The sequence below is a fragment of the Paracoccus yeei ATCC BAA-599 genome (genome assembly GCF_000622145.1).
GTDB classification, from domain to species: domain Bacteria; phylum Pseudomonadota; class Alphaproteobacteria; order Rhodobacterales; family Rhodobacteraceae; genus Paracoccus; species Paracoccus yeei.
Genome location: NZ_JHWH01000002.1, coordinates 181,927 through 291,530, shown reverse-complemented (window position 1 = coordinate 291,530; position 109,604 = coordinate 181,927). Strand labels below are relative to the sequence as shown.

Below are 109,604 nucleotides of genomic sequence, written 5' to 3'. Positions count from 1 at the left end.
GTGCAGGCCGCGAAAAGCTCGATCATCATCGGCTTCTTCTCGACGATCCTGGCGACGGTCCTGGGCACGCTGGCCGCGCTCGGCCTGTCGCGGCCTGAAATGCCCTATCGCCGGCTCATCATGGCGGTGCTGATCTCGCCCATGATCGTGCCGATCATCATCACGGCGACGGGCATGTTCTTCTTCTACTCGAACCCCTGCGAGCCGCTGACCTGGATCGGGCTCAACCCCAGCTGCGGCCGGCTTGCCGGCACCTATCTGGGGGTGATCCTGGCCCATGCGACGCTGGGCATCCCCTTCGTCATCATCACCGTGACGGCCACGCTGATCGGCTTCGACCAGTCGCTTGCGCGGGCCGCGGCCAGCCTCGGGGCGAACCCGCGCACCACCTTCTTCCGCATCATCATGCCGCTGATCCTGCCCGGCGTGATCTCGGGCGCGCTCTTCGCCTTCGTCACCTCCTTCGACGAGGTGGTGGCGGTGCTCTTCATCGCCGGCCCCGACCAGCAGACCATCCCCCGCCAGATGTGGAACGGCATCCGCGAACAGATCTCGCCCGCGATCCTCGCCGTGGCGACGCTCCTGGTGATCTTCTCGATCGCGCTTCTCGCCACGGTCGAGATGCTGCGCCGCCGCTCGGAACGGCTGCGGGGCGTCACCCCGCATTGACGCAAACGCCGCCCCCCTGTCTTCGGGCGGGCGGCTTTCACCGTTTCCCAAATACCCCCGCCGGAGGCGTCCTCAGGGCAGGACCGAGATCCAGAACCAGATCGTCAGGATCGACAGCGCGGTCGAGACCAGTACCGTCGAGGCCGCGACCCGCTTCGCCGAATTGTAGATCGAGGCGAACAGATAGGCATTCACCCCCGGCGCCATGCTGGCCGTGATGACGGCCGAGCGCATCGGCGCGGCCGGCAGCTGGAACAGCAGCCCCAGCCCATAGGTGGTGACCGGGTGGACGACCAGCGAACACAGGCAGCAGATGGCGATGGCAGTGCTGTCGCCCTCGGGCTTGTAGCGGTGCAGGACGCCGCCCAGGCCAAACAGCGCGGCGGGCAGGGCGGCGCGCGCCATCATGTCGACCGCCGCCCAGAACCCCTGGGGCATGATCAGCCCCGCGCGCGTCAGCAGGTTCATCGCTACCCCGCACAGGATGCCGATGATCAGCGGCGTGTGCAGCACCCCCGACAGCGCCCGCATGGCGATCTGGCTGACCGCCAGGCTTTGCCCGCGCGCCCGGGTGATCTCCATCATGGTAATGCCGAAGGTGTAAAGCAGCGGCGAATGGATCGCGATGATCGCGACGTTGCCGGCGATCGCCTCGGCGCCATAGGCGCGCTCCATGATCGGGATGCCCAGCAGCAGCGAGTTCGAGAACAGGCAGCAGAACCCGATGGCCACCGCATCCGTGCCCGGCCGCTTCAGCCAGTACAGCGCCAGCCCCCAGCCGATGAAATAGGACAGGAAGGCTCCGCTATAGAAGGCGATCCACATGCCCAGGTTGAAGTTCTCGGCCATGTCCAGCCGGGCCACGCTGGCGAACAGCAGGACCGGCACGGCGAAGTTCTGGGCAAAGCGCATCAGCCCGTCCACCGCGACCTCGGTGAACATCCTGCGCCAGGCCACGACATAGCCGAAACCGATCACGATGAAGACCGGCAGGATGACGTCGAACAGGATCGTCATGTCAGCTCAGGTCCAGCACCAGCCCGTCGTGGGCGGGAATGACATGCGGCGGGGTCTGGCGCATCACCGCGTCGTAATCCAGGTCGATGTGCATGTTGGTGATGACGCCGCGCCGGCAGCCCGAGCGCGCGATCCACTCCACCGCCAGGTCCAGATGGGCGTGGCTCGGGTGCGGGCGATAGCGCAGCCCGTCGCAGACAAAGACCTCGGCCCCCTGGATGGCGGGCCAAGCGGCGTCCGGGATGGACTTCACGTCGGGCAGATAGACCAGCCCGCCCGCCGGCGCCGCGATGCGGAAACCCAGTGCCGGAATGTCGCCGTGGCTGACCTCGAAGGGCCGCAGGCGCAGCGGCCCGCCCGCACCCTCGACTGCAAACGCGCCCTCGATCGGCAGCAGCGTGCAGATCGGCGGATAGGACGAGCCCTCGGGTGTGTGGAACACATAGCCGAAGCGGTCCAGAAGCTGCGCGCTGGTCTGCGCATCGGCATGCACGGGAATGCGGCGGTCCATGTTGTAGGCCAGCTGTCGCAGGTCGTCGATGCCGTGGATATGGTCGGCATGGGGATGGGTATAGACCACCGCATCGACCGCGCCGATCCCGGCGTCCAGCAGTTGCGGCACCATGTCGGGCCCCGTATCGATCAGCACCCGCGTCGTGCCCTGGGGGCCCTCGCGTTCCAGCAGCAGCGCGCAGCGCCGCCGCCGGTTCCGGGGATTGGCCGGATCGCAGTCGCCCCAGCGATTGCCCAGGCGTGGCACCCCGCCCGACGACCCGCAGCCCAGGATGGTGGCCCGGAACCCCCCGGTCATCCGGCGGCCTTGCCAAACAGCCGGTCGAAATTCGCGGTCGTCAGGGCGGCGAACTCGGCCTCGCTCAGGCCAAGCGTCTGGGCGCCGACGCGGGCGGTATGGACCACATGCGCCGGTTCGTTGCGCTTGCCGCGAAAGGGCGGGGGCGCCAGATAGGGCGCATCCGTCTCGACCAGGATGCGGTCGCGGGGGGCCGCGGCAAAGATCTCGCGGATCTCGGTCGAGCGCGGGAAGGCCGCGATGCCCGACATCGACAGGTAAAAGCCCAGGTCCAGCGCGGTGCGCGCCAGATCGGGGCCGCTGGTATAGCAATGCATCACGCAGTCGAAGGCGCCGACCCGGTGCTCCTCGGTCAGGATGCGGGCCATGTCGGCGTCGGCGTCGCGCGAATGGACGATCAGCGGCAGGCCGGTGCGGCGCGCGGCCTCGATATGGATGCGCAGGCTCTCGGCCTGGATGGCGGCGCTTTCGGCGGTGTAGTGGTAATCGAGCCCCGTTTCGCCGATGCCGACGAACTTCGGGTGACGGGCCAGGACGACCAGTTCCTCGACGGCGACCAGGGGCTCCTCGGCGGCATACATGGGATGGGTGCCGGCGGCATAGAACAGCCCCGCATGCGCCTCGGCCAGCGCGCGCACGGCGGGCTCCTTGCGCAGCCGGGTGCAGATCGTGACCATGCGGCGCACGCCGGCGGCGCGGGCACGGGCGATCAGCGCCGCCGCCTCGCCGTCGAAATCGGGAAAATCGAGGTGGCAGTGACTGTCCACAAGCTCGGGCAGGGCAGGGCTGTCGGTCATCGGAATCCCGTGTGGCGCGGCTCAGGCGGGCTGGTTCGCAAGCCCGACCAGCATATCCATCACCAGCGCGGCGGGGTCAAGGTTGACCGCCCGCCCGATGCGCGCCCGTGCCGAAAGCTCGGCCTGCGCCTCGGCCCACAGGCGCGCGGCGCGGGGATCGGGCGCAAGCCGCGTCAGCACGTCGGCCTCGGCCCCGGCGGCCTCGGGCAGGGGGGCGCCCATCAGGCCGGTGCGGGCCGCCCGGGTCAGGAAGCGGTCGAGCAGCGTCACCACCAGGTCGAACGGGTCGCCCTCGGCCCCCGGGCGCGCGCCCGCGGTTTCGGCCAGCGCCGCGGCGGCGCGGCGGTCCATGCGGGGGTGCTGCGCGAACAGATCGACGATGCGCTGATACAGCGCCAGCCCGTTCTGGCCGGCCAGCCGCACCGCCTCGCCGGCCGAGCCGCCGGCCAGCGCGGCCAGCCGCTCGGCGTCGTCCGCGACGCCCAGGCCCGCCAGCACGCGGGCCATGTCCGCCGGTTGCAGCGGCTGCAGCCGCAATTCCCGGCAGCGCGAGCGGATGGTCGGCAAAAGCCGGCCCGGCTGATGCGCCACCAGCAGCAGCGTGGCGTCCTGCGGCGGCTCCTCGAGCTGCTTCAGCAGGGCGTTGGCGGCGGCGGCGTTCAGTTCGTCGGCGGCGTCGATGATCGCGACGCGGCGTCCACCGTCAGTGGCCGAAAGGTGGAAAAAGCCCTGCAGCTTGCGGATCTCGTCCACGGTGATCTCGGCCCGCAGGCGACCGGTCCGCTCGTCGACCGGGCGGCGGACCAGGTGCAGCCGCGGCTCGGACAGCGCGCAGATGCGGCGCACGGCAGAGGTTTCGGGCGGCACCGCCAGCCTGTCCGGCGCACCCCCTGCGATCAGCCATTTCGCGATGGCCCAGGCCAGGGTCGCCTTGCCCGATCCGCGCGGGCCGGTCAGAAGCCAGCCGTGATGCAACCGCTGCGCTTGGGCCGCCGCCAGAAAATCGCGCACGGCGCCGTCTTGGCCGATGACCTCGGCGGCCTCGCGCGGATGGGGCGCACCCGGCACCCGGTCGGATTCGGGCAGGGCGTCCTCGGTCATGGCAGGGCGGCCAGCACGCGGGCGGCCACCGCATCCTCGGGGCCCTCGCCGTCGATGACGCGGATGCGGTCGGGGTATTCCCGGGCGAGTGCCAGAAAGCCCGCGCGCAGCCGCTGCTGGAATTCCAGCCCCAGGCTTTCGAACCGATCCTCTGCCCCGCCCCGGGCCTTGCTCCGCGCCAGCGAGGCCGCAGGGTCCATGTCGATCAGGAAGGTCAGGTCGGGTTCGATCCCGATGACAAGGCAGTGCAGCGCCTCGACCAGCTGGCGGTTGCCGTCGCGCGCCACGCCCTGATAGACGCGGCTGGAATCGGCAAAGCGGTCGCTGACCACCCAGGCCCCGCGATCGAGCGCGGGCTGGATCAGCCGTTCCACATGGTCGCGGCGCGCGGCGTTGAACAGCAGCAGTTCGGTTTCGGGCGACCAGCGCTCCTGGCCACCCTCGACCAGCAGCGCGCGGATCTGTTCCGCCCCGTCGCTGCCCCCAGGTTCGCGGGTCAACACGGTCTCATGCCCCCGGGCGCGCAGGCGATCGGCCAGCAGGTGCGCCTGGGTGGACTTGCCCGAGCCGTCGATGCCTTCGAAGCTGATGAACATTCCCGCGGTCAGTTCTGCGCGGCCTGCCAGGCGCGCTGGCCCAGCCGGGTGGCCGCGTTCTGCAGCCGGCCCATGACCCCCGCGCGGCCCACGTCCTCGGCGGCGATCAGCGGCTGGCGGGACTGGCCGGTCCCGGGGATCGTCACGACAAGCTCGCCCAGCCGGTCGCCCCGGCTGATCGGCGCCTCGACCGGGCCGTGAAACACCGCCTCAGCGGTGACGCCTGCCTGCGCGCCCGCCGGCAACAGCACCTTGACCCCGTCCGCGGTCGTCAGGCCGACGCGGCTTTTCTCGCCCAGCCAGACCGGAGCATGCGCCACGATCCCGCCCTGCGGGATGATGGTGCGCATGGTGAACTGGCGATAGGCCCAGTTCACGATGCGCTCGGATTCCTCGGCCCGGGCGCGGTCGCTGGGAAGGCCGGTGATGACAAAGATGATCCGCCGTCCGTGCTGCACCGCCGAGCCGACCAGCCCGTAGCCCGCCTCCTGCGTGTGCCCGGTCTTGAGCCCGTCTGCCGTCCAGTCGCCGTTCCCCAGGTGCAGCAGCGGGTTGCGGTTGTTGGAATTCGAGGGGACGCGGCCCTTGTAGTTGTATTCGGTCAGGGCGAAGTTCTTGTAAAGCTCGGGAAAATCGCGGATCAGGTGCTCGGCCAGCAGGCCCAGGTCGCGCATCGACATGCGATGGTCGGGATGCGGCCAGCCCGAGGCATTGGCGAAATGCGACTGGGTCATGCCCAGTTGCCGCGCCCGTTCCGTCATCTGCCGGGCAAAGGCCTCCTCGGTGCCGGCCAGCCCCTCGGCCACGACCACGCAGGCGTCGTTGCCCGAGTTGATGATGATGCCGTGGATCAGTTCCTCGACCGTGGGACGGTCGGCGGGTTCCACGAACATCTTCGATCCGCCGGTCTGCCAGGCCTTGGTCGAGACCGGGAAGGTCGTGTCCATCGCCACCCGTCCGTCGCGCAGCGCCTCGAACAGCATGGTCAGGGTCATCAGCTTGGACATCGAGGCCGGGGGCAGCGGCTCGTCGGCGTTCTTTTCCATCAGCACGGTGCCCGTCGACATGTCATAGACCCAGGCCGCCCTGGCGTTGGTGTCGAAGGCGCGCGCCGGCAGGGCCATCAGCATGAGCAGGGCAAAGATGCGAAACGTCAGAGCGCGCATGATCAGTCCTTGGCAGTTCGCTTTGCCCATCGTTACCCCAGCCCCGACCGGGCCGCAACGCCGGTCGGCTGAATGTCCCGTCTTGTTGAACGACCGCAGGTTGCGGCCCGCGCGGCTGGGTCAATAGCTGCGGATCAGCCCCACCAGCCGACCCTGCACCCGGACCTTGTCCTCGGGCAGGACGCGGGTTTCATAGGCCGGGTTCGCCGCCTCCAGCGCGATCATCCCGCCCTTGCGGCGATAGCGCTTCAGCGTCGCCTCATGCCCCTCGACCAGGGCCACGACGATGTCGCCGTTCTCGGCCGTGTCCTGTTCGCGGATCACCACCACGTCGCCGTCGTTGATCCCGGCCTCGATCATCGAGTCGCCCTTGACCTCCAGCGCATAGTGGCGCTCCTGCCCGGCCAGCATCGAGCCGGGCACCGCGATGTGGTGCGACACCTCGGAGATCGCCTCGATCGGAACGCCGGCGGCGATCCGGCCCATCACCGGCAGGTCCACCGCCGACACCGAGATCGGCATCGCGCCGCGGGGCAGGGGCGCGGCGGCGCGCGCGTCCCCGTCGATCACGCGGGGCTGAAAGCCCGAGCCCTTGCTGAGGCTGTCGGGCAGGCGGACGATTTCCAGGGCACGGGCGCGATGCGGCAGGCGGCGGATGAAGCCGCGTTCTTCCAGGGCGGTCACGAGGCGATGAATTCCCGATTTCGAGCGCAGGTCCAGCGCCAGTTTCATTTCGTCGAAGGACGGTGGTACCCCATCCCGGGCCATGCGCGCCTGAATGAATTCAAGCAGTTGGATTTGCTTCTTTGTCAGCATCGTTTTGTCCCTGCCTCGCCGCGACCGCCATCATGTTCATTGAATGTTCTAGCGGACTCAAGTCCTTGCGTCAACCTTTTCGCCGATTCGGGTAAAAAAGCGGTTAACCGGCGTGCAGCGGCAGGATGGTCACGCGCGAACCGGCGGGACGGGCGGGGTCGCGGGCCGGCCGGACCAGCAGGGCGTCGGCCTGCGCCAGCAGCCACAGCCGGGCGCTGTCCTGGTCGAGGAAGGGGTCGACCAGCGGCAGCCCGTCCCCCGGCGCAAGCCGCGCGCGCAGGTAATGCTGGCGGTCGCCCTCGGGGGGCAGGTCGCGCGCCAGTTCGGCCTGGGCCAGGTTGGGGCCCGGCGGCAGGCCCTGCATCGCCCGGATCAGCGGTTGCATGAACAGCTTCGCGCAAACCACGGCCGAAACAGGATTTCCCGGCAGGCCCAGCATCGCCGCGCGGGCGATCCGCCCGGCCATCAGCGGCTTGCCGGGCCGCATCGCCAGCTTGTAGAAGCTGCGCTGCATCCCCAGGTCCGCCGCGACCTTCGCCACCAGGTCGTGATCGCCGACCGACGCGCCGCCGATGGTCACGACCAGGTCGCAGCCCTCGGCTTCGGCAAAGCGGGCGCGCAGGCTCTCCTCGGTGTCGCGGGCCAGCGGCAGGACCCGAACCTCGGCCCCCGCCTCGCGGGCCAGCGCGGCGATGGCGATGTCGTTCGAACTGACGATCTGCCCCGGCGCTGGCGTCGTGCCCGGCGGGACCAGCTCATCCCCGCCGGCCAGGATGGCGACGCGGGGCCGGCGCGCGACCGTCACGCGCGCGGCGTTCATCGCCGCGATCAGCCCCAGGTCCGAGGCACGCAGCGCCCGCCCCGGCAGGAATGCCGTGCCTTCCGAAAAATCGTTTCCCTTCAGGCGGATGTTCAGGTTCTCTCCGGCATCCGCGACGGTGATGCGGTCGCCGTTTCGGGTCACGATCTCCTGCATCACCACGCGGTCATAGCCGGCGGGCACCGGCGCCCCCGTAAAGATGCGGATCGCGCTGCCCGGGGGCGTGTCGCCCGCATAGGGCACGCCAGCCGCCGCCGTGCCGACCACCGCCAGCGGCCCCGGCAGGTCGGCGCTGCGCAGCGCATAGCCGTCCATGGCCGAGGCGTCGAACGGCGGCTGGGTCAAGACCGCGACCGCGGGCGAGAGAAGGGCGCGCCCCAGCCCCTCGGCGACGGGGATGTCCTCGGCCTGCGGGGCGGGGGCAAGGGCCAGCACCAGGGCCCGGGCTTCATCGACGCTGATCATGCCGGCTCCTCAGCTTGCCTTGAAATCGCCCGACTTGCCGCCCGACTTGGACAGCAGGCGGATGCCTTCGATCCGCATGTCCTTTTGCGCGGCCTTGAGCATGTCATAGACCGTCAGGCAGGCGGTGGTGACGGCGGTCAGCGCCTCCATCTCGACCCCGGTCTTGCCGGTTGTCCTGACCGTGGCCGTCACCCGGACGCCGGGCAGGGCGGCATCCGGAACAAGATCGACCGAGACCTTGGCGATGGGCAGCGGATGGCACAGCGGGATCAGCTCGGAGGTGCGCTTGGCCCCCATGATCCCGGCGAGCCGCGCCACGCCCAGCACGTCGCCCTTGGCGGCGCCGCCTTGCGCCAGCGCCAGCGTTTCCGGCGCCATCAGCACCAGTCCCTCGGCCACCGCCTCGCGCGCGGTGTCGGCCTTGCCCGAGACGTCGACCATATGCGCCTGGCCCTGGGCGTCGAAATGCGTCAGGCTCATGGCGCGCCTCCCAGGATCTGGCGGGTGGCGGCGGTCACGTCCGGCTGCCGCATCAGGCTTTCCCCGATCAGGAAGCGCTTCACCCCGGCATCGGCCATGCGGTCCAGGTCGGCCGCGGTGAACAGCCCGCTTTCGCAGACCAGGTCGCGTTCGGGCGGCAGCATCGGCGCCAGCTGCAGCGTCACCTCAAGACTGACCTCGAAAGTCTTGAGATTGCGGTTGTTCACCCCGATCAGCGGCGATTTCAGGCGCAGGGCGCGCTCCATCTCGGCGGCGTCATGCACCTCGATCAGCGCATCCATGCCCCAGTGGATCGCCGCATCCTCAAGCTCGGCGGCCAGAGCGTCGTCGACCGAGGCCATGATGATCAGGATGCAATCGGCGCCCCAGGCCCGCGCCTCGGCCACCTGATAGGGGTCGTAAAGGAAATCCTTGCGCAGCGCGGGCAGAGAGCAGGCGGCGCGCGCCGCGCTCAGATATTCGGGCGCGCCCTGGAAACTGGGGCCGTCGGTCAGCACCGACAGGCAGGCGGCGCCCCCCGCCTCATAGGAGCGGGCCAGCGCCGGCGGGTCGAAATCCGGCCGGATCAGGCCCTTGGAGGGGCTGGCCTTCTTGATCTCGGCGATCAGCGCGTGGCCCGTGGCGGTCTTTTCGGCCAGGGCCCGGGCAAAGCCGCGCGGGGCATCGGCCGCGCGCGCGCGCGCCTCGACCTCGGCCAGGGGCCGGGCGGCCTTGGCGGCGGCGATCTCCTCAAGCTTGTAGGCCTTGATGCGGTCCAGGATGTTCATTCTGCGTCCTTATCCGTAAGCGCCCAGTCCACCGGCGCCTCGCCCCGGGCGCAGAGCCAGTCGTTCACCCGGCTGAACGGACGCGATCCAAAGAATCCGCGCCGCGCCGACAGGGGCGAGGGGTGGGCCGTCGCGATCACCAGATCGCAGTCGCGCGGCAGACCCGCCACCGCCTTCTGCGCATGCGCGCCCCACAGGACGAAGGCCAGCGGGCGTTCGGCCTGGGCCCGCGCCACGGCCTGCCGCGCCAGCCTGTCCCAGCCCCATGTCGCGTGGGCGCCGGCCTGCCCCGGCAGGACCGACAGGGCGGTGTTCAGCAGCAGCACCCCCTGGCGCGCCCATCCGGACAGGTCGCCGTTCGGCGGCGCCGCGCCGATGTCGTCCCGCATCTCGGCAAAGATGTTTTTCAGCGAGCGGGGCAGGGCGGTCTCGGGCGTGACCGAAAAGGCCAGTCCGTTCGCGTGCCCCGGCGTCGGATAGGGGTCCTGCCCCAGGATCACCACCCGCGCGGCAGCGGGCGGCGTCAGCGCCAGGGCGGCAAAGACGCGCCCCGGACCCGGCAGCCAGTCGCGATCGCGCAGCCGCGCCGCGATGGCAGGCCAGTCGTCCCGAAAGAACGGCAGGTCGGCCCAGGGCGCGGGGACCGGCGGGGCGGTCATTGCGGCTCGGGCGCGCCGACCTGGGCGGCCAGCGCCTCCAGCCGGGCCTGCGCCGCGCCGCTGTCGATGGATCCGGCGGCCATTTCGGCGCCCTCGCGCAAGCTGCCGGCCTTGCCCGCGATCAGCAGCGCGGCGGCGGCGTTCAGGGCCACCGCGTCGCGATAGGCGCCGCGCTCGCCGGCCAGCAGCGCGCGCAGCGCGGCCGCGTTCTGCGCCGGGTCGCCGCCCAGGATCGCCTCGAACGGGTGCTCGGGCAGGCCGGCATCCTCGGGCGAGACCTCGAACTCGGTCACCTCGCCGTCCTTCAGCTGCGCGACCCAGCTTGGCCCGGCGATGGACAGCTCGTCCGTGCCGTCGCCGCCATGCACCAGCCAGGCCATGTCGCTGCCCAGCTCGCGCAGCGTCTCGGCCATGGGCCGGTTCCAGACCCGGTCGAAGGTGCCGGTCAGCTGCCGGCGGACCGATCCCGGGTTGGTCATCGGCCCCAGCAGGTTGAAGATCGTCCGCGTGCCCAGTTCCGCCCGCGCCGGGCCGACATGGCGCATCGCCGGGTGGTGCATCGGCGCCATCATGAAGCAGATGCCGGTTTCCGCCAGCGCGCGTTCCGCGACTTCGGGGGGCGTCATCACGTTCAGCCCCAGATGGGTGATCGCATCCGCGCTGCCCGATTTCGACGACAGGTTGCGGTTGCCGTGCTTGGCGACCGGCACGCCCGCGCCCGCCACCACGAAGGCCGCCGCGGTCGAGATGTTCAGCGTGCCCTTGCCGTCGCCGCCGGTGCCGACGATGTCGATGGCGCCCTCGGGGGCCTTGATGCGGTTCATGCGCGCGCGCATGGCGCGGGTGGCGGCGGCCATTTCCTCGACCGTCTCGCCGCGTACGCGCATCGCCATCAGCAATCCGCCGATCTGGGCGGGGGTCGCGGCGCCCTCGAACAGCGCGCCGAAGGCGGCCTCGGCCTCGGACCCGGTCAGCGGACGGCTTGCGGCGACGCCGATCAGCGGGCGGATGTCGGTCACGCTCATGCGGCGGCGTCCAGGTTCATGCAGCGGCGCAGAAAGTTGCGGATCATGTCGTGCCCATGTTCCGAGGCGATGCTTTCGGGGTGGAACTGCACGCCCTCGATGGGCAGGCTGCGGTGCATCAGCCCCATGATGGTGCCGTCGCCGGCCGTCGCCGTGACGCGCAGGCAGTCGGGCAGAGAGGCGGGCTCGACCGTCAGCGAATGATAGCGCGTCGCCGTCAAGGGCGAGGGCAGGCCCGCGAACACGCCCGTCCCGTCGTGGCTGATCGCGTCGGTCTTGCCATGCACGATCCGGTCCGCGCGCACCACCTTGCCGCCAAAGGCCTCGCCGATGGCCTGATGGCCCAGGCAGACGCCCAGCATCGGCACGCCCCGCCCGGCCGCCGCCTTGATCAGCGGCACGATGATCCCGGCCTGGCCCGGCGTACAGGGCCCGGGCGAGATCACGATGCCCTGCGCCCCCATCGCCAGCGCCTCCTCGACCGAAAGCGCGTCGTTGCGGCGCACGACCACATCCGCCCCGGCCTCGCCCATGTAATGGACGAGGTTCCAGGTAAAGCTGTCGTAATTGTCGATAAGCAGGATCATGGTGTCGCCTTGGATTGGGCCGCGCCGCGGGCAGGGCCCCTGCATGGGGGGTGCACCCCGGAAAATCTGCGGCTATAGATGGGCCAAAGCGGCGCGGGGGGTCAAGCCCGCGGGGCAAGAAAACAGGCGTGGGCAGAACGGAATGGCCAAGGGATTTGCGGCAGGGCTGGTTCATGGGGCGCTGGCCTGCGGCGCCGGGCTGGTCGCGCTGGCGCTGATCCTGCCGCCGCCGCAGGCGCCCACCCAAGCCCCACCCCCGGTCGAGGCGCCGGCCGCCACGACCCCGGCGCCCGCGCCCTCAACTCCTGCGCCCGACATCCCCGCGCCGGCGCCCATCTCCGAACCCGTCCCGGCGCCCGCTCCGGTTCCCGATGCGGCCCCCGCCCCCGAGCCCGCGCCGCAACCGCCGACCCTGGAACATGCCCCGGAACCGGCCGAGACCCGGCGCCCCGCGTCCCCGGCGACCGACAGCCTCAGCCTGCCGGCGGGGTCGGAATTCGCGCGCACCGGCGACCGCCAGCCCCAGGCGCCCGCGCCCTTGGCCCCGCAGGGCCCCAAGCCCCAGGCGCCCGCGCCCGCCGCCATGCCCGCCGCCGAACCAGCGCCGGTTCCGGCGGGCCCGGCCGGCCTGCCCCAGGCGCGGGGCGAGGCGCCCTCGGCCCCGATCCTGCGCCCGCCCGAGCCGGACGCGCCCGAACTGGCGCCGATGCCCGAGCAGGCCCGCGCCCCCGCGCTGCCCGTTGCCCGCGTCGATGCCCCGCCGCGCGACCAGGCGCCCGCCGCCGAACCCGTTCCCTCTGCCGCGCCCACCGATCCGCAGCCCGCGCCCGCCGATCCCCAGGCCGAGGCGATCGCGGCCCAGGTCGCCGCCTCGGTCGCCGGCAGCGCGGGCCAGGGGCAGGACATGGACGGCGGCGGGGCCGCCCCCGACCTGTGGACGCCCCCCGACCTCGGGCAGTTGATCCAACCCGAGGCCCAGACCCCATAAGGCCCAGACCCCATGATGCCCCTGAACCCCGCCCTTGCCGCGACCTTCCGCCCCCCGGTGATGGAGGCGCGGCGCTGGCTGGCCGATGCGGCCTTTCCGCCCGACCGGCCGCTCATCAACGTCAGCCAGGCCGCCCCGGTCGATCCGCCGCCCGAAGGGCTGCGCCAGGCCATCGCGCGCGCCGCGCTGGACCAGGCGGACGCGCATCTTTACGGCCCCGTGCTGGGCCGCCCCGCGCTGCGCGAGGCGGTGGCGGCGCGCTGGTCGGCGGATTACGGCGGCAGCGTCGCCCCCGCCCAGGTCGCCATCACCCAGGGCTGCAATCAGGCCTTCTGCGCCGCGATCCAGACGCTGGCGCGGGCGGGCGACCAGGTGATCCTGCCGCTGCCCTGGTATTTCAACCACAAGATGTGGCTCGACATGCAGGGCATCGGCGCGGTCGGCCTGCCCTGCGGCCCGGGCATGATCCCCGACGCCGGGCAGGCGGCGGCGCTGATCACCGAACGCACCCGCGCCATCGTGCTGGTCACGCCCAACAACCCCTCGGGCGCCGAATACCCGGCCGGGACGGTGCGTGCCTTCTACGATCTCGCCCGCGCCCGCGGCATCGCCCTGATCCTGGATGAGACCTATCGCGATTTCGACAGCCGCGAAGGCGCGCCGCACGACCTGTTCGCCGACCCCGACTGGCCGGGCACGTTGATCCAGCTTTACAGCTTTTCCAAGGCCTACCGCCTGACCGGCCACCGCGTTGGCGCGCTGATCGCCAGCGAGGACCGCATGGCCGAGGTCGAAAAGGTGCTCGACACGCTGGCCATCTGCGCCAGCCAGCTTGGCCAGATCGGCGCGCTCTGGGGCATGCAGAACCTCGGCCCCTGGCTCGCGGGCGAACGCGCCGAGATCCTGGCCCGGCGCGAGGCGGCGGCCCGGGGCATCGCCTCGCTCGACGGCTGGCGCGTCAAGGGCTGCGGCGCCTATTTCGCCTGGGTCGAACACCCCTTCGCCGAAAGCGCGGCCGCGCTGGCGCCCCGGCTGGTCCGGCAGGCGGGCATCCTGATGCTGCCCGGCACCATGTTCATGCCTGAGGCCGATCCGCAGGGCGCGCGCCACTTCCGCATCGCCTTCGCCAACGCCGACCGCGACGGCATCGCCCGCCTGGTCGAGCGGCTGCGCGGCTGGGACCCCGACCGATTGTGACCGCCGGCGGGCCCGCGCGGCCCTTGCCCGCGGCCCCGCATCCCCCTAAAGACTGGCGCAAGCGACGAAAAAGGGCAGGGCAGATGCGCGGCAAGGGCAAACAAACCATCGTATGGCTGCTGATGGGCATGCTGGTGCTGGGCCTGGGCGGCTTCGGCGTCACCAACTTCTCGGGCGGGACCGCCGATGTCGGCGCCGTCGGCGATGTCGAGATCTCGTCCCAGGACTACGCCCGGGCGCTGCGCACCGAGATCCAGGGCTTCGCTGCCCAGACCGGCCGCCAGCTGACCCCGGCCGAGGCGAAGTCCATCGGCCTCGACCAGGCCGCGCTCTCGCGCCTCTACGTCGCCGCCGCGCTCGAGGACGAGGCGAACCGCATCGGCGTCTCGGTGGGCGACAAGGCGGTGGCCGACCAGATCACCGCGATCCCCGCCTTCAAGGGGCTCGACGGCCGCTTCGACCGCGCCCGCTATGCCGACGCGCTGAAGCGCGAAGGGCTGCGCGAGGCGGAATTCGAACACGACCTGCGCATGGACGAGGCGCGCCAGATCCTGCAGGGCGCCACGCTGGCCGCCGTCGCCGCCTCGCCCTCGGTCACCGAACGCTCGCTCGCCTGGCTCCTGGAAACCCGCGACATCCACTGGCAGGAGCTGACCGCGGCCGATCTGCCCGCGCCCATCGCCACGCCCGACGACGCCACGCTCGAGGCCTGGCACAAGGCCAATGCCGACCGCTTCACCCGGCCCGAGACGCGCAAGATCACCTATGCCTGGCTGACCCCCGAGATGCTGGAGGACAAGGTCCAGGTCGACGACCAGGCGCTCCGCGACCTCTATCAAAGCCGCATCGACGAATTCCAGCAGCCCGAGCGGCGCATGGTCGAACGCCTGGTGTTCCCGACCCCGGCCGCCGCGGCCGAGGCGCGCGCCCGCCTCGACCGGGGCGAGACGACCTTTGAACAGCTCGCCGCCGAACGCGGGCTGACGCTTGCCGACATCGACCTGGGCGAAGTCACCCAGGCCCAGCTCGGCGCCGCCGGAGAGGCGGTCTTCGCGCTGGACCAGCCCGGCATCGCCGGGCCCGCGCCCAGCGACCTCGGCCCCGCGCTCTATTCCATGAACGCCATCCTCGAGCCGGTGGACGTGTCCTTCGAACAGGCCCGGGCCGACCTGCGGGTCGAGGCGGCGGTGGACCGCGCCCGGCGCCAGATCGACGACCAGGCCGCGCAGTTCTCCGACATGATCGCCGGCGGCGCCTCGCTCGAGGATCTGGCCCGCGACACGCCGATGGAACTGGGCCAGATCGACTGGACCGGCCAGGAACAGGCGACCCCCGACAGCATCGCCGCCTATCCCGAATTCCGCCAGAAGGCGGGCGCGCTGACCGAACGCGACTTCCCCGAACTGGCCACCTTCGAGGATGGCGGCGTCTTCGTCCTGCGCCTCGACGCCATCGAACCCCCCGCCCTGATCCCCTTCGCCGAGGTGCGCGACCGCGTGGCCGAGGACTGGACTCAGAACGAGACCCACCGCCAGCTTCTGGCCCTGGCCGAAGAGCGCAAGCTTGCGACCGAGGCCGCGGCCGAACCCGCCGGCCCGACGCCCGCCGCCACCGCCCCGGTGGCCCAGGCGGTCGGCGCCCAGCCCGCCCCGGTGGCCCAGCCCGAACCGGCGCCCGCGCCCGACCGGGGCCGCGCCGAAACCGGGCTGGTGCGCGGCGGCTTCATCGCGGGCGTCCCGCAGGCGCTAGTCACCCAGGCGTTCCAGATCGAGACCCCCGGCGCGACCGAGGTGGTCGATGCCGAAAACCGGGTGTTCCTGGTGACGCTCGACCAGATCCACCCCGCCGATGTCTCGGGCGAGGATGCGGGTCAGATGCGCGACGCCATCGCGGCGCGGATGGCCGACAGCCTGCGCCAGGACGTGTTCGACTATTACAGCCGGGCGCTTCAGGCCCGCGCCGGCGCGACCGTCAACCAGACCGCCGTGGATGCGGTGAATGCACAGGCCCAATGATGGACATCTCTCCCGATTTCCCGGCGTTTGAACGGGGTTGGAACGCGGGCCGCAACCAGCTTCTGACCATGCGGCTGGCGGCCGATCTGGATACGCCGGTCAGCCTGATGCTGAAGCTGGCCGAGGCGGCGCCGAACAGCTTCATGCTGGAAAGCGTCACCGGGGGCGAGATCCGGGGCCGCTTCTCCTTCGTCGGGATGAAACCCGACCTGATCTGGGAATGCCGCGACGGCAAGGCGCGCATCAACCGCAACGCGCGCTATTCGGACGATTTCCAGCCCGACGACCGGCCCGCGCTCGACAGCCTGCGCGCGCTGATCGCGGAAACCCGCATCGACATGCCCGACGGCGTTCCGGCGGGGGCGGCGGGCCTCTTCGGCTATCTCGGCTACGACATGATCCGGCTGGTCGAACGCCTGCCCGACGTGAACCCCGATCCGCTGGACCTGCCCGACGCGATGATGCTGCGCCCCTCGGTCGTCGCGGTCCTGGACGGCGTCAAGGGCGAGGTGCTGCTGTGCGCCCCCGCCTGGGCCCAGGACGGCATCCCCGCCCGCGCCGCCTATGCCCAGGCCGCCGAGCGCCTGTCCGAGGCGCTGCGCTCGCTCGACCGCCAGCCGCACGAACCCCGCGCGCTGGGCCATGATCTGAAGGTCGGCGAACTGCGCAGCAATTTCACGCGCGAGGGTTATCTGGCGGCCGTCGAAAAGGCCAAGGACTACATCCGCGCGGGCGACATCTTCCAGGTGGTGCCGTCGCAGCGCTGGTCGATGGACTTCCCGCTGCCGCCCTTCGCGCTTTACCGCTCGCTCCGGCGCACCAACCCGTCGCCCTTCATGTTCTACCTGAACTTCGGCGGCTTCCAGATCTGCGGCGCCAGCCCCGAAATCCTGGTGCGCCTGCGCGAAGGCCAGGTGACGGTCCGCCCCATCGCCGGCACCCGCAAGCGCGGCGACACCCCCGACGAGGATCGCGCGCTGGAAGCGGACCTCCTGTCGGACGAAAAGGAACTGGCCGAGCACCTGATGCTCCTGGATCTCGGCCGCAACGACGTGGGCCGGGTGGCCAAGATGGGCACCGTCACGCCCACCGAGCAGTTCATCGTCGAACGCTATTCCCACGTCATGCACATCGTCTCGAACGTGGTGGGCGAGCTGCGCGAGGGCGAGGATGCGCTCTCCGCCCTGCTGGCCGGCATGCCCGCCGGCACCGTCTCGGGCGCACCCAAGGTCCGCGCGATGGAGATCATCGACGAACTCGAACCCGAAAAGCGCGGCGTCTATGCCGGCGGCGTGGGTTACTTCGCCGCCAATGGCGAAATGGACATGTGCATCGCGCTCCGCACCGGCGTCATCAAGGACGGCAAGCTTTACATCCAGGCCGGCGGCGGCGTCGTCTACGACAGCGACCCCGAGGCCGAGTTCATGGAAACCGTGAACAAGTCGAACGCCCTCCGCCGCGCCGCCGAGGAAGCGGCAAGGTTCGTGCGGGGGAATGGCTGACCCGGCCGCGCCGGGTGTAAAGCACGCTTGACATCGACGACGGCAATCCTCGATATGGAAAGCACGCTTTACAACAAGGGGGATGCCATGCGGGGTTGGATCGGGTTTGCCGCCGGAATGGCCGGCTATGTCGCGCTGCTGGTCCTGTCGCAGCGCCTGCTTGCCGGCGGGATCCAGGACCAGGGCACCCGCCTGCTGGTCTCGCTCATGCCGATGCTGCCCGCGGCCATCGTCTGCGCCGCCGTGGTCGCCATCATCCGCCGCATGGACGAAATGCAGCGCAAGCTGCAATTCGAGGCGCTGGCGCTCTCCTTTGCCGGCACCGCGCTCCTCACCTTCGGCTACGGCTTTCTCGAAGGCGAGGGCTACCCGCACCTCTCGATGTTCGTGGTCTGGCCGCTGATGGCCCTGCTCTGGACGATCGGCACCTGCCTCGGCCGGCTGCGCCACGGATGAGGAACCGCATCCCCGACCTCCGCCAGCAGCGCGGCTGGTCGCAGGCCGACCTGGCCCGGCAGCTGCAGGTCTCGCGCCAGACCGTGAACGCGCTGGAACGCGGCCGCTACGATCCCAGCCTGCCGCTGGCCTTCGCCATCGCCCGGCTCTTCGGCCTGACCGTGGAACAGGTGTTCCAGCCCGACCCCGACTGACGGCCCCGGACCCGGCGCCAGCGGCTTTCCGTTTTCCAGATACCCATCGCCAGGCGCGCAACGGGGCGTCACGCCCGGATCATGGCGTGGCGCGGCATACGCCCTGTGTACGCGCGGTGTACGCTCCGTGCACGGCTGTCACAGCCAAAACCCCAGCATTTCCCGGAAAACCTGCATCCCCCCGGACCCCGGTGCACCCCACGCAACGCACGCAGCCGTTGCGCGGCCCGGGGCCGGCGCTTTGGACGGAACAATCCCTTCCCCCGCCGGTTGAGCCAGCCCATAGATACGGAGAACCCGATGCTGGACCGACTCGCGATCATCGCAACCGTCACGGCGCTGCCGTCCCTGGCGATGGCCCAGACCGACGCGCCCTTCACGCTGCCGGATCTGCCCTATGCCGCCGACGCCCTCGCCCCCGCGATCAGCGCCGAGACGATGGAGCTGCACCACGGCAAGCACCACAAGGCCTATGTGGACAACCTGAACAAGGCCGTGGCCGCCGACGCCAACGCCCAGGGCAAGACCCTCGAGGACCTGGTCGCCAATGCCGGAACCTATGCCCCCGCGATCCGCAACAATGCCGGAGGTCATTGGAATCACACATTCTTCTGGGAAAGCATGGCGCCCGAGGGCGAGCGGGACGAGATGTCCGAGCCGCTGTCGCAGGCCGTCACCGCGGTCTACGGTTCGCCCGAGGAGTTCCGCAAGGCCTTCGAGAAGGCGGGCGCCGACCGCTTCGGCTCGGGCTGGGTCTGGCTCATCGTGAACGACCAGGACCAGCTGGAAATCACCTCGACCCCGAACCAGGACAACCCGCTGATGGACGTGGCCGAAAAGAAGGGCACGCCGATCCTGGGCAATGACGTGTGGGAACACGCCTATTACCTGACCTACCAGAACCGCCGTCCCGAATACCTGTCGGCCTGGTGGGATGTGGTGGATTGGGGCAAGGTGTCCGAACGCTACGCCGCGGCTCTAGCCGACTGAGGCCCGGGCGGGGTCAGCCGCGCTGGCCCCGCCACTCGCGCCAGGTCAATCCGATGACCACCAGATCCAGCGCCGAAAGCGCCAGCAGGACCGGCGAATGGGTGTGGCTCCAGCGGTGCAGCTGGGTCACGATGAAGCCGGAAAACACCACGATTCCCAAAGGATAGGCAAAGGCCACGCGGCGCATCAGCAGCAGCACGATGGCCAGTTTGACGACCCCGTGTGCCGCCAGGTACAGCGCATAGAAATGCTGGCTTGCCAGGCTGAACGCGCCCATCACCTGCGCCACGCGGGCATAGACCGGGCTGCCGTGCCCCTCGATCAGGTGGCTCTGGACCAGCCAGCCGGTCAGATCCTCGATCCGGGCATGGGGCACCAGCCAAAGCCCCAGCCCGGCCGCGATTTCCAGCAGCGCAAAGACCGATTTCAGCACCAGGGTGGATTCGAACAGCCAGTGCAGCGGTCCGTGTTCCCCCTTGATATGCTTCATCAATCCTCGCCCCGATAAGGCTGGACGTATTGCAGCGCCATGTCCCAGGGGAAGAAGATCCAGGTGTCCTGGCTGACCTCGGTCACATAAGTCTCGACCATGGGGCGGCCCTTGGGCTTGGCATAGACGGTCGCCAGATGCGCCTTGGGATACATGCTGCGCACATGCTCCAGCGTGCGGCCGGAATCGACCAGGTCGTCGACCACCAGGATGCCCTCGCCATCCTGCATCACTGCCGGGTCGGGGGCCTTCAGCACCTTGACCTCGCCCCGCTCCTGCCCGCCCTTGCCCTGGTAGGACTTGACCGAGATCGTGTCGATCACGCGGATGTCCAGCTCTCGCGCGACGATCATCGCCGGGACCAGGCCGCCGCGGGTGATCGCCAGGATCGCGCGCCATTCCCGGTGTTCGAGCCGCCAGGCCAGCGCGCGCGAGTCGCGGTGGATCTGGTCCCAACTGATGTGGAATCCGCGTTCATGGGGCAGGCGGTCGGTCATGCTGGCTCCTTAATGCTTGACGATCAACAGGATGCCCAATGCCGCCATGGCAAGGCTGGCCGCCCGGTCGATCCAGAACTTCGCGGCAAAATAGCGCGCGCGCATGGCGGCTGTCGACATCAGAACGGCGACCAGGGCGTACCAGAACAGTTCGGTCGTCAGGCAGATCGCATAGAGCGTCGCCTGCTGCCGGCCGGACATGGCGGCGGGAAAGACCGACAGGATCAGCGCCGCATAGAACAGCGCGGGCTTTGGGTTCGACAGGTTCAGGGCGATGCCGCCGAAAAAGCCCCGCGACCCCGAGGCGGCGGGCGGCAGCGGGCGCGAGGACGCGGCCCACAGCCGCCAGGCGAACCACAGCAGGTAAAAGCCGCCGAACACCTTCAGCGCCGCGAACCATCCCGGATGCAGCCGAAAGACCACCGCCAGCCCCAGCAGCGCAAAGACGCACCACAGCGAGGCGCCGCAGGCCAGCCCCAGCGCATAGGGCAGGGCACGCTCGCGGCCATGCGCCAGCGCCGTCTGGATCGTCGCGATGATCGAAGGCCCCGGCGTCAGGATCGCCAGCGACAGCGCCGAGACAAGCGCGATGACTTGCTCGACGGTCATTCCGGGGGGCTATTCCTTTTTCGTCGTGGCGATGTCGGGGGCGTCCACCGCCTTCATCCCGACGATATGATAGCCCGAGTCGACATGATGCGTTTCCCCTGTCACGCCCGAACCCAGGTCCGACAGCAGATACAGCGCAGACTTGCCGACCTCGTCCTGGCTGACGTTGCGTCGCAGCGGCGAGTTCAGCTCGTTCCATTTCAGGATATAGCGGAAATCGCCGATGCCCGAGGCGGCCAGCGTCTTGATCGGCCCCGCGCTGATCGCGTTGACGCGGATGCCGTCCTTGCCCAGGTCCTCGGCCAGATAGCGCACCGACGCCTCCAGCGCGGCCTTGGCGACGCCCATGACGTTGTAATGCGGCATGACGCGCTCGGCGCCGTAATAGGTCAGCGTCAGCATCGACCCGCCATTGGGCATCATGGCTGCGGCACGGCGCGCCACGGCGGTGAAGGAATAGACGGAAATGTCCATCGTCATCAGGAAGTTGTCGCGCGTGGTGTCGGCATAGCGGCCGCGCAGCTGGTCCTTGTCGGAAAAGCCGATGGCATGGACGATGAAATCCATGCTGTCCCAGCGCTCCGCCAGCGTGGCGAACAGCGCGTCGATGGACGCCTCGTCGGACACGTCGCATTCGGCCAGCAGGTCCGAACCCAGCTGCGCCGCCAGCGGCGCGACCCGGCGCTTCAGCGCCTCGCCCTGATACGAGAACGCGAGTTCCGCCCCCTGGTCCGCCAGCGCCTTGGCGATGCCCCAGGCGATCGACTTGTCGTTGGCCAGCCCCATGATGAGGCCGCGCCGCCCTTTCATCAGCCCCATACCGGCTTCACTTGACATGATGCTGCCCCTCGCGCTTCTTCGGTTTTCAGCAGGATTAGGACAACTGCAAGGGGGCATCAAGTGTCGGTGATTGCGCTGCCATGACAGATCGGTCGGGAATATTCGCCGGGGACGACCCCTTTGCCATCGCTCGGGCCTGGCTGGCCGAGGCCGAGCGGACCGAGCCCAACGACCCCAACGCCATCGCCCTGGCCACGGTGGATGCCGACGGCCTGCCCGATGTGCGCATGGTGCTGTTGAAAGAGATCGAGGGCGCCGGCGCGGACGGCGCCTTCGTCTTCTACACCAATTTCGAAAGCGCCAAGGGCTGCCAGATCGAGGCGACCGGGGTCGCGGCCTTCGTGCTGCACTGGAAATCGCTGCGCCGCCAGATTCGCGTGCGCGGCCATGTCAGTCGCGTTGACGATGCGCAGGCGGACGCCTATTACCGCTCGCGTCCCCTGCAGTCGCGGATCGGCGCTTGGGTTTCGCGCCAGAGCCGCCCCCTGGAAAGCCGCAACGCGCTGCTGGCCGATGTCGCGCGCCAAAGCATCAATCTTGGGTTGAACCCATCCCGGCCTCCGCACTGGGGGGGATACCGGATTCGCCCGGTGCAGATCGAATTCTGGGCCGATGGCGCGTTCAGACTGCATGACAGATTCCGTTGGATTGCTTATGAAAACGGCAGGCAGGGCAGCGATATCCTGTCCGATAAGTCCGAATCGGACGCAAGATTCTGGTCTGTCGAGCGTCTTAGCCCTTGATGCCGGAGGTTGATTTGCTCATGGTATGGAAAACCTGACTTATGATAAGCCCGGTCCGTTCAGTTTGCCTCTGCCCTGGGTAAAGGGGTATTGGACTGAAGCTTGGTTGAGACGGTTTTTCTTTCGAATGGGATAACAAAGCAAATGAACGATAACGACGAGCAGCAGCGAGAAGTCGCCGGCGTCGTGAAATGGTTCGACGGGGCCAAGGGGTTTGGCTTCCTGACCGACCCCGAGGGGGGCGCCGATATCCTGCTGCACGCCAACGTGCTGCGCAACTTCGGCCAAAGCTCGGTGGCCGAGGGCGCGCGCGTCCGGGCCATGGTTCAGCAGACGCCGCGGGGCGTGCAGGCGGTCGAGGTGCTCTCGATCGAGCCGCCCGCTGCCGAGCCCATGCCCGCCATCGCCGACCTGTGCTCGGCCACGCCCGAGGAGGTGGCGCGGCTGCCGCTGCTGCCCGCCCGCGTGAAGTGGTTCGACAAGGCCAAGGGGTTCGGCTTTGCGAACATCTTCGAGCAGAAGGCCGATGTCTTTCTGCATATCGAGGTTCTGCGCCACTCCGGCTTTGCCGATCTTGCCGTGGGCGAGGCGATCGCCCTGCGCGTGGTGGATGGCCGGCGGGGGATGATGGCCGCCCAGATCCTGTCTTGGGAGCGTGCCGCCCACGAGGCGAAGGGTGCCCAGTTGGGGGGGGCAGCCGCGCTCGCTAAACTGCGGCTTGTCGCGGGCGCGGTATGAAATGGAAGGCTGCAGTCATCGCCCTGGCCCTGTGCATGGGGCACGCAGCCAAGGCCCAGTCTGAAAGTTGCCGTCCCGACCGGGCGGTTTTCCTGGGCGGTGCCGTGCCGGTCACGGTGCCGGTCGAAATCGCCGACGATCCGCAGGAACGCGCCCGGGGGCTGATGTTCCGGCGCCACCTGGCCCCGGGCACGGGCATGCTTTTCATCTATGAAGCCCCGCAGCGGGTCAGCTTCTGGATGCGCAACACGCTGATTCCCCTGGACATGGTCTTTCTGGATGCGCGGGGCGAGGTGCGCCACGTCCATCCCATGGCCCGCCCGCTGGACGAAACCTCGATCCCGGGGGCGGCAATCGGCGATCCCGCACCCGAGCGGCTGATGGTGCTGGAACTGCCCGGCGGCGACGCCGCCCGGCTGGGAATCCGCCCCGGCATGGCGCTGGCCCATCCCGGGCTGCCCCAGGACAGGGCGCTTGCGCCCTGCGGCGGATAGCGGCAGATTCCGCTTTTCCCCGCGCGCTCAAGTCGCTAGACAGCCCTAGGTTCGGGGCGTAGCGCAGCCTGGTAGCGCGACGGTTTTGGGTACCGTAGGCCGGAGGTTCGAATCCTCTCGCCCCGACCAGTCTCCGCTTCGCCCTTTGCCGAGCCTTGCGGGCAAGGTGATGGCCATGCCGAGCGTGTGACTCCTTGTCCGATTGTCCCGGTCACTCCAAGGTCTTGTCCGAGGTGTCCGCCTTGCCCGCGGTCCAGTATCCGGCGGCCTTGAGCCAGTGGCGCGGGTGGTTGCGCGCGGTCAGGAAATGGTCGCGGATGTGGCGCGCGACGCCGGCCTCGGCGGCGATCCAGACAAAGCCCCGGCCTTCGGGCAGGTCCAGCCCGGCCACGGCAGAGGCCGCGGCCTGCGGATCGGCGGGATCGGCGCGGTGGCACCAATGCGCGACATGGTTCGCCAGGGTCTGCCAGTGCTGCTCCTCTGCCGGGCCGGTAACCAGGCCAAGCGTGGTGACGGCGGCGCCCTGGGCCATGCCCTCGACCCAGCGGCCCATCGCGGGCAGGGCGGTTTCGTCGCCGATCAGCAGCCACCAGTCAAAGACCGGCGCGATCACCGTCGAGCCGCGCGGGCCCGCGACCGTCAGCCGGTCGCCCGGTGCCGCATCGACGGCCCATTGCGTCGCTGGTCCCGCCTCATGCACGGCAAAGTCGATGGTCAGCGTCCCGGCCTGGGGGTCGAAGGCGCGCGGGGTGTATTCGCGCATCACCGGCTCACCCCCCGGACCGTCGATCAGCAGCTTGACGTGGTCGTCGGGCGCCGGGCTTTGGAAATCGGCCAGGTCATCGCCGGCCAGGACCAGCCGGATCATCTGCGGCGTGACGCGGGTCTTGTCCCGCACGACAAGAGGGCGGCGGCGAATGTCGAAGCGGTGGCGGGTGGTGATCTGTTCCATCGTGACGGAAATCCCTTGTTCGGTGTCGTTTCGCCGGGGCGGGGCACTCTCCCGGATCGCCCGGGCGGTGGTTTGCAGCAGGTCTGCGATGGCCGAGAGGCGGGCGGGATCCTCGGGTCCGGCCAGGACGGTGGCCAGCGCGGATTTCAGCGCCTGCATTCCCGCCCGAACCGGATCGCCCGTCGGAACGGTCCAGTCGCGGACCAGGATCGCCCCGATTGCGGGGCGGTTGGCGGCCAGGAAGGCGCGGCCCTCGGGAGTGATGGCATAGCACTTGCGCCCGCCTTGGGGCTGCACCGTGACAAGGCCCAGGTCCTCGAGCCAGGAGAGATTGGGATAGATCGCGCCGGGGCTGGGGATGTAATGGCCGCCCGTGCGCTCCTCGATCGCCTTGATCAGCTCATAGCCGTGGCTGGGGCGATCCGCGATGATCGTCAGCAGGAACAGGCGCAGCTCTCCGTAATCCAGGGGGCTGCGCCCGCGGCGGCCGGGGCGGCGTTCGGCATGGTCGGGCTGCTTCATGCCGCCCGTATAATCCCGATATATCGAAAATCAAGATATATCTGGATGCCTTTCTGGATCAGGCGGCGCTGCGGTCGCGCACGGCGCGCAGCTTGTCCAGCCGCAGCCGGGCGATGGCGTGATCCGGCTTCAGCGCCAGGACCGCGCGATAATGCTCCTCGGCGCCTGCGGGGTCATGCAGCGCAAGGCGCTGGCGCGCCATCAGCAGGTGGTAGCCGGTCGGATTCGTCCCGCGTGTCGGGGCGGCCAACGCCTCGGCCAGGGCAGGGCGGTTCCGGCGCAGGGCGGTCGCCGCCAGTTCCAGGCGATAGGTCGGAACCGTCTTGCGCCGGGCCAGCAGGAGGCGGCGCAGGGCCTCTGTCTCGGCCTGCACCAGCAGATCGAAGGCGGCGCGGGCGGGAAGCGACCCGGCAAGGCAGGCCGCCGTGCCATGCGCCGCATGGGGCAGGGCGATCATCCCCAGCCCCGGGGCGCCCGCGATCAGGCCGGCCTGGAAGCGGTCGAAGCGAAAGCGCGGGTCGTAAAGCAGCGCGGCGCGTTCGGGCAGGTGTTCGGGGCGCACGCGCATGTCCCGGTGCAGGGCCGGATCGAAGAAGCGCACATAGCGCCGGTCGTGGTCCCCCGTCTCGCGCGGGTCGATGGTGATCTGCGGGCTGCAGGCCAGCACATGGTCCGCCCCCAGGAAGCGGCCCCAGCGCAGCGCCCCGTAGCCGCCCATCGAGGCGCCATAGGCGATGGTGCCCCCGCGCGCGAGCGTCCGGCACTGGTCGGCGATCCGGGCGATTTCCAGGCGGGGATACCAGCAGGGATGCTTGGGCACCACGCCCAGCAAGGTAAAGCCGTTCCGTTCGCACAGCCGGCGCGCGAAGGCGCTCCGGCCATTGGCGCGGGCATGCATGATGTCGAAGGTCAGCAGCGTCAGGGGCGCGGCACCCGGCAGGTAGAGCAGTTGCAGATGGTCGCCGTCGAACAGCAGCCTGGGCTGCGGCGGCGCCTGCCGCAGATGGGCCGGCGCGGCACCGCGGTCCTGCATCGCCCCCGTCATGCCGCGCGGTGGCCGGGCAGGGCGGCCTGTCCGGCGGTGCGGGCATAGCTGTTCACGAACTCGGCGATCTTGAAATAGCCGGTGCGGGTGTAATGGTCGCTGTCCACGAACTCCTCGGGGGCAAGCAGGCGGTCCACGTCGATGAAATGGCTGTTCGGCGTCGCGGCGCAAAAATCGCGGCACATGGCGTTGTAGGACAGGCGGATGTCGCGAGTGCGCTCGGCCTGCTCGCCATGGTCGCTGACGGCCGAAAGGATGAACAGCGGCGAGTCGGGGCGGCGCAGCCCGTCCACCCGTTCCAGGCATAGCCGGGTCAGGTCCAGCCGCTCGTCAAGGGTCAGGCGGCGGTGATACATCTCCTTGGCGAAGCGCGCGGCAAGCTCGGGATCCTTCATCAGCTTCTTGAAGCGGCGCGGCGGGATCGTGGCCCAGTATTCGCCGCCCCACGCCTTGCCGCCATAGGTGAAGAACAGGTCCGACGGCACCGAGAAATAGAGCGAAAGCAGGATCAGGTCCGATTCCCGGACCGAGCGGTCGAAGGCCAGCATGTCTTCGTAGCTTTGGCCGACCAGATGGCGCAGGGCATAGGAGTGCTTCAGGGACTTGTCGCGCGGGTTCAGGATGAAGCCCACGTCGTCGTGGCGCACCAGCATGCGCTGATCGTCGGGCTTGTTCACGAATTCGTCGCGGTTGGTGCCGCAATAGAAGCTGACCTGCAAAAGGTCGCAACCCCCGACCAGGCACAGGCGCCGTTCCTCGAGCTGGTTGGCGCCGGATTCGAAATCGGTGACCTCGGTGATCCAGTCGATCTCGCCATGGTCGGTCAGCTTGCTGGCGACCGGGCCCACCACATCGAATTCGGGCCGGTTCAGGTGCTGCCAGACCCATTGCTCGACCCCCATGTTGAGGGTGCGGCACGAGAACGCAAAGTGATGGACGGTGGTGCCGGAAAACTTGGTCCGCACGCAGAAAAAGCCCACGACGCCGTAATCGCCATAGCGGTCCTGCACCTCGACCAGCCCCGCGTGCATCCCCGAGACGGCCAGCAGCGCCTCGAGTGCCTTGCGTTCCTCGGGCGTGTTGGCGCGCACCTTGGTGAAGTTCAGCTGGTTGGTGCGGTTCAGGATTTCCAGCACCCGGTCCATGTGGTTTTCCACATCGGTGATGATCCTGATCTTGATCTGGGACTGGCGCAGAAAGTCGGCATTCGTCAGGCCCGAATTTTCGCGTTCATCCTTTTTCTGTTCCATCACCTTGTACTGGGCCAGCCGCGAATGGCTGCGGTCGTCCTTGCCCTGAAGCTGGGGCAGGTCCAGAAGCGCGGGCAGGTCGGCGCGCGAGGCATCGACCGTCATCAGCCCGGGGCTGAAGAACAGCGATTCTTCCAGGTTCAGGTGGTTGTCGTCCAGAAACAGCACGTTTTCGGCGCGCAGGCCCATCTCGTCGATCATCTGGGCAATGGCCTGCCCCTTGGGCGACCAGGCGATATGGGGAAAGACGAACAGATCCCAGATACCCAGCGACTCGACGGCGGCACGCGCCTGGGCGAAGTCGTTCTTCGAGCAGATCGAGCACATGATGCCGCGATCGACCAGTGTGCGCACCATGTCGAGATGGGCCTGGACGGGCTGGATGCCTTCCTCGGACAGGGTGCCGCGCCAAAGCGTTTCGTCCAGGTCCCAGATCACCAGCTTGACCTGCGCCTTGACGGTTTCGAAGTGCTGTTCTGCCATGGTCGCCTCTGCCCCTTGCCGCGTGGTCGTTTCCCGCGTTCTTGGCACGCATTGGTTAATCAAACGCTAACGCCAAACGGCCGCGGCGATTTTTCCACGCCCCGCCGCGCCTGCGGCCGCCGTTCGGCCCTTGCCCTTTTTCCGTGCGCCCCATAGAAGGCCCCCCTGAAATCCTGAGAGGCTGGGGGGTGGGAATGCCGCTTCTGGTGATGAAATTCGGCGGCACTTCGGTGGCCGACCTGGACCGCATCAAGAACGCCGCCTTGAAGGTCAAGCGCGAGGTCGAGCGGGGCTATGATGTCATCGTCATCGTCAGCGCCATGTCGGGCAAGACCAACGAGCTGGTCGGCTGGGTCGAGGCGACCTCGCCCCTGTTCGACGCGCGCGAGTACGACGCCGTCGTCGCCTCGGGCGAGAACGTGACCGCCGGGCTGATGGCGCTGACGTTGCAGGAAATGGACGTGCCGGCGCGGTCCTGGCAGGGCTGGCAGGTGCCGATCAACACCACCGCGCAGCACAGCTCGGCCCGCTTCGTCGACATCCCGCGCAAGAACATCGACCAGAAGTTCGCCGAAGGCATGAAGGTCGCTGTGGTCGCCGGCTTCCAGGGCCTGTCGCCCGAGGGCCGCATCACCACGCTGGGCCGGGGCGGTTCGGACACCACCGCCGTCGCCTTCGCCGCCGCCTTCGGCGCCGAGCGCTGCGACATCTATACCGATGTGGACGGGGTCTATACCACCGACCCGCGCATCACCTCGAAGGCCCGCAAGCTTGACAAGATCGCCTTCGAGGAAATGCTGGAGCTGGCGAGCCTGGGGGCCAAGGTCCTGCAGACCCGTTCGGTCGAACTGGCGATGCGCTACAAGGTCCGCCTGCGGGTGCTGAGTTCCTTCGAGGATACCGACGAGACCAGCGGCACCCTGGTCTGCGATGAGGATGAAATCATGGAATCGAAAGTCGTCAACGGCGTCGCCTATTCCCGCGAGGAAGCCAAGATCACCCTGGTCACGGTCGAGGACAAGCCCGGCATCTCGGCCGCGATCTTCGCGCCGCTGGCCGAGGCCGGCGTGAACGTCGACATGATCGTGCAGAACATCTCGGAAAAGGACTACGAGGATCATCCGGGATCGGTCACCGACATGACCTTCTCCTGCCCGGTGAACCAGGTCGCCCGGGCCAAGAAGGCGATGGAAGAGGCCAAGGCCGCCGGCCATATCGCCTATGACGACCTGGTCGTGGACCCCGAGGTCGCCAAGGTCTCGGTCGTGGGCATCGGCATGCGCAGCCACGCCGGCGTCGCCGCCCGCATGTTCAAGGCGCTGGCCGATGAAAACATCAACATCAAGGTCATCTCCACCAGCGAGATCAAGATTTCGGTGCTGATCGACCGCAAATATATGGAACTGGCCGTGCAGGCGCTGCATGATGCCTTCGAATTGGAACAGGCCTGAGCAAGGGTTCCGGGCCGAAGGCGGAGGGTGCGTGGCCGAACGCAAGGACAGTGATTCACGCAAGTTGCTGCGGCGCCTGCGCGAAACTCTGGCGGCTCCGGGGGGCGGCCAGGACAGGCTTGACCAGATCACCCATCACATCGCGGATTCGATGGGCACGCAGGTCTGCTCGATCTATCTGTTCCGTGACGCCGACACGCTTGAACTGTGCGCGACCGAGGGGCTGAACCCCGAATCCGTGCACAAGACCCGCCTGCGCCTGGGCGAGGGGCTGGTCGGCCGCGTCGCCCGCACCGGCCGCCATGTGAACACGGCGAATGCCCCGGCCGAGCCCGGCTTTCGCTATATGCCCGAGACGGGCGAGGAAATCTTTTCCAGCTTCCTGGGCGTTCCGATCCAGCGCGTCGGCGAAAAGCTGGGCGTGCTGGTCGTGCAGTCCCGCGACGCGCGCCAGTTTTCCGAGGACGAGGTTTACGGCCTCGACGTGGTGGCCATGGTGCTGGCCGAAATGGCCGAACTGGGCGCGTTCCTGGGCACGCAATCCGACAGCCTGCCGCCGGCGCACCGCTTCCCGACCATGTTTCGGGGCGCCACCGGGCAGGAGGGCGTGGCCGAGGGGAGGGTCTGGCTGCACGAGCCGCGCGTGGTGGTGACGAACCCGGTCGCCGACGATCCGCAAAAGGAAAAGGCCCGGCTGGGCGAGGCCGTCGCCATGCTGCGCACCACGGTCGATTCCATGCTGGCCGAGGCCGACATGGGCAAGGGCGACAGCGCCGAGGTCATGGAGACCTATCGCATGTTCGCCCATTCGCGCAGCTGGATGCGCCGGATGGAGGAAACCATCGACCTGGGCCTTTCGGCCGAGGCGGCGGTCGAAAAGGAACAAAGCCAGGCCCGCGCCCGGCTGGAAAGCGCGGCCGATCCCTATCTGCGCGACCGGCTGCACGACTTGGACGACCTGTCGAACCGGCTGTTGCGCATCCTGACCGGGCAGGGACGCGACACCGGCGCGGAGATGCCCGACGATCCGATCCTGATCGCCCGCAACATCGGCCCGGCCGAACTGCTGGACTATGGCCGCAAGCTGCGCGGCGTGGTGCTGGAGGAGGGCTCGGTCGGCAGCCATGCCGCCATCGTCGCCCGTGCGCTGGCCATCCCCCTGGTCATTCACGCCGAACGCATCACCACCGAGGCGCTGAACGGCGACCCGATCCTGGTCGACGGCGACATGGGCATCGTCCACCTGCGCCCCGAGGAATCGGTCGCCAAGGCGTTTCGCGACAAGATGGCCATGCAGGCCGAGGCGCAAAGCCGCTATGCCGGCCTGCGTGACCTGCCCGCCACCTCGACCTGCGGCACCACGATCCAGCTTTACATGAATGCCGGGCTGATGGCGGACCTGCCCAGCCTGGAAAGCTCGGGCGCCGAGGGCGTCGGCCTGTTCCGCACCGAATTGCAGTTCCTGACCCGCACCCGCGTCCCGCGCCGGGGCGAGCTTGCGGCGCTTTATGCGCATGTGCTGGACAACGCCCATGGCAAGCCGGTGATGTTCCGCACGCTCGACATCGGGTCGGACAAGGTGCTGCCCTATATGAAGCCGCAGGACGAGCCGAACCCGGCGATGGGCTGGCGCGCGATCCGGGTCGGGCTGGACAAGCGCGGCGTGCTGCGGATGCAGTTGCAGGCGCTGATCCGGGCGGCGGTCGGGCGGCCGCTTTACGTCATGTTCCCCTTCGTCACCGAGATGAACGAGTTCGAGGAGGCGCATCGCCTGCTGATGGAGCAGATCGCCCGCGAACAGCGGTTGGGCCATGCCATGCCCACGGATGTGCGGGTGGGGGCGATGCTGGAAACCCCGTCGCTGGCCTTCGCACCGCGCAAGTTCTTCGAGATGTGCGACTTCATCTCGGTCGGGGGCAACGACCTCAAGCAGTTCTTCTTTGCCGCCGACCGGGAAAACGAACGGGTGCGGCGGCGCTATGACGCGCTCAACACCTCGTTCATCTGCCTGCTGGAGCAGATCCTGCAGCGCTGCAACGAGGCGCGGGTGCCGGTCAGCTTCTGCGGCGAGGATGCGGGCCGCCCGATCGAAGCGGTGACCTTTGCCGCGCTGGGGTTCCGGCGGCTGTCCATGCGCCCGGCCTCGATCGGGCCGGTCAAGCATCTGATCCGCCGCACCGACCTGTCGGAACTCAAGGCAGCCATCGACGCGGCCCGCGCGGCGGGCGAGACGAACCTGCGGCGCACCGTCACGGACTGGCTGGCGAGGAACTGATCCCCAAGATTCTGAGTGGCGGCTGACCCGTCCGGGCGCCCAATGCTGGCATCATGGCTGGCGGAGCGCCTGCGGGCGGGTCGCATCCGGGTGGCATCAGGCTGCCTGACGATGCGGACCGGCTGGCCGGGCTGGCAGGAGTGCTGGCTGGCGAAGGGCTGGCGGGCTGTCCTGAACCCGCTATAGGCGATTCGCCCGGCGGCTGCAAGAAAAACCTTTCATATCAAATAGTTGATAGAAATAATCGGGAACCTGGCATCGGCTGCAATCGCTTTGCACGCCGGGGCGGCTTGCGTTAGCCTTTGGAAAGGCGCGGAAAAGGGGTGGCCGATGGACATGATGGCACGGGCGACGCAGATCGTGGGGGCGGCCATGGTGGCCTTGCGGCGACGCAACGCGCCGCGCGAGCCGGCCATCGGGACCGCGCCGCAGATCCCCGGCGCCCGCGAACAGGGCATCATGACGCTCAAGATGCCGACGGCGCGCGGCTGGGCCGAGGGCGAGGTGCCCCAGGCGGCTGAGGGCCCGCGTGTTCACGCCTTCGCCCGCGACCTGCGCCATCCGCGCTGGGTCGAGGTGTTGCCGAACGGCGATGTGCTCGTCGCCGAATCCCAGCAAGAGGAAGACCCTCCGCGTTCCCTGCTGGACCGCGCCGCGCAAGCCACGATGCGCCGCGCGGGCGCCCTGGGCAAAAGCGCGAACCGGGTCAGCCTGCTGCGCGACGCCGACGGCGACGGCGTGGCCGAAGTCCGCGAAACCTTTGTCGAGGGGCAGCGCCAGCCCTTTGGCATGGCGCTGGTGGGCGAGCGCTTTTTCCTGGGCAATACCGACGCGCTGCTGGAGTTCCGCTATCAGACCGGCGCCACCCGGCTGGAGGGCGAGGGGCGGCTGCTTGCCCGGTTCAAGCCCGGCGGCCACTGGACGCGCAGCCTGCTGCTGTCCCCCGACAAGCGGCAGCTTTACGTGGGCGTCGGTTCGTTGAGCAACATCGCCGATTTCGGCATGGAGGTCGAGGAGGGTCGCGCCGCCATCTGGCAGGTCGATCTGGAGGGCGGCCAGGCGCGCGTCTTCGCCTCGGGCCTGCGCAATCCGGTTGGCATGGCGTGGGAGCCCGAGACCGGCGCGCTGTGGACCGTCGTGAACGAGCGCGACGGGCTGGGGGACGAGACGCCGCCCGATTACCTGACCTCGGTCCGCGAGGGCGGGTTCTACGGCTGGCCATTCTGCTATTGGGGCCAGACCATCGACGACCGTGTGCCGCAAGACCCGGCCGAGGTCGCGCGCGCGATCCGGCCGGACTATGCGCTTGGCGGCCATACCGCCTCGCTGGGGCTGTGCTGGGTGCCCGAGGGGACGCTGCCGGGCTTTGGCGAGGGCATGGCCATCGGCCAGCACGGCAGCTGGAACCGATCGATCCTGAGCGGCTACAAGCTGATCTTCGTGCCGTTCCGGGACGGTCGCCCCTCGGGTCCGCCGCGCGACATCCTGTGGGGCTTCCTGTCAGAGGATGAGCGCTATTCCCGCGGTCGCCCGGTCGGGGTCGCCCTGGGGCCGGATGGGCGGTCCCTGCTGATGGCGGACGATGTGGGGAACGTGGTCTGGCGCGTGACCGGCGCGTGACATGAGCCGTGGAAACGGCAACGGCGGCCCGGGATCAGGGCCGCCGCGCGCATATCGAAAGGATCAGAAGTTCAGGGTGAAATGGTCGCCCATGTCGGGCTTGGCGCCGGTCAGGTTCGCCTTGGCCACCTCATAGAGGAAGCCCAACCCGCCGGTGGTGGTCCAGACCTCGGCGCTTTGGACGCGGAACTTCAGCAGGCGCACGTCGGGGTCGCGTTCGCCCTTCTCGAACCAGGACGAGGCGACGGCGTTCCAGATCTCGTCCAGCTTCTCGCGGTCGGTAGACAGTTCCAGCACGCCCTCGATCCGGGCCCAGAGCTTGCCCGAAGCGTCGCCCACCACATGCATGGCCTCGACCGGGCCGGCGCTGGCCTGGGCCACAAGGTCGGTGCCCTCGGCCGTGATGAACCACAGCGCGGCGGCGTCCGGATCGGCGTAATGGGACATGGGAACGAACTTCAGCTTGTCCGCCGTGCCAAGCATTCCGGCATTGATGTCGTCCAAACGTTTCCAGAAGGTGTCTTTTTCGGTGGACATGGGTCTCTCCGCTGTTTCAACACGCAAACACCGCGAGCCGACGTTGGTTCGTCGATATTGATAAATGTTAATCTCGAAACGGAGCCGAGCGATGGCCTTTCCCCAGCTTGATGCCCTGCGTGCCATGGGCGATCCGCAGAAGGCCGCCGAGATGGCCACCTATCACAAGGTGCCGCGCCCCTATCTGGGGGTTGCGGTTCCGGCCATCGACGGTCTGGTGCGCGGCTGGCGCGAGGAGCTGGACGTGCCGGGCCGGGTGGCGCTGGCAGCGGCGCTGTGGGACAGCGACGTGCACGAGGCGCGCGTGGCCGCCGCCAAGCTGCTGGTGCAGGCCCGGATCCGCCCCGACGACGCGGCCTGGCGCCTGATCGCGGGCTGGGTGCCGCAGTTCGACGGCTGGGCGGTGGCCGACCACGCGATGAAGGCGGGCGAACGCCGCCTGCTGGCCGATCCCCGCAGGCTGGACGAGGTCGAGGCCTGGCTGGAGCATCCGAACCTGTGGACCCGCCGTGCGGCGCTGGTCGGAACGCTGCCCTGGACCCACCTGCGCAACCCCAAGCCCGACGACCTGGCGCAGCGCGAGCGCATCCTGTCCTGGCTGGTGCGGCTGGCGCCGGACCGGGAAACCTTCATCCAGAAAGCCATCGGATGGTGGCTGCGCGAACTCTCCAAGCACGACCCGCAGCGTGTGCGCGACTGGCTTGCCGATCACGGCGCCACGCTGAAGCCCCTGGCGCGGCGCGAGGCGGCGCGCTGGCTGCCCGAGAACCGGAGCCGCCGGGGCGAGGCGGGGCAGGGCGGTCAGCCCTGATAAACCTCGAGGCTGGGCAGGTCCGTCAGGCTGATCCCCAGCAGTTGAAGCGCGGGCAGCGAGACCTGGCTGCCCCCGCTCGCCGGACCGCCCAGCGGGATCAGCCGCACCTTGGCCGACTTGCCATTCGCCGGGTTGACGATGCGCCCGTCGGATTCGGCGCGCACCAGCGGGGTCTTGATCCAGAACCCCGGCTGCGAGGGATCGCCCAGCGAGGCGATGGTCGTGCCGAGCAGCCGTCCGGAGGTGGCGGGGGCGGCCGCCTGGGCCCGTTCGGTCGCCGTGGTCGTGTTCAGCGCCGCCGCGCTGTGCGAGACCGGCACCCCGATGGTCGAGGCCGAGGTGCTTTTGCCCGGGGTGCGCGGCGCCGTGCCCTGCAGCACGGGTCCGGGAATCACCGGCTGGCCCGTGGCCGGGTCGATCATGCTCTCCATCACCGGCGCCTGCCGGTCGGTCTGGCGCGTCCCGGCGTTCTGCGTGCAGGCGGCCAGCATGGCCAGACCCAGCAGCCCAAGGATGCGCAAAGCCAAGGTCGTCATCCGGGAACCCCCCATCCTGTCATCTCCCGGATGCTAGCCTTGGGCCACGGGCCAAGTCCACCGCTACCCGCGTTTCTGGTTGATGGACTGTCAACGCTCGGCCGGCTTGTGCCGACGGCGCCTCACACCTATCTTTGCGGCATGGAAGCGCGCGCCCCCCTTGTCGATCCCTTCGCCCGGCCGATCAGCTATCTGCGGGTTTCGGTCACCGATCGCTGCGATTTCCGCTGCACCTATTGCATGGCCGAGCACATGCAGTTCCTGCCCAAGAAGGACCTGCTGACGCTTGAGGAACTGGACCGGCTGTGTTCGGCCTTCGTGTCCCTGGGCGTGCGCAAGCTGCGCGTCACCGGGGGCGAGCCGCTGGTGCGCCGCAACATCATGGAATTCTTTCGCGCCATGTCGCGTCACCTCGGCGCCGGGCTCGACGAACTGACGCTGACAACCAACGGCAGCCAGCTGGCCCGGTTCGCGGATGAACTGGCCGATTGCGGGGTGTGCCGGGTCAATGTCTCGCTGGATACGCTGGACGCGGATCGCTTTACCGCCGTGACGCGCTGGGGCCGTCTGGCGCAGGTGCTGGAGGGGATCGAGGCTGCCACCCGCGCCGGAATGCGCGTCAAGATCAACACCGTGGCGTTGAAGGGCTTCAACGAGGACGAGCTTTTCCCGCTCCTCGACTGGTGCGCGGACCAGGGCCACGACCTGACCTTCATCGAGGTCATGCCCATGGGTGAGATGGGCGAGGAGGCGCGGCTGGACCAGTATTGGGCGCTGTCCGATCTGCGCGCCCGCATCGCCACCCGCTACAGCGTCACGCCGCTGGCCGAACGCACCGGCGGTCCCGCCCGCTATGTCCGGCTAGAGGAAACCGGGCAGAAGGTCGGCTTCATCACGCCGCTGACGCATAATTTCTGCGAAAGCTGCAACCGTGTCCGCCTGACCTGCACCGGCGAGCTGTTCATGTGCCTGGGGCAGGAGGACCGCGCCGACCTGCGCGCGCCCCTGCGCGACAGCGCCGACGACGCCCCCCTGCGCGCCGCCATCCGCGAGGCGATCAGCCGCAAGCCCAAGGGGCACGACTTCGACTATTCCCGCCAGCACGTCGCAGGCACCGTCAGCCGGTTCATGAGCCATACCGGCGGCTAGAAGCGGCTCGGCGCGGCATCGGCCGGAAATGTTCCCCTGATGTTCTGTTAATGGTTGCCATTTCCGCGATCATGCCTATGTGATGCGCTTGGCGGAATCAGGACGGCACGATGGAACAGAAGTTCATCGAGGTTCGCGGCGCGCGCGAGCACAATCTGAAGAACGTGGACATGGACATTCCGCGCGACAGCCTGGTGGTCATCACCGGCCTGTCGGGCTCGGGCAAGTCCAGCCTCGCCTTCGACACGATCTATGCCGAAGGGCAGCGGCGCTATGTCGAAAGCCTGTCGGCCTATGCCCGGCAGTTCCTTGACATGATGGGCAAGCCGGACGTGGACCATATCACCGGCCTGTCGCCGGCGATCTCCATCGAGCAGAAGACCACCTCGAAGAACCCGCGCTCGACCGTCGGCACGGTGACCGAGATCTACGACTATCTGCGGCTGCTGTTCGCCCGCGCCGGCACGCCCTATTCGCCGGCGACCGGCCTGCCCATCGAGGCGCAGCAGGTGCAGGACATGGTCGACCGGGTGATGGAACTGCCCGAGGGCACGCGCGCCTATCTGCTGGCGCCCATCATCCGCGACCGCAAGGGCGAATACAAGAAAGAGTTCCTTGAACTGCGCAAGCAGGGCTTCCAGCGCGTCAAGGTGAATGGCGAATTCTATGAACTGGACGAGCCGCCGACGCTCGACAAGAAGTTCCGCCACAACATTGACGTGGTGGTGGACCGCATCGTCGTGCGCGAGGGTATGGAGACGCGGCTGGCCGACAGTTTCCGCACCGCGCTGGACCTGGCCGACGGCATCGCCCACCTGGAGACCGCTGGGGGTGAGGGAGAGCCCGAGCGCATTACCTTCTCCGAGAATTTCGCTTGCCCGGTCAGCGGCTTCACCATCCCGGAAATCGAGCCGCGGCTGTTTTCCTTCAACGCGCCCTTCGGGGCCTGCCCGGTCTGCGACGGCCTTGGGGCCGAGCTGTTCTTTGACGAACGCCTGATCGTGCCCGACCAGGGCCTGTCCATCGCGCAAGGCGCACTGGCGCCCTGGGCCAAGTCCAAGTCGGCCTATCTGACCCAGACCATCAACGCGCTGGCCAAGCATTACGCATTCGACCGCAAGACCCCGTGGAAGGACCTGCCCGAAGAGGTCCGCCGGATGTTCCTGCACGGTTCGGGACGCGAGGAGATCCCGTTTCGCTTCGACGACGCCGGCCGGGTCTATGAGGTCACGCGCAGCTTCGAGGGCATCATCCCGAACATGGAGCGCCGGCTGCGCGAAAGCGACAGCGCCTGGGTTCGCGAGGAATTCGAGAAGTACCAGAACAACCGCCCCTGCCACGCCTGCGAAGGCTACCGGCTGAAGCCCGAGGCGCTGGCGGTCAAGATCGCGGGCAGCCATATCGGGAATGTCACCGAACTGTCGATCCGCGAGGCCCTGGCCTGGGTCGAGGCCGCGCCGGGCCACCTGACCAAGCAGAAGAACGAGATCGCCGCCGCCATCCTCAAGGAAATCCGCGAGCGGTTGGGGTTCCTGGTGAACGTGGGCCTGGACTACCTGACGCTCAGCCGCGCCGCCGGCACGCTGTCAGGGGGCGAAAGCCAGCGCATCCGCCTGGCCAGCCAGATCGGCAGCGGCCTGACGGGCGTACTCTATGTACTGGACGAGCCCTCGATCGGGCTGCACCAGCGCGACAACGACCGCTTGCTTGATACGCTGAAGGGCCTGCGCGACCAGGGCAACTCGGTGATCGTGGTCGAACATGACGAGGACGCGATCCGTCACGCCGACTATGTCTTTGACATGGGGCCCGGGGCAGGGGTGCACGGCGGCGCGGTGGTGGCCAAGGGCACCCCGGCCGAGATCGCCGCCAATCCCGACAGCCTGACCGGGCAGTATCTTTCGGGCGCGCGCGAAATCGTCGTGCCCGAGGAACGGCGCGTCGGCAACGGCAAGGCGATCAAGGTGGTCGGGGCTACCGGCAACAACCTCAAGAACGTCACGGCCGAGTTTCCGCTGGGCAAGTTCGTCTGCGTCACCGGCGTCTCGGGCGGCGGCAAGTCGACGCTGACCATCGAGACGCTGTTCAAGACCGCCAGCCTGCGCCTGAACGGTGCCCGCCAGACCCCGGCGCCTTGCGAGACGATCAAGGGGCTGGAATTGCTCGACAAGGTCATCGACATCGACCAGCGGCCCATCGGGCGCACGCCGCGATCAAACCCCGCGACCTATACCGGCGCCTATACCCACATCCGCGACTGGTATGCCGGCCTGCCCGAGTCGAAGGCGCGCGGCTACAAGCCCGGGCGCTTCAGCTTCAACGTCAAGGGCGGCCGCTGCGAGGCCTGCCAGGGCGACGGCGTCATCAAGATCGAGATGCATTTCCTGCCCGACGTCTATGTCACCTGCGAGACCTGCAAGGGCAAGCGCTACAACCGCGAGACGCTTGAGGTGCAGTTCAAGGGCAAGTCCATCGCCGACGTGCTGGACATGACCGTCGAGGATGCGCAGGAGTTCTTCAAGGCGGTGCCCTCGATCCGCGACAAGATGGACGCGCTGGTCGAGGTGGGTCTGGGCTATATCAAGGTCGGCCAGCAGGCGACCACGCTGTCGGGTGGCGAGGCGCAGCGTGTGAAGCTGTCCAAGGAGCTCAGCCGCCGCGCAACCGGCAAGACGCTCTACATTCTCGACGAGCCGACGACGGGTCTGCATTTCGAGGATGTGCGCAAGCTTCTGGAGGTGCTGCACAGTCTGGTCGACCAGGGCAACACCGTGGTGGTGATCGAACATAACCTGGACGTCATCAAGACCGCCGACTGGATCATCGACATCGGCCCCGAAGGGGGTGACGGCGGCGGCCGCATCGTCGCATCGGGCACGCCCGAGGATGTGGCCGAGGTTCCCGAAAGCCATACCGGCCGCTATCTGGGCCCGATGTTGCAGGCCGCGCGCCGGCGCGCTGCGGCGGAATGACGTCCGCAATGGGGCTCTGGCCTCGGGTCGAGGGGGCCGGGATGGCGCTCGGGGGCATGGCGGTCGCGGGGTTCGCGTCGCCCGGCTGGCCCTGGTGGGGCTGGATGCTGGGGCTGATGGCGCCGGAACTGGCGATGGCAGGCCGCCTGCTGGGGAAAAGGGTCGGGGATGTCGTCCAGAACCTGGCCCATCTTTATGCCGCACCCTTCTTGTTGATGGTGCTGGGCGTGGCCGGCGGCAATGTCGGCTGGATCGCTGCGGCGGGCCTGTGGCTTGCCCATGTCGGGGCCGAGCGGGCGATGGGCTGGCGGCCCGGACTGCCGCCCTGGCCTCGCGGCGCCCGTTCGGAGGCGCGTCCCTGAAGTGGGCGATGCCGCCGCGTCGCTGGTTTTTTCGTTTTCTTGATGCTTGCCGTGCGGCTTATATACAATGATAGGCAAAGCCGCGCCTACCGTTGACCCTGCCTGCGGGCGGGGATAAACGGGCGGCAGCCAAACCCATCGCGGGGCGCCAACCGGGTTCCTGCGAGTCGAAGGGAGCCCAACTCCAGTGGAATACCTGCTGCAAGAATATCTGCCGATCCTGGTCTTTCTGGGAATGGCCTCGGCCCTGGCGATCGTGCTGATTCTGGCTGCGCTCGTCATCGCCATCCGCAATCCCGACCCGGAAAAGGTCAGCGCCTACGAATGCGGGTTCAACGCCTTCGACGATGCGCGGATGAAGTTCGACGTGCGATTCTATCTGGTGTCGATCCTGTTCATCATCTTCGACCTCGAGGTCGCGTTCCTGTTCCCCTGGGCGGTGGCCTTTGCAGGTCTGTCCGAGGTCGCCTTCTGGTCGATGATGGTTTTCCTGGGCGTCCTGACGGTGGGCTTTGCCTATGAATGGAAGAAGGGGGCGCTGGAATGGGCGTGATGACCGGAGCGAATACCGCCGGTGCCGACCGTGAATTCGCCACGGCCGAGCTGAACCGCGAGCTGCAGGACAAGGGCTTCCTGCTGACCACGACCGAGGACATCATCAACTGGGCCCGCAACGGCTCGCTGCACTGGATGACCTTCGGCCTGGCCTGCTGCGCGGTCGAGATGATGCAGACCTCGATGCCGCGCTATGACCTGGAACGCTTTGGCACCGCGCCGCGCGCCAGCCCGCGCCAGTCGGACCTGATGATCGTCGCGGGCACGCTGACCAACAAGATGGCGCCGGCGCTGCGCAAGGTCTATGACCAGATGCCCGAGCCGCGCTATGTCATCAGCATGGGCAGCTGCGCCAATGGCGGTGGCTATTACCATTACTCCTATTCCGTGGTGCGGGGTTGTGACCGCGTCGTGCCGGTCGACATCTATGTGCCCGGCTGCCCCCCCACCGCCGAGGCGCTGCTTTACGGCATCCTGCAACTTCAGCGCCGCATCCGGCGCACCGGCACGCTGGTGAGGTAAGGCCATGTCCGACGAAACCCTTCTGGAGCTGGCCGAGCATATCGCGATGCGCCGCGGCAACGACGTCGTGGAAACCAAGGTCGCCTTCGGCGAACTGACGGTGACGGCCACGCTGTCCTCGGTCGTGGGGCTGATCGAGTTCCTGCGCAGCGACGCGAGCTGCCGCTTTTCGACCCTGATCGACATCACCGCGGTCGATTATCCGAACCGGCCGGCGCGGTTCGATATCGTCTATCACCTGCTGTCGATGCACCAGAACCAGCGCATCCGGATCAAGGCCCAGGTCCGCGAGGATGAGATCGTGCCGTCGCTGACCGGCGTCTTTCCCGGCGCGGACTGGTACGAGCGCGAGGTTTTCGACATGTTCGGGATCCTGTTCTCGGGGCACCCGGACCTGCGGCGCATCCTGACCGACTACGGGTTCCGCGGCTATCCCCTGCGCAAGGACTTTCCGACCACCGGCTATGTCGAGGTGCGCTGGAACGACGTCGAAAAGCGCGTGATCTATGAGCCGGTGAACCTGGTGCAGGAATATCGTCAGTTCGACTTCCTGTCCCCGTGGGAGGGCGTGCGCTATGTCCTGCCGGGCGACGAGAAGGCGGCGGAGGCCAAGAAGTGACCGCAGCAACGCAGCACGGCAGCGCGCCACGCAACGGATTTGGGGGCTGACATGGACGGCGACATCCGCAAGAACAGCTATGACGACGGCTCGGTCGACGCCCTGACGGGTGAGCAGAGCATCCGGAACTTCAACATCAACTTCGGGCCCCAGCACCCGGCCGCCCACGGCGTGCTGCGCATGGTGCTGGAGTTGGACGGCGAGATCGTCGAACGCGCGGACCCCCACATCGGCCTGCTGCATCGCGGCACCGAGAAGCTGATGGAAAGCCGCACCTATCTGCAGAACCTGCCGTATTTCGACCGGCTGGATTACGTGGCGCCGATGAACCAGGAGCATGCCTGGTGCCTGGCAATCGAGCGGCTGACCGGCACCGTCGTGCCGCGCCGCGCCAGCCTGATCCGGGTGCTGTATTCGGAGATCGGCCGCATCCTGAACCACCTGATGGGCCTGACGACCGGGGCGCTGGACATCGGCGCGCTGACCCCGCCGCTGTGGGGCTTCGAGGCGCGCGAGCAGTTGATGGTGTTCTATGAGCGGGCTTCCGGCGCGCGCCTGCATGCGGCCTATTTCCGGCCCGGCGGGGTTCACCAGGATCTGTCCCCGGACCTGCTGGACGACATCGAGGAGTGGTGCGAGCAGTTCCCGAGGCTGGTTGACGATCTCAACACGCTTCTGACCGAAAACCGGATCGTCAAGCAGCGCCTGGTCGATATCGGCATCGTCTCGCCCGAAGACTGCCTGAACTGGGGCTATACCGGGGTCATGGTGCGCGGCTCGGGCCTTGCCTGGGATCTGCGGCGCAGCCAGCCCTATGAATGCTATGACGAATTCGACTTCCAGATCCCGGTCGGCAAGAACGGCGACTGCTATGACCGCTATCTGATCCGCATGCAGGAAATGCGGGAGTCGACCAGGATCATGAAGCAGGCCGTCCAGAAGCTGCGGGCCGAGCCCGCCGGCGACGTGCTGGCGCGCGGCAAGCTGACGCCGCCGCGCCGTGGCGACATGAAGCGCGACATGGAAAGCCTGATCCATCACTTCAAGCTTTACACCGAGGGCTTCCACGTCCCCACCGGCGAGGTCTATGCCGCCGTCGAGGCGCCCAAGGGCGAGTTCGGCGTCTATCTGGTCGCCGACGGCAGCAACAAGCCGTGGCGCGCCAAGCTGCGCGCGCCCGGCTTTGCGCATCTGCAATCCATCGACTGGATGTCCAAGGGTCACATGCTGGCCGACGTTCCGGCGATCATCGCCACCCTTGATATCGTTTTCGGAGAGGTTGACCGCTGATGCTGCGCCGTCTTGCCCCCATCCAGCCCGACTCGTTCGCGTTCACGCCCGCCAACCTGGAATGGGCGCGCGCCCAGATGACCAAGTTCCCGGAAGGCCGCCAGCAATCCGCGATCATCCCGCTGTTGTGGCGCGCCCAGGAACAGGAAGGCTGGCTGAGCCGGCCGGCCATCGAATATTGTGCCGAACTGCTGGGCATGGCCTATATCCGGGCGCTCGAGGTCGCGACCTTCTATTTCATGTTCCAGCTGCAGCCCGTCGGCAGCGTGGCCCATATCCAGATCTGCGGCACCACGACCTGCATGATCTGCGGGGCCGAGGAGCTGATGCAGGTCTGCAAGGAAAAGATCGCCTCGCATGCGTTTGAGTTGTCCGCAGACGGCCGGTTCAGCTGGGAAGAGGTCGAATGTCTGGGCGCCTGCACCAACGCGCCCATGGCCCAGATCGGCAAGGACTTCTACGAGGATCTGACCGCCGACAAGCTGGCCCGGCTGATCGACAGCCTGGCTGTGGGCGAGGTTCCGGTGCCGGGGCCGCAGAACGGCCGCTTCTCGTCCGAGCCGCTGGGCGGGCCGGTCGCGCTGGCCCATCTGAAGGGCACGGACGAACAGTACAACGCCAGCGTGGCGCGCGCCGTGCGGCTGAACGACACGATCAAGCGGATCGACGGAACCGAGGTTCCGGTCACCACGCCCTGGCGCTGGAAGGCCGAGACCGTGGCGGCCGATGATGGTATGAACGGTTAGGCGGTCGCCTGCGGGGTCAGGAAAGATGGAACGGTCGGTGTGCAACAGGAACTGCTGGATCTCGGGCGCGATCGTCGGGGTGCTGGTTCTGCTGTTCGCCTCGGGGATCGGTGATCTCGCCTGGGGCGGGGGGCTGTTCCTGGGCGTGGTGGCGGGCGGGCTGTTCGGCGCGCTGATGGTCTGGCTGGTCTGCAACGAACGTCCCGAACTTGCGGACGCCGGCAATCCGGGCGCCGGGCTGACGCGCACCGACTGGGAGCGCTCGGTCGCCGACCAGCAGCCCGATGCCCTGCTGGTGTCCTCGACCGGCCCCGAGGGCGTGACCTCGACCGCGCAGATGCCCATCGTCGCCGGCGCCATGCCGCGCGGGCCCGCCCCGGCCGAACGCGACGAGACCCCTTGATGCCGCGTGCGGCAGGGAATAACCCGCCCCCTGCGGCGGATGCGGGCCAGATGCGGCTGGTGGGCGCGGTGATTGCCGCCACCATGGTCGCCTGGCTTGGAGTGCAATGGCTGGGGGCCCATCTGGGCTGGCCCGCGAAATACGCCTTTCTCGCCGATCTTCTGGCGATTGGGGCCTTGATCTGGTCGCTGACGGTGACCTGGCGGATCTGGCGGCGGCGCAAGGCGTCTTCGCAGGGACAAGGATAGACGACGATGCTGAACGATCAGGACCGGATCTTCACCAACCTTTACGGCATGGGCGACCGCAGCCTGGCCGGCGCGAAAAAGCGCGGCCATTGGGACGGCACCGCCGGGATCATCCAGCGCGGCCGCGACGCGATCATCAACGAGATGAAGGCCTCGGGCCTGCGCGGCCGGGGCGGCGCGGGCTTTCCGACCGGCATGAAATGGTCCTTCATGCCCAAGGAATCCGACGGCCGCCCGTCCTACCTGGTCATCAACGCCGACGAATCCGAACCCGCGACCTGCAAGGACCGCGAAATCATGCGCCACGATCCGCATACGCTGATCGAAGGCGCGCTGATTGCCAGCTTCGCCATGGGCGCGCATGCCGCCTATATCTATATCCGCGGCGAGTTCATTCGCGAACGCGAGGCGCTGCAGGCCGCCATCGACGAATGCTATGACGACGGGCTTCTGGGCCGGAACGCCTGTGGCTCGGGCTGGGATTTCGACCTTTATCTGCATCACGGCGCCGGCGCCTATATCTGCGGCGAGGAAACCGCGCTGCTGGAAAGCCTGGAAGGCAAGAAAGGCATGCCCCGGATGAAGCCGCCGTTCCCGGCCGGGGCGGGGCTTTACGGCTGCCCGACCACGGTGAACAACGTCGAATCCATCGCGGTCGTGCCGACGATCCTGCGGCGCGGCGCCGAGTGGTTCGCGAGCTTCGGCCGCCCGAACAACGCCGGCGTCAAGCTGTTCGGCCTGACCGGCCACGTCAACACGCCCTGCGTGGTCGAAGAAGCCATGTCGATCCCGATGCGCGAGCTGATTGAAAAGCACGGAGGCGGCATCCGCGGCGGCTGGAAGAACCTCAAGGCGGTGATCCCCGGCGGCGCCTCCTGCCCGGTGCTGACGGCGGAGCAGTGCGAAAACGCCATCATGGACTATGACGGGATGCGCGAGCTGCGCTCCTCCTTCGGCACCGCCTGCATGATCGTGATGGACCAGCAGACCGACGTGGTGAAGGCGATCTGGCGGCTGTCGAAGTTCTTCAAGCACGAAAGCTGCGGCCAGTGCACGCCCTGCCGCGAGGGCACCGGCTGGATGATGCGGGTGATGGAGCGCCTGGTGCGCGGCGATGCCGAGGTCGAGGAAATCGACATGCTGTTCGATGTGACCAAGCAGGTCGAAGGCCACACCATCTGTGCGCTTGGCGACGCGGCCGCCTGGCCGATCCAGGGCCTGATCCGCAATTTCCGCGAAGAGATCGAGGACCGGATCAAGGCGAAACGGACCGGGCGCATGGGCGCCATGGCGGCGGAGTAAGGGCGGATGACGGCCACGACCCACATCATCGCGGCGCATCGGTCCCCTGCGGGGGATCGTTTCCGCATGGGCGGGTCACGGCTGGTTCAGCAGCAGGTAAACAGGCGGGCCGGCGTCCCCATGTTGTGGCAGAATGCCATGATACGGAGGTTTTTGCCATGAAGACACTTCTGCCCCTCGCGCTGATCGGCGCGGTGCTGGCCAGCCCGGCCGCCGCGCTGGAACCGCTCAGCCAGGAAAAATACATCAACGACCGGCTGATCGCGGCGCGCATTGCCGACCGCATCCGCCGGACCTGCCCGACCATCGACGGCCGCATCCTATATGCCTATGGCGAGGCGCGGAAGCTGAAGTCCTATGCCCAGAAGAAGGGCTATTCCAACGCTCAGATCGACGCCTTCCTGGACAACCGCCAGGAAAAGGATCGCATCTATGCCGTGGCCGAGGACTATCTGAAGCGCAAGGGCGCGCGCGCCGACGATCCGCAAAGCTTCTGCGCCGTCGGGCGCCAGGAAATTGCGAACAGATCCGTCATCGGCAGCCTGTTGGTGGCGAAATGAAAAAGTGGATGAACCGCATCGGGCTTGCGCTGATGGCCGCCTCGGCCGCCGCGATGATCGCCGCCGACGCCTTCGCGGGTGAGGCGTCGGACCCGTTCGCGCCGACCGCGCAAAAGTTCTACCTGCAATTCTCGATCTTTACGCCAGGCGATCTGGAATGCGACGCGACCGGGCAGGGGGTTCGCACCAAGCGCAGCCGCGGCATGACCGGGGCGCCGCTTTTGCGCATCACCGGCGCCGCGTCCCAGGCGCATATCGAATGCTGGCGCCCGGATGGCACGCGCTATACCACCGATGTGAACCGGCGCGTGCGCTATAGCGCCGCCGCCCCGGTCCGGGCGACGGTGATGTTCGTTCCCGAGGGCGACGCGATGAGCATCATGCTGGCGCCGCGGGAATCGGACCGCCTGGATTCCACGATCCTGCCCCGCGCCTTTGTCCGGGTGCGGCCATGACGGTGTGGGGCATGGGCATCGCAGCCAGACTGAGAAACCGGCCAGCCTTCGGCCAGCATTTGCATCTTGCCCAACCCGGCGGAGATCGTTCCGACCGGGCGTGCAGGGAATAAGGAAGACAAGATGGCGGATCTTCGCAAGCTCAAGATCGACGATGTGGTGATCGAGGTCGATCCGAACCTGACCCTGATCCAGGCCTGCGAACTGGCCGGGATCGAGGTGCCGCGCTTCTGCTATCACGAGCGCCTGTCGATCGCCGGCAACTGCCGCATGTGCCTGGTCGAGGTGGTGGGCGGCCCGCCCAAGCCGGCCGCGTCCTGCGCCATGCAGGTCAAGGACCTGCGCCCCGGCCCCGAAGGCGCACCTTCCGAGATCCGCACCAAGTCGCCCATGGTCAAGAAGGCCCGCGAGGGGGTGATGGAGTTCCTGCTCATCAACCACCCGCTGGATTGCCCGATCTGCGACCAGGGCGGGGAATGCGACCTGCAGGACCAGGCGATGGCCTATGGCATCGACTTTTCCCGCTATCGCGAACCCAAGCGCGCGTCCGAGGACCTGAACCTGGGTCCGCTGGTCGAAACCCACATGACGCGCTGCATCAGCTGCACCCGCTGCGTCCGCTTCACGACCGAGGTGGCGGGGATCACCCAGATGGGCCAGACCGGCCGGGGCGAGGACAGCGAGATCACCAGCTATCTGAACCAGACGCTGGAATCGAACATGCAGGGCAACATCATCGACCTGTGCCCGGTGGGCGCACTGGTCAGCAAGCCCTATGCCTTCACCGCCCGCCCATGGGAGCTGAGCAAGACCGAATCCATCGACGTGATGGACGCCCTGGGCTCGAACATCCGCGTCGACACCAAGGGGCGCGAGGTCATGCGCATCCTGCCGCGCAACCATGACGGCGTGAACGAGGAGTGGATCAGCGACAAGACCCGCTTCGTCTGGGACGGGCTGCGCCGGCAGCGCCTTGACCGGCCTTATATCCGCGAAAACGGCAAGCTGCGCCCGGCCTCCTGGCCCGAGGCGCTGGCGGCTGCGGCCTCGGCGATGACGGGGCGCGAGGTTGCGGGCCTGGTCGGCGACCTGGCCCCGGTCGAGGCGGCCTTCAGCCTGAAGCAACTGGTCGAGGGCCTGGGTGGCAAGGTGGAATGCCGCACCGATGGCGCACGGCTGCCGGCCGGCAACCGCTCGGCCTATGTCGGGACCGCGACGATCGCCGACATCGACTCGGCCAAGCGCATCCTGCTGATCGGCACCAACCCGCGCGAGGAAGCGCCGGTGCTGAACGCCCGCATCCGCAAGGCCTGGGCGCATGGCGCGCAGGTCGCGCTGGTGGGCGAGGCGGTCGACCTGACCTATGGTTACCACCATTTCGGCAATGACCGCGTCGCGCTGGCGAAGCTGCTGGACGACGATCTGTCGAACAAGGAGGGCACCCCCGGCATCGTCATCGTCGGCCAGGGCGCCCTGCGCGAGGCCGATGGCGAAGCGGTGCTCGCCAATGCCATGCGCATCTGCGAACTGGGCGACTGCAAGCTGCTGGTCCTGCACACCGCCGCGGCCCGCGTCGGTGCGATGGACGTGAGCGCCGTGACCGAGGGCGGGCTGACCGCCGCCATCGAGGGGGCCGAAGTCATCTACAACCTGGGCGCGGACGAGGTCGACATCGCCCCCGGCCCTGTGGTGATCTATCAGGGCAGCCACGGCGACCGCGGCGCGCATCGTGCCGACATCATCCTGCCCGGCGCCTGCTACACCGAGGAAAACGGGTTGTTCGTCAACACCGAGGGCCGGCCGCAACTGGCCATGCGCGCGAATTTCGCGCCAGGCGAGGGGAAAGAGAACTGGGCGATCCTGCGGGCGCTTTCGGCCGATCTGGGCGCCACTCTGCCCTGGGACAGCCTGGCGGGCCTGCGCCGGGCGCTGGTTCAGGCGGTGCCGCATCTGGCCCAGATCGACCGCGTGCCGGTCAATGAATGGCAGGCGCTGACCCGCCTTGACATGGGCAGCGCGAATTTCCGCCTTGCGATCAAGGATTTCTACCTGACGAACCCGATTGCGCGCTCGTCGCCCCTGATGGGCGAGCTTTCGGCAATGGCAGCAGAGCGCCGGGCGCCGGCGATGGCAGCGGAGTAACCACGGCATGAATCGCGTCCTTTCCAGACTGGTCGGGATCGGCGTCGCCTCGGCGATGCTGGCGGCCTGCGCACCGGCCGAGCCGCCGGCGCGTGACGACGGCCGTCCCAAGGACAAGCCCCAAGCCCTGAACGTCGCCGTGCTGCACAGCGACGCCGGTGCGCCGGGCAAGAAGGTGCTGTCCCGTGCGCGCATCTCGACCAAGTCGGGGGACATCCTGATTCTCGAGCCCGACGGCTCGGTGTCCGAGGTGGCGCTGGACACCCCTGGCGGACGCGACGCCTTTGCCGTGTCGGAAGCGGACCTGGCGATGCTGAACGAGAACCTGGGCCTGGACCTGGGCGGGGTCGCGCCGATGGGGCCCGTGGGGCGCCGCGGACCCACCGCGCAGGAAAAGGCGCTGGCCGCGTTCAAGGCGCGGACCCAGCCGCTGCGCCTGAACCTGCCGCCGACCTTCGAAGCCAAGCCCGAGGATTTCCGCGGCGCCGCCGTGCGCAGCTACGACAGCACCCTGCGGCGCGGGAACAGTCTGGTCGAAGTGACGGCAAATCTTAGCGGTGGGGTGGACGCCGGCACCGCCTTCGCCTATGCCACATGCGCGCTGGCCACTTGGGCGGAAAGCAAGGGCGCGACCTATGCGCGCCACGTCCGTACGCTGAGCGACAAGCGCAATGGCAAGATGATCGTCGGCTCGGTCTTTACCCTTTCGGAAAAGAAGCCGATGGGGCTGACGGTGATGACAACGAAAGACACCTTGCAGGAGTGCAAGGCGCGCGGCATTCCCGCGGCGTGACGGAAGGGATGACGGATCATGGCTGAATTCTGGGCAACGCCCTATGGTTTCGCGCTCAGCCTGCTGCTGCAGGGGCTGGCGGTCATCGCCTTTGTCATGGGGTCGCTGATCTTCATGGTCTACGGCGACCGCAAGATCTGGGCCGCGGTCCAGATGCGCCGGGGCCCGAACGTGGTCGGCCCCTGGGGCCTGCTGCAGACCTTTGCCGATGCGCTGAAATACATCGTCAAGGAAATCGTCATCCCGGCCGGCGCCGACAAGTTCATCTTCTTCCTGGCGCCGTTCCTGTCGATGATGCTGGCGCTGTTCGCCTTTGTCGTGATCCCCTTTGACGAAGGCTGGGTCATGGCGAACATCAACGTCGGCATCCTGTTCGTCTTCGCCGCCTCCTCGCTCGAGGTCTATGGTTCGATCATGGGCGGCTGGGCCTCGAACTCGAAATATCCCTTCCTGGCCTCGCTGCGCTCGGCTTCGCAGATGATCTCCTACGAGGTGTCGATGGGGCTGATCATCATCGGCATCATCATCTCGACCGGGTCGATGAACCTGACGCATATCGTGCACGCGCAGAAGGGCGACTGGGGCCTGTTGAACTGGTACTGGCTGCCGCACCTGCCGATGGTCGTGCTGTTCTTCGTCTCGGCGCTGGCGGAGACGAACCGTCCGCCCTTCGACCTGGCCGAGGCGGAATCCGAACTGGTCGCCGGCCACATGGTCGAATATTCATCCACGCCTTACCTTTTGTTCATGGCGGGCGAATATATCGCCATCTATCTGATGTGCGCGCTGCTGTCGCTTCTGTTCTTTGGTGGCTGGCTGTCGCCGGTGCCGTTCATCGCTGACGGCTGGTGGTGGATGGTCATCAAGATGTGGTTCTGGTTCTACATGTTCGCCATGGTCAAGGCGATCGTGCCCCGCTATCGCTACGATCAGCTGATGCGCATTGGCTGGAAAGTGTTCCTGCCCCTGTCGCTGGGCTGGGTCGTCCTGATCGCAATTCTTGCCCGCTACGAAGTGCTGGGCGGCTTCTGGGCCCGCTGGGCAATCGGAGGATAACCATGTATTCTAACAAGCTAGCCGAGGCTCTTGCCGCAGCCAGTGAGGCCGACAAGGTGGAACTGGCGCATTTCCTGGCCAACAACCTGGACAGCGCGGAACAGGCGCAGGACAGTGCCCGGATCCGGGACTATGTCGCCGCCTTCGACCGCTTTGCCGCCCCGAAGGAAGGGGAGCGTTTCTGATGGCCTTCGACTTCGCGCGGGCGACCAAATATTTCCTGATGTGGGACTTCATCAAGGGTTTCGGCCTGGGGATGCGCTATTTCGTGTCGCCCAAGCCGACGCTGAACTACCCCCACGAAAAGGGCCCGCTTTCCCCACGCTTCCGGGGCGAACACGCGCTGCGCCGCTACCCCAACGGCGAGGAACGCTGCATCGCCTGCAAGCTGTGCGAGGCGATCTGCCCGGCCCAGGCCATCACCATCGACGCCGAACCGCGCGAGGACGGCTCGCGCCGGACGACGCGCTATGACCTCGACATGACGAAATGCATCTACTGCGGCTTCTGCCAGGAAGCCTGCCCGGTCGATGCCATCGTCGAGGGGCCGAACTTCGAATACGCCACCGAGACCCGCGAAGAGCTGTTCTACGACAAGCAGAAGCTGCTGGACAACGGCGCTCGCTGGGAGGCAGAGATCGCCCGCAACCTTCAGATGGACGCCCCCTACCGATGAGTGATCCGTTCACCAAGCTTTTCGCGCAGATGCTGGCCCAGAGCCAGGAAATGGCGCGGGCGTGGAACCCCGCGCTCGAACATTTCGACATGCGTGCGCTGGAAAAGATGGTGCCGATCATGCCGGCCGACATGCTGGAGATGTGGTTCGGCAAGACCTTCAACCGCGAGGGGCTGGACGCCAAGACGCGCCTGCTGCTGACCATCGGCGCGATCACCGTCCAGGGTGCCCTGGCCGAGCCGCAGCTGCGCCTGACGATCCGCCAGGCCCTGTCGGCCGGTGCAACGAAACGCGAGATCGCCGAGACGATCTATCAGATGAGCATGTTCGGCGGGCTGCCCGCGATGCAGAAGGCGTTGGAAATCGCCCAAAGCGTCTATGCCGAGGAGGACGAGGAATGATGACCTTTGCATTCTACCTGTTCGCGATCTGCGCCTGCGTCGCGGGCTTCATGGTCGTGATCGGTCGAAACCCCGTCCACTCGGTCCTGTGGCTGATCCTGGCGTTCTTTTCCGCCTCGGGGCTGTTCATCCTGCAGGGCGCCGAATTCGTGGCGATGCTGCTGATCGTCGTCTATGTCGGCGCGGTGGCGGTGCTGTTCCTGTTCGTCGTGATGATGCTGGACGTGGACTTCGCCGAACTCAAGGGCGAACTGGCGCGCTACCTGCCGCTGGCGCTGGTGATCGCGGTCGTGCTGCTCGCGCAGCTTGGCATCGCCTTCTCCGGCTGGACCCCGGCCGAGACCGCGGCCGAGCTGCGCGTCGCCCCGGTGGTCGAGGGGGTCCAGAACACCGCGGGCCTTGGCCTGGTGCTTTACGACCGCTACCTGCTGATGTTCCAGATCTCGGGCCTGGTGCTGCTGGTCGCGATGATCGGCGCGATCCTTCTGACCATGCGCCACCGCCGGGACGTCAAGCGCCAGAACGTGCTGGAACAGATGTGGCGCGACCCGGCCAAGACGATGGAACTGCGGGACGTGAAACCCGGGCAGGGCCTTTGAACGCGGCCTGCTGACCGCGATAGCCATCGGGACCGCGACCGCGCGGTCCTTACAGCAAACGGATACTTCGGCGGGTGAAACAGCCCGGAGGGACAGGACGATGATCGGATTGACTCATTATCTAGTCGTGGGGGCGATCATGTTCGTCACCGGCATTTTCGGCATCTTCGTGAACCGAAAGAACGTCATCATCATCCTGATGTCGATCGAACTGATACTTCTGTCGGTGAACATCAACTTCGTGGCCTTTTCGGCGCATCTGGGCGACCTGGCAGGTCAGGTGTTCACCATGTTCATCCTGACCGTCGCCGCCGCCGAGGCCGCGATCGGCCTGGCGATCCTGGTCGTCTTCTTCCGAAACCGCGGCACCATCGCGGTGGAAGACGTCAACGTGATGAAGGGCTAAGACGGCATGGAAAAGATCGTCCTCTTTGCGCCCCTTGTGGGCTCGCTGCTGGCTGGCTTCGGCTGGCGCATGATCGGCGAAAAGGCCGCGCAGCTTCTGACCACGGGCATCCTGTTCCTCAGCTGCCTGCTCAGCTGGTACCTGTTCCTGTCCTTCGACGGGGTGACGCGGCACATCCCGGTGCTCGACTGGGTCGTAACCGGCGATTTCCATTCGGAATGGGCCATCCGCATCGACCGGCTGACCGTCATCATGCTGATCGTGGTCACCACGGTATCGGCGCTGGTCCACACCTATTCGCTGGGCTACATGGCCCATGACGAGAACTTCGGCCATCACGCGCATTACAAGGCGCGCTTCTTTGCCTATCTGTCCTTCTTCACTTTCGCCATGCTGATGCTGGTGACGGCGGACAACCTGCTGCAGATGTTCTTCGGCTGGGAAGGGGTGGGGGTCGCGTCCTACCTGCTGATCGGCTTCTACTACAAGAAACAGTCGGCGGGCGCGGCGGCGATGAAGGCGTTCATCGTGAACCGTGTCGGCGACTTCGGCTTCCTGCTGGGGATCTTCGGGCTCTACTGGGTGACCGGCACGATCCAGTTCGACGAGATCTTTGCCCAGGTCCCCGCCATGGCGACCGAGACCATGCATTTCCTGTGGCGCGACTGGAGCGTGACGAACCTGCTGGCTTTCCTGCTGTTCATCGGCGCGATGGGCAAGTCGGCGCAGCTGTTCCTGCACACCTGGCTGCCGGACGCGATGGAGGGCCCGACCCCGGTTTCGGCGCTGATCCATGCCGCAACCATGGTGACGGCGGGCGTGTTCCTGGTCTGCCGGATGTCGCCGCTGTATGAATTCGCGACCGAGACCAAGCATTTCATCGTCATCATCGGCGCGACCACGGCGTTCTTCGCCGCGACCGTGGGCCTGGTGCAGAACGACATCAAGCGCGTGATCGCCTATTCGACCTGTTCGCAGCTGGGCTACATGTTCGTCGCGGCCGGGGTGGGTGTCTATTCGGTGGCCATGTTCCACCTGCTGACGCATGCCTTCTTCAAGGCGATGCTGTTCCTGGGCGCCGGCTCGGTCATCCATGCGATGCACCACGAACAGGACATGCGGAACTATGGCGGGCTGCGGAAGCAGATTCCCCTGACCTTCTGGGCCATGATGATCGGAACCTTCGCCATCACCGGCGTGGGCATCCCGCTGACGCATATCGGCTTCGCCGGCTTCCTGTCCAAGGACGCGGTGATCGAAAGCGCCTATGTCGGCAGCACCTACGCCTTTGTGCTGCTGGTGGTCGCAGCCTGCTTCACCAGCTTCTATTCCTGGCGGCTGATCTTCATGACTTTCTACGGCAAGCCGCGGGGCGATCATCACGCGCATGACCATGCGCATGAAAGCCCGCCGGTGATGACCGTGCCGCTGGGCGTGCTGGCGATCGGGGCGATCTTCTCGGGCATGGTGTGGTACGGGCCGTTCTTCGGCGACCACCACAAGGTGGTGGAGTATTTCCACATCGCCGGCGCCGAGCATCACGCCGAGGGCGCGGCCGAAGGCCATGCCACGGCCGAGGCGCCCGTCCATGCCGAGCCTGCCACCACGACCGAGGCGATTGCAGCGACCGAAACCCCGGTGGCCGTAGACGGCCATGCCCAAGGGGCCCCTGCGGCCGTCGCGGCGCCGGTCGGGGGCGCGATCTACATGCACCCCGACAACCACGTCATGGACGAGGCGCACCACGCCCCCGCCTGGGTCAAGGTCTCGCCCTTCATCGCGATGCTGATCGGGTTTGGCACCGCCTGGCTGTTCTATATCCGCAGCCCCGACCTGCCGGTGCGGCTGGCCCGGGCGCAGCCGGCGCTGTACCAGTTCCTGCTGAACAAGTGGTATTTCGACGAGATCTACAATTTCATCTTCGTGCGTCCGGCGCTGTGGCTGGGTCGCTTCCTGTGGAAACGGGGCGACGGCTCGACCATCGACGGCACGATCAACGGGGTGGCGATGGGCGTGGTCCCCTGGCTGACCCGCGCCGCGGTCCGGGTGCAATCGGGCTATCTGTTCCACTATGCCTTCGCGATGGTCCTCGGCATCGTGGGCTTGCTGATCTGGGTGATGATGCGGGGCGCGCACTGACATGACGAACCTTCTTTCCATCATCACCTTCCTGCCCATCGTCGCGGCGGGGATCATGGCCCTGTTCCTGCGCGGCCAGGACGAGGCGGCGGCCCGCAATGCCAAGTGGCTTGCGCTGCTCACCACGACGGCCACCTTCCTGATCTCGCTCTTCGTGCTGTTCGGCTTCGATCCGGCCAACACCGGCTTCCAGTTCGTCGAGGATCATGCCTGGATCATGGGCCTGCGCTACAAGATGGGCGTGGACGGGATCTCGGTCCTGTTCGTGGCCCTGACCACCTTCATGATGCCCCTGACCATCCTCTCGACCTGGGAGGTCGAGGTGAAGGTCAAGGAATACATGATCGCCTTCCTGGTGCTGGAAGGGCTGATGATCGGCGTCTTCACCGCGCTGGACCTGGTGCTGTTCTACCTGTTCTTCGAGGCGGGGCTGATCCCCATGTTCCTGATCATCGGGATCTGGGGCGGCAAGGATCGCATCTATGCTTCCTTCAAGTTCTTCCTGTACACCTTCCTCGGCTCGGTCCTGATGCTGGTCGCGATGATCGCCATGTATCGCATGGCGGGCACCACCGACATTCCGACGCTGCTGACCTTCGATTTCCCGTCCGAGACGTTCCGCCTGCTGGGCATCAGCGTGATCGGCGGCATGCAGATGCTGCTGTTCCTGGCCTTCTTTGCCAGCTTCGCGGTCAAGATGCCGATGTGGCCGGTCCACACCTGGCTGCCCGACGCCCACGTCCAGGCGCCGACCGCCGGTTCGGTCCTGCTGGCTGCGGTGCTGCTGAAGATGGGCGGCTACGGCTTCCTGCGCTTCAGCCTGCCGATGTTCCCGGTCGCCTCGGACATCATGCAGCCGGTGGTGTTCTGGCTGTCGGCCATCGCCATCGTCTACACCTCGCTGGTGGCGCTGGTGCAGTCGGACATGAAGAAGGTCATCGCCTATTCGTCCGTCGCGCACATGGGCTATGTGACCATGGGGATCTTTGCGGCGAACCAGGTGGGTGTCGACGGCGCCATCTTCCAGATGCTGTCGCACGGCTTCATCTCGGGCGCGCTGTTCCTGTGCGTGGGTGTCATCTATGACCGGATGCACACGCGCGAGATCGACGCCTATGGCGGTCTGGTGAACCGGATGCCGGCCTATGCGGCGATCTTCATGTTCTTCACCATGGCCAACGTCGGCCTGCCGGGCACCTCGGGCTTCGTCGGCGAATTCCTGACGCTGATGGGGGCCTTCAAGGCCAACACCTGGGTCGCGCTGGTGGCGACGACCGGGGTGATCTTCTCGGCCGGCTATGCGCTGTGGCTTTACCGCCGCGTGACCTTCGGCGAACTGGTCAAGGAAAGCCTCAAGTCCATCACGGACCTGACCCCGCGCGAGAAGTGGATCTTCGTGCCCCTGGTCGCCATGACGCTGATCCTGGGCATCTATCCCCGGCTTGCGACCGACGTGACCGGACCGGCTGTCGCGAACCTGCTGAACCACTACAACCAGAGCCAGCCGGCGGTCGAAACCGCCGCGACTGCGGCCAGTCACTAAGGGGGCAAGGATGACCTCGCTCGATTTCTCGACCATTCTGCCCGAGGCGCTGCTGGCCCTTTACGCCCTGCTGGCGCTGCTGGCCGGGGCCTATCTGGGCAAGGACCGGCTGGCGTCCACGCTGCTCTGGGCGACGGTCGCGGCCTTTCTGATCGCCGCCGCGATGGTGGGGCTGGGGGGGCGCGACGACCTTGCGGCCTTCCACGGCATGTTCATCGACGACGGCTTCTCGCGCTTTGCCAAAGTGGTGATGCTGGTCGCGGCCAGCGCCGTCATGGCGATGAGCGCGGATTACATGCAGCGCCGCAACATGCTGCGGTTCGAGTTTCCGATCATCGTGACGCTGTCGGTCATCGGCATGATGCTGATGGTTTCGGCGGGCGATCTGCTGACGCTTTACATGGGGCTGGAGCTGCAGTCGCTGGCGCTTTACGTCGTCGCCGCCATGCGCCGCGACTCGGTGCGCTCGTCCGAGGCGGGGCTGAAGTATTTCGTCCTCGGCTCGCTCAGCTCGGGCATCCTGCTTTACGGCGCCTCGCTGGTCTACGGCTTTGCCGGCACCACCAGCTTTGCCGGCATCATCACCACGCTCAGCGCCGGCCACCTGTCGCTGGGCGTGCTGTTCGGGCTGGTCTTCATGCTGGTCGGTCTGGCTTTCAAGGTCTCGGCCGTGCCCTTCCACATGTGGACGCCCGACGTCTACGAAGGCTCGCCGACGCCCGTCACCGCCTTCTTTGCCACCGCGCCGAAGGTCGCGGCCATGGCGCTGATCGCGCGGCTGGTGTTCGACGCCTTCGGCCAAGCCGTCGGCGACTGGACCCAGATCATCGCGGCGCTTGCCGTCATGTCAATGTTCCTGGGCTCGATCGCCGGGATCGGGCAGACCAACGTCAAGCGCCTGATGGCCTATTCCTCGATCGCGCACATGGGATTCGCGCTGGTCGGGCTGGCCGCGGGCTCGGCGGTGGGCGTGCAGGCGATGCTGCTTTACATGACCATCTATGCGGTGATGAACGTCGGCAGCTTCGCCTTCATCCTGTCGCTGGAACGCGACGGCGTGCCGGTCACGGACCTCGCCTCGCTGAACCGCTTCGCCTGGTCCGAGCCCACCAAGGCGCTGGCCGTGCTGGTGCTGATGTTCAGCCTGGCGGGCGTGCCGCCGACGCTTGGCTTCTTTGCCAAGTTCGGTGTGCTGAACGCCGCAGTCGATGCCGGCCTAGGCTGGCTGGCGGTCGCGGGCGTGATCGCCTCGGTCATCGGGGCGTTCTATTACCTGCGGATCGTCTATTACATGTACTTCGGTGCCGAAGGGCAGGGCGTCACCTCGCGCATGGGCGCGGTGCAGTACCTGGCGCTGATGGTGCCGGCAGCGGCCATGGTGCTGGGGGCGGTCAGCATGTTCGGCGTCGATGCGGCGGCCGGACGCGCGGCGGAAACGCTGGTTGCGCCCGTGCTGGGCGATCAGCAGCCGGTTGCGCTGCCGCCGTCGGTCGAGCCCGTACCCGTTGAGTGATCCTTGGCCCGAGGGCGTGGCCCGGCATGTCCTGGCCCGCACCGACAGCACCAATACCGCGGGACTGCAACTGGCGCCGTCGCTGACCGGCCCGGTCTGGATCATGGCGCATGAACAGGTCGCGGGCCGGGGCCGGCGCGGGCGCGCCTGGGTCATGCCGGCGGGCAATTTCGCGGGCACGCTGGTCCTGCGCCCTGGCGGCGGACCGCAGGCGGCGGCGCAGCTTTCCTTCGTCGCCGCGCTGGCGTTGCATGATGCGCTGACCGATGCCTGCGGGCCGGCGGCGCGGCTGGCGATCAAATGGCCGAACGATGTGCTGCTGAACGGCGGCAAGGTTGCGGGCATCCTGCTGGAAAGCGCCGGCTCGGGCGGGCAGGTCACGGCCGTGGCGGTGGGCATCGGCGTGAACCTGGCCGCCGTTCCCGACACCGGCACGATCGAGCCCGGGGCCATCACCCCGGTTTCGGTCCTGGGCGAGACGGGGTTTCGCACCGCGCCCGAGGATTTCCTGGACCTGCTGGCCCCGGCCTTTGCCCGCTGGCTGGCGCAGCTTGAGACCTGGGGCTTCCCGCCGATCCGCAACGCCTGGCTGGCGCGCGCCGCCCGCCTGGGCGAGCCCATCGTCGCCCGCACCGGCAGGGCCCAGGCGCAGGGCATCTTCGAGGGTATCGACGACAGCGGCGCGCTGATCCTGAAAACCCCCGCCGGGCGCCAGGTGCTGCCCGCGGCGGACGTGTTCTTCGAGGGCTGACATGCTGCTTTGCATCGACACCGGCAACACCAACACCGTCTTTTCGGTCTGGGACGGGACGCAGTTCCGGGCGCTCTGGCGCATCGCGACCGACCATCGCCGCACCGCGGACGAATATTTCGTCTGGCTGTCCACGCTGATGTCGCTGCAAAAGCTGGACCTGCCGATCAGCGACTGCATCATCAGCTCGACCGTGCCGCGAGTCGTCTTCAACCTTCGGGTGCTCTGCAACCGCTATTTCGACACCCGCCCGCTGGTCGTGGGCAAGCCGGACTGCCTGCTGCCGACGGCGCCGCGGGTGGACCAGGGCACGGTCGTCGGGCCCGACCGGCTGGTGAATACGGTCGGCGCCTTCGACCGGCACGGGCCGGACCTGATCGTGGTGGATTTCGGCACCGCCACCACCTTCGACGTGGTGGACACGGACGGGGCCTATGTCGGCGGTGTCATCTCTCCGGGCGTGAACCTGTCGCTCGAGGCGCTGCACTCGGGCGCGGCCAGCCTGCCGCATGTCGACGTGACCATGCCGGGCAAGGTGATCGGCACCAACACCGTGGCCTGCATCCAGTCGGGCATCTTCTGGGGCTACATCGGCCTTGTGCAGGGCATCGTCGAAAAGATCCGCGAGGAACGGGGCCGCTCGATGAAGGTCATTGCCACCGGCGGGCTTGCCCCGCTATTCGATCAGGGGTCGGATCTGTTCGACGCGATCGACGACGACCTGACCATGCATGGTCTGCGTCTAATCCACGACTACAACAAGGAGATGGGCCATGGCTGAGCGCCTGATTTATCTGCCGCTGGGCGGCGCGGGCGAAATCGGCATGAACGCCTATGTCTACGGCTATGGCGAGCCGGGGCGCGAGCGCCTGATCGTCGTCGACCTGGGCGTGACCTTTGGCGACATGGACAGCGCGCCGGGGATCGACCTGATCATGGCCGATGTCGCCTGGCTCGAGACCAACCGCGACCGGATCGAGGCGATCTTCATCACCCACGGGCACGAGGATCACGTCGGCGCCCTGGGCCTGTTGTGGCCCAAGCTGCAAAAGCCCGTGCATTGCCGCCGCTTCACCGGCGCGCTGGCCCGGCTGAAGCTCGAAGAGATGGGCCAGCCTGCCGACGCGCTGCACATCCACGCCCCGCGCCCCGAGGTGGTGACCGCCGGTCCCTTCCAGGTGCAGTTCGTGCCGGTCAGCCATTCGATCCCGGAAAGCTCGGCCCTGATCATCGATACGCCGGCGGGGCGGATCGTGCACACGGGCGATTTCAAGCTGGACGGCACGCCCGTGGTGGGCGAGGCCTTCGACCCCATCATGTGGCACGAGATTGCGAACGAAGGGCAGGGCATCAAGGTTCTGACCTGCGATTCCACGAACGTCTTCACCCCACACCCCGGCCGATCCGAGGCGATCCTGGCCAATCCCCTGCTGGATTTCGTGACCAGCCAGAAGCAGATGGTGGTGGCGACGACCTTTGCCAGCAACCTCGCCCGGCTCAAGACGCTGGCCGATGCCGGCATCGCCTCGGGGCGCAGGATCTGCCTTCTGGGGCGCGCCATGCGCCGCATGGTGACGGTGGCCATCGAAACCGGCATCCTGACCAGCTTTCCCCCGGTCATCAGCCCCGAGGAAGCGGCCGAGATGCCGCGCGATAAGGTGATGCTGATCGTGACCGGCAGCCAGGGCGAACGCCGTGCCGCCAGCGCGCAGCTTTCGCGCGGCCGCTACCTGGGCATCCAACTGCGCGAAGGCGACAGCTTCCTGTTCTCGTCGCGCACCATCCCGGGCAACGAACGCGGCGTGATCCGCATCATGAACCAGCTTTCCGAACTGGGCGTGGACCTGTTCGATGCCGACGATGGCACCTATCACGTCTCGGGTCACGCGAACCGGCCCGACATCCAGGCGGTGCACGATCTGCTGAAGCCGCAGATCGTGATCCCGATGCATGGCGAACACATGCACCTGCGCGAACATGCCAAGCTGGCCGAGGGCAAGGGCATCGCCGCCGCCGTTGCCACCAACGGCACCATGCTGGACCTGTCCGGCGACAAGCCCCGCGTGGTGGACCAGATCGACACCGGCCGGCTGTATCTGGACGGCACCGTGCTGATCGGGGCGATGGACGGCATCGTGCGCGACCGCATCCGCATGGCGCTGAACGGACAGGCCATGGTCTCGGTCATCGTGGACGAGGACGACGCGCCGCTGCCCGACGCCTGGGTCGAGCTTTCGGGCCTGCCCGAGACAGGGCGCGCCGGCGTCCCCCTGGCCCGCAGCATCGAGGCCGAACTGGCCGAGTTCCTGGAACGCGCCGACGACCGCACCGTGCGCGACGACGACCGGCTGGAGGAGGCGATCCGCAAGATCACCCGCCAGGTCGCCATGGAGGAGATCGGCAAGAAACCCGAGGTCACCGTCATCATCTCGCGCCTCGCGGCGGAATGACTTGACCTCGAGGCGGGGGCCGGGCAAAGCCCCCGCATGACCGAGAAGACCGAATTCGACCCCAACCCGCCACGCCGCAACTTCTATGGTCGGCGCCATGGCAAGACCCTGCGCCAGTCGCAAAAGGGCTATCTCTCCGAGGATCTCGGAGAACTGCGCCCGCGCGGCATCACGGTGCAGGAAAACCCCGGCCGCACGCCTGTCGATCCCGCCACCATCTTCGGCGACGACCGGCCCGTGTGGCTGGAGGTCGGCTTCGGCGGGGGCGAGCACATGGTCCACATGGCCGCCCGCTATCCCGGCATCGGCATCATCGGCTGCGAGCCTTTCATCAACGGCGTGGCGATGCTTCTGGGCAAGATCCGCAACGCGGGCGTCAGCAATGTCAGCGTGCATCCGGGCGATGCGCGCGACCTGATGGACGTGCTGCCCGATGCCTCGATCAGCAAGGCGTTCCTGAACTATCCTGACCCCTGGCCCAAGGCGCGCCATCACCGCCGGCGGTTCGTCACGCCCGAACATCTGCTGCCGCTGGCGCGGGTGATGAAGACCGGGGCCGAGTTCCGCGTCGTCTCGGACATCCCCGACTATATCCGCCAGACGCTGGAGGAGGTGCCGCCCGCCGGCTTCGACCTGGTGGCCGAGGGGCCCGAGCCCTGGGAGGACTGGATCAGCACCCGCTATGAACAGAAGGCCCTGCGCGAGGGGCGGGCGCCGCATTACGTCACCTTCCGGCGCCGGGGCTGATCCGCCGCATTGCACCCGCGCCCCGTGACCGCTATCACCGCTGCGCGACACGCATGAAGGGGGCCCGCCATGTCACATTCCGCCGAACCGATGCCGATGACCGCGCGCCGCTCGGGCCCGCTTTCGGGCACGGCCAATGTGCCGGGCGACAAGTCGATCAGCCACCGCGCGCTGATCCTGGGGGCGCTCTCGGTGGGCGAGACCCATATCACTGGCCTGCTGGAGGGCCAGGACGTGCTGGACACGGCGAAGGCGATGCAGGCCTTCGGCGCAACGGTCGAGCGGCTGGGCACCGGCGAATGGAAGGTCAACGGCGTCGGCGTCGGCGGCTTTGCCGAGCCCGAGGGCGTGATCGACTGTGGCAATTCGGGAACCGGTGTGCGCCTGATCATGGGCGCCATGGCGACGACGCCGATCTCTGCCACCTTCACCGGCGACGCCAGCCTCTCGCGCCGCCCGATGGGCCGGGTCACCGATCCGCTGGAACTGTTCGGCGCCGAAATCACCGCGCGCGAAGGCAAGCGCCTGCCGGTGACGATCCGGGGCGCCGCCGATCCCGTGCCGGTCCGCTACAAGACGCCGGTCGCCAGCGCGCAGATCAAGTCGGCGGTGCTGCTGGCCGGGCTGAACGCGCCGGGTGAAACCGTAGTGATCGAATCCGAGCCGACGCGCGACCATACCGAGCGGATGCTGGCGGGGTTCGGCGCCACCATCACGACCGAGGTGACCGAGGAGGGCCGCGTCATCACCCTGGCGGGTCGGCCCGAATTGAAACCCCAGCCGGTTGCCGTGCCGCGCGATCCCTCCAGCGCCGCCTTTCCCGTGGCGGCGGCGCTGATCGTGCCGGGATCGGAAATCCGCGTGCCCGGCGTCAGCCGCAACCCGACCCGCGACGGGCTTTATGTCACGCTGCTGGAAATGGGCGCCGACATCACCTTCGAAAACCCGCGCGAGGAGGGGGGCGAGCCGGTCGCCGACCTGCTGGTGCGCCATTCCGCGCTGACGGGCGTGACCGTGCCCGCTGAACGCGCCGCCAGCATGATCGACGAATTCCCGATCCTCTCGGTCGTCGCCTGCTTTGCCCAAGGGGCGACAGTGATGCAGGGCGTCCATGAGCTGCGGGTCAAGGAAAGCGACCGGATTGACGCGATGGCCGTGGGGCTGCGCGCGAACGGCGCGGTGGTCGACGACACCCCCGACACCATGACCGTCCACGGCCAGGGCGGCCTGCCGGGCGGAGCATCCTGCGCCACCCACCTTGACCACCGGATCGCGATGTCCTTCCTGGTGGGGGGGCTCGCCTCGGACCAGGCGATCGCGGTGGATGACGGCAGCCCGATCGCCACCTCGTTCCCCGACTTCCTGCCGCTGATGCAGGGACTGGGCGCGGTCCTCGACTGAAGACTTGCGCCGGGGTCCGCACCCCGGCGCTTTCACCGTTTCCCAAATACCCATCAGCGACGGCTGCAACCGCGGCGGCTTCAGCCCGTCCTGCCCGCTTCGGGATAGCCAAGCAATGTCAGCGCCTCGCGGATCTCATCCAGGACGGCCGGGTCCTCGATGGTGGCGGGGGTCTTGAAGGGTTCGGCGTCGGCGATCTTGCCCATGGTCGCGCGCAGGATCTTGCCCGAGCGGGTCTTGGGCAGGCGGTTCACGACACAGGCGGACTTGAACGCGGCGACCGGGCCGATGCGGTCGCGGACCAGGGCCACCACGTCGCGCACGATCTGGTCGTGCGGCGTCTCGACTCCGGCCTTCAGGCACAGAAAGCCCAGCGGCGCCTGCCCCTTGAGCCTGTCCGAAACGCCGATCACCGCGCATTCGGCGACGGCGGGATGGCTGGCCAGCACCTCCTCCATCGCGCCGGTGGACAGGCGGTGGCCGGCGACGTTGATGACGTCATCGGTGCGGGCCATGATATAGAGATAACCGTCCTCGTCGACATAGCCCGCGTCGCCGGTTTCGTAATGGCCGGGGAAATGCTCGAGATAGCTCTTGCGGAACCGGTCCTCGGCGTTCCACAGCGTCGGCAGGGTGCCGGGCGGCAGCGGCAGCCGGATCGCGATGGCGCCCAGGGTGCCGGGCGGGACCGGATTGCCGCCCTCGTCCAGGACCTGCACGTCATAGCCCGGCATTGGTACCGAGGGGCTGCCGGGCTTGGTCGGCAGCACCTCGATCCCGATGGGATTGGCCGCGATGGCCCAGCCGGTCTCGGTCTGCCACCAGTGGTCGACCACCGGCACGCCCAGGTGCTTTTGCGCCCATTCCACGGTGTCGGGATCGGCGCGCTCGCCGGCCAGGAACAGCGCCTGCAGGTCGTGCAGCTTGTAGCGCTTGATCCATTCGCCATTCGGATCCTCGCGCCGGATGGCGCGCAGCGCGGTGGGCGCGGTGAAGAAGCTTTTGATCCGGTTGTTCTGGATCGTGCGCCAGAAGACGCCGGGGTGGGGCGTGCCCACGGGCTTGCCCTCGAACACCACGGTGGTCGCGCCGGCGATCAGCGGACCATAGCAGATATAGCTGTGGCCCACGACCCAGCCCACGTCGGACGCCGCCCAGAACCGGTCGCCGGCGCCGATGTTGTAGATGTTCGTCATCGACCACTGCAGCGCGACCAGATGGCCGGCGGTGTGGCGCACCACCCCCTTGGGCTGGCCGGTCGTGCCCGAGGTGTAAAGGATATAGGCCGGATGGTTGCCCTCGACCGGGACGCAATCGGCGGGCTTCACGCCGTATTGAAAGCCGTGCCAGGCAAAGTCGCGGCCTTCGACCAGCTTGGCGACCTCTTCCTCGCGCTGGAAGATGACGCAGAACTCGGGCTTGTGGGTGGCCTGGTCGATGGCGGCGTCCAGCAGGGGCTTGTAATGCACCACCCGGTTCGGTTCCAGCCCGCAGGAGGCCGCGATGATCGCCTTGGGCTGGCAATCGTCGATCCTGACGGCGAGTTCATGCGCCGCGAAGCCGCCGAACACGACCGAGTGGATGGCGCCCAGCCGCGCGCAGGCCAGCATCGCCTCGAGCGCTTCGGGAATCATCGGCATGTAGATGATGACGCGGTCGCCCTTTTCCACGCCGCGCATGCGCAGCGCCCCGGCCAAGGTGGCGACGCGCTTTTGCAACTGGGCATAGGTGATGCCCTTGGTCGACAGCGTGACCGGGCTTTCGTGCATGATCGCGACCTGGTTGCCGCGCCCGGCCAGGACATGGCGATCCACCGCGTTCCAGCAGGCGTTCACCATCCCGTCCGAAAACCATTCGTAGATCGGCGCGCGGTCGTCGAACAGCGCCTTCGACGGCTTTTCCACCCAGTCGATGGCCTCGGCGGCCTGCATCCAGAACCGCTCCGGATCGGCCTGCCAGTCGGCGTAAACCTCGCGATAGCCCATGTGTCCCTCCCCCGTCAGACAGGACGATCTAGGGCCGGGCAGGGCGATCCCGCAAGGATGTTAGCGGCAACCCAGGTCAGGATTATGCAGAAGGTTCCAGGCCTTGGGTCGGAGTTTTGCAAACAGGCGCCGCTTTGGCGACAGCCGCCAAGGCCGGATGCTGCTTTTGCAAAATGGAATGCTGCGGCGCGGCGGCAGGCCCCGCCGCGCCATGGCCGATTCGTCAGCCGTAGTGCCCGACCGGGGTGCCGGCCAGCACGCTCATGTTCAAAAGGCCCCGTGTGGTGATCGAGGGCGTCACGATATGCGCCTTGTTCCCCATCCCCATCAGGATCGGCCCGACCTCGAGCCCGTTCGCCTTGAGCTTCAGCGCGTTCCTGACGCCCGAGGCGGCGTCGGTTCCGCCGAAGATCAGGACGTTGGCGGCGCCCTCAAGCCGGCTGTGCGGCATCAGGCGTTCGCGGACCGCAGGGTCCAGCGCGGCATCGACGTGCATCTCGCCCTCGAAGGTGAAATCGACCTCGCGCGCTTTCAGGATGGCCATGGCCTCGCGCATCCGCTTGCCGGAGTCGGTATCGAGGTTGCCGAACTGCGAATGGCAGCACAGCGCGATCTTGGGCGCCAGGCCGAAGCGGCGGACATGGCGGGCGGCGCCGCAGGTGATCTCGGCGATCTGTTCGGGCGAGGGCACATGGTTCACCTGCGTGTCGGCGATGAACAGCGGCCCGTCCTCGAGGATCATCAGCGACAGCGCGCCCTGCGGCCGCAGCCCGTCGCGCGCCAGCACCTGGTTGATATAGTTCAGGTGCCAGGAATACTGGCCGAAGGTGCCGCAGATCAGGCTGTCGGCCTCGTCCCGATGAACCATCACGGCGCCGATGGCGGTGGTGTTGGTGCGCATGATCGCGCGCGCCACCTCGGGCGTCACGCCGCGCCGGGCCATCAGTTCGTGATAGGTGCCCCAGTAATCGCGATAGCGGGGGTCGTTTTCGGGGTTCACGATCTCGAAGTCGCGGCCGGGGCGGATCGGCAGGCCGGCGCGTTCGGCGCGCATCTCGATGACCTCGGGGCGGCCGATCAGGATCGGCGCATCGGTCGTTTCCTCAAGCATGGCGTTGGCCGCGCGCAGCACGCGTTCGTCCTCGCCCTCGGCGAAGACGATGCGGCGCTTGACCGTCGCCGCCGCTTCGAACACCGGGCGCATGATCAGGGCCGAGCGGAAGACCGAGCCGTCCAGCTTGCGCTTGTAGGCGTTGATATCCTCGAGCGGCCGGGTCGCGACGCCGGTTTCCATCGCGGCCTTGGCGACGGCGGTCGAGACCACGCCGATCAACCGGGGGTCGAAGGGCTTCGGGATCAGGTAGTCGGCGCCAAAGGTCAGCGTCTCGCCCCGATAGGCCATCGCCGCCTCGGCGCTGGTGGTGGCGCGGGCCAGCGCCGCGATCCCCTCGATGCAGGCCAGCTGCATCTCGTCGTTGATCGTGGTCGCGCCCACGTCCAGCGCGCCGCGGAAGATGAAGGGAAAGCACAGCACGTTGTTGACCTGGTTCGGATAGTCCGACCGGCCGGTGGCGATGATCGCGTCGGGCGCGACGGCGCGCACGTCCTCGGGCAGGATCTCGGGCGTGGGGTTCGCCAGGGCAAAGATGATCGGGCGCGGGGCCATCTTCGCGACCATCTCGGGCGTCAGCACGCCCGGACCGGACAGGCCCAGGAACAGGTCGGCGCCCGCGATCACCTGATCCAGGCTGCGCAGGTCGGTCGTCTGGGCGTATTCCGCCTTTTGCGGGGTCATCTGTTCGGTGCGGCCTTCGTAGACGAGGCCCGCGATGTCGCAAAGCCAGACGTTCTCGCGTTTCACGCCCAGCTTCAGCAGCATGTTCAGGCAGGCAATGCCGGCCGCGCCGCCGCCGGTCGAGACGACCTTGATCTGGTCGAACCGCTTGCCCGCGATGTGCAGCGCGTTGGTGGCCGCCGCGCCGACCACGATGGCGGTGCCGTGCTGGTCGTCGTGAAAGACCGGGATGTTCATCCGCTCGCGGCAGATCTTTTCGACGATGAAGCAGTCGGGGGCCTTGATGTCCTCAAGGTTGATGGCGCCAAAGCTGGGTTCCAGCGCGCAGACGATCTCGGCCAGCTTTTCGGGGTCGGGCTGGTCCAGTTCGATGTCGAAGCAGTCGATATTGGCGAATTTCTTGAAGAGCACCGCCTTGCCCTCCATCACCGGCTTGCTGGCCAGCGCGCCGATGTTGCCCAGGCCCAGGACGGCGGTGCCGTTCGAGACGACCGCCACCAGGTTCCCGCGCGCGGTATAGCGGGCGGCGGTCGCGGGATCGGCCTTGATTTCCAGGCAGGCCTCGGCGACGCCGGGGGAATAGGCGCGGCTCAGGTCGCGGCCGTTCGCAAGCGGTTTCGTGGCCCGCACCTCAAGCTTACCGGGGCGCGGAAATTCGTGATAATCCAGCGCCGCCTGCCGTGCGCTATCCTGCCTGCGTTCTTCCATCTGCCGACCTCCTCATAGATGGTTCAGCGTTAAACTAATTTTTCGACGGGGAACAGGGGCCTCGTTTCCGTCGGCGGACTTGCATCACCGGGGTGGGCCGGCGATGATGCGACGGCAGGGTAACAGCGGGGCGAAGGTCTGGCCAATGACGCTTCTGGATGCGGCGCGCGCGGTGCGGGAACGGGCCTATGTGCCCTATTCGAAATTCAAGGTGGGGGCGGCGGTGCGCGGGGCGTCCGGGGCCATCTATCACGGCTGCAACGTGGAAAACGTGGCCTATCCCGAAGGCACCTGCGCCGAGGCCGGAGCCATCGCCCTGATGGTCGCCAGCGGCGAGACCGAGCTGGTCGAGGTCGCGGTGATCGCCGACAGCCCCAGCCCCGTGCCCCCCTGCGGCGGCTGCCGGCAGAAACTGGCCGAATTCGGCCGCTCCGACACGCCGGTCCTGCTGGCGACGACCGCCGGCGCGACGCTGGCCACCACCATCGGCGAATTGCTGCCCGGTCGGTTTCAGGTCGCGCATATGTCGGGTCTGGAATGACGCCAGCCGATCCGCGCCCGGTGATCGCTGCCGTGCGGGACGGGCGGGGGCTGGACCCCGCCGACGCTGCCTTGGTCGCGCGAGGCCTGGCGCAGGGCGGGATGAGCGACGCGCAGGCCGGCGCCTTTGCCATGGCGGTGCTGCTGCGCGGCCTGGACGGTGCCGGGCGGCTGGCCCTGACTCTGGCCATGCGCGATTCCGGCCGGGTGCTGCGCTGGGACCTGCCGGGGCCGGTGCTGGACAAGCATTCCACCGGCGGCATCGGCGATACGGTCAGCCTGATCCTGGCGCCGGTGCTGGCGGCCTGCGGCGCCTATGTGCCGATGATCTCGGGGCGGGGCCTGGGTCACACGGGCGGCACGCTCGACAAGCTCGAGGCGATCCCCGGCTTTCGCTGCGACCTGCCCGAGGATGCGCTCCGTCGCGTCGTCGCGGATGCGGGCTGCGCCATCGTGGGCGCGGGCCCCGACCTGGCCCCGGCCGATGCCCGGCTGTACGCGGTCCGCGACGAAAGCGCGACGGTGGGCTCGGTCGATCTGATCGTGGCCTCGATCCTGTCGAAGAAGCTGGCGGCGGGGCTGGACGGGCTGGTCCTGGACGTCAAGCAGGGCAGCGGCGCCTTTCTGCGCAGCCCCGGTGCGGCGCGCGCCCTGGCCCAGGCGCTGGTCGATACCGCGACCGCCGCGGGCTGTCCCGCCCGGGCGCTGGTCACGGACATGGACCAGCCGCTGGCCCGCGCCGCCGGCAATGCATTGGAACTGCGCCAGGCGATTACCGCCCTGCGGGGCGGGTCGGGCGCGCTGCGCGACCTGTCGCTGGCCCTGTCGGACGCCTGCCTGTCCCTTGCGGGCCTGTCGGGCGCGGCCGAGGCGCTGGCCTCGGGCCATGCCGCCGAACGGTTCGCCCGCATGGTCGCGGCACAGGGCGGGCCCGCGGACCTGCTGGAGAACCCGGACCGCCACCTGCCGCCCGCGCCGGTGATCCGTCCCGTCCCCGCGCAGGGCCGCGTTGCCGCCATCGACACCGAGGCCCTGGGTCACGCCGTCGTCGCCCTGGGTGGCGGCCGGCTGCGCGCGGGCGACCGGATCGACCCGCGCGTGGGCCTCTCCGACCTGCTGCGCATCGGCGAGGAGGCGGGTGACGGCCGCCCGCTGGCCCGTGTCCATGCCGCGTCCGAGGCTGCGGCCGAGGCTGCCGTCGCGACCGTTCAGGTCGCCTATCTGCTGGGCGACGGACCCGCCGCCGGTCCCCTGGTCCAAAGCGAGGTCGCGCCCCGATGAATCCTGCAGAGTGCCGTGCCTTCCTGATCGTGATGGATTCCGTCGGCATCGGCGGCGCGCCCGATGCCGACCATTATTCCAACGCGGGCCTGCCCGACACGGGCGCGAACACGCTGGCCCATATCGCCGCCGCCCGGCCGCTCGCCATGCCGAACCTGGACGCCCTGGGCCTGGGCGCTGCGATCCGATTGGCCAGCGGGGCTGATGCGCCGGGCCTTGGCGTCGCGCCGCAGGGCCTGTGGGGCGTCGCGACCGAGGTGTCGCGCGGCAAGGACACGCCCTCGGGGCATTGGGAAATCGCGGGCGTGCCGGTGCCCTGGGACTGGCACTACTTTCCCGACACGCGCCCCAGCTTTCCCCCCGACTTGTCCGCCGCCATTGCCCGCGCGGCGGGGACCGGGGGCATCCTGGGCGACGAACACGCCTCGGGGACCGAGATCATCGAGCGGCTGGGGGCCGAGCATCTGCGGACCGGCTGGCCGATCTGCTACACCTCGCAGGATTCCGTGCTGCAGATCGCCGCGCATGAGGACGCCTTTGGGCTGGAGCGGCTTTACCGCCTGTGCCGGGACGTGGCGGCGCTGGTCCATCCGATGCGGGTGGGCCGCGTCATCGCCCGCCCCTTCGTCGGGACGGCGGGGGATTTCCGCCGCACGCCGAACCGCCGCGACTATGCCATCGCGCCGCCCGGAACGACGATCCTGGATGCGGCGCAGGCGGCGGGGCGCGCCACCCATGCCATCGGCAAGATCGGCGACATCTTTTCCCATCGCGGCATCGACCATCTGCACAAGGGCAAGTCGGACGCGGACTTGGCCGGGCATCTGATCCGCCTGGCCGACGAGGCCGAGCCCGGCAGCCTGACATTCGCCAATTTCGTGGAATTCGACAGCCTCTATGGCCATCGCCGCGACATCGCGGGCTATGCGGCGGCGCTGGAATGGTTCGATGGCGTGGCCGGCCAGGTCATGGCCCGGCTGCGGCCCGGCGATCTGGCGATCTTCACCGCCGACCACGGCAACGACCCCAGCTGGCGCGGCACCGACCACACCCGCGAACGCGTGCCGGTGCTGGGCTGGGGCTATGGCCTGCGCCCCGTCGGACTGGTCGGCTTTGCCGATATCGGCGCCTCGGTCGCCGCCCATCTTGGCCTGCCCCCCCTTGGTCCCGGAGTGTCCTTCCTGTGAAATCCCTGAAGAAGGTCGAGCTTCACCTGCATATCGAAGGCGCGGCGCCCCCCGCCTTCGTCCGCGGCCTGGCGGCGGAAAAGGGCCATGACCTGTCCGGGGTCTTCGACCATCGCGGCCAATACCGGCTGCGCCGGTTCAAGGATTTCCTCAAGGTCTACGATGCCGTCTCCGGCGTCATGGAAACCCCCGCCGACTATGCCCGGCTGCTGTCGGCCGTGCTGTCGGAATGCGGCGAACAGGGCGTGGTCTATGCCGAGCTTTTCGTCTCGCCCGAGTTCTGCGGCGGTGGCGACCTGTCCGCCTGGCGCGATTATCTGGGCGCGATGGAGGAGGTCGCCCGAACCTATGCCCTGTCGGGCGTCGAAAGCCGCGCCATCCTGACCTGCATCCGCCACCTTGGCCCCGACCGCGCCAAAAGGACGGCGATCTGCGCGGCCGAAACCGGCGGCGGCTGGGTCGCGGGCCTGGGCCTTGCGGGGGCCGAGGACGTGGGCGAGGCGCGCGACTATGCCTGGGCCTTTGATTGCGCACGCGAGGCGCAACTGGGCCTGACCGCCCATGCCGGCGAATTCTGCGGACCCGACAGCATCCGCGGCGCGCTGGAACTGGGCGTCAGCCGCATCAGCCACGGCATCCGTGCCGTCGAGGACCCGGCACTGGTGCGCTATCTGGCCGACAAGGGCGTGACGCTCGAGGTCTGCCCGGGCTCGAACATCGCGTTGCAGGTGGTGCGGGACTGGCAGACCCATCCCATCGCCCGGCTGGCGGACGCAGGCGTGCGCGTCACCGTCTCGACCGACGATCCGCCGTTCTTCCAGACCAGCCTGTCGCGGGAATATGACCGGCTTGCCGAAACCTTCGGCTGGGGCGAAAGCGAATTCCGGCAGATGAACCTTTGGGCCGTCGAGGCCGCTTTCTGCGACGAAGACACCCGGACCCGCCTGAAACAGGAGCTTGCATGACATCCCCCGACCCCCGCCACCTGACCGTCGTCGATCATCCCCTGGTCCAGCACAAGCTGACGCTGATGCGCGACAAGACCACCTCGACCGCCAGCTTCCGGCGCCTGCTGCGCGAAATCAGCCTGCTTCTGGCCTATGAGGTCACGCGCGAGCTGGAGATGACCACGATCACCGTCGAAACGCCGCTGACGACCATGCAGGCTCCGACGCTCGAGGGGAAAAAGCTGGCGCTGATCTCGATCCTGCGGGCCGGGAACGGGCTGATGGACGGCATCCTGGAACTGATCCCGGCGGCACGGGTGGGCTTCGTGGGCCTTTACCGCGACCCCGAGACGCTGCAGCCCGTGCAGTATTACTGCAAGGTTCCCAAGGAACTGGACGCGCGCATGACCATCGTGGTCGACCCGATGCTGGCCACCGGCAACTCCTCGGTCGCGGCCATCGACCTGCTCAAACGCGAAGGCGCGCGCAACCTGCGTTTCCTGTGCCTGCTGGCCGCGCCCGAAGGGGTCCGGCGGATGCGCGATGCCCATCCCGATGTGCCCATCGTCACCGCCGCGCTGGACGAGCGGCTGGACGACCACGGCTATATCGTGCCCGGCCTGGGCGATGCGGGGGACCGGATGTTCGGGACGCGTTAACGGCTTGTTCAGGCCGCTGCCCTATCAAGAACCGCGCAAGGCGATTCTGGGGGCTTTATGCGGGCGTTGCTGCTTTGGCTGGTTTTCTGGGTGGTCGCGCCGGCCGCCGCCGTCGCGCTGGACCAGGGTCCGGCCGAGCCGCCTCCGGCGGATTTCACCGGGCGGCAGTATATCGACAGCAGGGGGTGCGTCTTTCTGCGCGATGCCGAAGGCACCTGGACCGCGCGGCGGGCCCGCGACGGAACTGCGGTCTGCGGCTATCCTCCGACGCTGTCGGCGCGGGGGGCGGGCGGTCGGCCCCGGCTGCGCGCGCTCGACCCCGATGCGGGCAAGAGCCGTGCGCAACTGCTTGAGGAAAGGCTGGCCCGGGTCGTGACCGGGAACCTGCAGGCGGGCGAGCTGGCCAGCGACCCGCGCCCACTGGAAACGCTGCCCGACATGGGCCCCGAACCCGCGCCAGTGGCCCCCCTTGATGCCCTGAAATCGGCGCTGCACGCCGCCCCTATGGTGCGCGAGGAGATGAGCCGGGACATCGAGCCGAACCGCCGCCTGTGCCGGCTGCTGGGCTATGACGACGAACCTGCCCCGCAGAAAGAGGGGCTGGGCCACGATCCGACGCAGGGGTATTGCGGGGCGCTGCCGGCCTCGGACCTGTCGCGGCTGGCCTTTGCCCGCCCGGTCGGAGAGATTGCCGACCCCACCGCCACCGCTACCGCCGCCGGGACCGAGCCCGCGACCACCCCGCAGCCGCCCGTATCCCCCGTGGAAGCCAAGCGTGCCGACCTGCCGCCCGGATCGCCCACCGCGCGGGCGGCCGCCGCCGAAAAGCCGGCACCCGGACCGCGGGTTGCCGCGAAGCCGGGCCGCCGGCCCGCCCCCCCCGCCAAGGCGCAGGGGGCCGAGATGATCCCGGCGACCGCGCGTTACGTTCAGCTTGGCCGTTTCCCCGACCCCGCCCAGGCCGAGCGGGCCGCCCGGCGCGCCGCGGCCTTGGGCTATCCCGTCCTGCGCGGCACGGGGCGCGACAGCGCCACGCTGCTTGCCGGCCCCTTCGACACCCGCGAGGCCATCGTCCGCGCCCTGAACCGGCTGCGCCGGGCAGGCTTTGGCACGGCAGCGGCGCGCTAGGGTCGCGTCGCCATCGTGCGCCCGCGCCGTTTCGCCCGAGCGCATCAAGCGATTCCCGCGCCGGGGCATCGGCCTATTGATCGCAGATTTCCTGCAGGGCGATCCAGTCGCGGTCGCCCAGCACCGGCTTCGGCTCGGCGGTGCGGAAGGGGTCGGCCTCGATCAGGCCCAGGACCGCCTCTCCGGTCGGGTCCAGCGAGCGGGCATAGGGTTCGCTGGAGACGGAGGCGCGGGCGAAATAACCCAGCAGGGCCTCGTCGTCCGGACGCGGGGGCGGATCGGCCAGCAGCCGCGCGCCATAGCCCGACAGCGCGGCGGCGGGCAAGGTGCCCTTGGTCAGCAGGTGAAAGGTTGCGCGCGCCCCGGCATAGCGCAGGGCCTGCAGCAGCGGGTCCTGCGCATTGGCGGCCGCCTGGGCGGCCAGGATATGGCCGGCCGCGACCTCGGGCGTGACCTGGCCCTCGATCAGGTCCTCGCCGATGACGGTAACCGGGCCGGGCAGGCGGCGGGCGCCGCGCAGGGTCGCGGGCAGGATCGCGATGTCGGCGTCCGGACCGATCAGCCGCGCGGCCAGCTTGTGGCGGACCATGTCGCCCGCCGGGCGCGAACAGGCGCTGCCGGTCACCTTCTCGATGTCGGACAGGATCAGGCGCCCGATCTCGGCCCGCTGGGCGGGCGGCGCCACGTCGGCGGCATGGCGCACCAGCGCAGGCGGAACCCAGAACACCCCGGCCAGCACCATCGCCGCCGCCGCCGTCAGCATCAGAACGTTCCGCAGGCGCCCCGAGGGGGGCTTGCTCGCCTCGATCGCGCGGTGGACCTTGTCTATGGCCGAGATCATCAGCTCGTCCTCGACCTCCAGCCATTCCACATCCATCTCGCCCGGAGCATAGCGGGCGGGGTGGTCGCCGGGGTTCAGACGGGTGACGGCGGGCAGCGACCAATGCGCCAGCGGCGTATCGGTGCGCGGATCGCTCAGGATCAGCGTCGCATCCCCGAACGACACGATGACGTCGCGCAATGGGACATCCGGCCCGTCCTGCCACAGCCCCGTCGCCTCGAGTCGCTGATATTGCTCAAGCGCCGTCATCCTTGCGCCGCGTTCCCCCGCTGCCCGGACCCGCGCGCCGGCCGGGAAAGCCCGCCCCGCAAAGGGAGTGCCGCAGCCGAGCGTCCGTCCCGCCCTTCACTTTGAAAAAGACCGATCTTTGCCAGCTTGTCCAGTGCCGAACGCGTCCGGCACCGGGCAGAGCGCATGGGCCGTCAGGCGGTTTCCGGCACCGCCATGCCGCGTTCGCGCGCCAGGTCGCGGATGCGGTTCTGCAGCTTTTCAAAGGCCCGGACCTCGATCTGGCGGATCCGCTCGCGCGAGACGTTGTAGCGCGCGGACAGATCCTCCAGCGTCATCGGATCGTCGCGCAGGCGGCGCTCCATCAGGATGTCCTTTTCGCGGTCGTTCAGCACATCCATCGCCGCCATCAGCATCTCGCGGCGGGCCGACAGTTCGTCAGCCTCGGCAAAGGCCTCTGCCTGGTTGGCGCTGTCGTCCTCAAGCCAGTCCTGCCATTGCGCGGTCGATTCCCCGTCGCCCGAGCCCACCGTCGCGTTCAGCGAGGCATCGCCTCCCGACAGGCGGCGGTTCATGTCGATGACTTCCTGCTCGCTGACGTTCAGGTCGTTGGCGATCTGGGCGACGTTCTCGGGGCGCAGGTCGCCTTCCTCAAGCGCGCCCAGCTTGGATTTCGCCTTGCGCAGGTTGAAGAACAGCTTCTTCTGCGCGCTGGTTGTGCCCATCTTGACCAGCGACCAGGACCGCAGGATGTATTCCTGGATCGAGGCGCGGATCCACCACATCGCATAGGTCGCAAGCCGGAATCCGCGTTCCGGGTCAAAGCGCTTGACCGCCTGCATCAGGCCGACGTTCGCCTCGGAGATCACCTCGGCCTGGGGCAGGCCATAGCCGCGATAGCCCATGGCGATCTTGGCGGCCAGCCGCAGGTGGCTGGTCACGAGCTTCTGCGCCGCCTCGGGGTCCTGGTGGTCGGCCCAGGCCTTGGCCAGCATGTATTCCTCCTCTGGTTCCAGAAGAGGGAACTTGCGGATTTCCTGCAAGTAGCGGTTAAGGCCCTGTTCCGGGCTGGGGGCCGGAAGATTTTCGTAGCTTGCCATGATGTCTAACCCTGTCCCGCGCCTTGGGGGGTGTTCGAAAACGCGATCATCGCGCCGATGGTTCCGGGATGGAAGCCCCACCCCGCAACCGGGCCACCAGCGTGGCCATATCAGGGGGCAGGGGACTGGAAAAGGCCAGGCGCTCGCCGCTGACCGGATGCAGAAAGCCCAGTTCGGCGGCATGGAGCGCCTGGCGGGGAAAGGCTGCGATGGCTGCCGCCGCATCCGCCCCCAGCGCACGGAGCGAGGGCTTGCGGTTCCCGCCATAGGTCGGATCGCCCAGCAGCCCCAGCCCGGCATGGGCCATATGGACCCGGATCTGATGCGTGCGGCCGGTTTCCAGACGGCATTCGACCAGCATCGCCTGGGGCGGGGTGCCGAAGCTTTCCAGCATCCGCGCCCGCGTGACCGCATGGCGCCCGCGTTCGAAGCTGACGGCCTGGCGCTGGCGGTCGGTCGGGTGGCGGCCCAGCAGGGTGGCGATGCGCAGCGTGCCGCCCGGCTCGAAGCCCAGGCCGGGCAGGCCGCGCAGCCGCTGGTCGGCCGGGTCGATCACCCCATGCGCCAGCGCCAGATAGCGGCGATGCGCGGAGTGGTCGGCGAACTGGCGCGCCAGCCCCTGATGCGCGCGGTCGGTCTTGGCCACGACCAGCAGGCCCGACGTGTCCTTGTCGATGCGGTGCACGATGCCCGGCCGGGCCGCGCCGCCGATCCCCGACAGGCTGTCGGCGCAGTGCGCCAGCAGCGCGTTCACCAGCGTCCCCGAGGGCGCGCCGGGGGCGGGGTGGACGACCATGCCGGCGGGCTTGTCGACGACGATCAGGTCCGCGTCCTCATAGGCGATGGACAGCGGAATCGCCTCGGGCAGGGTTTCCAGCGTCTCGGGCGGGCCGATATGCACGCTGTAGGCGCCGGGCAAGGCGCGGGCCTTGCCGTCGGCGACGGGGCCGGCGGGGCCGGTGACCGCGCCATCGGCGATCAGCCGCGCCAGGCGCGAGCGCGACAGGGCCGCGTCCTCTGGCGCCAGGGCGGCAAGCGCCTTATCAAGCCGGTCGGACAGGCCTTCGGGAATATGGATAAGGATTTCAGGCATGGCGCGCGATGATAAGGCCGAAGCGGAGGTTGCGGAAGCGCTGCCGATGCTGCGCTGGCTGCGGATTCTGGTCACCGCGCTGGCCGTGGTGATGGGCCTGGGGATCATGGCCATCGTGGCGTTGCTGTGGCTGCGCCTGTCCACGCCCGTGCTGCCGGACCTGCCCGAAGCCATCACGCTGCCGGCGGGGGCCGCGCCCGCCGCCGTCACCTTCGCCCGCGACTGGATCGTGGTCGTGACCGAGGCGGGCGAGGTGCTGCTTTACGACCGCCAGGGCCAGCTGCGCGACAGGGTGGCGCCCTGACGGGGTCAGGCGCCGGGCTGGGCGGTGCCCTTCAGCGCCTCGATCTCGGCGCGCAGCTCGGCGTTTTCGGCCCGGGCCTTGATCGCCATCTCGCGCACCGCCTCGAATTCCTCGCGGGTGACGAAGTCGCGCTCGGCCAGCCAGCGGTCGATCCAGCTGTTGAAGGCGGTCTGCGCCTCGTCCTTGGCGCCCTGCGCCACGCCCATGGCATTGGTCATCAATTTCGAGAGATCGTCGAAGAAACGGTTGTTCGCGTTCATGGCGGGCCTTTCGGTTTCGGGTCCCGCCCTATATGGCCCTTGGGGCGCGGCGGTTCAATTGCCGACGGACCCCGCGCAGCCCCGGCCGGCACCCGCGAAACGAGGACCCCATGATCCCCTTCCCCCAGATTTCGCCCGAGATTTTCACCATCCATCTGTTCGGCCTGTCGTTTTCGCTGCGCTGGTATGCGCTGGCCTATCTGGTCGGGCTGATCGTCGGCTGGCGCATCATCGTGGGGCTGATGCGCCGCCCCGCGCTGTGGGGCGGGCGCACGCCGATGCGCCCCGAACAGGCCGAGGAACTGCTGACCTGGGTCGTCCTGGGCGTCGTCCTGGGCGGGCGGCTGGGCTTCGTGCTGTTCTATGAACCGGGCTATTACCTGGCCAATCCGGGCCAGATCCTGAAGCTGTGGCAGGGCGGCATGTCCTTTCACGGCGGCTTTCTGGGGGTCGTGGTCGCGGCCTGGATCTATTGCCGGCGCCATGGCGTGCCGGCGCTGGGACTGGCCGACGCGCTGGCGGTGGCCACGCCCATCGGGCTGGGGCTGGGCCGGGTGGCGAACTTCATCAACGCCGAGCTTTGGGGCCGTCCGACCGACCTGCCCTGGGGCGTGGTCTTTCCTGGCGAGGCGGCGCAGGATTGTCCCGGCGTTTCAGGGCTTTGCGCCCGCCACCCGAGCCAGCTCTACGAGGCGGGGCTGGAGGGCGTGGTGCTGGCCGCCGTCCTGTTCCTTCTGGTCCGGGGGGGCGCGCTGCGCCGGCCGGGGCTGGTGCTGGGCGTGTTCCTGGCGGGCTATGGCCTGTCGCGCTTTGTCGTCGAGTTCTTTCGCCAGGCCGACGCGCAGTTCATCACCGCGGGCAATCCGCTGGGCCATGTGATCGGCGGGCCGGTCTGGGGGCTCAGCATGGGCCAGCTTCTGTCCTTGCCCATGATCCTGATCGGATTGGGTTTCGTGCTGATGGCGCGGCGTCGCGCCGCCGTCGCATGACGCCCCTGGCGCGTCTGATCGCGGCGCGGATCCGGCTGTCGGGACCGCTGCGGCTGGACGAATACATGCGGCTGTGCCTGCTGCATCCCGAGCACGGCTATTACGCGACGCGCGATCCTTTCGGGGCGGCGGGCGACTTTACCACGGCGCCGGAAATCAGCCAGATGTTCGGGGAAATGCTGGGGCTGGCGCTGGCCCAGGCCTGGCTGGACCAAGGCCGGCCGGCACCCTTCACGCTGGCCGAGATCGGGCCGGGCCGGGGCACGCTGATGGCCGATGTCCTGCGCGCGATCCGCGTGGTGCCGGGCATGCGCGAAGCGGCCGAGGTGGTGCTGATCGAGGCCTCGCCCCATCTGCGCGGCGTCCAGCGCGACCGTCTGGGTCCGGTCACGCACTTGGAAAGTGCTTCAGATATTCCTGACAATCCGTTGTTTATGATAGCAAATGAGTTCTTCGACGCGCTTCCGATCCGGCAGGTCCAGCGCACGAAGGAAGGCTGGGCCGAGCGTATCGTGGCGCTGGACCCGCAGGGCCGCCTGGCGCTGGGCCTTGCCGCGCCCCAGCCGGGCCCAAACGCGCCCTTGGGCGAAGTGCGCGAGACCTGCCCCGAGGCGCTGCCCATCGTTGCGGAGATCGCGGGCCGGATCGCGGCGCATGGCGGCTGCGCGATCCTGCTGGATTACGGCACCTGGGACGGGCGCGGAGACACCTTTCAGGCGCTGCGCCGCCACCGCCCCGAAGGCGTTCTGGACAATCCCGGAGAGGCGGATCTGACGGCGCATGTCGATTTCAAGCCCTTGGCTTTGGCGGGGCAGGCGGCGGGCGCCCGGGTTTCGCGCATGATAGCACAGGGCGAATGGCTGTTGCGCCTTGGCATCGGGCAGCGGGCCGCGCGGCTAGCGGGCGCGGGCGACGCGGGCGCGATGGCCGCGCTTCATCGCTTGACCGCGCCCGAGGAAATGGGTCAGTTGTTCAAAGTTCTGGCGTTCTGGGCGCCCCAAGCCCCGGTGCCGCCCGGTTTCGAAGCTTTGGAGCCCAATGCAGACCGCGCTTGAAATCCTGACCCATCCGCTGCTGGCGCCGGTGCGCCACGGCTTTTTCACGCGGCGGGGCGGCGCCTCGTCCGGGCTGTTTTCCGGGCTGAACTGCGGCTTCGGCTCCAGCGATCAGGGCGAGATCGTCGCGATCAACCGGGGCCGGGTCGCCGACGCCATCGGCGTGCCGCATGACCGGCTGGCGACCGTCCACCAGACCCATTCGGCCGAGGTCGCCGTCCTGAAGGACGCGGCCCAAGCCCTTGATCTGGCGAAAGTTCGCGCCGATGCCATCGTCACCGACCAGCCGGGGGTCGCGCTGGCCGTGCTGACCGCCGATTGCCAGCCGATCCTGCTGGCGGATGCCGAGGCGGGCGTCATCGGTGCGGTGCATGCGGGCTGGCGCGGCGCGCTGTCGGGGGTGATCGAGGCGGCGGTGGGCGCCATGACGGACCTGGGCGCCACCCGCATCCGCGCGGTCATCGGTCCCTGCATCAGCCAGCGTGCCTATGAGGTCGGCGAGGAGTTCATGGATGAGGTCCTGGCCGAAGATCCTGATTACCAGAGGTTTTTCTCGGGCGGGCCGAACGGGAGGCCGATGTTCGACCTGCCGGGCTTCGGCCTGTCGCGGCTGCGCGACGCGGGCGTCGAGGCCGAGTGGACGCGGCATTGCACCTATTCCGACCCCGACTGCTTCTATTCCTATCGCCGCAGCACGCATCTGCACGAAGTCGATTACGGGCGGCTGATTTCCGTCATCGCGTTGTGACGGCTGCCGGGGCCGGGCGCGGTTCGGCAAGGGCTTGGTTTTGCTGAAAAACGGGCTGTGACCGGCGTACACCGTGCGTACACCGGGCGTGCACCGGACGGCGTCCGTCAGGTGCGCGCGCCCCAGACGCCCAGGTGCTGGCGGCACCAGGCAAAGCAGGCCGCGTTGGCGTCGCCCCGGCCGCGGCCCGACAGGACAAAGTCCAGCAGCGCGTCGCGGCGGGCATTGCGCTGTTCGGGCGGGTGCAGGCCGTCGGCGTTCAGCCAGATCCTGACCCCGTTCGCGGCCAGGCAGCCCGACAGCCAGGGATCGTCCACCGTCCACAACAGGTCGGGAATGTCGAAGGCGCGTTCGGGCAGGAAATCGGGCCGCAGCAGCGCGCCACCATAGCCTTTGAACACGTCGACATGGCCCGATCTGGTCCAGGGCAACGGCCGCCACCGGCCCAGCGACAGCGCGCGGCGCAGCCGATAGCGCCAGTCCTTGCGCCGGGGCGTGGCGCGGGGCAAGGGGGTGGCGTTGTGGTCGGGGACAAAGCGGCCGGCCTCGGCGATCACGCAGTTGGGGTGGGCGCGGCGCGCGGCCAGGAAACGCGCGGTCCATTCGCGGTCGTAAAGCCGGTCGTCGTCGCAGAGCAGCAGCTCGACCGGCTGCCCGGCCAAGTCGCGCACCGCCGGCAGGATCTTGGTCGCCGGGCCGAAGTCCTGGTCGCAGCGGTGGATCGCGACGCCGGCCGGCACCTGCGGCAGCGTTCCGTCCCAGTCAGGAAAGCGGCGATAGGCGCGCGGGATGTAAAGCCGCACCTGGTCGGGCGCCACCCTTTGGCGCAGGATCGAGGTCAGTGTCGGGCCAAGCCCGGAAAAACGCGGCGGGATCGAGGATAGCGTGACGATAAGCGGCAAGGAAACCAACCACAGGGAAAGACAAGGTAACGCGCACTAGCACGTGCTGGCTGACGGTTGGCTGACAAAGTGGGAGGCGTCACCCCAACGCCGCCGCCCGATCCTCGACGACGGTGAACGGCACGCCCGGCTCGTCCTTGGCGCAGCGGATGACCAGGGACGTCTTGACCGAGGCCACGTTCGGGGCGGCGGTCAGGCTTTCGGTCAGGAAGCGCTGGAAGCTTGGCAGGTCGGGGGCCACGCATTTCAGGATGAAGTCGATCTCGCCGTTCAGCATGTGGCATTCGCGGACCAGGGGCCAGCCGCGGGCCAGCGCCTCGAAGGCGGAAAGGTCGCGTTCGGACTGGCTGAGCAGGCGGACCATGGCAAAGACCTGCACCTCGAACCCCAGCTCGCGGGCGTCGATCTCGGCGTGGTAGCCGCGGATGTAGCCCGCCTCCTCGAGCGCGCGGACGCGGCGCAGGCAGGGCGGCGCCGAGATGCCGACGCGGCGCGCCAGTTCGACATTCGTCATCCGGCCATCCGCCTGCAGTTCCGCAAGGATCTTACGGTCGATGTCGTCCAGTCGATTGCCGCTCATTCATTCCTCTGGGGCCCTTCTGGGCCGAAAACCTTGCCGGACGCTATCTTGCCGGGCCTGTTTGCGCAATATTCTTTCCGCCCGCGCCGCGGATGCGGGGTGGATTGCATGAACGGGCGGGGGTGATTACCTAGGGCCCGCAACGAAAAAGGTCCAGATCCATGTCGCATGTGCCCGCCGAAATCGCCGACGCCGTCCTGCCCGCCCACACCCGGCTTTTGATCGTGGGCTCGGGGCCGGCCGGCTACACCGCCGCCGTCTATGCCGCGCGCGCCATGCTGGAGCCGGTGCTGATCCAGGGGATGCAGCCGGGCGGCCAGCTGACCATCACCACCGAGGTCGAGAACTGGCCGGGCGAGACGCAGGTGCAGGGCCCCGACCTGATGGTGCGGATGGAGGCCCATGCCAAGGCCATGGGGGCGCGCATCTTCGTCGACACGGTGGTGCGGCTGGACCTGAAGGCGCGGCCCTTCGTGGCCGAGCTCGACTCGGGCGCGCGGGTGACGGCGGATGCGGTGATCCTGGCGACCGGCGCGCAGGCCCGCTGGCTGGGGCTTGAGAGCGAGGAGAAGTTCAAGGGCTTCGGCGTCTCGGCCTGCGCGACCTGCGACGGGTTCTTCTATCGCGGGCGCGAGGTCGTGGTGCTGGGCGGCGGCAACACGGCCGTCGAGGAGGCGCTGTTCCTGACCAATTTCGCCAGCAAGGTGACGCTGATCCACCGCCGCGACAGCCTGCGGGCCGAGAAGATCCTGCAGGAGCGGCTGTTCCGGCATCCGAAGGTCGAGGTGCTGTGGAACCACCAGCTGGCCGAGGTCGAGGGCACGACCGCGCCCCTGGGCGTGACCGGCGTCCGGGTGCGGCATGTCGCCACGGGCGAGGAGCGGGTGGTTCCGGCGGACGGGGTCTTTGTCGCGATCGGCCATGCCCCGGCCTCGGAACTGGTGCGGGACCAGCTGGAGCTGCACAACGGCGGCTATGTGAAGGTCGAGCCGGGCAGCACGCGGACCTCGATTCCCGGCGTGTTCGCGGCGGGCGACCTGACCGACCACATCTATCGCCAGGCGGTCACCAGCGCGGGCATGGGCTGCATGGCGGCGCTGGATGCCGAGCGCTGGCTTGCCGAACATGCGATGGCGGGGGCGCCGAACCCAGAAGGGGCGGAAATTCCCGCTTGATGGGGGCGGGCGGGGATTTCGTTCCCTGCCGGACCGCCGCCGGGGAAAGCTGAACCGGGGCTGCCGGGACGGGCCGAAAGGCAGTTCCGGCCAACCCCCGGCAAGGCATGGCCGAAATGGGACAGAACCGGCAAAATTCACCGAACCTTCTGTTGAAACCCCAATCGCGCCCGGCTAAGGGGCAGCCCATGACCGGGCCGAAGCGCCCGCATGTATTGCGAACGAAGGGGGCCGCGCCCCTTCCCCAATGTCGAGTGAGCCGATGACCTTGCCGAACCTCGCCCCGATCCCGGAACTTTACGTCAGCGCCGAATCCGCGCAGAAGCTGAAGGCCGAGGCCGGCAACATGCTGTCCTGGGATCTGACCCCGCGCCAGATCTGCGACCTGGAGCTGCTGATGAACGGCGGCTTTCATCCGCTGAAGGGCTTCCTGACCCAGGCCGATTACGAAGGCGTCCTGGACAACATGCACCTGACCAGCGGCGCGCTGTGGCCGATGCCGATCAACCTGGACGTCAGCCAAGACTTCGCCGACAAGATCGAGCCGGGCCAGGACATCGCGCTGCGCGACCAGGAAGGCGTCATCCTGGCGATCCTGTCGGTCACCGACAAGTGGACCCCGAACAAGAGCCTTGAGGCCGAAAAGGTGTTCGGCGCCGACGACCTGGCGCATCCGTCCGTGAACTACCTGCACAACGTGGCGGGCCCGGTCTATCTGGGCGGTCCGGTGACCGGCATCCAGCCGCCGACGCATTACGATTTCCGCGGCCGCCGCGACACCCCGAACGAGCTGCGGGCCTATTTCCGCAAGCTGGGCTGGCGCCGCATCGTCGCGTTCCAGACCCGCAACCCGCTGCACCGCGCCCACCAGGAGCTGACCTTCCGCGCCGCGCGCGAAGCCCAGGCCAACCTGCTGATCCACCCGGTCGTCGGCATGACCAAGCCGGGCGACGTGGACCATTTCACCCGCGTGCGCTGCTATGAGGCGGTGCTGGACAAGTATCCGGCGGCGACCACCCACCTGTCGCTGCTGAACCTGGCGATGCGCATGGGCGGCCCGCGCGAGGCGGTCTGGCACGGCATCATCCGCCGCAACCACGGCCTGACCCACATGATCGTCGGCCGCGACCACGCCGGCCCCGGCAAGAACTCGCAAGGGCAGGACTTCTACGGTCCCTACGAGGCGCAGGAGCTGTTCCGCAAGCACCAGGACGAGATCGGCGTCGAAATGGTCGATTTCAAGCAGATGGTCTATGTCCAGGAGCGCGCGCAATACGAGCCCGCCGACGAGATCGAGGAGGGCGTGACCGTCCTGAACATCTCGGGCACCGAACTGCGCCGCCGCCTGCGCGAAGGGCTGGAAATCCCCGAGTGGTTCAGCTTCCCCGAGGTGGTCGAGCAGCTGCGCCGCACCTCGCCGCCGCGGGGCAAGCAGGGCTTCACGGTGTTCTTCACCGGGCTGTCGGGCTCGGGCAAGTCGACCATCGCCAACGCGCTGATGGTCAAGCTGATGGAACTGGGCGGGCGTCCGGTCACGCTGCTGGACGGCGACGTGGTGCGCAAGCACCTGTCCTCGGAGCTGGGCTTCAGCAAAGAGCACCGCGACATCAACATCAAGCGCATCGGCTATGTCGCGTCCGAGATCACCAAGAACGGCGGCATCGCGATCTGCGCCCCCATCGCGCCCTATACCGCGACGCGGCGCGCGGTGCGCGAGATGGTCGAGGCCGGCGGCGCCTTCATCGAGGTGCATGTCGCGACCAGCCTTGAGGAATGCGAGCGGCGCGACCGCAAGGGCCTCTACAAGCTGGCCCGCGAAGGCAAGATCAAGGAGTTCACCGGCATCTCGGACCCCTACGAGGAACCCGCGAACCCCGAACTGCGCATCCAGACCGAGGGCTATGACGTCGATCACGCCGCCCATCAGGTGCTGCTGAAGCTGGAGCAGATGGGCCTGATCGGCCTGCAGTGATCGCTGGGGTGTGAACGGCGGGGGCCGCTCGGGCGTTGACCGGGGCGGCCCCCTTTCTTATCGCGGACCGCGAGCCATGAGGTGACTGGGATGACCGAGCCTGTTCTGATCCTGACCATGAAATGGGGCACGCTCTACGGGGCCGAGGACGTGAACCGGCTGCATGCGCAGGTCCGCCGCCATCTGGCGCGGCCGCACCGCTTCGTCTGCTTCACCGACGACCCCGCCGGGCTGGATCCGGGGGTCGAGGCGATGCCGCTGCCGGAACTGGGCCTGCCCGAGGGCAGCACGGACACGCGCTGGCGCAAGCTTGCGCTGTTTCGCGCCGACCTGGGCGGGTTTGCAGGCGCGACGGCGCTGTTTCTGGACCTGGACCTGGTGGTGGTGGACGACCTGGGCCCGTTCTTCGACCTGCCGGGGGACTATTTCATTATCCGCGACGACGATCTGTTCCGCGCCAAGCCGCTGCGCCGCGTCAATCCGGCGCGCGACCGTTTCCTGCATTCGGTCGGCAACAGCTCGGTCTTTCGCTATGTTGTTGGCGCGCATGCCTACATTCTGGATGCTTATCTGGCCGACCCGAAGGCCGCGACCACGACGTACGAGATCAGCCAGCAGTTTCAAAGCGCGCAACTGGCCGCCCATGGCCATCTGCATTATTGGCCCAAGGGCTGGTGCGTCAGCTTCAAGAATGATTGCGTGCCCTATAACCTGCTGAGCTATTTCAAGGACCCAAGCCTGCCCGAGGGGGCCAAGATCGTGCTGTTCGCCGGCGCGCCGAAGATGGAGGATGTCTTTTCCGGGCGCGGCAGCACGTGGTATCGCCGGATCGGCAAGATCGACTGGCTGCGCCGGGCCTGGCAGGGATGATCTCGGATGCATTCCGGGCCTGGAAGCAGGCGCGCCGCGTCCGTGGCGCCGAGGCCGAGATCCTCGCCCGCAGCGGCACGCCCCGTCCGCATGGTTTGACGACGCCGCTGGTCATCAGCCTGACCAGCCATCCGCCGCGCTTTGCCCGGCTGCATCTGGTGCTGCGCTCGCTTCTTGCGCAAAGCGTGGCCGCCGACCGGGTGGTCTTGTGGTTGGATGACGGCGATGACGCGCGTTTGCCGGCCGAGGTGACCAACCTGCCCGTCGAGGTGCGGGTCTGTCCGGCCTGGCGCAGCTACAAGAAGATCGTGCCGGCGGTGCTGGCCTTTCCCGATGCCCATATCGTCACCGCCGATGACGACGTCTATTACGGACCCGACTGGCTGGCCGGGCTGGTGGCGCGTGCCGGCGCGGGCGTGGTGGCGCATCGGGCGCATCTGGTTGCGCTGCGGGACGGCCGCCCATCGGCCTATGGCGACTGGCAGCGCAACCTGACGCAGCCGCAGGCCGGGCCGCTGGTGTTCCCGACCGGCGTGGGCGGCGTGCTTTACGCGCCCGATGTGTTCCATTCCGATGTGACCGATGCCCGACTGTTCCAGGCGCTGGCGCCTTCGGCTGACGATGTCTGGCTTTACTGGATGCACCGGCTGTGTGGTTCGCGGCCGGAAAAGATCGGCCATCGCTTTCGCATCGTGGAATGGCCGGGCACGCAGGGACAGAACCTGCGAAGCACCAATCTGGCGGGCGACGGCAACGACCGTGCGGTCGCGGCAATGCTGGGACATTACGGCTGGCCCACAGGCTGACCGTGGTCCGCGCGCTTGAGGGCGAGCGCAGTCGCATTGATCCGTCTTCGTGCGCGGGACCTGGAACGAAAAAGCCGCGCAGCCGTCCTGACGGCGCGCGGCTTGCAGCTTGTCCGACCGGGGCGTCACAGGCCCTGGGACTGCACCTCGCGGCTTTCGCGCGAAACGGCGGTGCCGGCGGCCTGCATGTCGCGGCCGGCCCCCTGGACGGTCTCGCAGGCGGCCAGCGCCATGAGGGCAAGGATGGGCGACAGCTTCAGGATACGGTTCATCGTCAAGCTCCTGGTTTGGGTTGCCGGAACAACGTCTTGCCGGCCCTCGGGTTCCGGGCCGGGCTTAGGCTTTCGTTAAGGATTTGGCGCCATGCTGGGGCCATGCAGATCCTAAGCCTGATTCCCCTGTTGCTGCTTTGCGCCTGCGCCTTTCCGGCGCCGGGCTTCATTGGCGCCGTGCGCCACGATGTCACGCTGGACGGCATCCGCTTTGCCGTCTTTCACAAGGGCGCCGAGGCCGAGGTGATCCGCCTGGGCTATCTGTCGCGGGCCGCGCGCGCGCCGGTGCCGGAACTGATGATGCAGGCGGCAGCCCAGGCCACCGGCTGCCGCCCCGTCCCTGGCAGCCTGGTCACGCGCATTCCCGGCGACACCGGAGAGGCGCGGGTGACGCTGCGCTGCTGAGGATTTCTCGGGCCGTCCCGCCGCAGGTCAGCCCAGGAAATCGGCCACTGCGTCCGCCACCTCGGCCGGGCGGTCGGCGTGCAGCCAGTGCCCTGCGCCGGCCATGAACCGGATCCTGGCCTGCGGGAAGAAGGCGCGGATCGCCTCGACCTGCGGCTCGCGGCAATAGGTCGACTGCGCGCCGGCCAGGAACAGGGCGGGACCGTCGAAGCGGGCGCGCGGCGCCTCAGGCCAGCCGACCAGCAGGGGCATCTGGTCGCGCAGCGCGGGCAGGTTCAGCTTCCAGCGCGGGGGATCGGATTTCAGGTCCAGAGATTGCAGCAGGAAGGCGCGCACGCCGGGTTCGGCGACCTGCCGGGCCAGCCGGGCGTCGGCTTCCGAACGCAGGCGCAGGCCGCTCAGGTCCAGCGCCTCCATCGCGTCGATCAGGTCGGTCTGGCTGTGGTCGTAGCCATAGGGGGCGATGTCCAGGACGACCAGCCGACGCACCAGCGCTGGATGGGTCAGCGCCAGCATCATCGCGGCCTTGCCGCCCATCGAATGGCCCAGGACATCCGCCTGACCGCCCTGCGCCTCGATCATCTCGGCAAGGTCGCGGGCCAGGGCCGGGTAGGAGTGGTCTGGGTCCTGGGGGCTGTCGCCGTGGTTGCGCATGTCGACCGAGACCACGCGCCGCGTCGCCGCCAGCCTGCGGGCCAGCCCGCCCAGGTTCTTGCCCGATCCGAACAGCCCATGCGCCAGCAGCACCGGGGGCTGGTCCGAAGTCTCGCCCATCGTCGTCATGTTCAGCATCATGGCGCGACCCTAGCGCCACTGGCGAATGGGCGCCAGAGGGGGTAGGTTCAAAGTCGAAGGGGGACAGGCATGGGCATCGACGAGATCCGGCCGAAGGCCGACGAGGTGGCAAGCCTGATGGCGGCGCGCTTTGGCGGGCTCAAGCGCGGCCAGCAGGCCGATCTGGACAGCATGATGCGCAAGCGCGGCGGCGCCCTGCCGCGCCGGCTGCGGCGCGAGGCCCGGTTCATGGCCGAGGCCGACCGGCTGGCCGGCCATCCGCGCCTGGCCCGTCAGGTCGACCGGACCCGCTATGACCGCGCGCACCGGGCGCTGACCGCCTATCTGCGCCCGCTGGGGCAGGGCGCGCGGCTGCGCGGCCGCGCCGCGGGCATCGCAGCCAGCATCGTGATGGGGCTGATGCTGCTGGGCGCGCTGGTGGTCTGGCTGATGACCGCGCGCGGGCTGTTGCCGGGATAGGAAGCAGCGCCCGTACTGGCGCTTCACCGCGTCCGTTTGTCACGGATGCGTCCTCTGCGCCGGACAGGAGCGGAGGCTCTGTGTCACACGCCGCGTACCTGTGGGGCGCGCCACAATGCCGGTGCCGGTGTCACAGGGAGAGGATCGGCGGCAGGGCCGCCGCGGCTCATGGCCCCCTCAATGGGGGCGCATGAGGCGTTTTTCCGGGGTGTGGCGCGAACCCGGCGGGACCGCGCCGCACGGGGATCACATGCCGTTATACAGCGGGAAGCGGGCGCAGAGGGCCTCGACCTCGGATTTCACCTTGGCCTCGACCTCGGCATTGCCCTGCTCGCCATTGGCGGCCAGGCCATCGACGACCTCGACGATCCAGCGGGCGATCTGGCGGAACTCCTCCTCGCCGAAGCCGCGGGTGGTGCCGGCGGGGGCGCCCAGGCGGATGCCCGAGGTCACGAAGGGTTTTTCCGGGTCGAAGGGGACGCCGTTCTTGTTGCAGGTGATGTGGGCGCGGCCCAGCGCCGCCTCGGTCGCCTTGCCGGTCACGCCTTTCGGGCGCAGGTCCGCGAGGCACAGATGGTTGTCAGTGCCGCCCGACACGATGTCGATGCCGCCCTTCATCAGCTCGTCGGCCATGGCCTGGGCGTTCTTGACCACCTGCGCGGCATAGTCCTTGAACGAAGGCTCCAGCGCCTCCTTGAACGCCACCGCCTTGGCGGCGATCACATGCATCAGCGGGCCGCCCTGCAGGCCGGGGAACACCGCCGAGTTGATCTTTTTCGCGATGCCTTCGTCGTTCGTCAGCACCATGCCGCCGCGCGGGCCGCGCAGGGACTTGTGCGTGGTCGTCGTCACCACATGGGCGTGGGGCAGGGGCGAGGGGTGCTGGCCGCCCGCGACCAGGCCCGCGATATGGGCCATGTCGACCATCAGATAGGCGCCGACCTCATCGGCGATGGCGCGGAAGGCGGCCCAGTCCCAGACGCGGCTGTATGCGGTGCCGCCGGCGACGATCAGCTTGGGCTTGTGCTCCAGCGCCTTCTTGCGGATGTCGTCCATGTCCAGCAGTTGGTCTTGCTGGCGCACGCCGTAGCTGACGACGTTGAACCACTTGCCCGACATGTTCACCGGCGAGCCATGCGTCAGGTGCCCGCCCGAATTCAGGTCCAGGCCCATGAAGGTGTCGCCCGGCTGCAGAAGCGCCAGGAACACCGCCTGGTTCATCTGGCTGCCCGAGTTCGGCTGCACGTTGGCGAAGCCGCAGCCGAACAGCTTCTTCGCGCGCTCGATCGCCAGGTCTTCGACGATGTCGACATACTGGCAGCCGCCGTAGTAGCGCTTGCCCGGATAGCCTTCGGCGTATTTGTTGGTCAGGACCGAGCCCTGCGCCTCGAGCACCGCCTTGGAGACGATGTTTTCCGAGGCGATCAGTTCGATTTCCTCGCGCTGGCGGCCCAGTTCCTTGCGGATGGCGCCGAAGATTTCGGGGTCGCGGCTGTCCAGCGTCTCGGTGAAGAATCCGGTGTCGGTCATCTGGTCCTCATGCAAAAAGCGGCTTGCCGGCCTTCTAGCGCCTTTCCGCCCGCCCCGCTAGGACGGATGCGACGGCCGGGCGGAAGATTATCCCGTGCGCGGGGGGACTTGCGCCCGGCCCCGGGGCGGCCATGATGGCGGGCATGAAAATGCACTTCATCGCCAGCAGCACCGAAGCCGCCGTCACCGCCGCCGAACGGCTGTCGGAACGCTATGGCCATGTCCCCCTGCGCGAGGCCGAGGTGATCGTGGCGCTGGGCGGCGACGGGCTGATGCTGTCGGTGATGCACCAGAACCGCGGCCTGCCGGTCTATGGCATGAACCGGGGCACCGTGGGTTTCCTGATGAACAGCTATTCCGAGGCGGGGCTGCCCGCCCGCATTGCGGCGGCCGAGGAAACGGCGGTGAACCCGCTGGCGATGACCGCGGGCACCACGGACGGGCACGAACATTGCGCCCTGGCCATCAACGAGGTCAGCCTGTTGCGCGCGGGCCCCCAGGCGGCGCGGCTGCAGATCAGCGTGAACGGCAAGGTCAGGATGCAGGAGCTGGTCTGCGACGGCGCGCTGCTTTCGACGCCTGCCGGATCGACGGCCTATAACTATTCGGCGAACGGGCCGATCCTGCCTCTGGGCAGCGACGTGCTGGCGCTGACCGCGATTGCCGCCTTCCGCCCCCGGCGCTGGCGCGGCGCCATCCTGCCCAGCACCGCCACGCTGCGGTTCGACGTGCTGGAACCCGACAAGCGCCCGGTCATGGCCGACGCCGATTCGCGCGGCGTCGATTCCGTCCTGTGGGTCGAGATCCGCACCGAGACCTCGATCAGCCACCGGCTGCTGTTCGACCCCGGCCACGGGCTGGAGGAACGGCTGATGCGCGAACAATTCGTTTGAGGCTGGCGCCGGGCCGGGGTAAACGCCCCGCCATGAGCAACCAACCCGTCCTGCCCCCCGAAATCGCCCGCCGCCGGACCTTCGCGATCATCTCGCACCCGGACGCCGGCAAGACGACGCTGACCGAGAAGTTCCTGCTGTTCGGCGGCGCGATCCAGATGGCCGGCCAGGTCCGCGCCAAGGGCGAGGCGCGGCGCACGCGGTCGGACTTCATGAAGATGGAGCAGGACCGCGGCATCTCGGTCTCGGCCTCGGCGATGTCGTTCGAGTTCGGGCCCTATCGCTTCAACCTGGTCGATACCCCCGGCCACAGCGATTTTTCCGAGGACACCTATCGCACCCTGACCGCCGTGGACGCTGCGATCATGGTCATCGACGGGGCCAAGGGCGTCGAAAGCCAGACCCGCAAGCTGTTCGAGGTCTGCCGGCTGCGCGACCTGCCGATCCTGACCTTCTGCAACAAGATGGACCGCGAAAGCCGCGACACTTTCGAGATCATCGACGAGATCCAGGAGAACCTGGCCATCGACGTGGCCCCCGTGAGCTGGCCGATCGGCATGGGGCGCGACTTCATCGGTGCCTATGACCTGCTTAACGACCGGCTGGAGATCATGGACCGCGCGGACCGCAACAAGGTCGCGGAGACGGTGCAGATTTCGGGCCTGGACGACCCGAAGCTGGCCGAGCATGTCCCCGCCGACCTGCTGGAGAAGCTGCGCGACGAGCTTGAGATGGCGCGCGAGCTGCTGCCGGCCTTCGACCGCAAGTCCTTCCTGGAAGGGCACATGACGCCGATCTGGTTCGGCTCGGCCATCAACAGCTTCGGCGTCAAGGAATTGATGCAGGGCATCGGCGAGTTCGGTCCCGAGCCGCAGCCGCAGAACGCCGCCGAGCGCCAGATCAGCCCCGACGAGAAACCCGTGACCGGCTTTGTCTTCAAGGTGCAGGCGAACATGGACCCCAAGCACCGCGACCGGGTGGCCTTCGTGCGCCTCGCCTCGGGGCATTTCGAGCGGGGGATGAAGCTGCTGCACGTCCGGTCGAAAAAGCCGATGGCGGTGTCGAACCCGGTGCTGTTCCTGGCCGCCGACCGCGAGCTGGCCGAGGAGGCCTGGGCTGGCGACATCATCGGCATCCCGAACCACGGCCAACTGCGCATCGGCGACGCGCTGACCGAGGGCGAGGCGCTGCGCTTTACCGGTATCCCCAGTTTCGCGCCCGAACTGCTGCAGACCGTGCGCGCAGGCGATCCGATGAAGGCCAAGCATCTGGAAAAGGCGCTGATGCAATTCGCCGAGGAAGGCGCGGCCAAGGTCTTCAAGCCGATGATCGGTTCGGGCTTCATCGTCGGCGTGGTGGGCGCCTTGCAGTTCGAGGTGCTGGCGAGCCGGATCGAGATCGAATACGGCCTGCCCGTGCGGTTCGAAAGCAGCCAGTTCACCAGCGCGCGCTGGGTGGCGGGGCCCAAGGACAAGGTCGAGGCCTTCGCCCAGGCGAACAAGGGCCACATGGCGCAGGACCATGACGGCGACCTGGTCTATCTGACCCGGCTGCAATGGGACATCGACCGCGTCGGCCGCGACCACCCCGAGCTGCGGCTGACCGCCACCAAGGAAATGATGGTCTAGTACCAGTTCGGCACGAGATTGCCGTCCTGGTCCACCTCGTCGGTCCAGACCTCGAAATGCTTCAGCACATGGCCGCCGAAGGTGGTCAGCATGGGCGTGTCGGCCGCGTCGCGCCCGTGGCCGATCTTGATGCGGCCGATGCGCGGGCGGTTGTTGCGGGGATCGAAGGTCCACCAGCGGCCCGAGAGCCAGACCTCCATCCAGGCGCAGAAGTCCATCGGGTCGGGCGGCGCCGGAATGCCGATGTCGCCCAGGTGTCCAAAGACATAGCGCGCCGGAATGTTCAGGCACCGGCAGAAGGCGATGGCTAGGTGGGCATAGTCGCGGCACACCCCCAGCCCGCTGTCATAGGCGCCCTTGGCCGTGCGGAAGGTGTCGGCCTGGGGATAGCTGAAGCGCAGGTGCCCATGGACGAAATCGTTGACCGCCTGGACCCGGGCCCAGCCCGCCGGCACCTGGCCAAAATGATGCCAGGCCGCATCGTAAAGCAGGTCCGTCTCGCAATAGCGGGAGGGGGTCAGATAGTGCAGTGCCTCGTCCGGCAGCGAAGGGACGGGCATTTCCTGGGCGTCCGGGCAGACCGGGTCGAAAAGCCCATGATCGGCGATGGTCGCGTCGCTTTCCAGGGTGAAGTCCCCCGCGGGCGCGGTCATCCGCATCCGCAGGTTGCCGTAGATGTCGGTGTGAACCGAAAAGGGCACGCCCGGATCGGTGCGGAACACCTCGGGCGCGCGCAGGTCCAGGCGCCGCTCGGGCCGCGCGGTCATCAGCGTGACCAGCGGCAGCGGCTGATCCGAGCCTATGGTGATGCGATAGCCATAGCGGATCAGCATCAGGCCACAGTCACATCCAGCGAAATGTCGGCGTTCAGCACCTTGCTGACGGGGCAGTTCTTTTCGGCCTTGCGGGCGGCTTCCTCGATCACGCTGCGGTCGCCGTTGCCCGAGACGCGGGTTTCCAGATGGGCGGTCTTGATGGCGAAGCCGTCGCCTTCCTTGTCCAGCCCGATGGTCGATTTCGTCTCGATGGTCACATCGGTCACGCCCTCGCCAGCAAGGATCATGGACAGCGCCATGCTGAAGCAGGCGGCATGCGCCGCGCCGATCAGTTCCTCGGGATTGGTGCCGGGGGCGTCCTCGAACCGGGTCTTGAAGCCGTAGGGCTGGTCCTTGAGCGCGCCCGACTTGGTCGAGACCTGGCCCTGGCCGTCCTTGAGACCGCCCTGCCATTTCGCCGAGCCAAAGTTGGTGATCATGGGAAGCTCCTTGATGCATGCATTGCCCCAGACAACGCGGCATCCGGCGACCCGGTTCAATTCGCCGGCGTCAGCCCAGCAGGCGCTCGGCCTCGGCGATGGCATAGCGGTCGGTCATGCCGGCGACGTAGTCCAGCACGACGCGGGCACAGCCGGTCTCGTCGCCCGCCGCCTCGGCCGCGGCGCGCCAGTGGTCGGGCATCTTGGCGGGGTCGTGCAGGAACAGCGGGAACAGCCCGTTCAGCAGCGCCGTCACCCGGCTGCGTTCGACCACGACCGAGGGCGCGCGGTACATGCGCTGGAACAGGAACAGCTTGATCGCCTTGAGGTTCTGATAGAGCGGCTTGGAAAAGCGGATGATCGGCCCGTCCATGTCGCGGATGTCCTGCGCGCTGGTCGGGCGCAGGCTGGCCAGGCGGTTCTGGGCGACGGCGATCACGTCCTCGACCATGACGCCGAAGACGCGGCGCAGCGCCTCGTGCCGGCGGCGCATGGGGTCGAGGCCGGGGTGCAGGCGATCGACCTCGGCAAAGGCCTCGCCGATGACGGGCAGGGCGGCCAGGTCGTCCTCGGTGAAAAGCCCGGCGCGCAACCCGTCGTGCAGGTCGTGGTGGTTATAGGCCACGTCGTCGGCGACCGCGGCCACCTGCGCCTCGGCGCTGGCGTTGGTGTGCAGCTCCAGGTCCCATTCGGCATTCACCTCGGCCAAGGCATAGGGCAGCGGGCCCGTCACCGGACCATTGTGCTTGGCGATGCCTTCCAGGCTTTCCCAGGTCAGGTTCAGCCCGTCGAAATCGGCATAGTGCCGTTCCAGCCTGGTCACGATGCGCAGGGCCTGGGCGTTGTGGTCGAAACCGCCATAGGGCGCCATCAGGGCGGCCAGCGCGTCCTCTCCGGTATGGCCAAAGGGCGGGTGGCCCAGGTCGTGGGCCAGGGCCACCGTCTCGGCCAGGTCGGGGTTCAGTCCCAGCGCGCCCGCGATGGTGCGGGCGACCTGGGCCACCTCGATCGTGTGGGTCAGGCGGGTGCGGAAATAGTCGCCGCGATAGTCCTTGCCATCATGTTCGACGAACACCTGGGTCTTGTGCTTGAGCCGGCGAAAGGCGCTGGAGTGGATGATCCGGTCGCGGTCGCGCTGCCAGGGGCTGCGGAATGTCGACATCCGTTCCGGCCAGCGGCGGCCGCGGCTGGCTTCGGGCTGGCAGGCGAAGGGTGCCGTCATCAGGGTCCGTTCCTTGCGAGATTTCCCCCCGGACCCTATATTCCCCATCACACGACGGAAACGGGAACGCCCCATGAACAACGCCCTGAACCTGCCCCCCAAGGTGACAGACCGCGCCTTTGCGCGGCTGGCGGAAATCAACGGCCAAGGCCCCGCGCGGCCCTTGCGGGTCGCGGTGGCGGGCGGCGGCTGTTCGGGGTTTCAATACGACATCCGGCTGGACGACCCGGCCGAGGACGACTTGGTGCTGCGCGGCGCGGGCCAGGCGGTGGTGGTCGATCCGGTCTCGCTGCCGTTCCTGGCGGGAGCCGTGATCGACTTTGCCGACGAGCTGATCGGCGCGCGCTTCACCATCGACAACCCGAATGCCACCGCCTCTTGCGGCTGCGGGACCAGCTTCTCGATCTGATCTGGCCCTTTCCCGGCGCCCCCGCTAGGCTGCGGGCATGAAGATCGCGACATTCAACATCAACGGCGTCCGCGCCCGCATCGCAACCCTGCTGGACTGGCTGGCCGAGGCGCAGCCTGACGTCGTGGTGTTGCAGGAAATCAAGACGCAGGACGAGGCGTTTCCGGCCGAGCCCATCACGGATCTTGGCTACACCGTCGAGACCCACGGGCAAAAGGGCTTCAACGGCGTCGCGATCCTGTCGAAATATCCGCTCGAGGACGTGACCCGCGGCCTGCCGGGCGACGAGGCCGACGAACAGGCCCGCTATATCGAGGCGACGGTGATCGGCACCCGCGCCTTGCGCGTGGCCGGGCTCTACCTGCCCAACGGCAATCCGTTTCCCGGCCCCAAGTTCGACTACAAGCTGGCCTGGATGAAGCGTCTGCGCGCCCGCGCCAAGGCGCTTCGGGACAGCGAACTGCCCAGCGTCCTCTTGGGCGATTTCAATGTCATCCCGGAGCCCCGCGACGCCGCCCATCCCGAGCGCTGGACGGACGATGCGCTGTTCCAGCCCGAAAGCCGCGCCGCCCTGCGCCGCATCCTGAACGACGGCTGGGCCGACGGCATCCGGTTGCGCGATCCCGACAACCCGCGCGGCCCCTTCACCTTCTGGGATTACCAGGCCGGGGCCTGGCAGCGCGACAACGGCATCCGCATCGACCACATCCTGCTGTCGCCCCAGGCGGCCGATCTGCTGGTCGATATCGGCATCGACCGGGATGAGCGCGCCAAGGACAAGCCCAGCGACCATGTCCCGGTCTGGGCGGTGCTGGACGTCTGAGGGCTTCTTTCTTGTGAAAATATCCCGGGGGGACGCCTTCGTGCCCCCATCGAGGGGGCGCGAAGGCGTGGGGGGCAGCGCCCCCCGGCCAAGACCTCCACCCTAGCGGGGGTCGTTCAGGTCGCCGTCGCCTGGAACCTCGTCGTCGTCGCCAAAGCGGGCGTCGTCGGCGAACTCGTCTTCGCCCTCTCCCACGTATTTCGCGGAAAGCGCGATGGAATGGCCGTCATGGATCGGGTCCATCACCACGTCCGAGGGAATTTCGCCCGCCAGCCATTCGCGGATCTCGTCCTTGATCTCGGGGATCTCCTGGCCGGTCACTTCGGCCAGGTACTTGATGAAGGCGCGCTGGTTGCCGTCGATCTCGTCCAGATCCTCTTCGTCGACCTCGGGCCACTTCTCGGCAATCGCCTCATAGAAGGCGGACCAGTTGGACTGAACGTTGCTCCATCTCATCAGTAGCCCCCTCCGCCAAGGCCGCCCTGCACCATGCGAGAGGCCCCGGTGATGTCTTCGCCGACGCCGGCGACGGTGTTGCATCCGGCCAACGCCAGAAGGGCCGCAAGGGTTGCGAGTCTGATCACGTTCACTTCCTTTCCTCGTACCACCAGGTTTCCGGCATGAAGCCCGGCCAGTCCCCATATAGCGGCGTCTTCTCAGGGTAATGCAGGTCAGAGTTGTGGGCCAAGCGCGAAACGCGCGAAAAGCTGACCGGGATGACATAGCGTCCGGCGGTCAGGATGCGGTCCAGCGCGCGCACGGCGGCCTCATAGTCCTCTGCCGTGGCCGCCCGTCCCATTTCGGCGATCATCGCCTCGGCGGCGGGGGAATCCATGCCCATCCAGTTGCGCGTTCCGGGCTTCGTCACCCCGTCGCGGCCCCAGTACAGCATCTGTTCGTTGCCGGGCGACAGCGACAGCCCGCGTTCGTACCAGGTCATGTCGAACTGGTAGTTGTTCGTCCGCTCGACATATTGCGCGGCATCAAGCAGCGTCACGGTCGGCGTGATCCCCAGGTTGCGCAGCGACTGGACGAAGATGTCCACGATCTGGCGCATCTCGGCGTTCGAGCGCATGGCGCTGCCGGACTGGTTCAGCAGGATCTCGAAGCGGAAGGGCTGGCCTTGGGCGTTCTTCAGCACGCCGTCCTGCACGGTCCAGCCGGCTTGGGCCAGCAGCTCCAGCGCGGCGCGGATGCCCTCGCGGTCGATGGCGCGGGGGCCGCCCGGGGGCAGGGCATAGCCCTCGATCGTGCCGGGGGGCAGGTCGGCGGCGAACGGGGCCAGCAGCGCGGCCTCGCGGCCGGTGGCGGGGCCGGGACGCATCGCCAGGTCCGAGTTCGAGAAATAGCTGGTGATGCGCGGGTCGGTGCCGTCGGACAGGGTCATGTTGACGAAGCGGAAGTTGAAGGCCTCGATCAGCGCCTGCCGCACCCGCCAGTCGGCAAAGATCGGATTGCGCGTGTTCATCACCAGCCCCATGATTCCCGACGGCCGCTGGTTGGGGATCTCGGACTTGACGACCTTGCCTTCGCGGACGGCAGGAAAGGTGAAGTCGCGGTTCCAGCGCGCGGCGACCAGTTCGCGCCAGACATCGGTCTCGCCGGCCTTGAACGCCTCGAACATGGCAGAGGCGTCGCCGAAGTAGTCGTAGCGGATGACGTCCAGATTGTTCAGCCCGCGGTTCACCGGCAGGTCACGGCCCCAATAGTCCGGGTTGCGGCGGAAGCTGATCGAACGGCCGGGGTCCACCTTGTCGATGACATAGGGGCCTGATCCGATGGGCGCCATCAACCCCGACTGCGCGAAATCGCGGCCCTGCCACTGCGCCTTCTTCAGGATCGGGCGCATCCCCATCAGCATGGCCAGTTCGCGGTCGGGCGTGTTGAAGGTGAAGCGCACCGACCGCGGGCCGGTCTGCTCCATCCGCTCGACCTTGGCCCAGACGGCGGTATAGCGGGGGTGGCCCTTGGTCCCCAGCGTCTCATAGGACCACATCACGTCCTCGACGGTGACGGGGGTGCCGTCGGAAAAGCGTGCCTCGGGGCGCAGGGTGAATTCGACCCAGCTGCGCTCCGCGTCGGTTTCCACACGTTCCGCGAGAAGTCCGTACAGGGTGAAGGGTTCGTCCAACGAACGCATCATCAGCGGTTCGGCCACCAGGCCGGGCTGGGTGAACAGGGGCCAGACCGGGTTCCCCATCAGGATCCAGGGGTTGAGCGAGTCGAATCCCCCCGACTCGGACAGCCGAATCACCCCTCCCTTGGGGGCCTCCGGGTTAACATAGGGCAAGTGGGAAAAATCTGCGGCAAGGGCAGGTTCTCCATACATTGCAAGGGCATGGGTTGGTTCAGCAAGACTTGCTAGAGGCAGAGATGCCACACCCCCGGCGAGCAGAATTCCCCGCCAGATCGCGGAATCGTTAATAATTTTGAAGAATCGCATGCTCGAATGCCCTGATTTGCGGGTCGCTGATTTTGATTGGTTTCCAGATTAGCGATCCGTTCACCATGGTGCAAACTTACCCGTTGGACTCTGCGGAGGAAAAGCGTATAGATAACTCACTGCTCGATAGGTTTCTTGCCTGTATGAAACCTGCCTCATGACTTGCGCCCGCCTTGTGCGGGCGCTTTTTTTGCTGCTGCAGCACCTTGCACCGCAAGGAAATTCCCTGAAAAATCCAAAGGGATGCGCAATCAGGGGTTGAAATTTTCAAAAGCTGCAGCGAGGCGAGACTCACCTTGGGCGAGATTCGTTTCAGGCGGGAATAAGCCGCTTATGTCTGGATGATTGCGCCCATGTGAGCATCGTTTGGTGACTGCCTGACAGGCAGCGGCCGAATTGGCTTCATGCGCTCGGCGAAGAGCGGGCGTAAATCCGCCAGTAGCTGGGGGCTTATCCAGAGTATGTCGTGACGTTCAAAGGTGCGCATCTGTATGGGATAGGCAGAGCTGCCGATGAACGAGTGGACACCATGTGCCCGCTTGCAGGGCATCGTGAAAACCAGCGCTTGGCCTGGATCTAGAAAAAATCTAGAATGTCTGAATAAAACTGCAAAAGATAATTGAATTTTCTTTAAATCGCACTCTGTCAGTTCGGCTACAAAACAGACGAAATAACGCCCACAGGCTGTTGAAAGGGCATCAGAAAGCATAAAAACGCCCCCGGAATCCCAGGGGCGCTGCTTGAGGTCGGATCAGAAGTGATACGAGGCGCGGATCTGCACCAGGTCGCTGTCCAGGTCCAGACCGTCGATATCCTCGATGTCCGAAAAGTCGTTGCGGCTGTATTCGGCGCCAACCGTGAACTTGTCGGTCACCTTGAAATCCGCCCCGATGCCATAGGTCACGCCGGTTTCCGAGAGGTCGCTTGCCTTGGCGTGGGCGGCGCCCAGCGTCACGTAGGGCAGGAAGCGGCCCATGTCGTAACCGGCCCGGGCACGCAGGCGGTAAAGGTCGCCGTCGCCGTCCACATCGTCCAGATCGACCTTGTTGTAGTCGAATTCGCCACCCAGCACGAACTTGCCGAAGTCGTGCAGATAACCCGCGTGCAGGCCATAGCCGTCCGCATCGGTATCGAACGACTCGCCGGCATAGCTGAGTTCGAGGTTGCCCTTGCCGTATTGCAGACCGGCATAGAAGCCCGTCCAGTCGACCGAGACCGGCTCGGGCGCGGGGGTCACGACGACCGGGGTTTCGACGACCGGGGCGACGTAGCCGCCGGCGTGGGCGCCCGTCGCTGCTGCCGCCGTGGCGAGTGCTGCGTAGACTGCAAGTTTCATGGTATGTCCCATCATTCTTAGTTCCAGGGCGCTTGGATAAGCCTTGCCATCGGTGGGGAAAAGCCCTTTGCGATCACGCCCGTGGTGACAAATCTTCAACCTATCGAGAGCTGCCGTTTCCGCTTTGTTTCCGGCCATGACCAGCTTGTCACGGCCAGCGGATTTTCCCATGCTGCCGGTGCAGCATCAGATCAGGAGGATTGCGATGTTCGAGAAATTCCTTGCAGGCAAGACGGCGGTGGTCACGGGCTCGAATTCGGGAATCGGGCTGGGCATCGCCCATGAACTGGCCAAGGCCGGGGCCGATCTGGTGCTGAACAGCTTTACCGATACGCCCGAGGATCACGCCCTGGCGGACACGCTGGCGGCCCAGCATGGCGTAACGGTTCGCTATGTCCAGGCGGATATGTCGAAACCCGCCGAGTGCCGCGCGCTGATCGAGCGGGCCGGCGCCTGCGACATCCTGGTGAACAACGCGGGCATCCAGCATGTCGCCCCGATCCCCGAGTTCCCGGCCGAGAAATGGGACGCGATCATCGCCATCAACCTGAGCTCGGCCTTTCACACCACGGCCGCCGCGCTGCCCGTGATGCGCAAGGCGGGCTGGGGCCGGGTCGTCAACATCGCCTCGGCCCACGGGCTGACGGCCAGCCCCTTCAAGTCGGCCTATGTCGCGGCCAAGCACGGCATCGTCGGCCTGACCAAGGTCACGGCGCTGGAAACCGCGAAAGAGGCGATCACCTGCAACGCCATCTGCCCCGGCTATGTGCTGACGCCCATCGTCGAAAAGCAGATCCCGGACCAGATGAAGGCCAACAACATGACGCGCGAGGAGGTGCTGGAACGGGTCATCCTGGAACGCCAGCCGTCGCGCGAATTCGCCACGGTCGAGCAGCTGGGCGGTACCGCCGTCTTCCTGTGTTCGTCCGCGGCCGACCAGATCACCGGCACGACCATCTCGGTCGACGGCGGCTGGACGGCGCTTTAGCGCCGGACGAGTTCACGCAGGGTGGCGGTCGGGCCGTCACCCGGCAGCACCCGGCGGGCGATCTCGCGCCATTCGGCTTCGTCGAACTCGGGGAAGAAGGCGTCCGCAGCGTCGATGCGCAGGTCGACCTCGGTCAGCAGCAGCCGGTCGCTGATCGGCAGCATCTCGCGAAAGATCGCCTCGCCGCCGATGCCCGAGATGCGCGGGTAGCCCGCCGCTACCGCCAGGTCGACCGCCGCGCTGACGCTGGGCACGACATGATCCGTCAGGCCGGCGTCGCGCGACACCACGATGTTCATGCGGTTCTTCAGCGGCCTTGCGGGCAGGCTTTCCCAGGTCAGCCGGCCCATGATGATGGCGCTGCCCAGGGTCTCGCGCTGGAACAGGCGCATGTCCGCGGGGATATGCCAGGGGATGGTGTTGTCCTTGCCGATGGCGCCGTTCCGGGCGCGGGCGACGACCAGCGAGATCATCTTCTGTCCTTATACAGCGACCGGCGCCTTGATGGCCGGCAGGGGGTCATAGTCCAGGAACTGGAAATCCTCGAACCGGAAATCGAAGATCGAGTCGACCTTGCGCGCGATCCGCAGCCGGGGCAGGGGGCGCGGCTGGCGCGCCAGTTGCGTCTGCACCTGGTCCAGGTGGTTCAGGTAGATATGCGCATCGCCCATGGTGTGGATGAAGTCGCCCGCCTCGTATCCCGTCACATGGGCCAGCATATGCGTCAGCAGCGCATAGGAGGCGATGTTGAACGGCACCCCCAGGAACATGTCGGCCGAGCGCTGGTAAAGCTGCAGCGACAGCCGGCCGTCCTGCACCCGCACCTGCCACAGCGTATGGCAGGGCGGCAGGGCCATGCGGTCCACCTCTCCGGGGTTCCAGGCCGAGACGATCAGCCGGCGTGAATCGGGCGTCTTGCGGATGCGGTCCACCAGTTCGGCGATCTGATCCACCTCGCCCACCACCACGCGGCCATCGGCCTCGCGGATCGTCGGGAAATGGCGCCACTGATGGCCATAGACGGGCCCGAGGTCGCCGTTCGCGTCCGCCCATTCGTCCCAGATGCTGACGCCGTTCTGCTGCAGATAGCGGATGTTCGTGTCGCCCGACAGGAACCACAGCAGTTCGTGGACGATGGATTTCAGGTGCAGCTTTTTCGTCGTGACCAGCGGAAAGCCCTGATCCAGAGGATAGCGGCACTGCATCCCGAAATGCGAAATCGTGCCCGTCCCGGTGCGGTCGGTCGAGCGGCTGCCCTGGTCCAGCACCAGCCGCAAGGCGTCGAGATATTGGCGCATCAGCCCCCCTTTGTGCCGCCCCTCGTCCTTTCCATAAGCGCCGGGGCCAGCATGGGCAACAGGTCGACCGTCGACTGGACGAATTCCGCCGCAGGCCGGGCCAGCAGGCGGCGGCGCGCCTCGGCCAGGGATGCGGGGGGCAGGCGGTCCAGCAGGTCGGCCAGGGACGCTGGGTCGGGCCGGTCGATGACCCAGCCAAGGGCGTCCTGCGCGATGCGGCGCCCGGTCTGGGTGTCCGCCAGCGCGACCGAGGGGCAGCCGCACCAGCTTGCCTCATAGATGCGGTTCGGCAGCAGCCAGTCGGAGTTGGTGCCGCGCTGCCACATGTCCTGGGCCCAGACCAGGTCGCAGCCGGCATAGGCCCCGGGCAGGCCGGCGGGATAGGCATAGGAGCCGGTCCATTCGACATTCGCCCAGCGCGCGACCTCGGCCCGGAAGTCGGTCAGCGCGTGGTCGTGCAGCGCGCCGGAAAACCGCACCCGCAGCCGGTCGCCCATCAGGTCCGCCGTTTTCAGCAGCAGATCGACCGACGCCTGGCAGCGGATCGAGCCGACGAGGCCGATGGTCACCGGGCGGTCGGGGCGCGGTTCCGCGACAGGCCGGGACAGCCCCGCCGCCGGGTCCAGCCACAGCTTGTTTTCGACCAGCGCGACCGGGCCGCGATAGTGCTGGAGGGGGCGGAAATAATTCTCGGTGAAGCCCGGGGACGACACGACCAGCAGCGCGGCGCGCGACAGGACCTGGCGTTCGGTCGCGCGCATGACCTGACCCTTGCGGCCCGGCGCCGTCATCAGGTCGTGGATGTCGAGGCATTCATAGACCAGCGGCGGCTGCCTGCGGCCCGCGCGCAGGCAGGCCAGCCGTCGCGCCGCCAGCGCGATCAGCGCCAGATCGAGGTTGCGCGCGATCACCAGATCGGCACGCGCCAGTGCCCGCCATTCGGTCAGTGCGCGGCGGACCGCCGCGCCCAGGCCCAGGGCGCGGCCCTTGATGTCCTGGTGCCGGACAAGGCCCAGGTCGATGTTGCGCCATTCCGGCCGGAAATCGGCGCTGCCCTGCCGGCGCTGGCAAAAGGACGTGACCTCGCACCCCAGCGCGATCAGCGCCCGGATGCGGCGGATCTGGGATGCCTCGGCCACGTCGAAGCCAAAGACCGCGACCTTGAGGCCGCGCGCGGGGCGGTCGGGGATCATACCGGGTCGCGGCCGTAAAGCTGCGGCTGGGGCCGGTTCAGAAGGCCCGCGCAGACCCCGCGATGCAGTTGGCCGCGCAGGAACCAGAAATTGCGCTGTGTCTCGTCGTCCGCGTGGCGGCGTTCCTGAAGGCGGCACCACAGCGCCTTGGCGGTGGCTGTCGCCAGCAGGCGGGCCTTGGCGGCGGCACCGGGCGCGGTGACGATATGGGTCTGGCCCATGCGATAGCGCCGCACGGCCAGCCATTCCAGCGTCTGGCGCGTCGGCGGCACCGGCTCGGTCACCAGGGCCCTGGGAGCGGCGACATAGCGCAAGCCCATGTTGTAAAGGCGCAGGAAGAATTCCGTGTCCTCGCCCCCGGTCGTTCCCCGCCGCAGGTCATAGCGCTGATCCTGCCAGGCCGTGCCCGCCCACCGCAGCACGACATTGCCGCTGTTGCCGGTCTGGATCGGCGGCTTCATGCGTTCGGGGTGGGAGGAATGGAAATCCAGGGCCGAAACCCAGGCGGGCGCCTCGGGGGGGTAGATGGCCTGAACCTTGCCAAAGGCGCCGTCTGCCCCGGCGTCGCGGGCGGCCCGCAGGATCTCGGCCAGCCAGTCGGGATCGACCCATTCGTCGTCGTCAAGGCTGGCGACCCATTCGGCCCCGCCGGCACTTGCCGCGTCCAGGCAGGCGTTGCGCGCGACCGAGATGTTGCGGGCGGGCGCGTGGACATAAACCAGCGGAAAGGGCAGGGCGCGGCCGGCGTCCTCGACCAGGGCGCGGGCGCTGTCGGTGTCGTCGTTGTCCGCGACGACGAGGCGCAGCGACAGGCCCTCGGTGCCGCGCTGCTGGCCGATGCTTCGGATCGTCTCGACCACCTTGGGCCGGCGAAAGGTGCACATGACGATGTCAACGCGCATCGCGCAATCTCCTGTATGTCAAAAGTCCGCTTAGAAATCCGGCACCCCAGGGCAGGTGCATCGCGGCCAGCGCCGGTCCCGCCCAAAGCCCGCACAGGCTGCGATGCCGGATCGCCATGCCCGCCGAGGCCAGCGCCAGCACGCCAAGGTAAAGCGCGGGCCACGCCAGCCCCAGCGCGGTCAGGGACGCCCGGCCCCCCGCAAGCCCGATGACGGCCAGCGCCGCGCCCAGGGCGATCAGCGCCAGGTTCACCGCTGGCGCGATCTGGCGCAGGCGCGGGCGCATCCCGTGCTTGCAGACCGTGCGCGCCCGGCCCCGGCCATAGTTCCAGTATTGCCGCGCCAGCCGCGCGGGGCTGGGCCGCATCCAGTAATCCAGCCGCAGCTCGGCCGCGAGCCAGATGTGCCCGCCCGCGCGGCGCAGGCGGTGGTCCAGCTCGGCATCCTCGTTATGGCTGAAGCCGGCGTCATAGCCGCCGACGCGGCGGAACCAGTCCAGGTCCATGGCCGCGTGGTGGCCGTGGTCCACCGGGCCCGACGCGCGGCCGCCGCGATGGGCCGATCCGCCCGACCCCAGCGGCGTGTCCACGATCCAGGCGGCGGCTTTCTGGAAACAGCCGATCCCCCGCGAATCCATCGGCACCACGACCGAGGCGGCGCGCTTTTCCACCAGCAGTTCGGCCGCGCGCATCGCATAGCCGGGCGGGTACAGCGCATGGGCATCGGCCCGCAGCAGGATGCGGTGGCCGGGGCGTGCGCAGGACGTCACCGCGTGGTTGATGCCTGCCGATTGCAGCCGGCCCGGGTTGTCGATCAGCGTCAGGTTCGCGAACTCGGCCGCCAGGCGCTGCACGATGGCGCGGGTCCGGTCGGTGCTGCCGCCGTCGGCCACGACGACGCCGGCGCGGGCCAGGCGGGGGTCGCCCGCCAGAAGCGAGCGCAGGCAGGGCTCGATGGCGGCTTCCTCGTTCAGGGTGGGGACGACGATGAGCACCTCGTCGCCGGTCAGGCGCGTGTCGCGCAGCAGGGGGGCGGGGGCGTTCATGGCGCGACCTGTGCGCCGGGGCGGGCGCGGCTGCCGGCCAGGTGGCGCAGCGAGGTGAGGCTGGGGTCGATGCCCAGCCGGCGGCGGCACAGCAGGTTCATCACGGCAAGGCCAAGCCCGTGGCTTGCCACCGCCCCCGCCGCCGCGCCGGTGACACCGTAAAGCGCCCCCAGCGCCGGGACCGCGACAAGGCAGGCCAGCGCTCCGGTCAGGTTGCCGGCGAAATCCGCGCGTCCGCTGCCGCGCGACGCCAGGATCACCGAGGCGGGGCCGAAGGCCACCGACAGCGCCGGGATCAGCAGCAGGATCAACAGTGCCGGCCGGGCCGCCCGATATTCGGGGCCGAACCAGCCAAGCGCCATGGTGCCAAGGACCAGAACGATCACGACGCCCAGGGCCAGTCCCGCCAGCTTGATCGCGGCCGAACTGGCCAGAAGACGGTCGCGGCGCCGCGGCTGATCGGCGGCCATCGCCTGCGCGATGCGGGGGCTGAAGGCCACGTCCACGGCCACCACGCCGAAGTTGATGAAATTGACGATAGAGAAGGCGACCGCGAACAGGCTGACCTGCGCCCCGCCCAGGGCGAGGCCCGCCGTCGCGATCAGGATGGCCTTGCGATATTCCGTCATCACCAGCCCCGGCGTCAGCCACAGGCCCAGGCCCATCCATGCCCGCCATGCGCGGCTGTCGGACGGCGTGTCGCGCAGGAAGGCAAAATCCGCCCGCAGCAGGGCGTTCTGGATCAGGACGGTCAGCCCTTCGGACAGGGCGAACAGCACGACCACATGCCAGGGCTTCAGCGGGACCCCCGCTGCCCAGGCCAGGCTCAGACCCAGCGTCAGCACCAGCGGCCCGGTCAGCAGGCGCGGCAGCAGCCCCTTGCGCATCACGCCCAAGGCGGTCGCGTGGCGCGCCGTCAGGCGGGCCAGCGCGACCAGCACCATGGCCAGCGCCATGGCGGCCAGCATCTGCGGGTTCTCGGCGGGCAGCAGGCCGGTCGTCCAGGCCGCCGCTCCCAGCAGCGCCAGCAGCGGCAGGGTGAACAGCACCAGCCGCCGGTTGACGCGGATGAACCCCGCCGCCTGCGCCATGCGGCCATGTTCGCGCGCGGGCACGATGCAGCGCATGGCACCCGATTCCATGTTCAGCGTCATCAGGATCGAGGCAATCTGCGCCACCGATATGGCCTGCAGTGCCACCCCCGCCGCCTGCGGCGCCAGCAGCCGCACCAGAAGCAGCGTCCAGGCCAGGCTCAGTAGGTTGCTACCCACCCGGGCGACGATCAGCAAAAGCGAATCGACCAGGCCCGCGCGATGTTCACGCGAAGGGGGCGCCTTGGCGTCATCCATGATATAGTTTCCACGGACGCGCAAAGCAGGCGACCGCTCGCCCGGAACGGCTAGCTTCGCGCGCGTGTTCGTGGTTTGATTGAGGAATCATGATAGGCGCTCTTCTCATAGGTTTGATCGCGGGCACGGCGCTGGGCCTGTTCGTCGCGCTCTACTTCGGGGCGGGCTGGCTGGCGGCGCTTGTGACGGCGATCCTGTCGGCCAATCTGGTGGCGCTGACGGCGATGCTGCTGCTGAACGGCTGGCGCGACGCCAGGGAACGCCGGCAGGCCCGGGGCAAGCTTACTTCCCGTTAGCGCCCAGCACCACCAGAACCGTCCGCGCCAGGATGGTCATGTCCAGTCCCAGCGAATGGGAAATGGCATAGCTGCGGTCGATCCGAACGCGTTCCTCATACGAGATGTTGTTGCGTCCGCTGACCTGCCAGGGCCCGGTCAGGCCGGGACGCACCGCCATATAGGCGACGGCCGAATCGCGATAGCGCTCGACCAGTTCGGCGGCGGTCACGGGGCGCGGGCCGACCAGGCTCATGTCGCCGCGGATCACGTTCCAAAGCTGGGGCAGTTCGTCCAGGCTGGTACGGCGCAGAAAGTGGCCAAGCCGGGTGATGCGCGGATCATTGTCCAGCTTGTGGCTGGTCTGCCATTGCAGCCGCGCCACCGCATCCCGTTCCAGCAGGTCGCGCAGGCGCTGTTCGGCGTCGGGAACCATGGTGCGGAACTTGAGGCAGCGGAACGCCCGGCCATTCTGGCCGACGCGCGCGTGGCCAAAGAACATGCCCTTGCCCTGGCTGCCGACCGTCAGGGCGACTGCCAGAATAAGCGGCAGGAAAACGATCAGCAGGACGATAGCGCCCGTCACGTCCAGGACGCGTTTCCCCCGAGAGGCATAGAATCCCTGTCTGCGAAAGGACGTGGTGCCGCCAGTCAGGTGCAGATCTGCCGTGGGGCTAAGGGATTTCCGTGGGTTGGCGGAAATCTTAACGCGGTCATAGAACATGATTACAGACCATACAGGGGGCGCAGGAAAACTTTCCTATTCGCCCGTAAAACAACACACTTCCTCATCTAAAAACGCCACGCAGAATAGACTGTCAACGCAATAGCCGGTGACGGGCGGAAATTTGCCGGCTGGTCCGGAGCAGGGCTTTAAAGACTTGACGTGCAGCAACTGCCAAGCGAGTAGCTCGCGCACACGCCAAGCGTGTTCTGTCGGTCAAATGATTTTTGTCAAATAAACCAAATAAAACTTTCTGATTCTCAGCAGAAAACAGCGACGTTGAATCAACCATAAGGTGCGTATTTGTCCTTTTGGTGATAAGCGGATTTCTGCCGATTTCGGTGCATTCACCTTGAGCGCTGCGCAACTATCAGGCATGTGTCGCCTGACCTTTGAGACAGTTTACAATTTATTTATCCGGTCGCCTATCGACAGTCCTGCATGGATTACTAGGATGCCTCAGTGTAGGCGTAACTTTGCCCATTGGTGTATTTATGAGTATGGACGGCCTCTTTGCCGAGCGACCGGTGCGTGACGTGCCGCGGACCGCATTGACAGTTTTCGCACATCCCGACGATGCAGAGATTTCCTGCTTTGGACTGCTGTCCAAGTTGCGGCGGGAAGGCTGGCGCATCGTCATGGTGATCGCCACCCGGGGCGAGAACGGAGCCGACGTCACCTCGTGGGACAGGCTGACCGAGGCGCGCCGCGCCGCCGAAAGCATCGGGGCCGAACTGGTCTATGGCGATTTCTCGGACGGGCATGTTCAGGTCACGGGCGATCTGATCCATTGGGTCGAAGGGTTGCTGCAGACCTGGCGCCCCGACATCGTCCTGACCCATTTCACCGGCGAAAGCCGCACCAGCCACCAGGACCACGTCTCGGTCGAGGCGGCGGTGCAGATCGCCGTGCGCCGCGCCACCTGGCGTCCCATGCTGCTGCTGGCCGAGGGGATCGACCACGACATCACCTTCCGCCCGAACTGGTTCGTGGACATCACCCAGGACTACGAAACCAAGGTCGGCGCCATCGGCATGCACCAGTCGCAGTCCAACAAATACTACATGAAGCGCGAACATGTGGACGTGCGCGCCCGCCGCTGGGACATCAACTTTCCCCGCCCGGCCGACAGTGAATATGCCCCGCGCTATTGGGAAGCCTTTTTCCTGGTTCAGCACGTCATGTAAGCCGGTCCGCCGTCGGAACAGCGAAAGGCAGGCATATGCAGGCTGAAACACTCTCGGAGCGCGAGCGGCCCCGGGGCGCCGACGGGCGTCGGCCGCTGGTCGACTTCGTCGTGATCGGCGCCATGCGCGCCGGCACGACCATGCTGCACGACCTGTTGTCGGGGCATCCCCAGATCTCGATGGCGCGGATGAAGGAAACGGATTTCTTCGTCGCCGAAAAGAACCTGCCGCGCGGAACGGGCTGGTACGGCGCGCAGTTCGACCCTGCCCGGCCGATCCGGGGCGAGATTTCCCCGAACTATGCCAAGGCGATGGATTTCCCGGGCGTGCCCGAGCGGATCTTCGAGCATTGCCCCGGGGTGCGGCTGGTCTATGTGCTGCGCGATCCGGTTGCGCGCGCAGTGTCGCAATACGCCCATTCCTGGAACATGGGGGAATTGTCCGACACGCCCGAGCAGATGGCCCGCGGCCCCGAATATCCGCGGATCCTCGACGCCAGCCGCTATGCCCGCCAGATCGACAACTACCTGCGCCTGTTCGATCCGGGGCAGTTGCTGGTCGTCGACTTCGACGCCCTGCTGGCCGATCCGCAGGGGCAGGTGGACCGCATCCTGGCCCATGTCGGGGCCGAACCCATGGTCGTGCCGCCGCCCGCGCGCCAGAACGGCAACGACGAGCTGTCGCGCGTGCCCAAGCCGCTGCTGCGCCTGACGCAAAGCCGGCTGCGGCCGCTGCTGACGGCAGTGGCGGGCCCCGCCCTGCGCGGCCGTCTGCGCCGCCTGCTGGCGCGCGGCCCCGCCCGCGTGGCCCCCGCCTTTCCCGAGTCGCTGCTGCAACGCATGCGCGACGATCTGGCCGAGGACGCCCAGCGCCTGCGGCAGATGACCGGGCAGGAGTTCGCGCGATGGTCGATCTGACCGCCGGCGCGCTGGCCGGCGCCCGCCCCCTTGCCCGGATGCCGGGGCTGGGCCAGCGCCTGTTCTGGCGCGGGTACGACAGCGCGCTGTTGGGCCTGACGCTGATGGTCATGTCCGACATGCCGAACCGCTGGGGACTGGCCAGCGAAGTCTGGCTGATGGTCTATGGCCTGTTCGTGCTGCGCGCGGCCACGGTCTGGCGGGCCTTTTACCGCCAAGCCGCCCGCAACTGGACGCTGATGCTGTATCCCGGCGTCTGCCTGCTGTC

Annotated in this window: 116 protein-coding genes and 1 tRNA gene (2 of these 117 only partly in view); 70 read left to right on the top strand and 47 right to left on the bottom strand. The window is 67.8% G+C overall.

Annotated features, from left to right (window positions below; genetic code table 11):
• Positions 1–669: the 3' portion of an ABC transporter permease gene (locus BU28_RS0103655; RefSeq protein WP_028718246.1), read on the top strand. Its footprint begins 285 nt before the window's first position; only the last 669 of its 954 coding nucleotides appear in the window; its start codon lies beyond the left edge, outside the window; the stop codon is at positions 667–669.
• Between the two features lie 72 nt (positions 670–741).
• On the opposite strand, the gene BU28_RS0103650 is transcribed toward BU28_RS0103655, so the two are convergent.
• The 13 genes from BU28_RS0103650 to BU28_RS0103590 all read right to left on the bottom strand — a co-directional run bounded on the left by BU28_RS0103650 (position 742) and on the right by BU28_RS0103590 (position 11,797).
• Positions 742–1,686 carry an AEC family transporter gene (locus BU28_RS0103650; protein WP_028718245.1) on the bottom strand — a complete coding sequence of 315 codons (945 nt, stop codon included), beginning with the start codon at positions 1,684–1,686 and terminating at the stop codon, positions 742–744.
• Position 1,687: 1 nt separating this feature from the next.
• The gene (locus BU28_RS0103645; protein ID WP_028718244.1) at positions 1,688–2,497 is read right to left on the bottom strand and encodes an MBL fold metallo-hydrolase; all 810 of its coding nucleotides are present in this window, start codon (positions 2,495–2,497) and stop codon (positions 1,688–1,690) included.
• Positions 2,494–3,294, bottom strand: coding sequence for a TatD family hydrolase (locus BU28_RS0103640; RefSeq protein ID WP_028718243.1), 801 nt, complete (start codon positions 3,292–3,294; stop codon positions 2,494–2,496). Before BU28_RS0103640 ends, BU28_RS0103645 begins: the two co-directional genes overlap by 4 nt.
• Before the next feature lie 21 nt (positions 3,295–3,315).
• Positions 3,316–4,395 (bottom strand): DNA polymerase III subunit delta', encoded by a 1,080-nt coding sequence (locus BU28_RS0103635; RefSeq protein WP_028718242.1) that lies wholly within the window; start codon positions 4,393–4,395, stop codon positions 3,316–3,318.
• The gene (tmk, locus tag BU28_RS0103630; RefSeq protein WP_036761837.1) at positions 4,392–4,991 is read right to left on the bottom strand and encodes a dTMP kinase; all 600 of its coding nucleotides are present in this window, start codon (positions 4,989–4,991) and stop codon (positions 4,392–4,394) included. The genes BU28_RS0103635 and tmk overlap by 4 nt, the downstream gene beginning before the upstream one ends.
• Positions 4,992–4,999: 8 nt before the next feature.
• The gene (locus BU28_RS0103625; RefSeq protein ID WP_028718240.1) at positions 5,000–6,157 is read right to left on the bottom strand and encodes a D-alanyl-D-alanine carboxypeptidase family protein; all 1,158 of its coding nucleotides are present in this window, start codon (positions 6,155–6,157) and stop codon (positions 5,000–5,002) included.
• Positions 6,158–6,277: 120 nt separating this feature from the next.
• Positions 6,278–6,973 carry a transcriptional repressor LexA gene (gene lexA, locus BU28_RS0103620; protein ID WP_028718239.1) on the bottom strand — a complete coding sequence of 232 codons (696 nt, stop codon included), beginning with the start codon at positions 6,971–6,973 and terminating at the stop codon, positions 6,278–6,280.
• Between the two features lie 103 nt (positions 6,974–7,076).
• Entirely contained in the window at positions 7,077–8,258 is a 1,182-nt protein-coding gene (locus tag BU28_RS0103615) for a molybdopterin molybdotransferase MoeA (RefSeq protein WP_028718238.1), read from the bottom strand.
• Between the two features lie 9 nt (positions 8,259–8,267).
• Entirely contained in the window at positions 8,268–8,738 is a 471-nt protein-coding gene (gene moaC, locus BU28_RS0103610; protein WP_028718237.1) for a cyclic pyranopterin monophosphate synthase MoaC, read from the bottom strand.
• Positions 8,735–9,526 (bottom strand): indole-3-glycerol phosphate synthase TrpC, encoded by a 792-nt coding sequence (gene trpC / locus BU28_RS0103605; RefSeq protein ID WP_028718236.1) that lies wholly within the window; start codon positions 9,524–9,526, stop codon positions 8,735–8,737. The genes moaC and trpC overlap by 4 nt, the downstream gene beginning before the upstream one ends.
• The gene (locus BU28_RS0103600) at positions 9,523–10,185 is read right to left on the bottom strand and encodes a uracil-DNA glycosylase (protein ID WP_028718235.1); all 663 of its coding nucleotides are present in this window, start codon (positions 10,183–10,185) and stop codon (positions 9,523–9,525) included. The genes trpC and BU28_RS0103600 overlap by 4 nt, the downstream gene beginning before the upstream one ends.
• Positions 10,182–11,210 carry an anthranilate phosphoribosyltransferase gene (gene trpD / locus BU28_RS0103595; RefSeq protein ID WP_051577696.1) on the bottom strand — a complete coding sequence of 343 codons (1,029 nt, stop codon included), beginning with the start codon at positions 11,208–11,210 and terminating at the stop codon, positions 10,182–10,184. Before trpD ends, BU28_RS0103600 begins: the two co-directional genes overlap by 4 nt.
• Positions 11,207–11,797: an anthranilate synthase component II gene (locus BU28_RS0103590; protein WP_028718233.1), complete on the bottom strand. Its 591-nt coding sequence runs from the start codon at positions 11,795–11,797 to the stop codon at positions 11,207–11,209. Before BU28_RS0103590 ends, trpD begins: the two co-directional genes overlap by 4 nt.
• A 142-nt stretch (positions 11,798–11,939) precedes the next feature.
• Here BU28_RS0103590 and BU28_RS0103585 point away from each other — a divergent pair, with 142 nt between their 5' ends.
• The 7 genes from BU28_RS0103585 (at position 11,940) to BU28_RS0103555 (ending at position 19,139) form a co-directional block, all read left to right on the top strand.
• On the top strand, positions 11,940–12,785 hold the full coding sequence (locus tag BU28_RS0103585) for a hypothetical protein (RefSeq protein WP_028718232.1): 846 nt from the start codon (positions 11,940–11,942) through the stop codon (positions 12,783–12,785).
• Between the two features lie 12 nt (positions 12,786–12,797).
• Positions 12,798–13,982, top strand: coding sequence for an aminotransferase (locus BU28_RS0103580; RefSeq protein ID WP_028718231.1), 1,185 nt, complete (start codon positions 12,798–12,800; stop codon positions 13,980–13,982).
• A gap of 83 nt (positions 13,983–14,065) precedes the next feature.
• Positions 14,066–15,997, top strand: coding sequence for a peptidylprolyl isomerase (locus BU28_RS0103575; protein ID WP_028718230.1), 1,932 nt, complete (start codon positions 14,066–14,068; stop codon positions 15,995–15,997).
• Complete coding sequence (gene trpE, locus BU28_RS0103570) at positions 15,997–17,499, top strand: anthranilate synthase component I (protein WP_028718229.1); 1,503 nt, start codon at positions 15,997–15,999, stop codon at positions 17,497–17,499. Before BU28_RS0103575 ends, trpE begins: the two co-directional genes overlap by 1 nt.
• 87 nt (positions 17,500–17,586) lie before the next feature.
• Positions 17,587–17,955, top strand: coding sequence for a hypothetical protein (locus BU28_RS0103565; protein WP_028718228.1), 369 nt, complete (start codon positions 17,587–17,589; stop codon positions 17,953–17,955).
• Positions 17,952–18,149 carry a helix-turn-helix transcriptional regulator gene (locus tag BU28_RS0103560; RefSeq protein ID WP_028718227.1) on the top strand — a complete coding sequence of 66 codons (198 nt, stop codon included), beginning with the start codon at positions 17,952–17,954 and terminating at the stop codon, positions 18,147–18,149. Before BU28_RS0103565 ends, BU28_RS0103560 begins: the two co-directional genes overlap by 4 nt.
• Before the next feature lie 300 nt (positions 18,150–18,449).
• On the top strand, positions 18,450–19,139 hold the full coding sequence (locus BU28_RS0103555) for a superoxide dismutase (RefSeq protein WP_028718226.1): 690 nt from the start codon (positions 18,450–18,452) through the stop codon (positions 19,137–19,139).
• A gap of 13 nt (positions 19,140–19,152) precedes the next feature.
• Here the strand turns inward: BU28_RS0103555 and BU28_RS21935 are convergent, their stop codons facing one another.
• From BU28_RS21935 to fabI, 4 genes are read right to left on the bottom strand one after another with little or no spacing between them, the layout of a single operon-like run.
• Complete coding sequence (locus BU28_RS21935) at positions 19,153–19,629, bottom strand: DUF2127 domain-containing protein (protein WP_036761835.1); 477 nt, start codon at positions 19,627–19,629, stop codon at positions 19,153–19,155.
• On the bottom strand, positions 19,629–20,126 hold the full coding sequence (gpt, locus tag BU28_RS0103545) for a xanthine phosphoribosyltransferase (protein WP_028718225.1): 498 nt from the start codon (positions 20,124–20,126) through the stop codon (positions 19,629–19,631). The genes BU28_RS21935 and gpt overlap by 1 nt, the downstream gene beginning before the upstream one ends.
• A 9-nt stretch (positions 20,127–20,135) precedes the next feature.
• Positions 20,136–20,735, bottom strand: coding sequence for a LysE family translocator (locus tag BU28_RS0103540; RefSeq protein WP_028718224.1), 600 nt, complete (start codon positions 20,733–20,735; stop codon positions 20,136–20,138).
• Between the two features lie 9 nt (positions 20,736–20,744).
• Entirely contained in the window at positions 20,745–21,572 is an 828-nt protein-coding gene (fabI, locus tag BU28_RS0103535; RefSeq protein WP_028718223.1) for an enoyl-ACP reductase FabI, read from the bottom strand.
• 83 nt (positions 21,573–21,655) lie between these two features.
• On the opposite strand from fabI, the gene pdxH reads away from it, so the two are divergent.
• The 4 genes from pdxH (at position 21,656) to BU28_RS0103515 (ending at position 23,679) form a co-directional block, all read left to right on the top strand.
• The gene (gene pdxH / locus BU28_RS0103530) at positions 21,656–22,318 is read left to right on the top strand and encodes a pyridoxamine 5'-phosphate oxidase (RefSeq protein WP_028718222.1); all 663 of its coding nucleotides are present in this window, start codon (positions 21,656–21,658) and stop codon (positions 22,316–22,318) included.
• A gap of 144 nt (positions 22,319–22,462) precedes the next feature.
• Positions 22,463–23,056, top strand: coding sequence for a cold-shock protein (locus BU28_RS0103525; protein ID WP_028718221.1), 594 nt, complete (start codon positions 22,463–22,465; stop codon positions 23,054–23,056).
• Complete coding sequence (locus BU28_RS0103520; protein ID WP_028718220.1) at positions 23,053–23,550, top strand: DUF192 domain-containing protein; 498 nt, start codon at positions 23,053–23,055, stop codon at positions 23,548–23,550. Before BU28_RS0103525 ends, BU28_RS0103520 begins: the two co-directional genes overlap by 4 nt.
• A 52-nt stretch (positions 23,551–23,602) precedes the next feature.
• A tRNA-Pro gene (locus tag BU28_RS0103515) sits at positions 23,603–23,679 on the top strand.
• 82 nt (positions 23,680–23,761) lie between these two features.
• On the opposite strand, the gene BU28_RS26005 is transcribed toward BU28_RS0103515, so the two are convergent.
• Genes BU28_RS26005 through BU28_RS24095 form a run of 3 tightly spaced genes read right to left on the bottom strand, consistent with a single transcriptional unit; the run spans position 23,762 to position 27,802 of the window.
• Positions 23,762–25,024 carry an SIP domain-containing protein gene (locus BU28_RS26005; protein ID WP_081791261.1) on the bottom strand — a complete coding sequence of 421 codons (1,263 nt, stop codon included), beginning with the start codon at positions 25,022–25,024 and terminating at the stop codon, positions 23,762–23,764.
• A gap of 58 nt (positions 25,025–25,082) precedes the next feature.
• Positions 25,083–26,057 carry a hypothetical protein gene (locus BU28_RS0103505; RefSeq protein WP_028718218.1) on the bottom strand — a complete coding sequence of 325 codons (975 nt, stop codon included), beginning with the start codon at positions 26,055–26,057 and terminating at the stop codon, positions 25,083–25,085.
• Positions 26,058–26,065: 8 nt separating this feature from the next.
• Positions 26,066–27,802, bottom strand: coding sequence for a hypothetical protein (locus tag BU28_RS24095; RefSeq protein ID WP_051577695.1), 1,737 nt, complete (start codon positions 27,800–27,802; stop codon positions 26,066–26,068).
• A 194-nt stretch (positions 27,803–27,996) separates the two neighbouring features.
• Between BU28_RS24095 and BU28_RS0103495 the strand changes: the two genes are divergently transcribed.
• The 3 genes from BU28_RS0103495 (at position 27,997) to BU28_RS0103480 (ending at position 33,148) form a co-directional block, all read left to right on the top strand.
• The gene (locus tag BU28_RS0103495) at positions 27,997–29,253 is read left to right on the top strand and encodes an aspartate kinase (protein ID WP_028718217.1); all 1,257 of its coding nucleotides are present in this window, start codon (positions 27,997–27,999) and stop codon (positions 29,251–29,253) included.
• 31 nt (positions 29,254–29,284) lie between these two features.
• Positions 29,285–31,528 carry a phosphoenolpyruvate--protein phosphotransferase gene (ptsP, locus tag BU28_RS0103490; protein ID WP_028718216.1) on the top strand — a complete coding sequence of 748 codons (2,244 nt, stop codon included), beginning with the start codon at positions 29,285–29,287 and terminating at the stop codon, positions 31,526–31,528.
• A gap of 330 nt (positions 31,529–31,858) precedes the next feature.
• Positions 31,859–33,148 (top strand): PQQ-dependent sugar dehydrogenase, encoded by a 1,290-nt coding sequence (locus BU28_RS0103480; RefSeq protein ID WP_028718215.1) that lies wholly within the window; start codon positions 31,859–31,861, stop codon positions 33,146–33,148.
• Between the two features lie 63 nt (positions 33,149–33,211).
• Here the strand turns inward: BU28_RS0103480 and BU28_RS0103475 are convergent, their stop codons facing one another.
• Positions 33,212–33,685, bottom strand: a complete 474-nt coding sequence (locus BU28_RS0103475) for a pyridoxamine 5'-phosphate oxidase family protein (RefSeq protein WP_028718214.1) — start codon at positions 33,683–33,685, stop codon at positions 33,212–33,214.
• A gap of 91 nt (positions 33,686–33,776) precedes the next feature.
• Between BU28_RS0103475 and BU28_RS21925 the strand changes: the two genes are divergently transcribed.
• Positions 33,777–34,496 (top strand): DNA alkylation repair protein, encoded by a 720-nt coding sequence (locus BU28_RS21925; protein ID WP_051577694.1) that lies wholly within the window; start codon positions 33,777–33,779, stop codon positions 34,494–34,496.
• On the opposite strand, the gene BU28_RS0103465 is transcribed toward BU28_RS21925, so the two are convergent.
• Positions 34,487–35,035, bottom strand: coding sequence for a hypothetical protein (locus BU28_RS0103465; protein WP_028718213.1), 549 nt, complete (start codon positions 35,033–35,035; stop codon positions 34,487–34,489). The genes BU28_RS21925 and BU28_RS0103465 overlap by 10 nt on opposite strands.
• A 141-nt stretch (positions 35,036–35,176) precedes the next feature.
• On the opposite strand from BU28_RS0103465, the gene moaA reads away from it, so the two are divergent.
• The 29 genes from moaA (at position 35,177) to aroA (ending at position 62,835) form a co-directional block, all read left to right on the top strand.
• Positions 35,177–36,184: a GTP 3',8-cyclase MoaA gene (moaA, locus tag BU28_RS0103460; protein WP_028718212.1), complete on the top strand. Its 1,008-nt coding sequence runs from the start codon at positions 35,177–35,179 to the stop codon at positions 36,182–36,184.
• 110 nt (positions 36,185–36,294) lie between these two features.
• Complete coding sequence (gene uvrA, locus BU28_RS0103455; RefSeq protein WP_028718211.1) at positions 36,295–39,156, top strand: excinuclease ABC subunit UvrA; 2,862 nt, start codon at positions 36,295–36,297, stop codon at positions 39,154–39,156.
• A gap of 8 nt (positions 39,157–39,164) precedes the next feature.
• Complete coding sequence (locus BU28_RS0103450) at positions 39,165–39,518, top strand: DUF4260 family protein (RefSeq protein WP_158212772.1); 354 nt, start codon at positions 39,165–39,167, stop codon at positions 39,516–39,518.
• Positions 39,519–39,705: 187 nt separating this feature from the next.
• On the top strand, positions 39,706–40,071 hold the full coding sequence (locus BU28_RS0103445; protein WP_028718209.1) for an NADH-quinone oxidoreductase subunit A: 366 nt from the start codon (positions 39,706–39,708) through the stop codon (positions 40,069–40,071).
• Positions 40,062–40,595, top strand: a complete 534-nt coding sequence (locus BU28_RS0103440) for a NuoB/complex I 20 kDa subunit family protein (RefSeq protein ID WP_028718208.1) — start codon at positions 40,062–40,064, stop codon at positions 40,593–40,595. The genes BU28_RS0103445 and BU28_RS0103440 overlap by 10 nt, the downstream gene beginning before the upstream one ends.
• 4 nt (positions 40,596–40,599) lie before the next feature.
• Positions 40,600–41,214, top strand: coding sequence for an NADH-quinone oxidoreductase subunit C (locus BU28_RS0103435; protein ID WP_028718207.1), 615 nt, complete (start codon positions 40,600–40,602; stop codon positions 41,212–41,214).
• Positions 41,215–41,265: 51 nt separating this feature from the next.
• Positions 41,266–42,504 carry an NADH-quinone oxidoreductase subunit D gene (locus BU28_RS0103430; RefSeq protein WP_036761831.1) on the top strand — a complete coding sequence of 413 codons (1,239 nt, stop codon included), beginning with the start codon at positions 41,266–41,268 and terminating at the stop codon, positions 42,502–42,504.
• Positions 42,504–43,250 (top strand): NADH-quinone oxidoreductase subunit NuoE, encoded by a 747-nt coding sequence (nuoE, locus tag BU28_RS21920; RefSeq protein WP_036761830.1) that lies wholly within the window; start codon positions 42,504–42,506, stop codon positions 43,248–43,250. The genes BU28_RS0103430 and nuoE overlap by 1 nt, the downstream gene beginning before the upstream one ends.
• A gap of 25 nt (positions 43,251–43,275) precedes the next feature.
• Positions 43,276–43,653, top strand: coding sequence for a hypothetical protein (locus tag BU28_RS21915; protein ID WP_198944915.1), 378 nt, complete (start codon positions 43,276–43,278; stop codon positions 43,651–43,653).
• Positions 43,653–43,901 carry a DUF5337 domain-containing protein gene (locus BU28_RS0103415; protein WP_028718205.1) on the top strand — a complete coding sequence of 83 codons (249 nt, stop codon included), beginning with the start codon at positions 43,653–43,655 and terminating at the stop codon, positions 43,899–43,901. The genes BU28_RS21915 and BU28_RS0103415 overlap by 1 nt, the downstream gene beginning before the upstream one ends.
• Positions 43,902–43,907: 6 nt before the next feature.
• Positions 43,908–45,203 (top strand): NADH-quinone oxidoreductase subunit NuoF, encoded by a 1,296-nt coding sequence (nuoF, locus tag BU28_RS0103410; protein ID WP_028718204.1) that lies wholly within the window; start codon positions 43,908–43,910, stop codon positions 45,201–45,203.
• A gap of 158 nt (positions 45,204–45,361) precedes the next feature.
• Positions 45,362–45,763, top strand: coding sequence for a DUF5333 domain-containing protein (locus tag BU28_RS0103400; RefSeq protein ID WP_028718203.1), 402 nt, complete (start codon positions 45,362–45,364; stop codon positions 45,761–45,763).
• 8 nt (positions 45,764–45,771) lie between these two features.
• Positions 45,772–46,218 carry a hypothetical protein gene (locus BU28_RS0103395; protein ID WP_028718202.1) on the top strand — a complete coding sequence of 149 codons (447 nt, stop codon included), beginning with the start codon at positions 45,772–45,774 and terminating at the stop codon, positions 46,216–46,218.
• A 123-nt stretch (positions 46,219–46,341) separates the two neighbouring features.
• Complete coding sequence (gene nuoG / locus BU28_RS0103390) at positions 46,342–48,360, top strand: NADH-quinone oxidoreductase subunit NuoG (protein ID WP_028718201.1); 2,019 nt, start codon at positions 46,342–46,344, stop codon at positions 48,358–48,360.
• Positions 48,361–48,367: 7 nt separating this feature from the next.
• Positions 48,368–49,153 (top strand): hypothetical protein, encoded by a 786-nt coding sequence (locus BU28_RS0103385; protein ID WP_028718200.1) that lies wholly within the window; start codon positions 48,368–48,370, stop codon positions 49,151–49,153.
• Positions 49,154–49,171: 18 nt separating this feature from the next.
• Positions 49,172–50,209, top strand: a complete 1,038-nt coding sequence (gene nuoH, locus BU28_RS0103380) for an NADH-quinone oxidoreductase subunit NuoH (protein WP_028718199.1) — start codon at positions 49,172–49,174, stop codon at positions 50,207–50,209.
• Between the two features lie 2 nt (positions 50,210–50,211).
• Positions 50,212–50,394, top strand: coding sequence for a hypothetical protein (locus tag BU28_RS0103375; RefSeq protein WP_028718198.1), 183 nt, complete (start codon positions 50,212–50,214; stop codon positions 50,392–50,394).
• Positions 50,394–50,885: an NADH-quinone oxidoreductase subunit NuoI gene (gene nuoI, locus BU28_RS0103370; protein WP_028718197.1), complete on the top strand. Its 492-nt coding sequence runs from the start codon at positions 50,394–50,396 to the stop codon at positions 50,883–50,885. Before BU28_RS0103375 ends, nuoI begins: the two co-directional genes overlap by 1 nt.
• Positions 50,882–51,286, top strand: coding sequence for a carboxymuconolactone decarboxylase family protein (locus tag BU28_RS0103365; RefSeq protein WP_028718196.1), 405 nt, complete (start codon positions 50,882–50,884; stop codon positions 51,284–51,286). The genes nuoI and BU28_RS0103365 overlap by 4 nt, the downstream gene beginning before the upstream one ends.
• A complete protein-coding gene (locus BU28_RS0103360; protein ID WP_028718195.1) occupies positions 51,283–51,885 on the top strand; it encodes an NADH-quinone oxidoreductase subunit J in 603 nt (200 codons plus the stop codon). Before BU28_RS0103365 ends, BU28_RS0103360 begins: the two co-directional genes overlap by 4 nt.
• Positions 51,886–51,985: 100 nt before the next feature.
• Positions 51,986–52,291 (top strand): NADH-quinone oxidoreductase subunit NuoK, encoded by a 306-nt coding sequence (gene nuoK, locus BU28_RS0103355; RefSeq protein ID WP_028718194.1) that lies wholly within the window; start codon positions 51,986–51,988, stop codon positions 52,289–52,291.
• Positions 52,292–52,297: 6 nt separating this feature from the next.
• The gene (nuoL, locus tag BU28_RS0103350; RefSeq protein WP_028718193.1) at positions 52,298–54,430 is read left to right on the top strand and encodes an NADH-quinone oxidoreductase subunit L; all 2,133 of its coding nucleotides are present in this window, start codon (positions 52,298–52,300) and stop codon (positions 54,428–54,430) included.
• A 1-nt stretch (position 54,431) separates the two neighbouring features.
• Complete coding sequence (locus BU28_RS0103345) at positions 54,432–55,973, top strand: NADH-quinone oxidoreductase subunit M (RefSeq protein WP_028718192.1); 1,542 nt, start codon at positions 54,432–54,434, stop codon at positions 55,971–55,973.
• Between the two features lie 10 nt (positions 55,974–55,983).
• Positions 55,984–57,486, top strand: coding sequence for an NADH-quinone oxidoreductase subunit NuoN (gene nuoN / locus BU28_RS21910; RefSeq protein ID WP_051577693.1), 1,503 nt, complete (start codon positions 55,984–55,986; stop codon positions 57,484–57,486).
• Complete coding sequence (locus BU28_RS0103335) at positions 57,479–58,237, top strand: biotin--[acetyl-CoA-carboxylase] ligase (RefSeq protein WP_028718191.1); 759 nt, start codon at positions 57,479–57,481, stop codon at positions 58,235–58,237. Before nuoN ends, BU28_RS0103335 begins: the two co-directional genes overlap by 8 nt.
• Position 58,238: 1 nt before the next feature.
• Complete coding sequence (locus tag BU28_RS0103330; protein ID WP_028718190.1) at positions 58,239–59,018, top strand: type III pantothenate kinase; 780 nt, start codon at positions 58,239–58,241, stop codon at positions 59,016–59,018.
• Positions 59,011–60,687, top strand: coding sequence for a ribonuclease J (locus tag BU28_RS0103325; RefSeq protein WP_028718189.1), 1,677 nt, complete (start codon positions 59,011–59,013; stop codon positions 60,685–60,687). The genes BU28_RS0103330 and BU28_RS0103325 overlap by 8 nt, the downstream gene beginning before the upstream one ends.
• A gap of 36 nt (positions 60,688–60,723) precedes the next feature.
• Positions 60,724–61,434 carry a tRNA (guanine(46)-N(7))-methyltransferase TrmB gene (gene trmB / locus BU28_RS0103320; RefSeq protein WP_028718188.1) on the top strand — a complete coding sequence of 237 codons (711 nt, stop codon included), beginning with the start codon at positions 60,724–60,726 and terminating at the stop codon, positions 61,432–61,434.
• 69 nt (positions 61,435–61,503) lie between these two features.
• Positions 61,504–62,835, top strand: coding sequence for a 3-phosphoshikimate 1-carboxyvinyltransferase (aroA, locus tag BU28_RS0103315; protein ID WP_028718187.1), 1,332 nt, complete (start codon positions 61,504–61,506; stop codon positions 62,833–62,835).
• Positions 62,836–62,915: 80 nt separating this feature from the next.
• On the opposite strand, the gene BU28_RS0103310 is transcribed toward aroA, so the two are convergent.
• On the bottom strand, positions 62,916–64,820 hold the full coding sequence (locus tag BU28_RS0103310; protein WP_028718186.1) for a propionyl-CoA synthetase: 1,905 nt from the start codon (positions 64,818–64,820) through the stop codon (positions 62,916–62,918).
• 223 nt (positions 64,821–65,043) lie between these two features.
• Positions 65,044–67,323 carry an NADP-dependent malic enzyme gene (locus tag BU28_RS0103305; protein WP_028718185.1) on the bottom strand — a complete coding sequence of 760 codons (2,280 nt, stop codon included), beginning with the start codon at positions 67,321–67,323 and terminating at the stop codon, positions 65,044–65,046.
• Between the two features lie 145 nt (positions 67,324–67,468).
• On the opposite strand from BU28_RS0103305, the gene BU28_RS0103300 reads away from it, so the two are divergent.
• The 6 genes from BU28_RS0103300 to BU28_RS0103275 are packed head-to-tail and all read left to right on the top strand — an operon-like array spanning position 67,469 to position 73,065.
• Positions 67,469–67,864, top strand: coding sequence for a cytidine deaminase (locus BU28_RS0103300; RefSeq protein ID WP_028718184.1), 396 nt, complete (start codon positions 67,469–67,471; stop codon positions 67,862–67,864).
• Entirely contained in the window at positions 67,861–69,144 is a 1,284-nt protein-coding gene (locus BU28_RS0103295; protein ID WP_028718183.1) for a thymidine phosphorylase, read from the top strand. Before BU28_RS0103300 ends, BU28_RS0103295 begins: the two co-directional genes overlap by 4 nt.
• On the top strand, positions 69,141–70,331 hold the full coding sequence (locus BU28_RS0103290) for a phosphopentomutase (RefSeq protein ID WP_028718182.1): 1,191 nt from the start codon (positions 69,141–69,143) through the stop codon (positions 70,329–70,331). Before BU28_RS0103295 ends, BU28_RS0103290 begins: the two co-directional genes overlap by 4 nt.
• The gene (locus BU28_RS0103285; RefSeq protein WP_028718181.1) at positions 70,328–71,296 is read left to right on the top strand and encodes an adenosine deaminase; all 969 of its coding nucleotides are present in this window, start codon (positions 70,328–70,330) and stop codon (positions 71,294–71,296) included. Before BU28_RS0103290 ends, BU28_RS0103285 begins: the two co-directional genes overlap by 4 nt.
• Complete coding sequence (upp, locus tag BU28_RS0103280; protein WP_028718180.1) at positions 71,293–71,937, top strand: uracil phosphoribosyltransferase; 645 nt, start codon at positions 71,293–71,295, stop codon at positions 71,935–71,937. The genes BU28_RS0103285 and upp overlap by 4 nt, the downstream gene beginning before the upstream one ends.
• 57 nt (positions 71,938–71,994) lie before the next feature.
• Complete coding sequence (locus BU28_RS0103275; protein WP_028718179.1) at positions 71,995–73,065, top strand: SPOR domain-containing protein; 1,071 nt, start codon at positions 71,995–71,997, stop codon at positions 73,063–73,065.
• A 73-nt stretch (positions 73,066–73,138) separates the two neighbouring features.
• Here BU28_RS0103275 and BU28_RS0103270 read toward each other — a convergent pair whose 3' ends face one another.
• The 3 genes from BU28_RS0103270 to BU28_RS0103260 form a co-directional block, all read right to left on the bottom strand.
• Positions 73,139–74,155 carry a hypothetical protein gene (locus tag BU28_RS0103270; RefSeq protein ID WP_028718178.1) on the bottom strand — a complete coding sequence of 339 codons (1,017 nt, stop codon included), beginning with the start codon at positions 74,153–74,155 and terminating at the stop codon, positions 73,139–73,141.
• Positions 74,156–74,328: 173 nt separating this feature from the next.
• The gene (gene rpoH, locus BU28_RS0103265; RefSeq protein ID WP_028718177.1) at positions 74,329–75,234 is read right to left on the bottom strand and encodes an RNA polymerase sigma factor RpoH; all 906 of its coding nucleotides are present in this window, start codon (positions 75,232–75,234) and stop codon (positions 74,329–74,331) included.
• 46 nt (positions 75,235–75,280) lie between these two features.
• Positions 75,281–76,327, bottom strand: a complete 1,047-nt coding sequence (locus BU28_RS0103260; protein WP_028718176.1) for an RluA family pseudouridine synthase — start codon at positions 76,325–76,327, stop codon at positions 75,281–75,283.
• Between BU28_RS0103260 and BU28_RS0103255 the strand changes: the two genes are divergently transcribed.
• Positions 76,326–76,631 (top strand): DUF6476 family protein, encoded by a 306-nt coding sequence (locus BU28_RS0103255; RefSeq protein WP_223850370.1) that lies wholly within the window; start codon positions 76,326–76,328, stop codon positions 76,629–76,631. The two genes, BU28_RS0103260 and BU28_RS0103255, sit on opposite strands and share 2 nt — an antisense overlap.
• Positions 76,632–76,636: 5 nt before the next feature.
• Here the strand turns inward: BU28_RS0103255 and BU28_RS0103250 are convergent, their stop codons facing one another.
• On the bottom strand, positions 76,637–76,891 hold the full coding sequence (locus BU28_RS0103250; RefSeq protein WP_028718174.1) for an accessory factor UbiK family protein: 255 nt from the start codon (positions 76,889–76,891) through the stop codon (positions 76,637–76,639).
• 110 nt (positions 76,892–77,001) lie between these two features.
• Here BU28_RS0103250 and lgt point away from each other — a divergent pair, with 110 nt between their 5' ends.
• From lgt to pgeF, 3 genes are read left to right on the top strand one after another with little or no spacing between them, the layout of a single operon-like run.
• Complete coding sequence (gene lgt, locus BU28_RS0103245; RefSeq protein ID WP_028718173.1) at positions 77,002–77,880, top strand: prolipoprotein diacylglyceryl transferase; 879 nt, start codon at positions 77,002–77,004, stop codon at positions 77,878–77,880.
• Positions 77,877–78,935: a class I SAM-dependent methyltransferase gene (locus tag BU28_RS0103240; RefSeq protein ID WP_028718172.1), complete on the top strand. Its 1,059-nt coding sequence runs from the start codon at positions 77,877–77,879 to the stop codon at positions 78,933–78,935. Before lgt ends, BU28_RS0103240 begins: the two co-directional genes overlap by 4 nt.
• Positions 78,919–79,683 carry a peptidoglycan editing factor PgeF gene (pgeF, locus tag BU28_RS0103235; RefSeq protein WP_028718171.1) on the top strand — a complete coding sequence of 255 codons (765 nt, stop codon included), beginning with the start codon at positions 78,919–78,921 and terminating at the stop codon, positions 79,681–79,683. Before BU28_RS0103240 ends, pgeF begins: the two co-directional genes overlap by 17 nt.
• A gap of 107 nt (positions 79,684–79,790) precedes the next feature.
• Here the strand turns inward: pgeF and BU28_RS0103230 are convergent, their stop codons facing one another.
• A complete protein-coding gene (locus BU28_RS0103230) occupies positions 79,791–80,585 on the bottom strand; it encodes a hypothetical protein (RefSeq protein WP_051577714.1) in 795 nt (264 codons plus the stop codon).
• A gap of 79 nt (positions 80,586–80,664) precedes the next feature.
• Positions 80,665–81,165, bottom strand: coding sequence for an Lrp/AsnC family transcriptional regulator (locus BU28_RS0103225; RefSeq protein ID WP_028718169.1), 501 nt, complete (start codon positions 81,163–81,165; stop codon positions 80,665–80,667).
• Positions 81,166–81,326: 161 nt separating this feature from the next.
• On the opposite strand from BU28_RS0103225, the gene trxB reads away from it, so the two are divergent.
• The 4 genes from trxB to BU28_RS0103205 all read left to right on the top strand — a co-directional run bounded on the left by trxB (position 81,327) and on the right by BU28_RS0103205 (position 85,988).
• On the top strand, positions 81,327–82,340 hold the full coding sequence (trxB, locus tag BU28_RS0103220; RefSeq protein WP_028718168.1) for a thioredoxin-disulfide reductase: 1,014 nt from the start codon (positions 81,327–81,329) through the stop codon (positions 82,338–82,340).
• A 262-nt stretch (positions 82,341–82,602) separates the two neighbouring features.
• Entirely contained in the window at positions 82,603–84,312 is a 1,710-nt protein-coding gene (locus BU28_RS0103215) for a bifunctional sulfate adenylyltransferase/adenylylsulfate kinase (RefSeq protein WP_028718167.1), read from the top strand.
• A 90-nt stretch (positions 84,313–84,402) separates the two neighbouring features.
• Positions 84,403–85,182 (top strand): hypothetical protein, encoded by a 780-nt coding sequence (locus BU28_RS0103210; protein WP_028718166.1) that lies wholly within the window; start codon positions 84,403–84,405, stop codon positions 85,180–85,182.
• Positions 85,179–85,988 (top strand): glycosyltransferase family 2 protein, encoded by an 810-nt coding sequence (locus tag BU28_RS0103205; RefSeq protein WP_028718165.1) that lies wholly within the window; start codon positions 85,179–85,181, stop codon positions 85,986–85,988. Before BU28_RS0103210 ends, BU28_RS0103205 begins: the two co-directional genes overlap by 4 nt.
• Positions 85,989–86,113: 125 nt before the next feature.
• Here BU28_RS0103205 and BU28_RS0103200 read toward each other — a convergent pair whose 3' ends face one another.
• Positions 86,114–86,260: an entericidin A/B family lipoprotein gene (locus BU28_RS0103200; RefSeq protein WP_028718164.1), complete on the bottom strand. Its 147-nt coding sequence runs from the start codon at positions 86,258–86,260 to the stop codon at positions 86,114–86,116.
• Positions 86,261–86,362: 102 nt separating this feature from the next.
• On the opposite strand from BU28_RS0103200, the gene BU28_RS0103195 reads away from it, so the two are divergent.
• On the top strand, positions 86,363–86,665 hold the full coding sequence (locus BU28_RS0103195; protein WP_036761825.1) for a hypothetical protein: 303 nt from the start codon (positions 86,363–86,365) through the stop codon (positions 86,663–86,665).
• A 27-nt stretch (positions 86,666–86,692) separates the two neighbouring features.
• Here the strand turns inward: BU28_RS0103195 and BU28_RS0103190 are convergent, their stop codons facing one another.
• Positions 86,693–87,457: an alpha/beta fold hydrolase gene (locus BU28_RS0103190; RefSeq protein WP_036761905.1), complete on the bottom strand. Its 765-nt coding sequence runs from the start codon at positions 87,455–87,457 to the stop codon at positions 86,693–86,695.
• Positions 87,458–87,529: 72 nt separating this feature from the next.
• Here BU28_RS0103190 and BU28_RS0103185 point away from each other — a divergent pair, with 72 nt between their 5' ends.
• Positions 87,530–87,919: a hypothetical protein gene (locus tag BU28_RS0103185; RefSeq protein ID WP_028718161.1), complete on the top strand. Its 390-nt coding sequence runs from the start codon at positions 87,530–87,532 to the stop codon at positions 87,917–87,919.
• Positions 87,920–88,165: 246 nt separating this feature from the next.
• Here the strand turns inward: BU28_RS0103185 and glyA are convergent, their stop codons facing one another.
• Complete coding sequence (glyA, locus tag BU28_RS0103180; RefSeq protein ID WP_028718160.1) at positions 88,166–89,449, bottom strand: serine hydroxymethyltransferase; 1,284 nt, start codon at positions 89,447–89,449, stop codon at positions 88,166–88,168.
• Positions 89,450–89,592: 143 nt separating this feature from the next.
• On the opposite strand from glyA, the gene BU28_RS0103175 reads away from it, so the two are divergent.
• Positions 89,593–90,342 (top strand): NAD kinase, encoded by a 750-nt coding sequence (locus BU28_RS0103175; RefSeq protein ID WP_028718159.1) that lies wholly within the window; start codon positions 89,593–89,595, stop codon positions 90,340–90,342.
• Positions 90,343–90,374: 32 nt separating this feature from the next.
• The gene (locus tag BU28_RS0103170) at positions 90,375–91,970 is read left to right on the top strand and encodes a peptide chain release factor 3 (RefSeq protein WP_028718158.1); all 1,596 of its coding nucleotides are present in this window, start codon (positions 90,375–90,377) and stop codon (positions 91,968–91,970) included.
• Here the strand turns inward: BU28_RS0103170 and BU28_RS0103165 are convergent.
• The 3 genes from BU28_RS0103165 to BU28_RS0103155 all read right to left on the bottom strand — a co-directional run bounded on the left by BU28_RS0103165 (position 91,967) and on the right by BU28_RS0103155 (position 94,447).
• Positions 91,967–92,803 carry a transglutaminase-like domain-containing protein gene (locus BU28_RS0103165; RefSeq protein WP_028718157.1) on the bottom strand — a complete coding sequence of 279 codons (837 nt, stop codon included), beginning with the start codon at positions 92,801–92,803 and terminating at the stop codon, positions 91,967–91,969. The genes BU28_RS0103170 and BU28_RS0103165 overlap by 4 nt on opposite strands.
• The gene (locus BU28_RS0103160; protein WP_028718156.1) at positions 92,803–93,225 is read right to left on the bottom strand and encodes an OsmC family protein; all 423 of its coding nucleotides are present in this window, start codon (positions 93,223–93,225) and stop codon (positions 92,803–92,805) included. Before BU28_RS0103160 ends, BU28_RS0103165 begins: the two co-directional genes overlap by 1 nt.
• A gap of 70 nt (positions 93,226–93,295) precedes the next feature.
• Complete coding sequence (locus BU28_RS0103155; RefSeq protein WP_028718155.1) at positions 93,296–94,447, bottom strand: deoxyguanosinetriphosphate triphosphohydrolase; 1,152 nt, start codon at positions 94,445–94,447, stop codon at positions 93,296–93,298.
• Between the two features lie 73 nt (positions 94,448–94,520).
• On the opposite strand from BU28_RS0103155, the gene BU28_RS0103150 reads away from it, so the two are divergent.
• Together BU28_RS0103150 and xth are read left to right on the top strand one after the other, a co-directional pair.
• Positions 94,521–94,856 carry a HesB/IscA family protein gene (locus BU28_RS0103150; protein ID WP_028718154.1) on the top strand — a complete coding sequence of 112 codons (336 nt, stop codon included), beginning with the start codon at positions 94,521–94,523 and terminating at the stop codon, positions 94,854–94,856.
• A gap of 37 nt (positions 94,857–94,893) precedes the next feature.
• The gene (gene xth, locus BU28_RS0103145; protein ID WP_028718153.1) at positions 94,894–95,679 is read left to right on the top strand and encodes an exodeoxyribonuclease III; all 786 of its coding nucleotides are present in this window, start codon (positions 94,894–94,896) and stop codon (positions 95,677–95,679) included.
• 102 nt (positions 95,680–95,781) lie between these two features.
• On the opposite strand, the gene BU28_RS0103140 is transcribed toward xth, so the two are convergent.
• The 4 genes from BU28_RS0103140 to BU28_RS0103125 all read right to left on the bottom strand — a co-directional run bounded on the left by BU28_RS0103140 (position 95,782) and on the right by BU28_RS0103125 (position 99,458).
• Positions 95,782–96,135 carry a hypothetical protein gene (locus BU28_RS0103140; protein ID WP_028718152.1) on the bottom strand — a complete coding sequence of 118 codons (354 nt, stop codon included), beginning with the start codon at positions 96,133–96,135 and terminating at the stop codon, positions 95,782–95,784.
• Positions 96,135–96,263, bottom strand: coding sequence for a hypothetical protein (locus BU28_RS26565; protein ID WP_260502723.1), 129 nt, complete (start codon positions 96,261–96,263; stop codon positions 96,135–96,137). Before BU28_RS26565 ends, BU28_RS0103140 begins: the two co-directional genes overlap by 1 nt.
• A gap of 2 nt (positions 96,264–96,265) precedes the next feature.
• The gene (locus BU28_RS0103130) at positions 96,266–98,122 is read right to left on the bottom strand and encodes an extracellular solute-binding protein (RefSeq protein WP_028718151.1); all 1,857 of its coding nucleotides are present in this window, start codon (positions 98,120–98,122) and stop codon (positions 96,266–96,268) included.
• A gap of 751 nt (positions 98,123–98,873) precedes the next feature.
• Positions 98,874–99,458 carry an outer membrane protein gene (locus tag BU28_RS0103125; protein ID WP_028718150.1) on the bottom strand — a complete coding sequence of 195 codons (585 nt, stop codon included), beginning with the start codon at positions 99,456–99,458 and terminating at the stop codon, positions 98,874–98,876.
• A 205-nt stretch (positions 99,459–99,663) separates the two neighbouring features.
• Here BU28_RS0103125 and BU28_RS0103120 point away from each other — a divergent pair, with 205 nt between their 5' ends.
• Positions 99,664–100,446, top strand: a complete 783-nt coding sequence (locus tag BU28_RS0103120) for a 3-hydroxybutyrate dehydrogenase (protein ID WP_028718149.1) — start codon at positions 99,664–99,666, stop codon at positions 100,444–100,446.
• Here BU28_RS0103120 and BU28_RS0103115 read toward each other — a convergent pair.
• The 6 genes from BU28_RS0103115 to BU28_RS0103090 are packed head-to-tail and all read right to left on the bottom strand — an operon-like array spanning position 100,443 to position 106,233.
• Entirely contained in the window at positions 100,443–100,919 is a 477-nt protein-coding gene (locus BU28_RS0103115) for a dihydrofolate reductase (protein WP_028718148.1), read from the bottom strand. The genes BU28_RS0103120 and BU28_RS0103115 overlap by 4 nt on opposite strands.
• 9 nt (positions 100,920–100,928) lie before the next feature.
• Positions 100,929–101,744, bottom strand: coding sequence for a thymidylate synthase (locus tag BU28_RS0103110; RefSeq protein ID WP_028718147.1), 816 nt, complete (start codon positions 101,742–101,744; stop codon positions 100,929–100,931).
• Positions 101,744–102,937: a glycosyltransferase gene (locus BU28_RS21905; RefSeq protein WP_081791259.1), complete on the bottom strand. Its 1,194-nt coding sequence runs from the start codon at positions 102,935–102,937 to the stop codon at positions 101,744–101,746. Before BU28_RS21905 ends, BU28_RS0103110 begins: the two co-directional genes overlap by 1 nt.
• The gene (locus BU28_RS0103100; protein WP_028718146.1) at positions 102,934–103,839 is read right to left on the bottom strand and encodes a glycosyltransferase family 2 protein; all 906 of its coding nucleotides are present in this window, start codon (positions 103,837–103,839) and stop codon (positions 102,934–102,936) included. The genes BU28_RS21905 and BU28_RS0103100 overlap by 4 nt, the downstream gene beginning before the upstream one ends.
• The gene (locus BU28_RS21900; RefSeq protein ID WP_051577692.1) at positions 103,829–104,884 is read right to left on the bottom strand and encodes a glycosyltransferase family 2 protein; all 1,056 of its coding nucleotides are present in this window, start codon (positions 104,882–104,884) and stop codon (positions 103,829–103,831) included. The genes BU28_RS0103100 and BU28_RS21900 overlap by 11 nt, the downstream gene beginning before the upstream one ends.
• Positions 104,881–106,233 carry a lipopolysaccharide biosynthesis protein gene (locus BU28_RS0103090; RefSeq protein ID WP_028718145.1) on the bottom strand — a complete coding sequence of 451 codons (1,353 nt, stop codon included), beginning with the start codon at positions 106,231–106,233 and terminating at the stop codon, positions 104,881–104,883. Before BU28_RS0103090 ends, BU28_RS21900 begins: the two co-directional genes overlap by 4 nt.
• A gap of 89 nt (positions 106,234–106,322) precedes the next feature.
• On the opposite strand from BU28_RS0103090, the gene BU28_RS0103085 reads away from it, so the two are divergent.
• A complete protein-coding gene (locus BU28_RS0103085; RefSeq protein WP_143809681.1) occupies positions 106,323–106,529 on the top strand; it encodes a hypothetical protein in 207 nt (68 codons plus the stop codon).
• Here BU28_RS0103085 and BU28_RS21895 read toward each other — a convergent pair.
• Complete coding sequence (locus BU28_RS21895; protein WP_415839834.1) at positions 106,516–107,163, bottom strand: sugar transferase; 648 nt, start codon at positions 107,161–107,163, stop codon at positions 106,516–106,518. The two genes, BU28_RS0103085 and BU28_RS21895, sit on opposite strands and share 14 nt — an antisense overlap.
• A 620-nt stretch (positions 107,164–107,783) precedes the next feature.
• On the opposite strand from BU28_RS21895, the gene BU28_RS0103075 reads away from it, so the two are divergent.
• The 3 genes in view from BU28_RS0103075 to BU28_RS0103065 are tightly spaced (at most 35 nt apart) and all read left to right on the top strand, a layout consistent with a single transcriptional unit that may run on beyond the window.
• Positions 107,784–108,419: a PIG-L deacetylase family protein gene (locus tag BU28_RS0103075; RefSeq protein WP_157767346.1), complete on the top strand. Its 636-nt coding sequence runs from the start codon at positions 107,784–107,786 to the stop codon at positions 108,417–108,419.
• Between the two features lie 35 nt (positions 108,420–108,454).
• Complete coding sequence (locus tag BU28_RS0103070; RefSeq protein WP_051577691.1) at positions 108,455–109,336, top strand: sulfotransferase family protein; 882 nt, start codon at positions 108,455–108,457, stop codon at positions 109,334–109,336.
• Positions 109,324–109,604: the 5' end (the start) of an O-antigen ligase family protein gene (locus BU28_RS0103065; protein WP_028718141.1), read on the top strand. It continues 1,042 nt past the right edge of the window; the window shows 281 of its 1,323 coding nt (coding positions 1–281); the start codon lies at positions 109,324–109,326; its stop codon lies off the right edge, out of view. Before BU28_RS0103070 ends, BU28_RS0103065 begins: the two co-directional genes overlap by 13 nt.

Bases quoted from the DNA above. Each gene is read 5' to 3' on its own strand.
- pdxH (WP_028718222.1), top strand. From the start codon at position 21,656: ATGACAGATCGGTCGGGAATATTCGCCGGGGACGACCCCTTTGCCATC.
- BU28_RS0103360 (WP_028718195.1), top strand. From the start codon at position 51,283: ATGATGACCTTTGCATTCTACCTGTTCGCGATCTGCGCCTGCGTCGCG.
- BU28_RS0103585 (WP_028718232.1), top strand. From the start codon at position 11,940: ATGGCCAAGGGATTTGCGGCAGGGCTGGTTCATGGGGCGCTGGCCTGC.
- BU28_RS21905 (WP_081791259.1), bottom strand. From the start codon at position 102,937: ATGATCCCCGACCGCCCCGCGCGCGGCCTCAAGGTCGCGGTCTTTGGC.
- trpE (WP_028718229.1), top strand. From the start codon at position 15,997: ATGGACATCTCTCCCGATTTCCCGGCGTTTGAACGGGGTTGGAACGCG.
- BU28_RS0103175 (WP_028718159.1), top strand. From the start codon at position 89,593: ATGAAAATGCACTTCATCGCCAGCAGCACCGAAGCCGCCGTCACCGCC.
- BU28_RS0103185 (WP_028718161.1), top strand. From the start codon at position 87,530: ATGGGCATCGACGAGATCCGGCCGAAGGCCGACGAGGTGGCAAGCCTG.
- BU28_RS0103525 (WP_028718221.1), top strand. From the start codon at position 22,463: ATGAACGATAACGACGAGCAGCAGCGAGAAGTCGCCGGCGTCGTGAAA.
- BU28_RS0103305 (WP_028718185.1), bottom strand. From the start codon at position 67,323: ATGGAAGAACGCAGGCAGGATAGCGCACGGCAGGCGGCGCTGGATTAT.
- BU28_RS0103240 (WP_028718172.1), top strand. From the start codon at position 77,877: ATGACGCCCCTGGCGCGTCTGATCGCGGCGCGGATCCGGCTGTCGGGA.
- BU28_RS0103435 (WP_028718207.1), top strand. From the start codon at position 40,600: ATGTCCGACGAAACCCTTCTGGAGCTGGCCGAGCATATCGCGATGCGC.
- BU28_RS0103635 (WP_028718242.1), bottom strand. From the start codon at position 4,395: ATGACCGAGGACGCCCTGCCCGAATCCGACCGGGTGCCGGGTGCGCCC.
- trpD (WP_051577696.1), bottom strand. From the start codon at position 11,210: ATGAGCGTGACCGACATCCGCCCGCTGATCGGCGTCGCCGCAAGCCGT.
- BU28_RS0103190 (WP_036761905.1), bottom strand. From the start codon at position 87,457: ATGCTGAACATGACGACGATGGGCGAGACTTCGGACCAGCCCCCGGTG.
- BU28_RS0103345 (WP_028718192.1), top strand. From the start codon at position 54,432: ATGACGAACCTTCTTTCCATCATCACCTTCCTGCCCATCGTCGCGGCG.
- glyA (WP_028718160.1), bottom strand. From the start codon at position 89,449: ATGACCGACACCGGATTCTTCACCGAGACGCTGGACAGCCGCGACCCC.
- BU28_RS0103165 (WP_028718157.1), bottom strand. From the start codon at position 92,803: ATGCTGATCCGCTATGGCTATCGCATCACCATAGGCTCGGATCAGCCG.
- BU28_RS0103375 (WP_028718198.1), top strand. From the start codon at position 50,212: ATGTATTCTAACAAGCTAGCCGAGGCTCTTGCCGCAGCCAGTGAGGCC.
- pgeF (WP_028718171.1), top strand. From the start codon at position 78,919: ATGCAGACCGCGCTTGAAATCCTGACCCATCCGCTGCTGGCGCCGGTG.
- BU28_RS0103555 (WP_028718226.1), top strand. From the start codon at position 18,450: ATGCTGGACCGACTCGCGATCATCGCAACCGTCACGGCGCTGCCGTCC.
- BU28_RS0103590 (WP_028718233.1), bottom strand. From the start codon at position 11,797: ATGATCCTGCTTATCGACAATTACGACAGCTTTACCTGGAACCTCGTC.
- BU28_RS0103400 (WP_028718203.1), top strand. From the start codon at position 45,362: ATGAAGACACTTCTGCCCCTCGCGCTGATCGGCGCGGTGCTGGCCAGC.
- BU28_RS0103540 (WP_028718224.1), bottom strand. From the start codon at position 20,735: ATGACCGTCGAGCAAGTCATCGCGCTTGTCTCGGCGCTGTCGCTGGCG.
- BU28_RS0103290 (WP_028718182.1), top strand. From the start codon at position 69,141: ATGAATCCTGCAGAGTGCCGTGCCTTCCTGATCGTGATGGATTCCGTC.
- BU28_RS0103205 (WP_028718165.1), top strand. From the start codon at position 85,179: ATGATCTCGGATGCATTCCGGGCCTGGAAGCAGGCGCGCCGCGTCCGT.
- moaA (WP_028718212.1), top strand. From the start codon at position 35,177: ATGGAAGCGCGCGCCCCCCTTGTCGATCCCTTCGCCCGGCCGATCAGC.
- BU28_RS0103310 (WP_028718186.1), bottom strand. From the start codon at position 64,820: ATGGGCTATCGCGAGGTTTACGCCGACTGGCAGGCCGATCCGGAGCGG.
- aroA (WP_028718187.1), top strand. From the start codon at position 61,504: ATGTCACATTCCGCCGAACCGATGCCGATGACCGCGCGCCGCTCGGGC.
- BU28_RS0103580 (WP_028718231.1), top strand. From the start codon at position 12,798: ATGATGCCCCTGAACCCCGCCCTTGCCGCGACCTTCCGCCCCCCGGTG.
- BU28_RS0103325 (WP_028718189.1), top strand. From the start codon at position 59,011: ATGGCTGAGCGCCTGATTTATCTGCCGCTGGGCGGCGCGGGCGAAATC.
- BU28_RS0103260 (WP_028718176.1), bottom strand. From the start codon at position 76,327: ATGCCTGAAATCCTTATCCATATTCCCGAAGGCCTGTCCGACCGGCTT.
- BU28_RS0103440 (WP_028718208.1), top strand. From the start codon at position 40,062: ATGGGCGTGATGACCGGAGCGAATACCGCCGGTGCCGACCGTGAATTC.
- nuoN (WP_051577693.1), top strand. From the start codon at position 55,984: ATGACCTCGCTCGATTTCTCGACCATTCTGCCCGAGGCGCTGCTGGCC.
- tmk (WP_036761837.1), bottom strand. From the start codon at position 4,991: ATGTTCATCAGCTTCGAAGGCATCGACGGCTCGGGCAAGTCCACCCAG.
- BU28_RS0103295 (WP_028718183.1), top strand. From the start codon at position 67,861: ATGACGCCAGCCGATCCGCGCCCGGTGATCGCTGCCGTGCGGGACGGG.
- BU28_RS21900 (WP_051577692.1), bottom strand. From the start codon at position 104,884: ATGAACGCCCCCGCCCCCCTGCTGCGCGACACGCGCCTGACCGGCGAC.
- gpt (WP_028718225.1), bottom strand. From the start codon at position 20,126: ATGACCGACCGCCTGCCCCATGAACGCGGATTCCACATCAGTTGGGAC.
- BU28_RS0103195 (WP_036761825.1), top strand. From the start codon at position 86,363: ATGCAGATCCTAAGCCTGATTCCCCTGTTGCTGCTTTGCGCCTGCGCC.
- BU28_RS0103150 (WP_028718154.1), top strand. From the start codon at position 94,521: ATGAACAACGCCCTGAACCTGCCCCCCAAGGTGACAGACCGCGCCTTT.
- lgt (WP_028718173.1), top strand. From the start codon at position 77,002: ATGATCCCCTTCCCCCAGATTTCGCCCGAGATTTTCACCATCCATCTG.
- BU28_RS0103200 (WP_028718164.1), bottom strand. From the start codon at position 86,260: ATGAACCGTATCCTGAAGCTGTCGCCCATCCTTGCCCTCATGGCGCTG.
- BU28_RS0103225 (WP_028718169.1), bottom strand. From the start codon at position 81,165: ATGAGCGGCAATCGACTGGACGACATCGACCGTAAGATCCTTGCGGAA.
- nuoH (WP_028718199.1), top strand. From the start codon at position 49,172: ATGGCTGAATTCTGGGCAACGCCCTATGGTTTCGCGCTCAGCCTGCTG.
- BU28_RS0103270 (WP_028718178.1), bottom strand. From the start codon at position 74,155: ATGACGGCGCTTGAGCAATATCAGCGACTCGAGGCGACGGGGCTGTGG.
- BU28_RS0103505 (WP_028718218.1), bottom strand. From the start codon at position 26,057: ATGCAGGACCGCGGTGCCGCGCCGGCCCATCTGCGGCAGGCGCCGCCG.
- BU28_RS0103085 (WP_143809681.1), top strand. From the start codon at position 106,323: ATGATAGGCGCTCTTCTCATAGGTTTGATCGCGGGCACGGCGCTGGGC.
- BU28_RS26005 (WP_081791261.1), bottom strand. From the start codon at position 25,024: ATGAAGCAGCCCGACCATGCCGAACGCCGCCCCGGCCGCCGCGGGCGC.
- BU28_RS0103090 (WP_028718145.1), bottom strand. From the start codon at position 106,233: ATGGATGACGCCAAGGCGCCCCCTTCGCGTGAACATCGCGCGGGCCTG.
- nuoG (WP_028718201.1), top strand. From the start codon at position 46,342: ATGGCGGATCTTCGCAAGCTCAAGATCGACGATGTGGTGATCGAGGTC.
- rpoH (WP_028718177.1), bottom strand. From the start codon at position 75,234: ATGGCAAGCTACGAAAATCTTCCGGCCCCCAGCCCGGAACAGGGCCTT.
- trpC (WP_028718236.1), bottom strand. From the start codon at position 9,526: ATGAACATCCTGGACCGCATCAAGGCCTACAAGCTTGAGGAGATCGCC.
- BU28_RS21915 (WP_198944915.1), top strand. From the start codon at position 43,276: ATGGAACGGTCGGTGTGCAACAGGAACTGCTGGATCTCGGGCGCGATC.
- uvrA (WP_028718211.1), top strand. From the start codon at position 36,295: ATGGAACAGAAGTTCATCGAGGTTCGCGGCGCGCGCGAGCACAATCTG.
- nuoL (WP_028718193.1), top strand. From the start codon at position 52,298: ATGGAAAAGATCGTCCTCTTTGCGCCCCTTGTGGGCTCGCTGCTGGCT.
- BU28_RS0103255 (WP_223850370.1), top strand. From the start codon at position 76,326: ATGGCGCGCGATGATAAGGCCGAAGCGGAGGTTGCGGAAGCGCTGCCG.
- BU28_RS0103640 (WP_028718243.1), bottom strand. From the start codon at position 3,294: ATGACCGACAGCCCTGCCCTGCCCGAGCTTGTGGACAGTCACTGCCAC.
- BU28_RS0103300 (WP_028718184.1), top strand. From the start codon at position 67,469: ATGACGCTTCTGGATGCGGCGCGCGCGGTGCGGGAACGGGCCTATGTG.
- BU28_RS0103575 (WP_028718230.1), top strand. From the start codon at position 14,066: ATGCGCGGCAAGGGCAAACAAACCATCGTATGGCTGCTGATGGGCATG.
- BU28_RS0103385 (WP_028718200.1), top strand. From the start codon at position 48,368: ATGAATCGCGTCCTTTCCAGACTGGTCGGGATCGGCGTCGCCTCGGCG.
- trmB (WP_028718188.1), top strand. From the start codon at position 60,724: ATGACCGAGAAGACCGAATTCGACCCCAACCCGCCACGCCGCAACTTC.
- BU28_RS0103495 (WP_028718217.1), top strand. From the start codon at position 27,997: ATGCCGCTTCTGGTGATGAAATTCGGCGGCACTTCGGTGGCCGACCTG.
- BU28_RS0103625 (WP_028718240.1), bottom strand. From the start codon at position 6,157: ATGCGCGCTCTGACGTTTCGCATCTTTGCCCTGCTCATGCTGATGGCC.
- BU28_RS0103115 (WP_028718148.1), bottom strand. From the start codon at position 100,919: ATGATCTCGCTGGTCGTCGCCCGCGCCCGGAACGGCGCCATCGGCAAG.
- upp (WP_028718180.1), top strand. From the start codon at position 71,293: ATGACATCCCCCGACCCCCGCCACCTGACCGTCGTCGATCATCCCCTG.
- BU28_RS0103275 (WP_028718179.1), top strand. From the start codon at position 71,995: ATGCGGGCGTTGCTGCTTTGGCTGGTTTTCTGGGTGGTCGCGCCGGCC.
- BU28_RS0103475 (WP_028718214.1), bottom strand. From the start codon at position 33,685: ATGTCCACCGAAAAAGACACCTTCTGGAAACGTTTGGACGACATCAAT.
- nuoF (WP_028718204.1), top strand. From the start codon at position 43,908: ATGCTGAACGATCAGGACCGGATCTTCACCAACCTTTACGGCATGGGC.
- BU28_RS0103120 (WP_028718149.1), top strand. From the start codon at position 99,664: ATGTTCGAGAAATTCCTTGCAGGCAAGACGGCGGTGGTCACGGGCTCG.
- BU28_RS0103565 (WP_028718228.1), top strand. From the start codon at position 17,587: ATGCGGGGTTGGATCGGGTTTGCCGCCGGAATGGCCGGCTATGTCGCG.
- BU28_RS0103250 (WP_028718174.1), bottom strand. From the start codon at position 76,891: ATGAACGCGAACAACCGTTTCTTCGACGATCTCTCGAAATTGATGACC.
- BU28_RS0103100 (WP_028718146.1), bottom strand. From the start codon at position 103,839: ATGCGCGTTGACATCGTCATGTGCACCTTTCGCCGGCCCAAGGTGGTC.
- BU28_RS0103125 (WP_028718150.1), bottom strand. From the start codon at position 99,458: ATGAAACTTGCAGTCTACGCAGCACTCGCCACGGCGGCAGCAGCGACG.
- xth (WP_028718153.1), top strand. From the start codon at position 94,894: ATGAAGATCGCGACATTCAACATCAACGGCGTCCGCGCCCGCATCGCA.
- BU28_RS0103130 (WP_028718151.1), bottom strand. From the start codon at position 98,122: ATGCGATTCTTCAAAATTATTAACGATTCCGCGATCTGGCGGGGAATT.
- nuoE (WP_036761830.1), top strand. From the start codon at position 42,504: ATGCTGCGCCGTCTTGCCCCCATCCAGCCCGACTCGTTCGCGTTCACG.
- BU28_RS0103140 (WP_028718152.1), bottom strand. From the start codon at position 96,135: ATGAGATGGAGCAACGTTCAGTCCAACTGGTCCGCCTTCTATGAGGCG.
- BU28_RS0103480 (WP_028718215.1), top strand. From the start codon at position 31,859: ATGGACATGATGGCACGGGCGACGCAGATCGTGGGGGCGGCCATGGTG.
- BU28_RS0103650 (WP_028718245.1), bottom strand. From the start codon at position 1,686: ATGACGATCCTGTTCGACGTCATCCTGCCGGTCTTCATCGTGATCGGT.
- nuoI (WP_028718197.1), top strand. From the start codon at position 50,394: ATGGCCTTCGACTTCGCGCGGGCGACCAAATATTTCCTGATGTGGGAC.
- fabI (WP_028718223.1), bottom strand. From the start codon at position 21,572: ATGTCAAGTGAAGCCGGTATGGGGCTGATGAAAGGGCGGCGCGGCCTC.
- BU28_RS0103415 (WP_028718205.1), top strand. From the start codon at position 43,653: ATGCCGCGTGCGGCAGGGAATAACCCGCCCCCTGCGGCGGATGCGGGC.
- BU28_RS0103110 (WP_028718147.1), bottom strand. From the start codon at position 101,744: ATGCGCCAATATCTCGACGCCTTGCGGCTGGTGCTGGACCAGGGCAGC.
- BU28_RS0103365 (WP_028718196.1), top strand. From the start codon at position 50,882: ATGAGTGATCCGTTCACCAAGCTTTTCGCGCAGATGCTGGCCCAGAGC.
- BU28_RS0103155 (WP_028718155.1), bottom strand. From the start codon at position 94,447: ATGACGGCACCCTTCGCCTGCCAGCCCGAAGCCAGCCGCGGCCGCCGC.
- BU28_RS0103160 (WP_028718156.1), bottom strand. From the start codon at position 93,225: ATGATCACCAACTTTGGCTCGGCGAAATGGCAGGGCGGTCTCAAGGAC.
- BU28_RS0103615 (WP_028718238.1), bottom strand. From the start codon at position 8,258: ATGATCAGCGTCGATGAAGCCCGGGCCCTGGTGCTGGCCCTTGCCCCC.
- BU28_RS0103330 (WP_028718190.1), top strand. From the start codon at position 58,239: ATGCTGCTTTGCATCGACACCGGCAACACCAACACCGTCTTTTCGGTC.
- BU28_RS0103560 (WP_028718227.1), top strand. From the start codon at position 17,952: ATGAGGAACCGCATCCCCGACCTCCGCCAGCAGCGCGGCTGGTCGCAG.
- BU28_RS0103170 (WP_028718158.1), top strand. From the start codon at position 90,375: ATGAGCAACCAACCCGTCCTGCCCCCCGAAATCGCCCGCCGCCGGACC.
- BU28_RS0103450 (WP_158212772.1), top strand. From the start codon at position 39,165: ATGGGGCTCTGGCCTCGGGTCGAGGGGGCCGGGATGGCGCTCGGGGGC.
- BU28_RS0103395 (WP_028718202.1), top strand. From the start codon at position 45,772: ATGAACCGCATCGGGCTTGCGCTGATGGCCGCCTCGGCCGCCGCGATG.
- BU28_RS21925 (WP_051577694.1), top strand. From the start codon at position 33,777: ATGGCCTTTCCCCAGCTTGATGCCCTGCGTGCCATGGGCGATCCGCAG.
- BU28_RS0103215 (WP_028718167.1), top strand. From the start codon at position 82,603: ATGACCTTGCCGAACCTCGCCCCGATCCCGGAACTTTACGTCAGCGCC.
- BU28_RS24095 (WP_051577695.1), bottom strand. From the start codon at position 27,802: ATGGCAGAACAGCACTTCGAAACCGTCAAGGCGCAGGTCAAGCTGGTG.
- BU28_RS21935 (WP_036761835.1), bottom strand. From the start codon at position 19,629: ATGAAGCATATCAAGGGGGAACACGGACCGCTGCACTGGCTGTTCGAA.
- BU28_RS0103600 (WP_028718235.1), bottom strand. From the start codon at position 10,185: ATGACCGCCCCGCCGGTCCCCGCGCCCTGGGCCGACCTGCCGTTCTTT.
- lexA (WP_028718239.1), bottom strand. From the start codon at position 6,973: ATGCTGACAAAGAAGCAAATCCAACTGCTTGAATTCATTCAGGCGCGC.
- trxB (WP_028718168.1), top strand. From the start codon at position 81,327: ATGTCGCATGTGCCCGCCGAAATCGCCGACGCCGTCCTGCCCGCCCAC.
- BU28_RS0103210 (WP_028718166.1), top strand. From the start codon at position 84,403: ATGACCGAGCCTGTTCTGATCCTGACCATGAAATGGGGCACGCTCTAC.
- BU28_RS0103645 (WP_028718244.1), bottom strand. From the start codon at position 2,497: ATGACCGGGGGGTTCCGGGCCACCATCCTGGGCTGCGGGTCGTCGGGC.
- BU28_RS0103520 (WP_028718220.1), top strand. From the start codon at position 23,053: ATGAAATGGAAGGCTGCAGTCATCGCCCTGGCCCTGTGCATGGGGCAC.
- nuoK (WP_028718194.1), top strand. From the start codon at position 51,986: ATGATCGGATTGACTCATTATCTAGTCGTGGGGGCGATCATGTTCGTC.
- BU28_RS0103465 (WP_028718213.1), bottom strand. From the start codon at position 35,035: ATGACGACCTTGGCTTTGCGCATCCTTGGGCTGCTGGGTCTGGCCATG.
- moaC (WP_028718237.1), bottom strand. From the start codon at position 8,738: ATGAGCCTGACGCATTTCGACGCCCAGGGCCAGGCGCATATGGTCGAC.
- BU28_RS0103070 (WP_051577691.1), top strand. From the start codon at position 108,455: ATGCAGGCTGAAACACTCTCGGAGCGCGAGCGGCCCCGGGGCGCCGAC.
- BU28_RS0103430 (WP_036761831.1), top strand. From the start codon at position 41,266: ATGGACGGCGACATCCGCAAGAACAGCTATGACGACGGCTCGGTCGAC.